We start from the raw sequence: 115,343 nt of genomic DNA on the forward strand, positions 1-115,343 counted from the left end.
TGTAAGTAAGTTTATTTTCTAGAAAATAAGTCCATTTATGTGTTGAAATAAAGTTAATAAATGATATTTCTTTCAAAAAGCTGATAGCCTGATTCTAAGAAAATATGTGTCAGAAAGGTGGGTAGATGTGAGCAAGAAGAATGTTTTAGTCTTACTTTTATTGTTTTTGATGTTACCTAGTGGTTTTGGGCTGGCGGATGAAACAGAGTCGACATCACAAGGAGATCTGGGATTTACTGGTATTTGGGAGGCGCCGTTAGAGACGGACAAGACAAGTGTTCCTCCGAAATCTCAAGATACGAATGCACCTGAATCGGTGGCGTTTCCGAATACGACAGTATCGAAGACGGCTACTTTTTTTCCAAAGACAGGGGAGATAAGGTCTACAGTAGCCATCCCCAGTTTAATTGGTGGGATGATTCTGCTTTTCGTGATTGCTTATGAAAAAATAAGGAGGAACAAGATATATAGAAAAGATTGATAGCAAGCACTGTTATTAGAGTACCATTAAAAAATATTTTTCTAATGACTAGAAGTTTAGGAGGAATCAATCATGAAAAATTCTGCGCTTAAATCTTCAGTACTACTTGCAACACTTCTAATTGCAGGAACAGTTTGGACAGCTACGGTAAGCGCAGCTGTAACTAAGGGTGGAGATTTTACGACGAGTGCTAATTTAGTTTTACAGGCAGGAACAGGACCTGTATCGCCTCTTGACCCGACAGATCCAGATAATCCAGTAACACCCTTAGTGCCAGGTACACCTGGAGCGGGTGGCAATATTACTGTTGATTATGGCTCAACACTCTACTTTGGGACACAAACCATTTCTACTCAAGCTCAAACTTACTATGCACATCCTGATTTGGTAACTGATAAAGACAGCAACGTGAAAGCGGTACCAAACTATGCACAAGTCACGGACCAGTCAGGTGAATTAGCTGGTTGGACCTTGACCTTGACACAAGCATCAGATTTACATTTATCAACAGGTACAGCGTCGGACCCAGGCTATGCGCTCACAGGCGCATCCATTAGTTTTACAGGTGGACAAATTATTGGTGGGAATGGCATGACAGATGGGACACCAACTGATGTTGCGACAACAGGGACATTGACACCAGGTGTTGCGACTAAACTGGTCGTAGCATCATCTGGTAAAGGTGCAGGGACTTGGCTTTACAGCTTCGGTGTCATTGATGCTTATGATACCACATCAGTTGATACGAATAATCCAACAGATCAAACAAAGGTTGCCTCAAAATCAGCTATCAGTTTAGCTATCCCAGCAGGCTTAGTCCAAAAAGCAGCAGCCTATTCAACAAATCTATATTGGAGTTTACAAGCTGTCCCAGGTAATGATTGGACAGGAGAAACGACTGCGACATCTTAACACATATAAGTTATCATCCCACAGTGATGATTAGAAGGAGTGACTCATGAATAATCGACTATTGAAATCTGTTTCAGTTTTGACAGTAGGTTTGGTCCTCGCCCCAGTTTTTGCGATGACTGCTAGTGCTGATGGTGGTGATTATGATTCAAATGGCTATGTGAGCTTTGAGGCTGGTGGGACAGTGATACCAGTTGATCCGCTAAGCCCGACAGATCTTATTACACCCACAAATCCAGATGGTACAACCCCTGCGACAGGGACTGCTGGTCCGCTATCTATTGACTTCGCCTCAAGCCTGAGTTTTGGTAAACAAGCGATTTCATCTCTTGATGCGACTTACTATGCGCATGCCCAATATATCAGTGGGGATAAGGATGGTACGACAGTTGATGAAACGCGTCCCAATTATGTTCAAGTGACAGATAACCGAGGTTCAGGTAGTGGTTGGACTCTGACTGTTGCTGAATCAAACCAATTTGTAACTGGCGATGGTAATGTTCTAACTGGTGCAGAATTGACCTTCTGGAAAGGTAAAACATTAGGTACCACTTCCTTTACACCAAGTTATGTGGCAACCAATAAAGAAGTCATTTCAACAGCAGATACGAAAATTATTGCTGCAGCAGCGGGTGAAGGAATGGGTACATGGGCTTATCGTTTAGGAGATAATTCAGATTATCAAGAAAATGGTGGCGCACATCTCATCCTAGATGCTGTTTCGACAGCTTCACCTATCACGCTCAAAGTCGTCGCAGGTACCAACTTAGCTAAAGTTTATACCACAACATTGAACTGGAAATTGAGTGACACACCAGAAAACTAAATCCTTTATTTAATCTATTTAAGTATGAAAATTGAGTACAAAAGTTTAACGACGTAGTTGTAAACTAGAAGTTCAAAAAGGAGGGTGCTGTGAAAACAAAAAATTTGTTAAACGGGTTGCTCATCCTGATTACATTTGCTGTGGTTGTTCAAGTTAAGGCGGAGGTAAACCAGTCATATGATGCAAAAGGTGTTGTGGGATTTGGTGCAGGAAGTGGTCAGCAATTACCAGTAAATCCGAATTCTCCAGACCCGACTATACCTGTAACACCCAAAAATCCAGATGGTTCAAAGCCTATTTCTGGGGGAGATGGTGCGCTGACAATTGATTTCACCTCAAGTTTTGATTTTGGCACCCACGCCATCTCAAATCAGGACCAAACCTACTTTGCAAAAGCGCAAGTTTATTTTAATTCTACTGAGCGAACACCTAACTATGCACAAGTTACAGACAAACGAGGCACATTTAATGGTTGGCAATTAAATGTTAAAGTTGTGAGCCAGTTCAAACAAATTGTTTCAGGACCTCAGAAATATCCTGAGTTGATAGGCGCGAGCATTAGTTTGAAAAATCCTACTCCGGCATCACTTAATGGAGAGCCTACGCCGACAGCGCAACCTCTCCAAAGTTTGATTCCAGGTGTAGAAACACAAGTTGCTAGTGCAACTTCAGGTGCTGGTGGTGGGACATGGGTTGTACGTTGGGGTGATCAATCTAACCTAACATCAGAGGGTCTCACGCCAGATATCACCTTATTTGTACCTGGTGTGAGCCCTAAAGATGCAACGGCTTATCAGACAACCTTGAAATGGATATTGGCAGAATTACCGACAAATTCGCCGACTTGATGCCGATAACCAAATATGTAACCCTTGGTGGTATCAAGCCCTATCAATTAAGAAAGGAGGGCACCATGTCAAGAGCATCAGTCAAACCATTGTCGTTAGTGGCATTGATAATGTTAGCAGTTGCAATGCTACCTCGAGTTGTTAGTGCGACAACGACGCAAAATAATGAGTCAGATAGTACGATAAGTTTTTTTGTCGGTAGTGACCTGATTGGTCCAGTTGATCCACAAAATCCACTACTCCCAGTCATACCAGTTGGACTGGTGGGCTCAAGTCATGGTGGTGCGACTTTACCAAACACTGGTCTAACTATTGTTTATGCTTCAAGTTTTAACTTTGGTAGTAATGATGTTAGCAACAAAACCGAAATATATCACGCTGCGCCGCAAATGCTAAGCGATGGAACTGCCCGAACGAACTATATTCAAATATCCGATACCCGTGGAACATTCACAGGTTGGAACTTAAAAGTCGTCATGACTGAGTTTAAGACAAGTAATGACGACCTCGTGGCCAATGGTCATGGCACACTAGCGGGTGCAACTGTGACCCTTGATGATGCAGAAATTCAAGGCGATGCAACAGCAAATCCAGCTGATAAATCAGTTGTTACAACTGTCTTAAATCCAAGTGTACAGTCAGCAACTCTAATTGGTGCAACAGCAGGAAAAGGGACAGGTAGTAATTTACTAGTATTTGGAGGTAAGGACGGTGCGACAAAGAATACAGCAGTGACACTCTCGGTACCTGCTGGTGTTGCTGGAGCAGCAGCCTATATAGCTGACTTTACTTGGATTTTAGACGATACACCTGAAAATTAAGCAAACAAAACTATCAGAGCGGTGAGAAACAAGAAAGGGAGATATCATGTCAAGAAAAAACAAATTTAAACTTGTGACTCTTGCAATGTTGTTAGCGTTGCTCCCGTCTATGAACTTAGAGACTGCCTACCACATCTTCCAAGAAGGCTATGTAGCGCAGACATCTCTTAGTAAAGTCTTGTCACCTCAAGCAGTAAACGCAACAACATCAAAGCAGCAGCCACTTCTTAAAACAACTGCTCCGATGAATCGTACCTTTAGTGGTCAAACGGCAACGCAACCTAGCAGACCGGCTCTCCCTCAAAATCCAGTTGTCGATGCGCTGGCACCTAATGCTTTTGTTTGGCAATCAAGTATCAACGGCCTAACCTTACCTACAAGTCAGGTCACGGCTATCCAGAACGGTACGATTTTAGGGAGCTATCCCGCTACGGACGCTGGTGTACAGCAAGCCCTGTATGCCATGTATAGTGCTACAAATGCTGATACCTCAGATTTTGTACTTTATTTTGGGGCCACTATGTCGTTAAGTAATTCAGCGGCCAAAGCACCTGTTGCGACACCAAGTGCTACTAGTATGACCTTTAGTACCCTAGTAGGCCATGCCAAGAGTTTGACCTGGATCTCCAATTCTGCGGATAATCTGGCAAGTTCTAACACGGCACAAGCATCAGGAACTAACTATACCATCACCTTACCAACTAATACTTACTTTGGCGTGCCGACAGTCTTTCGTAATGTCACTGTATCGGCGGCTAGTAAAACAATTTATGCCCAAGGCAACGCCTTTGCGACCACCAACGGGTCATGGATTACGGGTGCGGTCAGCATCTATGGTGGCACTGATAGCACGGCGATTACTGGCGATACCAATGTCTATATCGGGGCAACAGGAAATACAGCGGGTTGGAGTATCTACGGCGGCAACGCTACTGGCGGCATGATTTCAGGGGATACTCATGTCACAATTACTCAAGCATCATCAACGCTTGCAACAGTATCAGGCGGTAGCGCAGCAGGTGCTACGATTTCAGGCAACACTAATCTCGATATAAATGGTGCGATAGCGGCACAAGTTACCAATATCTATGGTGGCGGTGTCGGCACATCGGCTTCCCCAGTTACGGTCAATGGGACAGTAACGACCTATGTGAATTCAACTAGCACTAGCGCACATTATCAACTTTACCTAGGTGGTGCTTGCTATGGCAATATTACAGGCACGATTTACAATACCTTAACAGGTCTTGGTGGCTGGACAGGAAATTCAAGTAATATTAATGGCACTCAGACGACATTTTCAAATTATCTTGGGGGCTCTTTCCGAGGGAATATCGGCACTTCAGGTGGTGGGAATGTCATTTCAAACAGCTATGATACTTCAGCCTTTACGACTGGTCAAGCACTCTTTGTCGGAGCCAATGGTGGGACAAATAGTAACTACAGCAGTGCAACGAGTACGACAGCTTCAGCGCAAGGCCTCATCTATGCTAATATTACCAATTACATCAAATCGGCCTTTACGACAGGAACAGCAGGTGCAGTCTATGGCGTTGTCGGAGGAAATGGGCATGATTCCTTAAAAATTTCAGCAGCCCAGTGGGGCTTGGATAGTAAAACGACAGGTTTAGATGCTAGTGTTGGTGTATCAGATGCGAAAGCCTATGCCCAAATACCAGCGAGTACTGTCATTGCTAATGCCCAAACGATTACCAGTAATGCTATCTATGGCGATATCTACACCTGGGAACAATCGGGTGTGATGTCTACGACTTCAGGTGGTGGCTATAATGACTGGACGGGCTATTCTTATGGTGCTAGCTCAAACGGTTATCTTCAAGGCCAATCTGTACTTGAACTAGGCACCTCTAATGCGGATAACTCTGTTGGAGGCCCAGGGGTCGTCTTTTGCTCAGAATTGGGAGGAACTGCTGAGACGACCCTTGTTGCTAAAGGCAGTATCGCCTATAGTAAGACAAGTAACAGCACAGCCGATAACTCTGGTTGGGATGTTTTTGGCGGAGGTGGCACAGTATGGTCCTATAAACAAGCTTTCTTACAAAATGGCGACTGTTATCTCATCCATAATAACGATGTTGCACGCTGGACCTATGGCGGTCAAGCTAATGGTAGTCAGGTCGGAAATGCCTACAATATTCTCAATGGTGGCATCGTAGATACACTGGAAGGAGGTGGCTATTGTGGCACAACCAGATGGGGCTCAGTAACTGCACAAGTGAACATGGGACAAGTCGACTGGTTCTTATCAGGTGGCTCATGGAGTGACCTCTATGATACAGGAAATGCCACAGTCAATGTTTATAATGGAACGATTAATGCGATAGCCGGTGGCAACTATGGTAGTGCAGGTACAGAAACAATTGCTGGAAATTCAACGGTCAATGTCTATGGTGGCGACTTTTCTGGTAGCCCACGGTCGGGAACCAAGCAGCTCTGTGGTGGCCCATTTTATGACGGCAGTTCTTATGTTCTGGGTAATACGACACTTAACCTTGACTTGACAGGTCCAACAGGTGCAACCTTTAAATTACCTTCAAAGACCAACCTCTCAGGTGGCAGTGGCGTCGGAAATGATAATAATCATATTGGTTCTGGTACTGCTAATAGTATTAATCTAAATATTTATGCCAACTCGTCTTCAGGCGATGCTTTGAACGGTGCCGTTGTTTATGGCGCAGGTCAAGATAAAAGTACTAATATCAATATCGGCACGATTAATATCACGATTAATGCGGATGGCAATACGATCGGTTCAGTCTATGCCACCAACTTTGCAGCTATACCGACGGCAGGTCAATTGTATAATACCAATATTAATATTGGAGATGGTACGACGATTTCAGGTACCGTATCATCAGGTGGCAGTGGGGATGATTTAACAGATACTAAAGCAGCAGCGAATACCAAGCAAGCAATCATGACCTTAGGGGATAACACTTCTCACAATCCGATTACAATCAATGGCTCACTAGTTAATTTCAACAGCGCGGAAATAACTTCGCAATCAACGGTAGTTGTCTCAGGCTCTTTTAAAAATGGCAATAGTGCAACAGCAGCTAATCATGCTGCTACTTACTCTAAGCATGGCACCATTCAGATAGATGAGGGGGCAGTGCTCAGTGTGACAAGTACGTCATCCCTAATTTCAGGTAGCAAGCTTACCGTTGATCAAAATGCAACGATTTCAACTCCTTATATGCAAGCGCCAGGAATCATTAACCTATCAGACTTGGATATGACGTCCAACAATGGTAATCTGTTCTGGCAACCAACCGGAACACCTCCTGTTAGTATCACCAATACCTATAGTGGTGCTTACTGGGGTAACCAAAAAGGTTTCCCGGTGCTGACCTTTAATGGTGGTAATGCTGCAACTAATTCAGGGGCGGTTAACATCACTCCAGCCAACTTTTCTGGAGTTGATGCGACCAATAACTATGCTTTTCTGGGTGACTATACAACGAGTTCGGTTGCTTCACCAACGAGTCCAAGCTGGATTGGCTATGTTGTCCCTGGACAAATTCGTGTCTATAATATGACCGGGGCGATAGATTCCGGCTACTGGCAACATCACTTGTCTGGCGTGACAACTGGATCGCCAGTAGCAGGTATGTCAGCCTGGGCATCTGTTACAGAAGATACTAATGTTAGCAAATTAGAAGTTATGTATGTGATGAATTACACCGATCCGACAACCGATCCTTTTAGCTTTGCAACGACAGCACCAGCCTATGTTAAGTCTAGAACAGCTTCTGGCTTTGATGGGCGTGTGCTAAATAGCTATCCAACAACAAATCCCAACTTTGATACAAGTGCCGGAACAACTGGCGCAACACGGAGCTTTAACACAAGCGACTACTTCGTTGGCAATCAACAGAATGGGACAAATGATCAGGCTTTATTTGGTAGCTATATCATTCAGAATGTCGTGACAGATGATACGACGTCAATCAGTGCAGGAGATTATATCTTAACTTCTACAGATGCTGCAGCACTTACGTTAACGCAGTTGCAAAACATGGCGGATTTGACAGGTGTCGGGGTCATGTCTGACATTACAGTGACAGCTGATATTCTCTCAACCCTCAACACGGCTGGGACAACGGTGCAAAACCCAACGTCAGCAGCGACAAATGTCGCGGGCAAAGCTTATGCTCAGGTTCCAATGACCTGGAGTTTGGGCGCAAATACTGCACAAACAAATCTAGTCGTTGTGCCATCAGCTGCAGTCATTTCAGCGGATCACCAATCTGCGGTCAATGCTTATGACACGGTCTTATCAAGTGATGACGCCAATGAGTTGACAGGTCAAACTGATTTGGATACTAACTGGACCTATGCACTAGGCTTCTTGGCAGATGGGACGGTCGCTGCCCCAACAATTTCAACTCCGACAGGCTTAATCGCCAGTCTACAAGGTATTTCAGCGGCTGATACACTCCCAGTGACTTACACTTATAATGGGGTCTCAAAAGACATTTCGATTAATGTCATTATAGGCTCCATCCGCTTAACGGCGCCAGCCACTTATGATTTTGGAACCTTGACAGTTAAGCCAAGTCCATTGGTCGCTTGGCTACAAGCGCCATCAAGTGATGTGATGGTAACCGATACTCGGACAGGAAGTGATTTGAAACCTTGGTCTGTGACGGTTAGGCAATCTTCAGACCTTCAGGGTGTTTCAAATGGCAATGATTTGAGTGCTTATCTGATTTTTAACGATGGGGTAAGCAGCCAGCCGATTACGGGTGCGGCACTGCAGGTTTATGCGAATACAGCAACTACAACAGGAACGTTTAATTTGAGTCAAAATTGGCATACAGATACTGGACAGGGTGTTCAATTGAACATTCCGGTTCAGCATCAAATTGTCGGCACTTATCAGGGTGCAATCACTTGGACGCTGAACGCCGTTCCTGGCAATTAAACAGGCGAGTAGAAGCGCGTGATTTTGTACCAAATGGTCAACCGTTTGGTACACCGGACTTATTATTTATGATGTGATAAAAAAGAATTAAAATGAAAGTATTGTGTTAGGAGAAGGGAATATGAGAAACTTAAAAAATGTTTACAAGTTATGATGGTGATGGTAACTGTTATGATGATGGGGGGATTAGGTCAGGTTGTTCGAGCTAATGAGTTTAATTTTTCAGTTACCCCAATTTTACCAGAGAACCAAATTGGGAAAAGTGGTTATTTCAATCTGAAAATGGCACCGGGTCAGTCGCAAGAATTGACGTTGACATTGACCAATTCGACAGAAAGAACAGTTGTCGTTGAGGAAATGATAGCTAGTGCAACGACTAATATTAATGGGGTGATTGAGTACTCGCCCAATGATATCAAGCACGACAAAACCTTAAAATACAATATCACAGATTATGCGAAAATCCCCGCAGAAATAACACTGGCGCCCAATTCAAGCCAACAGGTCAAGGTTGAAGTGACCATGCCTAATGAGTCAGTTAGTGGTGTGATAGCAGGCGGAATTACCTTTAAGGAAAAAGATTCCGATACGGCTAGTAGCAAATCTAAAGGTATTAGTATTCAAAACAAATATGCCTATGTCGTGGGCTTGCTCATGCAGCAAGATACAACGCCAGTTGCACCTGATTTAAAATTGACCAGTGTCCTACCAGGTCAAGTCAACTATCGTAATGTGATCAATGCCAATCTCCAAAATCCTAACTCAGGCTACCTAAATCAGATGTATGTAAAAGCCACAGTTAAAGGCTTAAGCAACACAAAATTGTCTTATACAGTTGATAAAGAAATGATGCAGATGGCACCTAATACAAATTTTGATTACCCCATCAGCATTGGAGAGGGAAATCGGATTGCGGCAGGTAAATACCGTCTTACCATGACTGTGTACGGTCAAAAAAGTGATACGGGACAGTACACCTGTCAAGATGCCCAGGGTAAAACGCAAAAATTTGAGTATCAATGGCAGTTCACACAAGATTTCACTATTTCTGGCGAAACAGCCCGAAAACTTAACGCCAAAGATGTGACTATTAAACCAGAACCATGGTACCAAAACTGGACAATCTGGGTAGGTGCCCTTCTCCTTCTCCTAGCACTATTCTTTATCTTCTTCATTTTATGGAAACGCCGTCGGGATGATGGTGAAAATAATGGGGATAAAAATGTAACAAAAACAGTGAATTAAAGCTATTCTAATAGCGTGAAGAAAGCAAGACAATTACCGGTCTTGCTTTTTTTATGGTTAAAAATAGATGGGAACTATCTATAGTAATGTCGTAAGAGCTATCGTTACCAAGTGACAATTTATGAAAAAGGCTAAGATTTCATTAAAACTAACATATTAAGTCATGATTAGGTCGTAAAAATGTATCATTCGTTCTTTTTTTTTGTTATTTATCACTAGTTTATTATTAAATTTTAAAATGATATTAATGGCTTTGGAATGACTATAAATGCTTTTGTTGAGCGGTTTTTGTGGTTTTTTTTATTTATATTTTGTTGCAAAAAACGTTATTATTTGTCATTTAATTTTGAATGTATTCTTTTTTATTTACATTATCTTGTAAAAAAAAGTATTGTGTTATGATTTATGTGTAGATATGATGTCATAAAGGTTTTATGAATAGTTCATGAGTTAAATGTGGCACAAATAGACATATCATGTGTGAAAAAATCCTTATAGAAAGGAGTGGAAAGCTATAATTGTTTGTTAGATGAGAGCAACTTTGATGCGTGATATGTTGGTTTGAGTGCTATAAAAAATATATTAGTTTTTAAGATTAGGCTAAGTTGTTTAAATCATTGAAGTTTACGTCAAGAAAGAGGGGTGAGTAACTTTGAATAAGAAAAATATTTTAGTGTTATGCCTTTTGTTACTATTGATTCCCGTATCATTTGCTCATGCAGATGAGACAGAATATCAATCACAAGGGGATGTCGGATTTACTGGTACTTGGGAGATACCAAAGTCTGAGGAACTACCGAATACTGAGGAACCTCTTCCTATTACTGGAGATGTGCCAGCTAAAAATATTATTCTTCCCCAAACAGGGGATAGTGCTACTGCATCATTGGTAACGAGTTCATTTGGCATACTAATTTTATTCCTGATGACTTTTTATAAAAAATTCAAAGGAGAGGGGGCGATGAAACAAAATTAATAATCAGTATCATTGAAAATTCCATTTGAAAAAAATATTTCTAAATGGAGGGGAATTAGGAGGGAATAACCATGACAAAAGTAACGCTAAAATCATCCGCCTTACTTGCAACACTATTGATTGCTGGTGCTGCACTAGCTCCAGTCGCAAGCGCAACAGTAATTGGTGGCGACTATACAACGAGTGCCAACCTGACATTGAAAGCAGGAACAGGTCCAGTTGATCCATTGGATCCAGAAGATCCAGATAAACCAGTAATACCAATTGATCCGCCAGTAGATCCAGGTAGTCCGGGTAATATAACAGTTGACTATGGTTCAACACTCTACTTTGGGACGCAATCAATTTCTACTACGCAAGAAACATATTTTGCACATCCTGATAAAGTAACAGACAAAGCTAGCGGTGTTAAAAAATTAGTCCCTAATTATACGCAAGTAACTGACCAGTCAGGTGATTTGGCAGGTTGGACTTTGACATTGACACAAAAATCGGATCTTCATTTAACGACAGGACTTGCTTCTGCTCCAGGCTATGCGCTTACTGGTGCTCAAATTAAATTTACTGGTGGCCATGTTGTCGGTGGGAATAGTATCACAGTTGGTACACCAAGTGATGTTGTTGCCGCTGGTACGCTGACACCAGGTGTTGCGACTAAACTTGTATCTGCTGCAGCTAATGAAGGTGCTGGTACTTGGTTATACAACTTTGCTGATTTGACTGTTTATGATACGACATCTGTAGACCTTGCTAATACAGCAGATAATTCAAAAGTTGCGACAAAATCACCGATTACTCTGACAATACCAGCTGGCTTGATTCAAAAAGCAGCGCCTTATACAACAGAGTTGTATTGGAGTCTTCAAGCCACACCAGGTAATGCTTGGGCAGGTAAGTCAACAAACAGTGATGGCCTCTAAAAACATCAGTTTCAAGATGTGATGTCTCACAAAGGAGATTATTATGAATAAAAGAGTATTGAAATCAGCCTCAGTATTAACAGCTTGTCTCATCGTAGGCCCAATGTTTGCAAGTCATGCCAGTGCTTTAAGTACAGGTGGTGATTACAAATCTAATGGCTATGTCAATTTTGAAGAAGGCGATAATACAACGATTACACCAGTCGATCCATTGGCACCAACGATTCCAGTAGGGCCAACCGATCCGGATGGTACACCGCCAGATCCAGGTACAGGTGGGGCGCTGTCTATTGATTTTGCATCAAGTTTGAGTTTTGGTAAACAAAAAATTTCATCACTTGATACAACATATTATGCCCATGAACATTGGATTAGTAAAGATAAAGACGGGAATACGGTCGATATCACACGTCCTAACTATGTCCAAGTATCAGATACACGTGGGACATGGGATGGTTGGACTTTGACAGTCGCAGAAGCCTATCAATTCAAAAATGCGAGTGGTGAAGCTTTAACAGGGGCAGAACTTGCTTTCGATAAAGGCTTTACAGATGGTACGACAACTGCAACACCGGGCTTTGTCAAGACTGGTAAGTATGTCATTGGCACTGCAGAAGTCAAAATCTTAGGTGCAGGCGCTAACCAAGGTATGGGCACTTGGGTTTATGGTCTTGGTGGCAATGCAGATTACCAAGAAAATGGTGGTGTTCACATTGGTAACGATGCTGTTTCCACAGCATCACCGATTACGCTTAAAGTCGTTGCAGGTACCAATAAAGCCACAGCCTATACAACTGAACTGAACTGGAAATTAACGAATACACCAGGTAATTAAGCCCTTTGCTTAATCGATTTAAGTATGAAAAGGAGGGTGCTGTGAAAATAACAACTTTGTTAAGTGTACCACTCATCCTGATTTCATTGGGTCTAGCTGTTAAAGCAGAAGCGACGACAACACAATCCTATGACTCACAAGGAATTGTGGGCTTTAGCACAGGCGGCGGTACACAACCACCAGTAGATCCAAATATACCAGATCCAACACTTCCCGTGACCCCTCAGAATCCAGATGGTTCAAAACCTAATCCTGGAGGAGATGGTCCGTTAACCATTGATTTTGCGTCAAGCTTTGATTTTGGCACCCACGATATTTCAAATCAAGACCAGACTTATGCTTCAAAAGCGCAACGTTACTTTGATTCGGGTGATTTAACGTCTAATTATGTTCAAGTAACAGATAGACGTGGGACATTCTCGGGTTGGGAATTAAAAGTGAAGGAAGTAGCCCAATTTACGCAAATTGCAACAGGCCCTCAGAAATATCGAGAACTAAAAGGAGCCGCAATTGCTTTTAATAATCCAGTATCAGCCTCTCTTAATGACCAATATGCGCCAAAATCTCAAATGATCCAAAGCCTGATTCCAGGTGTGGAGACACAGATTGCGCTAGCGGAAATAGGTGAGGGAGCAGGTACTTGGGTTATTCGTTGGGGAAGCCAAGAGAATCTCACGCAAGAAGGGTTGAGTCCAGATGTTACATTGTTTGTGCCTGGTACAACACCTAAAGATGCGACAGCTTATCGAACAACATTAAATTGGATATTGTCTGATTTGCCTAAAAATACACCTGCATAATTATTAAAGGCAGTGTGGGGATTAAAATTAGCTGTATCCATTAAGAAAGGTGACTATTATGTCAAAATCATCTGTAAAATACCTATCATTGGCAGCACTTGCGTTATTGGCAGCATCTATCGCGCCAACAAGTGCGAGCGCATTAACAACTCAAAATTATAATTCAAAAGGTACAGTAACCTTTACTGCAGGAACTGATACAACAGGACCAGTGGATCCGCAAGATCCAGAAACACCTGTTGTACCAGTAGAGCCACCAGGAGTAACACCTGGTGGACCAACTATGCCAGATAATGGCTTGACAATCGTTTATGCGTCAAGTTTTGATTTTGGTAGCCATACAGTCAGCAATCAGGCAGAAGTTTATAATGCGGCTGCACAAAAACTGGATGATGGCACAACTCGTACCAACTACATTCAGGTAGCAGATAACCGTGGGACATTCTCAGGTTGGAATGTCAAAGTGACCATGACTAACTTTACGACTACGAATGCGGCGCTTATTGCTAATGGTCATGGCACACTGACGGGTGCAAAAGTAACCCTTGGCGATGCAGAAATTCAAGGCGATGGCACAGCTAATCCAGCAGATCGATTTGCAGCAACAACTACCTTGACGCCAGGCGTACAATCAGCAACGATTCTTGGTGCAACATCAGGACATGGTTCAGGGAATAATTTGTTAGACTTTGGTGGTAAAGCTGGCGCAACGAAAGATACAGCAGTAAAACTATCAGTTCCTGCTGGTGTTGCTGGGGCAGCTAAGTATACAGCAGATTTCACCTGGATTCTTGATGACACACCAGCTAACTAATTTTTAAAATTAATTTATTGGTGAGAAACAAGTAAGGGAGATCTCATGCAAAGAAAAAACAAATTTAAACTTGTGACTTTTGCAATGTTGCTAGCATTGTTACCGTCTATGAATTTTGAGGTCATATCTCAAGCCTTTAATAACGGACATGTTGAGCAAGCATCTCTTGGTAAGGTATTTTCCCCTCAAGAAACGGAAGCCAAAACGCCCAGTAATCAGGGGGTGATTAAGAGTAATGTACCAGCAAGAAGTAATCTCAATAGGCACTGCCTTTTTAGGAAGTGGTTTGCTTTTTGTTGGCTTGCTTTATTATCGAGCTGAAAATCACTTTATATTTTTTCCAAATCGAGTGCCGACCCTTAGCCCACTCAATACTCCTAAAGTGAGTTTATTGAGTAAGGTTCAGGCTAGGGATCTTGTGTTTATATCCGATTTTTTCATTGTACTCCTAGTTTTATTGGGTGTATTTATTCTTAATAAACGTAGAAAAGTTAATTCAGAAATGGTCAAGGTATTAGCAGACTATCAGAGTGTTCTTTCAACGTTACGTCCGACACTAGATCAGGTAGAAAAAGATATAGCAGCTCAAAAATCGTACATTCAAAAGCTAAAAGAGAGCGGTGAACAGCTAAAAGATGAAAATAACGAGCTGTTGCAGAAAAGGTCTGACCTTCAAGATAAATGTCGAAATAGTCAACCAGGACTTCAAAAAGAAATAGCTTATTGTAAAACAGAGAATGCCAATCTTACGACGTCATTGAAACGCTTGGAAACACTCAAAGATCAACTTGAAACGGAACAACTACAAAAAGAACAAGCATTGGAAGCAGCTAAAGCACAACAAGTCAATCTTGCAGAAGAGACAATTGTGACAGCCGAAAAAATGCAGCAATTAGAAGAAATCGATCCGGAACAACAAGAGAAAGTCCGAAAAGCTAAAAAAATTGCGTTGCAAATTTATAAAGAAATGCAGTCTCGATTATAGAAATTTTGGCAATAATTAATCAATTAAATGCATAATCGCGAAGTTTTGAAAAGACAAAGAGACTGGAACAAAAATCTCTAAAAAATAGGCAACGAACAATTTTCGATGTTAATTGGAATTGCTCATTGCCTATTTCTATTCTCTTTTTTTATAAATTGTAAAGCAACACGGCTATGTTTTGAGAAACAGCGCGAAATTGGTAAAAAAATACCGTTTGATGTGCGAAAACGGTAATCTTTCTGGGAAACAATACTAAATTGGAAAAAAAAAGCCGTTTGTTGCGCGAAAACGGTAATCTTTCTGAGAAACAATGCGAAATTGGTAAAAAAAAGCCGTTTATTGTGCGAAAACGGTAATCTTTCTCAGAAACAATACGAAATTAGTAAAAAAATGCCGTTTGTTGTGCGAAAACGGTAATCTTTCTGAGAAACAATACGAATTTCGTATAAAAAAGCCGTTTGTTGTGCGAAAACGGTAATCTTTCTCAGAAACAATACGAAATTAGTAAAAAAATGCCGTTTGTTGAGCGAAAACGGTAATCTTTCTGAGAAACAATACGAATTTCGTATAAAAAAGCCGTTTGTTGTGCGAAAACGGTAATCTTTCTCAGAAACAATACGAAATTAGTAAAAAAATGCCGTTTATTGTGTGAAATTGGTAATCTTTCTGAGAAACAATGCGAAATTAGTAAAAAAATGCCGTTTGTTGAGCGAAAACGGTAATCTTTCTGGGAAACAATACGAAATTGGTAAAAAAATGCCGTTTGTTGCGCGAAAACGGTAATCTTTCTCAGAAACAATACGAATTTCGTATAAAAAAGCCGTTTGTTGTGCGAAATCAGTAATCTTTCTGAGAAACAATGCGAAATTGGTAAAAAAAGCCGTTTATTGTGCGAAAACGGTAATCTTTCTGAGAAACAATACGAAAAAGAAAGAGAAAAGCAAACTAGCTCACAATCAATTTGATTGTCCTAGTTTGCTTTTCTCTTTGTGCGACTGAGGATTTTTGTCCCAGCATCTTTATTTTAATTATTAAAAATATCAAATTTGTAGACTCTATTGATTGCTTTCGCAATAAATAAAGCAATATTGAAATCAATCAGCGAGTGAATAAAGCCACCAATTCCAAGAATGAGCAGAAGGGAACCAAGATTTCGACCGTCTAAATGGCTGAAACCAGTTGTCAGAAGAATATAGACGATTGCAACTTCTGCTAAGGTGTGGATGAGAGCAATGACGACATTAAAAATCTGGAATTTAACACCGTGCGTGTAGTCGCGGTGTTTCCAAAGGAAAAGAGAACCAACGAGCGCGAAAATAACATGCGTTGCAGCGCGAAATGTAATCTCAATTGGTAAACCAGAAATCAAGAAACCAATCGTTGAGCCGACTGCGACAATGACCGCAACAGCAGGCGAAATTAACATACCGATCATAATCGGTACATGACTAGCAAGCGTGAAGCTGGCTGGAGGAATCACGATTTTGGGCATGACTTGCGGAATGAGAATGGCAAGTGCTGTCAAAAGTGCAGCAGTCGTAAGCATCGATAAGCGTTTGCGTGTCTGATTCATGAGGTTAGATTACCTTTCTGATAAATGGATCACTAGAGATACCACGTTCAAGAATGAGTGCTGACCACTCCTTAGCAGTCCAAAGTGAATGGTCACGGTGATTACCGCAAGACTCAATCGTTGTGCCAGGAACATCTGACCATTCAATGACATTAACAATGGCCTCTAAAGACGATTTAATGACCTTAGCAATCTCTTCTGACGAATGCTCTCCCCACATAATCATATGGAAACCAGTGCGACAGCCAAATGGTGAGAAGTCAATCATGCCATCAATGCGATCGCGAATAAGACTCGCCATCAGATGTTCAATGGTATGTAAGCCAGCCGTTGGGATCTCTTGCTCATTAGGTTGCACCAAACGAACATCAAAGTTAGTGATAACATCCCCTTTAGGGCCAGTTTCAGCCCCAATTAAGCGGACATAAGGGGCAAGGACCTTTGTATGGTCGAGTTGGAATGATTCGACGTCTGCCATTAAAAATTCTCCTTTTTACGCTGGCGATCTAGCCAAGCGTGGTTGTTTTGATATAGGCTTAATTATACTGTAATGTGAATGTTTTGACAAGAAGAACGGCGTAGAAAATACCATTTCAAATCATTGCAGAAAAATGGTATCTATATTATAACGAAAGCGTGAATTGTTCAGCCTTCATCTGAGTTAATCATCGTATTGCACACGAACTTGAGCTTAGGCTCATATCTATAGGAGGAACGTATGACTTTAACAGATACTTACACACTCAACAACGGCGAAAAAATTCCAGTTGTTGGTTTCGGAACTTGGCAAACACCTGACGGTGATGTCGCTGAAAAATCAGTCATTGAAGCCCTTAAAGCAGGCTACCGTCATATTGACACAGCAGCTGTTTATAAAAATGAAGCCTCAGTAGGTCGTGGCATTGCAAATTCAGGAGTCGCACGTGAAGACATCTATGTGACAACAAAAGTTTGGAATGACAAAACGACTTATGAAGAAACCTTGGCAGCCATTGATGAAAGCCTTGCTAAGCTTGGTTTAGACTATGTTGATTTGTTCCTAATCCATTGGCCAAATCCTGCACCAATCCGAGAAACAATCGGCTATGAAAAAAGAAACGCAGAAGTTTGGCGTGCCTTGGAAGCCGGCGTTGCAGCAGGCAAAATCAAGTCTATCGGTGTCTCAAACTTCCGACCACACCATATTGATGCACTTCTGAAAACAGCAAAAATCGCACCAGTCGTCAACCAACTTTACGTGAACCCAAGTGACCAGCAAGAAGAAGTTGTCGCTTACAACAAAGCGCACAACATCTTGACACAGGCCTACTCACCACTCGGAACAGGCGAAGTATTGACAGTACCAGCCTTGGTCGAAATCGCTGAAAAACATGGTAAATCACCAGCGCAAGTCGCGCTGAAATGGTCACTACAAAAAGGTTACCTACCCTTACCAAAATCAGTGACACCAACCCGTATCATTGAAAATGGTGAATTGTTTGACTTTGAATTATCGGTTGAAGATATCGCAACGATTGATACCCTCCACGGTGCCACACGTATGACGAGTGACCCAGATCAAACAAACTTCTAAAATGAGATTGTTTTAAGACTCTTAATCGTGTAAGTGCGGTTAAGAGTCTTTTATTATCAAACAACAAAAAGTTTAAAACTTGAAAATCTATCAGAATTTGTTATAATAAAATAGAACTCAAGGGAGTAGCAAGCAGTTTTCTGCGCAACTATCGTCATTACGGTCGTGTTTCGGCTCGGTAGTTGCTTAATATGCGAGACTTGTAGCTGTAGCTACAGGTCTCTTTTTTATCTGCTGTGATAGCTTTGCTTACCAGCTAGTCATCTTGAGACCGGAGTTATTGTTAATAATCAGTTAAGCTGAATGATTGATTAAATTTAGTAAGGAGACTACATTGTCAGAAAAAAAATTCTACACGCAATCCCCAGATGAGGTGTTGACAGAGTTGGCGACGACCAAAAAAGGGTTGACATCAACTGAAGCTCAAGAACGTCTTGCCAAATATGGTAAGAATGAATTAGATGCTGGCGAGAAAAAAACATTACTCGCTAAGTTTTTAGAGCAATTTAAAGATTTGATGATTATCATCTTGATTATCGCAGCGATTTTATCTGTGGTGACAAGTGGTGGCGAAGACATCAGTGACGCTATTATTATCATGGCTGTAGTTATCATCAACGCTGTTTTCGGTGTCTACCAAGAAGGTAAAGCGGAAGCTGCAATTGATGCTTTAAAATCAATGTCAACACCATCGGCGCGTGTCCGTCGTGATGGTCACGTTGAGGAAATTTCATCAGACTTGCTTGTACCAGGTGATGTCGTATCACTTGAAGCGGGTGACGTTGTGCCAGCAGATATGCGTTTGCTTGAAGTGAATTCCCTTAAAATTGAAGAAGCAGCCTTAACAGGTGAATCTGTACCAGTCGAAAAAGATTTGGCTGTTGCCGTTGCTGCGGATGCTGGTATCGGTGACCGTGTTAACATGGCCTACCAAAACTCAAACGTGACTTACGGTCGTGGTTTGGGCGTTATCGTCGCAACAGGGATGACAACAGAAGTTGGTAAAATCGCCTCAATGCTGCAAAATGCTGAGGAAACAGATACACCACTCAAACAAAACCTTAACAACTTGTCGAAAATTTTGACTTATGCGATTCTCTTGATTGCAGCAGTGACATTTGTGATTGGTGTCTTTGTTCAAGGACATCCACCACTTGAAGAGTTGATGATATCAGTAGCCCTTGCGGTTGCAGCGATTCCAGAAGGTTTGCCAGCAATTGTGACGATCGTCCTTGCGCTTGGTACACAAGTCTTGTCTAAGAAAAATGCCATCGTCCGCAAACTACCAGCGGTTGAGACGCTTGGTTCGACTGAAATTATCGCCTCTGACAAAACTGGTACATTAACCATGAATCAGATGACAGTCGAAAAAGTTTACACTAACGGTCAATTACAAGATGCGACAGATGAGATTTCTTTCGATGATATGACACTTCGCATCATGAACTTTGCTAACGATACTAAGATTTCCCAAGACGGCAAACTCATCGGTGACCCGACAGAGACAGCACTCGTCCAATATGGGATCGACCATAACTATGATTTGCGCAATGTGCTCAAAGCTGAGCCGCGTGTGGCAGAATTACCGTTTGACTCTGACCGTAAACTCATGAGTACCGTCCACAAAATCACGGATGAAGAGTTTCTCGTTGCTGTCAAAGGAGCACCAGACCAGCTCCTCACACGCATTAGCAAGAAAGTTGTTGATGGGCAAGTCGTTGCCATGACACAGGCTGACCGTGATGAGATTCTGACGCTTAATAAATCACTTGCAAAACAAGCCCTTCGGGTCTTGATGATGGCTTATAAATATGAGTCTGCCGTGCCTGAGCTTGAAAGCGAAACCCTTGAAAATGACTTGATTTTCGCTGGTTTGATCGGCATGATCGACCCAGAGCGTAAAGAAGCTGCCGAAGCTGTGCGCGTTGCCAAAGAAGCGGGCATCCGTCCGATCATGATCACCGGTGACCACCAAGATACAGCCGAAGCTATCGCTAAACGTCTGGGCATCATCGACGAAGGTGATACAGAAGACCACGTCTTCACTGGTGCTGAGTTGAACGAGCTCAGCGATGAAGACTTCCAAAAAGTGGTGACACAGTACAGCGTTTATGCGCGCGTGTCGCCAGAGCATAAGGTTCGTATCGTGAAAGCATGGCAGAACGAAGGTAAAGTCGTTGCCATGACCGGCGACGGTGTTAACGATGCACCCGCTCTTAAAACGGCGGATATCGGAATTGGTATGGGGATTACCGGAACAGAAGTGTCTAAGGGCGCGTCTGATATGGTGCTTGCCGATGACAACTTTGCGACGATTATCGTTGCCGTTGAAGAAGGTCGTAAAGTCTTCTCAAATATCCAAAAAACGATTCAGTACTTGCTTTCTGCCAATACTGCCGAAGTGTTAACTATCTTCCTTGCGACTTTATTCGGTTGGGATGTCTTGCAGCCAGTTCACTTGCTCTGGATCAACCTTGTAACCGATACTTTCCCAGCGATTGCGCTTGGTGTTGAACCGACTGAACCAGGCATTATGACTCACAAACCACGTGGTCGTAAAGCTAGTTTCTTCTCAGGTGGTGTCTTGTTTGCGACAGTTTATCAAGGTCTCTTGCAAGCAGCGCTCGTCCTCGGTGTTTATGGTGCAGCGATTGCATGGCCGGTCCATTCTGGCGATGCTATGCACGCGGATGCCTTGACAATGGCCTTTGCAACACTTGGTCTAATCCAATTGTTCCATGCCTTTAATGCCAAGTCAGTTTACCAATCTATCCTAACTGTTGGTCCTTTCCGCAGCAAGACCTTTAACTGGTCGATTGTTGTGTCATTTATCTTGCTCGGTGTGACGATCGTCGTGCCAGGATTTAATAAAATCTTCCACGTGACACACTTAGATGCCTACCAATGGGCAATGGTTCTCGTCGGCTCATTTGCCATGATTATCATCGTTGAGATTGTTAAAGCTATCCAACGTGCTATGGGCTTGGATAAATAAACTAGATAAACAAAAATCCTTTGTCTCTTTAAAAGTAGACAAGGATTTTTTTGTCAATTTAATCATATTTCTAGTATGATAGAAGAAGAGATAAAAATAAATCATATTTGATGTAACCAAACTAAGTTTAATTCGTTATATAAGTGAAGAAGGACATTGAGCGCTTGGATGCGCGTAAGCGTAGGTCAAATGTCAAGATTTCACGTAGAGAATTGTAGAAAGGAGGTCGCAAGTGAATATTAGTCCCTATGAGTAAATTTTAATGACCTGCGCATCTGAAATTCAGCGCTACTTAATCAAAACCGGAGCGAATCCAGCAGATGCGCAAGACATCGTACAGGACGTCTTCATTAAGCTGATACAGGCTGATATTGTACTTGCCCCCGATAAACTACGCCCTTGGCTCTATCGCGTAGCGCTGAGCCGATTTTATGACCTTTATCGACGCGAAAAGCGTTATCGAGCACTTTTATCCGAACGATTTTATCTGATTTATGGTAATGTCGTTAACTTAGATAACGACAGAAGTTGGCAGCTAGAGCAGGCTTTGCAGACGCTGACAGATTATCAGTTAGGTCTTGTGACCTTGTATTATGAAGATGATAAGTCTGTCAAAGACATCTCAGAGATTTATCAAATTTCTGAGGCCAAGGTCAAGACAGACTTGTATCGCCTGAGACACAAACTCAAACAAGAAATGGAGCAAAATAATGAAGATGAATGAAGACTTTGATAAGATTATCAAAAAAGAAAAAAGAAAAAAATCGTTAAAACATTCGCAATTTCAGTTGTGACAACGCTTGCCTTACTGTTCATAGGCTATACCGTGAGTAATAGAGGCATGGCCTTGCAATACGAAAAAGCAAAGGAAATGGCCAATATCACAGATATGATTGAGTCTCCTAACTTGATTTCGAGGTCCCAATATTTGAGCAAAACTGGCTGGGTGACTTCTCAGCTGAAAAGTGATCGTTTTAAAAACATTGACGGTTACCTAGTTGCAGCGGCACCACTCGAAATCAATTTTAGCCTGTTTGGAGTTGGCTATGCCAGTGATCAAAACTCACCATTAACAGTTCCGATTACAAAAACAAAAGATATCGGTGCCTTTAGCCGAGAAAATGGCGAAAAACTGCCATTGTTTTTCAATCCCAATCACAAGCAAACCGAAACTGAGCAAGAAGTTAAGACGACACACGAGGCAAGAACTTCATCCGGACTGAAAAATCATGTCGCAGAAGTTGCCATTTCATTTAAGGAGCCGATGACTTATGCTGAAATTCAGGCTAAACTTCCTGATAATTTACTGATTAACTGGTACTGGCTAGGCATGGCGAGTGACCAACTATCAGTCACGGATACCATTGGTAAAGTCATTGGGATTAATGCAGATGAAGCTGGTAAATTAGAAGATGAGTCATTGGAGACATCCTCTTCAAGTAGCTGGTCATCTGCCAACTATCCATCTTTTGTGACTGCCGTAAAAACAGCAGCTGAAAAACGCGGCTATAATGTAGCAGGCATTGATATCTATAAAGATGCCCTAAAACAGGTCGAAAAATATCCAACTTTAAAGACGGCTAAGTTTGTAGGTATTATTGTCAGTGGTCGAACTGAAAATCTAGCCACCTTAGATGATGAACCCTACATATTTGCGACCAATGTCGGCCTTCAAGCTGAAATTCTACCCTATATTGAACCAACAAAATGATCACAAAAGGCTAGGACAAAATGTCCTCAGTCAACGAGAGAGAAAAGTAAACTATTGTGCCTCAACAAGTTTGCTTTTCTCTTTTTTCGTTTAGTTTTGCAGAAAGTCTCTAAATTTTATAAAATAGCAGCATTGTTTTACCAAATTCGTATTGTTTTGGCAAAACAATACGAATTTCGCAAGAAAAACGTATTTTTTTTACCAATTCCGTATTGTTTTGGCAGAACAATACGGAATTGGTATTTGGGTATAGCATCAATGTTTTTTACCCGATTTCGTCTTATTTTTGATGCTTAGTTTGCTTATTTACAATTTATCGAGAGGTTTGTTTTGATGCTCAAATTAATCAAAATTTTTTAAACAAAATATTTGACCTTTATTGACCAAATCGTTATAATAGGATTTAGAGATAGAAAATCTCTAGAATTTACTTCTGAAGAAGGAGAACAAAAGACAATGAATATTGAAAAAATGACAACAACTTTACAACAAGCTTTGGCTGAGGCACAAAAAATCGCGCAAGTTCACCAACATCAAAATATAGAAATCGCACATCTTTGGAAATTCATGATTCAGCCTGGGCAGTTTGCGCATGACTTTTATCAAGACTTAGGTTTAGATTTAGCAGGTTTTGAGGCGGAAATTGATCAGGAACTAGATAAAATTTCAGTCGTGACTGGTAGCAATGTCGCTTATGGTCAGAATTTGAGTCAAAATCTATTTAACTTATTTAGTCAGGCTGAAAAGCTGGCTGAATCTCTAAAAGATGAGTTTCTATCCACTGAGACGGTACTGTTATCACTGTTTTCGCAAAGCCATAATCCATTGACCAAGTATTTGAAAGACCATGGTATTACGGAGAAGATGGTTAAGGAAAAAATCGAAAGTATGAGAGGAGGAAGTTCGGTGACAAGTCAAAATCAAGAAGAAAAATATGAAGCGCTGAAGAAATATGGCGAGGATCTGGTTGAGAAGGTTCGCACGGGTAAGATGGACCCTGTGATTGGGCGTGATGAGGAAGTGCGAGATGTTGTGCGGATTTTGTCGCGCAAGACGAAAAATAACCCGGTTTTAATTGGTGAGCCTGGTGTCGGTAAAACGGCGATTGTTGAAGGTTTGGCGCAACGGATCGTGAAGAAGGATGTGCCAACGAATCTGCAAGATAAGACGATTTTTAGCTTGGATATGGGTGCGCTGATTGCGGGTGCTAAGTTCCGAGGTGAGTTTGAAGAACGGCTCAAGACTGTTTTAAATGAGATTAAGAAGTCTGATGGTCGGATTATTCTCTTTATTGATGAGATTCACACGATTGTTGGTGCGGGTAAAACGGAAGGTTCAATGGATGCAGGTAATCTGTTGAAACCGATGTTGGCGCGTGGTGAGTTGCACTTGATTGGTGCGACGACTTTGGATGAATATCGCCAAAACTTCGAGAAAGACAAGGCTTTGGAGCGTCGTTTCCAAAAAGTGTTGGTACAAGAGCCAACGGTTGAGGATACGATTTCTATCCTACGTGGTCTGAAAGATCGTTTTGAAGTGCATCATGGTGTGAAAATTCATGATAATGCCTTGATTGCTGCGGCAATCTTGTCAAATCGCTACATTACAGATCGTTATTTGCCTGATAAAGCAATTGACCTTGTCGATGAAGCGAGTGCAACGATTCGGGTTGAGATGAATTCTTCTCCAACTGAGTTGGATCAAATTGCGCGTAAACTGATGCAGCTTGAAATTGAAGAAGAAGCCTTGAAGAAGGAAACAGACGATGGCTCTAAGAAACGTTTGGCGATTCTACAAGAAGAGCTTGCCAATACGCGTGAAACAGCTAATGCCTTGAAGATGCGTTGGGAAACTGAAAAAGAGGCAGTAGAAGCGATTCATGCTAAACGTGCTGAGTTAGAGCAAGCTCGTTTTGATTTAGAAAATGCTGAAAATGAGTACAATCTAGAGCAGGCTGCTGTTCTGCGTCATGGTACAATTCCAAAACTGGAAAAAGAAGTGGCTGATTTGGAAGATGCCCAAGAGGCAGATGCCGGTACTCATCTGGTTCAAGAATCGGTGACAGATCAAGAAATTGCGGAAGTGATTGGTCGCTTGACTGGGATTCCAGTGACTAAACTGGTTGAAGGCGAAAAAGAAAAACTCTTGCATCTAGCAGATACTTTACACCAACGTGTGGTAGGGCAAGATGAGGCGGTTAACGCAGTTTCTGATGCCATTATCCGTAGTCGTGCCGGTCTGCAAGACCCTAATAAACCGCTTGGTAGCTTTCTATTTCTTGGACCGACTGGTGTCGGTAAAACTGAATTGGCTAAAAGCTTAGCCGAAGACCTCTTCGATTCAGAAAACCACATGGTGCGGATTGACATGAGTGAGTACATGGAAAAACATAGTGTCTCACGTTTGGTTGGTGCACCTCCAGGATATGTTGGTTATGACGAAGGCGGTCAGTTGACTGAGGCTGTACGTCGTAATCCGTACACGATCGTCCTGCTTGATGAGATCGAAAAAGCGCATCCTGATGTCTTTAACATCCTACTCCAAGTGCTTGACGATGGTCGTTTGACAGATTCTAAGGGTGTTGTTGTTGACTTCAAGAACACCGTCTTGATTATGACATCAAACATTGGCTCACGGACGCTGTTGGATGGGATTAAAGATGATGGCACTCTTGACAATACGACGAAAGAAGCAGTCTTGGACGAGCTTAAAGGGCACTTCAAACCTGAGTTCCTTAATCGGATTGATGATACTGTTGTCTTCACGCCGTTGACCTTGCCTGTCGTGAAACAAATTATCGATAAAATCGTGGCGCAGCTTACAGAACGCTTGTCGCATCAAGATATTAATTTAGAGCTAACAACAGATGCCCTTGATTGGATTGCCAAAAATGCGTATGAACCCGAGTACGGGGCACGACCAATTAAACGGTTTATGACGAAACATCTTGAAACACCACTTGCGAAAGCACTTGTATCTGGTAAAGTCTTACCAAACTCAGTGGTTTTAGTTGGTTTGAAAGATGATGCGTTAGTTTTTGATATGAAGTAAATAATTTCGAAATCTCGCTTGATGCGAGATTTTTTGTTGCCTACAATCCACACATAACGTTATAAATTTTTGAAAATATAATTTAAAAACAGTATAATTGAATAGAAAACGCTTACGTCGTTCAAACACCCTGAGGGGAGGGGCTTGACAAATAAAGGGAGGGTTAATGGCAAAAGAAGTTATGACGGATGAAATTTCTGCTATACGGAAAACTTTTAAAGGGTTACGAAAAGCAAGAGGCTACACACAAGCTGATATTAGTGATGAAATTGTATCGAAATCTCTTATCTCTAAATTTGAAAACGGGACAAGTATGTTAGCAGCTGATAAATTATTACATGTTATTGCTAAACTTAACATGACACCAAATGAATTTGTCAATGTTTTGAATGATTATCAGCCAGACCGTATGCAAAAACTATACAATATTTTAAATCAAATCCGCTTTTCTGGTCTACAAGGTGTGAAACGGTCAGAAAAGTTGATTATTGAGGAAACGACTGATAAGTTTGAAATTCTATCTAATATCATGATTAAGAGTGTTTTGCAGGATGTGACAGAAAAGCAATACGTTTCCCTCGTTGAAAGAAATATCGTTGGCGACTATTTGAATGGGTTAGATAATTGGACAGAATTTGAGGTTAAGCTGCTTTATTATGCTTGTCCGATTTTGGATAGGGGAGATTTTAAGTGGTTTGGTGAATTGCTTTTAGAGAGAACTAAGCATTTTTATTCTGGTAGTTTAAAAAACTTGTTTGTAGGAACTTTAATGAACTTGTATGATGGCGTACTTGAATATCAAGAATTAGATGATGCCGTATTTTTTAGAGATAAAATTTCTCAATTTGATTTTGGAGGTGATTTAATTGCGATTGTCAACTTCCAAATGTTAACTGATTTGCATGACTATATAGAAAATCCAACAAAAGAAAACCTTATCAAGGCAGAGAACTACCTAGATAAGGTTGATGCATTAGGGGGAGAACTAAAAGTAATTATCGAGTATTCAAGAACTCGACTTAAAGGTTTAAAATTAGCCAAACATCCAAATACTCAATGTAGTCAAAAGTAAATTTATTATTTTTATGCCTACTCCCTCTTATACGATACTGGATACTTGAATCTTTATGTTGAAGAAAAGTTGAAAATATTCCTTTTATTAGAACTATTTTAAAAAAGTGGAAGATTTTCAACTTTTTAAAGATATCAATTTTCTGTGGTAGAATTTTATTTATAGTTTGTCTAGGATTAAAATGAACTATTTATAGGTATTTCTGAATAAATTTTAGTAGCAGTTGGAAATTTAGACATGAAAACTTGACGCAAAGTATTCAAGTCTGGTTGCTTTTTATATCAGTATTTTATTATTGTGTACACTCTTGATAGGCGTTGACTGTTACAAGACACTTAAATAAAAGTATGTCTGTAATTCGTTCGCAAAAGTCTATTATTTTCATGCCTTTAAAGAATGCAATCAAACATTAAGATTAAGGAGTTCGACTTTGAAAAAAAAGATAATCATAGGTAGTGTTATACTTTTGCCTATTCTATTATTTTTAATATATTTGACATACCAAACGTTTGATTACAGACTTTCAAAATATAATGGTAAAGGAAGTTTGATTCAAACTTATACATCACCAGATAAAAAACATCAGGCAAATATTTATACTTGGTCTGAGGGTGGCGCAACAGTTGGCTATTCAATTCGTGTTGGTATAACATCAAAAGATAAAAAATTTAAAGATGAAACAGTTTTTTGGCAATATAAAAATATAAAAAATGATTTTAACTGGCTTTCTGATACAAAATTTGAATTACAGGGAAAGAAGGTTGATATTTTTGATACTAAAACTTGGTATAATTGGAAACGTGACAATTAAATGAAAAATAGTTCAAGAAGTTGGAGTCTTGGGAGTAAGAAGATAAAAATCGAGTAACGGGTGTAGAACTGAATTGTTGAAAATTTTCGACTAAATAGCTAGGGAGACAAACATGAATAAAACAACTAAAAGTATATTTGCTATCGTATTAATCATATTGGGTATCTTATCAATTATCGCGACCTCACTTAATCTTCAAGTAACTATGGGGGATACAGAGGCATTTTTAGCGGGTCAAGTCGCATTACCAGTGCCACCGATTTTGACATGGGGACTAAACTTAGTGCAGGTAATTGGTTTTCTTTATCTTGTATTTAGTGAAAAATTCAAGAAAACGAATCTATTTTGGATTTTACTACTTCCGGTAGGTTGTATTGTCCTTGGAACGCGTCAACTCTTAAGATTAAACAAAAGTGAATTTGATTGAGGTATAGAAATGAAAAAATTCTACAAGAAACATCCACTGATTGTCATTTTAACAAGTGTGATAGCAGCAATTATCATTGGAACGATTGGTTTGTCTGCCTTGTTACTACCGAAACAAAAAACGAGCAAGCAGGATAGTTATGCGCTTTATACGGTAAAGGTAGAGGCTGACAATATTTTTAAGGGCAATGTGACGGCAAAAACGTCGACTGATTATCGAGAAGATATGTCGCTTGGTGAACTTTCACAAGTCAATGTGACGGATGGGCAGGAAGTGAAGGCTGGCGATGTTTTATTGACATATACTAAGTCATCTGACGACTTATCAAGCCAAGAATTTGCAATCAAAAGTGCTGAGAATGATTTGGCAAATGCCCAGGCAGACGTGGTGGAAGCAGAAAATAAAGATGCTAAGTTGCGCAAGAAATATGATAATGCCAAAGAGATAGAAGAAAAAGAGGGGATCAATACACAAATTGAGAGCAATAACGAGGCTTGGAAAGCAGCGCAGCGCTCGGTGACGGCTGCTACACTTGCGCGCGACCAAGCACAAGCAAGTTTAGCAAGTCAAAAGGATAAGCAAACTGCCACGGTGACCGCTACAACAGATGGTCTTGTGATCATGGGGACGAAGTCTGAGACGTCGCCTTTACTGAGTGTTGTGAGTCGGGAGACACTGGTCAATGGTAAGACGTCGGAATATGATTACGACAAGCTCAAGGTGAACGATGTGGTAAGTGTTGAGACGGTTGACTTGTCGAAAAAAGTGACGGGTAAAATTTCTTATATTTCTCCAGTTCCAGATAAAGCAACGTCTGAAACCTCATCTAGTCAATACAATTTTAAGGTTGTTTTAGATGAGCCGTTACAAAATGGCTATACGGTTCAGATTCACCGTCCAAATGAAACACTTTATATTCCGAAAACATCCGTGAAAAATGGTCAAGTTTACCTGAAAAGTGGTAAAAAATTTAACAGGGTTGCAGTCGAAACTAAGGAGTCGGGTAGTCGATTGCAAGTCATATCTGGTTTAAATTCGGGCGATAAAATTATCGAGGAGGCAGCAGCTTATGTTGATACGCCTTGAAAATATCACAAAAACTTATGAGCTTGCCAAACAAGAAGTTACTGTTTTAAACGATGTCTCTCTCAATATTTTTGAGGGTGATTTTGTTGGTATTATGGGGCGAAGTGGTTCTGGAAAGTCGACTTTGGTTAATCTGATTGGTTTTTTGGATAAGAAATTTAAAGGGACTTACTATTTTGAAGATAAGTTAGTTGAGCAGTATACAGACGATGACTTATCTAAAATCAGAAATGAAAATGTTGGCTTTGTTTTTCAAAATTTTGGCTTGATTGAAAATATGACAGTTGGGCAAAATGTTGAATTGCCTTTATTATACGCTGGTATTTCTAATCAGGAAAAAACACGTCTTGTCGCGGAGAGTTTGGAAAAAGTGGGATTGGCTGACTTTGTAGGCCAGTCTGTTAAACTTTTATCGGGTGGTCAAAGGCAACGGGTGGCTATTGCGCGTGCCATTGTTAATTCTCCTAAATTTATCATTGCAGATGAGCCGACGGGTGCGCTTGATAGCAAAACATCTGTTGATATTATGCAGTTGTTTACAGATTTGAATACGACTAGTGGTGTGACGATTATTTTGGTGACACATGATCCCAATTTGATGGCACATTGTAATCGTGAAATTAGAGTATCTGATGGCGAGGTGGTCCTATGAACTTGCGTGCCGTGATCAAAAATGCTTATCAAGCCCTTCGTCAAAATACCAGACGCAGTATTTTAACGATGCTTGGTATTGTCATTGGTATTGCCAGTGTCATCACGATTTTATCGTTAGGACGTGGGTTTGAAACTTACACTGTAAAAAATCTGACTGCTACAAATGAAAAAAATGTAGCGGTCGATGTTGTTTTTTCGCCGTCGGATTATGAACAGTTTGAATCAAATAAAATGCGCTACTTTTCTGATGAAGACTTGAAATTTATAGGTCAGATTGAGGGCGTAGAGAAGGTTGCCTATGTCAAAGCTGACGACAAGTTTTTACGTATAGATTTACAGGCAGCAGATAAAAAAATCAGTAAGAATTTAGGCTTTGTAGCTGGTGATAAAGACGCTATCGAGGTGGGGCGCACGATTAGTCGTGATGATATTGAAACGCATCAAAAGGTCGCAATTATCAGTCGTGATACGGCAAAAGATGTCAATCCAGATGTGAATAAGGTATTAGGTACAGGGGTTGACATAAAAGGGGAGCTTTATCAAATTGTTGGCATTTATAAAGGAGGGACGGCTAATTTGTTTGATATGACCCCTGATGTCAAAATTCCCAAGACAACCTACCAGTACTATGCGAATAGCGAAGGGAATCCCACACAAATAAAAGTTACAATTGCTAATGATTATAAACCCAGTAAGGTTGCGCAGAAAGTGATTAAAAAACTGGAAAAAGTAGGCATCAGTCGTAATTTTGGTGAGTATTCAACTTTTGATATGAGTTCTCTGACAGACGGTATTGGTAAAGTATTGAAGATGTTGACCTTCTTTATCTCAGGAATAGCTGGCATTTCACTCTTCATTGCAGGTGTTGGCGTTATGAATATGATGTATACATCAGTTTCTGAACGTGTCAAAGAAATTGGCGTTCGCCGAAGTGTTGGCGCTAAAAGACGTGACATTCGAAATCAATTTTTGGTTGAAGGCTTGATGCTAACAATGTCAGCTGGTGTGATTGGTTATATCATCGGTTATTTGGTTGAGCTTGTCATATCAATCTTCTTGCCATTTAAAGTATCTCCAGATTTATTTACAATTTCCCTAACTCTAGTCATAACGATTGCCATTGGTCTGGTCTTTTCAATCACCCCAGCCAACATGGCAGCGCGAAAAGATTTGGTGGAGATTTTAAGGTAGCATTACAAAAAATAGGTCGTTTGACTTATTATTCGAGATTGAGAATATAAAAATAAGACGATGCTTGCAATAAAACTCTTTCAAAATCCTACTAAATAGTGGGATTTTTATAGTCTCTATTGTGTAAATTAGCGACTGAGTTATTCTAATTATTCGAAAATATTTATATAAAGATAAGTTTTTGATAATAATATCTAAAAAAAGTATAATTAAGGAATAAATGCATTTATCACCAAAATCATCTAATCAATTTGTAGAAAGTCTATTTATGAAGATAAATTTTGCTTTTTTACTGTATTACAAGTGGAAAGAAAGGCTAAGCAATAGGCAGCCCTTTTTACAAGCTCTTTCTTTTATTGGGGAATGTTTGAAACAGATTCTGTTAATGCCTTTTCTGTACCTTTTCTTTGCCTATTGGTTATTTAATGATACGTATATTGCTCAACTTAGTTTATACGTTATGAGCTTGAGTTTATGTTTGATGAATTTGACAAAAACGATATTAGATTTAAGGCGAAACCGTATCAATTATACCTATGAAATTTTAGGTCAACGTGTTTCAGTCCTCACTCTAGCAATTGATTTGACCTACAATTTTCCTTATTTTTTAGGTGCGGTGGTTTATTTAGTTATTGGAGAACTTTTGTTTTTTGACGGTTTTCTGAAGTTTGCTTTACTCATCGGTCTCTCTTTTCTATCGCTTTTAGCTCGCTATTTTTATCTCCAGAAGTTTTATCGCAAGCAATATTTACAGTATCGGCTAGGTTTTTTGGAGAAAAACTTTAATTTAACGACTTATTTTTTATTAGCCATGGCGTGGCGTCTGTTAAAGGGTCAGCTGGTTTATTGGCAAATTTTGGTCGTTTTAGTAGCGATTGCGATATTTTGGTTAAGTTTTCATATTTTCGGACGACTTTTCAAACAAATTGAGCGGTTAGATTATTGGCTGATTGAACTTAAAATCTCTTTCCACGAGAGTGGTGGCGTACCGTCAGGCGTTTTTGTAACACTAATTTCAGGTCCTATTCTAGCGCTTGTTGGCTTATGGTTTATAAAGGAGAATATGAGTGCTTTTTCAAATACAGTCAGTGAACAGTTTCAATTAACTAAGTATATGTTGGTCAGTATCAGTTTATTTTTATTGCCGACTGCTCTATTTCAAATTTTTGCTTTTGATATAGAAAAGAAAAAGATGGTGACGTTACAATATCTGGGTAATTTTAGGCAACAAAAATATCAAGTTAAGCTATTGTTGGCAAGTATCTTAGAGGCTGTCATATCTTTAGTTTTTTTCCCTTTAGTATTCCTAGTAGACGCTAGCTTTTGGCAAGAATTTTTAATTATAATGCTAGCTTTGCCAATGGTTTTGATTACACTTATCTTTTGGACGGTTATTTTTAAAGATTTTGAGACCATAAAATGGCCTTATATGCCTAAAAAGATTGTTTGGTTTCTAGTGCCTTTAAGCGAACTATTCTTACTCATCCCTTATACCTTAAAGCAACATCTGCCTAATTTTTGGCTTGTTTTAGTCTGTTTAGTCTTGATTGTTTGGTTGGTAATTATCGTCTTTTATCGTCTAAGCATTTGTCTTATCAAAGAAAGTGAGCGTGTCAAATGATTAAAGGGAAAAATTTAACTTATCGCTATCCCAATGCTGATTTTGCTTTGTCAAATATTGATTTAACTGTTTCTAGTGACAAAATTCTGGGTTTAGTTGGGGAAAATGGTGCAGGAAAAACGACACTTCTCAATCTATTAACAGGATTTTTAAAAGCAGACAGTGGTGAGATTTTATTTCAGGATAAAACATTAAGTCGTACAAACCTGATTCAAGATATCAGCTATTTACCCGTTGATTTTACATTATACGATTACTTGACCTTATTTGAAAATTTAACTTTTGTTGTTCGGATGAGACATCTGTCGATAACATCTCCAGCACTTAAGCAAATACTTTCAGATTATCAATTACTCGATAGACGTGACAGCAAATTAGCCACTTTATCAACAGGAATGAAACAACGATTTTTCTTTTTGGTAGCAACGCTACACCAACCTAAATTATTAATTTTAGATGAACCGTTTACTGGACTAGATCCTAAACAAATCCTGAAATTTCAACAAGCCATTCGAGATTATGCCCAAAAAGGACATGCAGTCGTATTTTCATCCCACGTTTTAGATTTTGTTGCGACACTTTGTGATCAAGTATTGGTTATGAATGATGGAAAAATAATCAAGATTATAGATAAAATAGAGAGTAACATTTGTCGAGAAGATATTGAGGCGTATTTTGTCTAATTTACAATTTCCCTAACTCTAGTTATAACGATTGCCATTGGTCTGGTCTTTTCAATCACCCCAGCCAATATGGCAGCGCGAAAAGATTTGGTGGAGATTTTAAGGTAGCATTACAAAAAAATAGGTCGTTTGACTTATTTTTTTGTGGTCAATAAGTCGAAAATAGGGCAATCTATTGGCTGAATAGGATGAAATAATCAAATGTTAGGTAAATTCTTGACATCCTATATATAGTGTGTTAAGGTCTTAAATCTTTATATAAGACACAATATATTGTGATTCTGTGTTTACAAATTACCCAATGAGTGGTAGAATATATTTAAAATCACTTTAGAAATGAGATGTATGTTATGATGGTTTGGGAAAAAACAGAGGTAGTCGACAATACGATGGAAGTTGTTAAGCGTGATGGTCGCCATTTAAATTTTGAGCCGGAAAAAATTTATGATGCCTTGAGAAAAGCCTCTGATGAAGTTTTTCCTATGTCACCGGTTCAAGAAGTGAAATTAGAACATTTGACGGATAAAATCGTTGCGACAATTTTTGACCGTTTTGATAACAATATCAAAATTTATGAAATTCAAAATATTGTCGAGCACGTTTTGTTGGATGCTAATGAGTACAAATTAGCAGAAGTCTATATTAATTATCGGACAAAACGCGATTTTGAGCGCTCGCAAGCGACAGATATCAACTTCACGATTGACAAATTGATTAATAAAGAACAGTCTGTTGTCAATGAAAATGCCAACAAAGACAGTGACGTTTTCAATACACAACGTGACTTGACGGCAGGTATCGTTGGCAAATCGATTGGTTTGAAAATGTTGCCGGCGCACGTTGCAAATGCCCACCAAAAAGGTGATATCCATTTCCACGATTTGGATTATCAACCCTATGCACCGATGACCAACTGTTGTCTTGTCGATGTCAAAGGGATGCTCCGCGACGGTTTTAAACTTGGTAATGCTGTCATCGACAGTCCTAAGTCAATTCAAACAGCAGCAGCACAAATCTCGCAAATCATTGCCAATGTTGCCTCAAGCCAATATGGTGGCACATCTGTCAACCGGATCGATGAAGTGCTTGCGCCTTATGCTGAGCTCAACTACGCCAAACACATGAAGGATGCCGAAGAGTGGGTAGCAGCTGAAAAACGTGAAGACTACGCGCGTGCAAAAACGGCAAAAGACATCTATGATGCCATGCAAAGTCTGGAGTACGAGATCAACACCTTGTTCACGTCCAATGGTCAAACGCCATTTACAACGTTTGGTTTCGGTCTAGGCGAGGATTGGTATGCGCGCGAAATTCAGAAAGCAATTCTTCAAAACCGCATTAAAGGTCTGGGTAAAGAAGGGCGTACAGCTATTTTCCCTAAACTTGTTTTTACCATTAAACGTGGTTTGAATTTGAATGCTGAAGACCCCAATTATGACATTAAAGAATTAGCAGCCGAATGTGCGACAAAACGCATGTATCCAGATATTGTCAGCTACGATAAAATCGTTGAACTAACAGGCTCATTCAAAGCGCCAATGGGTTGCCGCAGTTTCTTGCAAGGTTGGCAAGATGAAAACGGTCAAGATGTCGTGGATGGTCGGATGAACTTAGGCGTTGTGACGCTTAATTTACCACGTATTGCCCTTGAATCTAAAGGTGATAAAGATAAATTCTGGCAAATTTTCTTTGAGCGGATGGCAGTTATGAAAGATGCGCTTGTTTACCGTGTGGAACGCGTAAAAGAAGCAACGCCTGCCAATGCGCCAATCCTTTATGAAAACGGTGCTTTTGGTAAACGCCTTAGCAGAACAGACTCTGTCAATGAATTGTTCAAAAATCGTCGTGCGACGGTTTCTGCCGGCTATATTGGGTTATATGAAGTCGCAACTGCTTTTTATGGTGGTGAATGGGAATCTAATCCTGAAGCTAAGGCATTTACGCTCGATATTTTGCGTGAAATGAAAAAAGCAGCAGGTGAATGGTCTGACGAATACGACTACCACTTCTCAATTTATTCAACACCTTCTGAAAGTTTGACTGACCGTTTCTGTCGCCTAGATACAGAAAAATTCGGTGAGATTAAAGATATCACAGATAAAGAATACTATACCAATTCATTCCATTATGATGTCCGTAAAAATCCAACACCATTTGAGAAATTAGACTTTGAAAAAGACTATCCAGTCTATGCCAGCGGTGGTTTCATTCACTATTGTGAATATCCAGTCCTCCAACAAAATCCAAAAGCCTTGGAGGCTGTTTGGGATTACGCCTATGACCGTGTTGGCTATCTTGGTACAAATACACCGATTGACCACTGTTACGAATGTAACTTTGAAGGCGACTTCACACCAACTGAACGAGGGTTCCAATGTCCAAATTGTGGCAATAGCGACCCTAAAACAGTAGATGTTGTCAAACGGACGTGTGGTTATCTCGGTAACCCACAAGCGCGCCCAATGGTCAACGGCCGTCATAAAGAAATCGCATCACGTGTGAAACATATGAATGGTTCAGTCGGTCATTTGTCAAATGGTGATGATTTGGAAAGTGTCGAAATTGACTCAGCTAAGTCTCGTTTCTTTCAAAAATAAAATTTAAAACGGCAAAATACCGTTCAAAAAGCGATAAAAGAACTAGTGGAACAAGGCAAAATAGATTTATTGTAAAAGAGGCCCTTGATTCACGATATTTCAAATGCGTCTATTTAAAGTTCAAAATGAAGAAAAGCCGACAAGTTCGGCTTTTTTTGGTATAATGTTGTCATGCAGAAAATTCTGGAAATAAAAAATTTAACTTATCAATACGAAGAATCAAGCGATATTTACGCCGTAAATGACGTTTCTTTTGACGTTGTTCGTGGTGAGTGGGTGTCGATTATTGGACGAAATGGTTCTGGTAAGTCGACAACGGCAAGGTTGATAGACGGTCTGATGGCGGCAGCCTCAGGTGAGATTATCATCGATGGGCAAACCTTAACGGCAGAAAATGTTTGGGAGTTGCGCCAAAAGGTCGGTATGGTCTTTCAAAATCCTGATAATCAATTTGTCGGCTCAACTGTTGAGGATGATGTCGCTTTTGGGATGGAGAATCATGGTGTGCCACGTGAGGAAATGTTGACACGAGTACAAGCTGCACTAGAACGTGTCAATATGGCAGACTTCAAAACGAAGGAACCCGCTCGTCTGTCGGGTGGTCAAAAACAACGAGTTGCCATTGCAGGTATCGTTGCTTTGCGTCCTGACATCATTATCCTTGATGAGGCGACGTCCATGCTAGACCCTAAGGGCAGACTGGAAATTATCCAAGTCGTCAGAGAAATCAAGGAGCAGTATGGTTTGACGGTGATTTCGATTACGCATGATTTAGATGAGGCGAGTCTTTCGGATAAAATTATCGTCATGAAGGATGGGAAGATTGAACAGATTGCGACACCGGGTGTCTTGTTTTTGAATGATAATCTGGTCGATATTGGTTTGGATGTGCCTTTTTCAGCCAATGTTGCAAGAGAGCTGCGCCAAAATGGGTTGCAGATTCCCGAAAAATATTATACAGAAAGCGAGCTGGCTGACTTTTTATGGCAATCTCTTTTGACAAAGTAAACTACACTTATCAGCCCAATACACCTTTCGAGAGTCGGGCGCTGTTTGATATTGACTTGGATGTGGCAGATGGTAGTTTCACGGCACTGGTGGGGCATACTGGTTCGGGTAAATCTACTTTATTGCAGCATTTAAATGCGCTTTTACTACCGACTTCAGGGACTGTTACGGTCGGTGAAACGGTCATCAAACCTGGCAGCAAGGCAAAGGCTATCAAACCTGTTCGTCAAAAAGTCGGCGTTGTTTTTCAGTTTCCTGAGACGCAGTTATTTGACGAAACAGTTTTAAAAGACGTTGCTTTTGGTCCGCAAAACTTTGGCGTATCCAAAGAAGATGCTCAAGCTATTGCGCGCGAGAAGTTGAACCTAGTCGGGATTTCAGATGAACTATTTGAGCGGTCACCGTTTGAGCTTTCTGGTGGTCAGATGCGCCGTGTGGCGATTGCCGGTATCCTAGCGATGAACCCAAGTGTTCTTGTTTTGGATGAGCCGACTGCTGGTCTTGACCCTAAAGCACGAATTGATATGATGCGTTTGTTTGAAACGATTCATGCCTCTGGTGTGACGACAATTTTGGTAACGCATCTCATGGATGATGTCGCAGATTACGCCGATACCATGTACGTTCTGGAAAAAGGTCGCATCGTCAAATCGGGAAAACCGCAAGACTTGTTTCAGGATGTCGATTTCATGACGGCACATCAGCTCGGTGTACCTAAAGCGACTCGCTTTGCGTTACTTTTACGAGAGCGCGGTCAGTATTTTGAGCACTTGCCGATTACACGTGCGGCGCTTGTTGAGATGATTACGGAGGCGGCAAATCATGGATAAACTGATTATTGGTCGCTACATTCCCGGGTCTTCAATCATTCATCGTCTGGACCCACGAAGTAAACTGCTCGCGATGTTTGCCTTTGTCTTCATCATCTTTCTGGCAAATGATGCTATCGGCTATGGTATTCTGACCGTTTTTACCTTTCTTGGTGTCGCTTTGAGTCGGATTAAACTATCCTATTTCCTCAAAGGGTTACGGCCGATGTTGGGCTTGATTTTGTTTACGGTCATTTTCCAAATGCTTTTCACAACAGGTGGAGAAGTCCTTTTTCAAATCTGGTTTTTAAAAATCACGTCTTACTCGCTGCAAAATGCCTTTTTCATCTTCATGCGGTTTGTCTTGATTATCTTCATGTCAACGCTGTTGACGCTGACGACGCCACCTCTGACTTTGGCTGATGGGATTGAAACGGGGCTTGCACCCTTGAAAAAAATAAAGGTGCCTGTTCATGAAATTGGACTCATGTTATCGATTTCTTTACGATTCATTCCGACGTTAATGGATGATACCACGATGATTATGAATGCTCAAAAATCACGGGGAATGGACTTTGGTGAAGGTAACCTGGTTCAAAAAGTTAAATCGGTCATTCCGATTTTGATTCCGCTGTTCGTCTCAAGTTTTAGACGGGCAGATGATTTAGCCATTGCCATGGAAAGTCGTGGCTATCAAGGGGGAGAAGGACGTAGTAAATACCGAGTCCTCAAATGGCAGCGTTCAGATACCTTGCTGTTGCTCAGTTTGGTTATCGTTACTGCTATTCTGGTCGCATGGAACATGTTGAAATAAGAAAAGAAACAATAGATCCTACTACACACACTTACAAGGGAGAAAACAATGACGAACAAAATGACAGCACAAGAAATTATCCAATTTATCGGTAACGCTGAGAAAAAAACAGCGGTGAAAGTGACGTTTGAGGGAGAATTGGCGGGTACTATGCCTGAATCGGTCATCCAACTGGGCAATGTTTTGTTTGGTGACTGGGCGGAAATTGCGCCGCTTTTGGTTAACTTGACTGAAAACAAAGATTATGTCGTTGAGCAAGATGGACGTAACTCAGCTGTGCCTTTGCTTGATAAGCGTGAGATCAATGCGCGGATTGAGCCAGGTGCTGTGATTCGTGACCAAGTTGAAATTGGCGATAATGCTGTGATCATGATGGGTGCTGTGATTAATATCGGCGCTGAAATCGGTGCGGGGACGATGATTGACATGGGGGCGATTTTAGGTGGCCGTGCTATTGTCGGTGAGAATTCGCATATTGGTGCAGGTGCTGTCCTTGCGGGTGTAATTGAGCCTGCTAGTGCTGAGCCAGTTCGTGTGGGGGACAACGTCTTAGTCGGTGCTAACGCCGTGGTCATTGAAGGCGTTCAAGTCGGCAATGGTTCTGTTGTTGCAGCGGGTGCTATCGTCACACAAGATGTGCCTGAAAATGTTGTCGTGGCAGGTGTTCCGGCACGTGTAATTAAAGAAATTGATGAGAAGACCAAGCAAAAAACAGCACTTGAAGATGCACTGAGATCTTTGTAATCAAAGGTGATACGGATATGGATAAGGATAGTAAGCTGAATCTGCAAGTCACTGCTGTCATTTGGGGTATTGGCTTAGTTTTGTTGTTACTCGGTCTGATTTTTAAAAGAAAAATGTTATGGATAGGTGTGCTAGCCTTTGCAGGTTTTGCTTTGACGGTTGCCTTAATCTATGCATTAGTTCAGACTTTGCGACATAAAGGAACCTTTAGGAAGAATTTTCTCAAGGCTTTGTCAACCCTAAGTGCAGAAATTTTATTGAATGGTTGGTGAGAAACGATGTTAGATTTGATTAAAATTCGCAGGGAGTTGCATCAGATTCCTGAAATTGGTTTGGAAGAATTTGAAACACATGCCTATCTCATGGCACAAATCCGTGAGTTGACAGCAGATAAAGCCTTTGTTGACATCAAAACTTGGCAGACAGGTATTGTCGTTAAGCTCAATGGTTTCGCCCCTGACAAGACGATTGCTTGGCGGACAGATATTGACGGCTTACCAATTATTGAAGATACGGGTCTGACTTTTACCTCGCGCCATGAAGGTCGGATGCACGCTTGCGGTCATGACATGCACATGACTTTAGCACTTGGTGTTTTGGAAACTATGCTTGCAACCCAACCCAAAAACAATCTGATTTTCCTTTTCCAACCAGCTGAAGAAAATGAAGCGGGTGGTATGCTCATGTATGAAGCTGGTGTCTTTGATGGCGACTGGTTACCAGATGAATTTTATGGTCTTCATGTTAGACCGGACCTCAAAGTCGGTGATATTGCGACCAATACACATACCTTGTTTGCAGGGACTTGTGAAGTTAAGATTCACTTCAAGGGAACGGGTGGTCACGCGGCTTTTCCGCACCATGCTAATGATGCCTTGGTTGCTGCAAGTTATTTCATCACACAAGTTCAGACCATTGTGAGTCGAAATGTTGACCCGATTGAAGGGGCAGTGGTAACCTTTGGTAGCCTTCATGCTGGCGCAACAAATAATGTGATTGCAGAGACGGCTTTTCTTCATGGGACGATTCGGACCTTAACTCAGGAAATGAATCAGCTGACACAAAAAAGAATCAGAGCGATTGCAGAAGGTGTTGCCCTGAGCTTTGGTCTGGCAGTTGACATTGAGCTGAAACAAGGCGGCTATCTACCAGTCGAAAATAATCCTGACTTGGCGCAGGACTTGATGACCTTCTTTGATGCGCGAGATGGCGTGAATTTGATTGATATTGCGCCAGCCATGACAGGAGAGGATTTTGGTTATATCTTATCCAAAATACCAGGCGTCATGTTCTGGTTAGGAATTGAAACGCCTTATGCGCTACACCACCCTAAAATGTCGCCTGATGAAGGGGCACTTGCCTTTGGGGTAGAACAAATTTCAGCATTTTTGAAATCAAAAGCAGGTTGAGTTATCAACTTGTTTTTTTTTATAACATTTTTAAAGCAAAAAAACTGGCGTGCTCAGAATATCTGACTAGTTATCATGTAGGTTAAAACAACATTAAATAAACAGAATCATTCAAAAACTGACGAATTCAATCTAAAAAGCAAAAAATAATGAACGAAACAGTCTAAAAAGTGTTGCAATCGGTCAAAAAGTGTGCTAAAATGACCTTATCAATTGATGAAAACGATTTCTTAAAAGAAATGGAGAAAAATTTTGAAAAAATTTTTAATCGCCGCTCACGGCAATTTAGCGTTGGGTATCAAGAGTACGTTAGAACTATTTTTAGGAGATGCCTTAGATTTTACCTATCTTACGGCTTATACGGATGATGCGCCGAATTTAGAAGAGGCACTCGAGAACTTCTTTTCAAGCATTGACGAGCAGACGGATCAGACGGTGATTTTCACAGACCTATACGGTGGCAGCGTCAATCAAAAAATCGCTCTAAAAGCGAGCGGAAAAGCAAATGTTTTTGTCATTGCAGGTATGAATCTTCCTTTAATTATGGAAACAGCCTCTCTGGCTTTGTCTGGTGAGGACTATGACAATGACAAAATCGCAAAGCTCATCACAGGTGCTCGTCAAGAACTCAAACAAGTTGAGTTGGTTGCGGGAACCCTCCAGACAGATAATGCTGAGACTGAGCAAGAAATGACGGAAACAGTCACATTAGAAGCAAGCACACCAGCTTTGACTGAACGTCCTGAAACGAACAAGCACATGACCATGCGAGTTGATGAACGCTTGATTCACGGTCAAGTCGCTATGGTCTGGAGTAAAGCTCTGAAACTTGACGATTATGCTAAGGCAGGTAATGCCAAAGCCTACACGCGTTTGCATTTCGGAATTTGGGGGCTTAACTGGGGCATTTACAGTTTGATTCCTTTCTTCGCCATTCTATTTGGTGCTAAAGCGACTGAGTCAGCTTTGAAACTCATTCCGGAAGTCATCATGCACGGTCTCAGTGTTGCCGGTAATCTCTTACCAGCAGTCGGAATGGCCATGCTCCTTAAAATGCTCTGGGATAACAAAATCGCGGCTTACTTTTTCCTTGGCTTTATTGTGATTGCCTACCTTAAAGTACCACTCATTGCTGTTTCAGCACTTGCCATTATTATTGCAGTGATTGTCGCACAAAACGACATGACGCTTAAAACACTCAAAGATAAAATAGGACACGGTGTCAAAAGTCTAGGGCAAAAGTCTACTGACCCTAAACAACAAGAAGTCGATGATTTTTACGCATAACCATTGGCGTAGCAGAAAGGTAAAAGGAAGAAAAAATGGCAAAATCAACTTTAACACAAGATGAAAAGAAATTACTGAAACAAGTCTACTGGCGCTCGTTTACGGAGTTTGCATCCGTAACGCCGACCAAGCTTGGTGGCTCGGGTGTGACCTATGCTATGCTGCCGTTTATCGACAAATACTATAAGACGGACGAAGAAAAGCGCGACGCCATGGTGCGCCACAATACTTACTTTAATACGACGGTTGCGACTTATCCCTTTGTCTTAGGGGTTGCCGGGTCAATGGAGAAGGAAAATGCTGAACAAGCAGATTTCGATGCGGAGTCTATCTCAGCCATTAAAACCAGTTTAATGGGTCCCCTCTCAGGACTTGGCGACTCGATTTTCTGGGGTGTCTTGCGTGTCATCGCAGCTGGGATTGGGGTTTCTCTAGCCAATCAAGGGAATCCCTTTGCCCCAATCGTCTTTCTACTGGTCTTTAATATCCCAACACAATTAACGCGTTGGTACGCAGGTAAAATCGGCTATACACTAGGGTCGACTTATATCTCTGACCTTTACGAGTCAGGCATGATGGCTGTTTTGACTAAAGCTGCCTCTATTGTGGGGATTACCATGGTTGGGGCTATGGCCGCTAGTATGGTTAAATTTGATGTCAAATGGAATATGCTCATCAATGGCAAAGCGGTCATGAAATCTCAGGAGATGTTAGATTCAATCTTCATTGGGATTTTACCGTTAGCATTCACCCTGATTTGTTTCTGGTTGATTGCGAAGAAAAATGTCTCAATTAATAAAATGATTATCGGTGTCATTGTCTTTGGCATCTTAGCATCATTTCTAGGCATCGCCTAATTAAGTAAATCATAAGAGCACCTCTAAAAACTCAAATTTGCCACTTTTGGCTAAATTTACCTATCGCGTCGTTATTGCTCCGCACCTTACAGCAGTAAGCTTTGTCGCAATGCCTAGCGCTAGAAAAATTTATCTCAAAAGTTATCAAAAGCAGTTTTTAGAGGTGCCCATAAAAAATAATGGGGGAGAGAAAGTGAAAAATATGCGTGATAAGTGGTGGCAAGATGCAGTGATTTACCAAGTCTATCCCAAGAGCTTTAACGATACGACTGGCTCTGGATATGGGGATATCACGGGCATCATCGAAAAACTACCATACCTCGAGAAACTAGGGGTTGATGGTCTATGGCTGAGTCCAGTGTATTTATCCCCACAAGTTGATAATGGTTATGATATCACGGATTATCGTGTGATTGATGCCATGTTCGGCAGTAATGAGGATATGTACCGGTTGATTGAGGCGGCGCACGATAAATATATCAAGATTATCATGGATTTTGTCGCTAATCATACGTCAGATCAGTGTGTCTGGTTTCAAGAGAGTCGCAAGGGTGCGGATAATTTCTTTAGCGATTTTTACATCTGGCAGGATGCAAAGCCCGATGGCTCTGAGCCTAATAACTGGGGCTCGAGTTTCGGTGGTAGCGCCTGGACTTGGGATGAAAAGCGCGAGCAGTATTATCTTCATTATTATGCGGCTGAGCAGCCAGACCTTAACTGGGAGAATCCGCATGTGCGCGCCTATATCTATGACATGATGCGTTTTTGGAAACAAAAAGGCGTTGACGGTTGGCGCATGGATGTGATTACGTCGATTTCCAAGGATCAGGCTTTTCCGGATAATGCGCGTGACTTGACGACAACGAATCAACAAAATGGGCCACGAATGCATGAATTCATCCATGAGATGAATCAAGAAATTCTAACGCCGCTTGATATGATGACGGTGGGTGAGAGTCCTGCCGCCAAGAGTTGGGATGCTTGGGAGCTGGTCAGTCCAGAGCGTGAAGAATTGGATATGATTTTCACTTTTGAGCATATGCACATTGACCGTAAAGCAGGTGATGTCAATGGTCGTTGGGCATTGCAAGAGCGTGATTTGGTCAAATTCAAAGATATTTTATCCAACTGGCAGCTTGAATTGCGAGATAAGGGCTGGAATGCTTTGTATTTTGAGAATCATGACCGGGCGCGCGTGATTAGCCGTTGGGGCAATGACACGACTTATCGCTATGAATGTGCGACGGCTTTTGCGACGATTTTACATGGCCTACAAGGGACACCTTTTATTTATCAAGGTGAAGAAATCGGCATGACCAATCCTGAGTTTGAACTAGATGAGTATGTGGATATTGAGCTGAAAGGCAATTATCAGCACTTTGTTGTTGATCAGCAAACAATGACGCAGGCTGATTTCTTAGCAGCCGTCCATAAGATTTCACGTGACAATGCCAGAACACCAATGCAGTGGGATGATTCCGAAAACGCAGGATTTACCAAAGGGACACCCTGGTTTAAGGTTAATCCCAATTATCCAGATATCAATGTCGCAAAAGACTTGAAAGCTGAAAAATCAGTCTTTAAGTACTATCAAGATTTGATTCACTTGCGAAAGACTGAGGATATCTTAAAAACAGGCACCTACCAGCTACTTTTACCAGAAGATGAGGCGATTTTCGCTTATTTACGACAAAATGGCAGTAAAATATGGCTTGTACTCGCAAATTTATCAGAAAACATGATAAAATTAGAGGAGTTAATGCCTCTACCTGATGTAAAAGCGACTGTCATTGCCAACTATCGTGACCGCACGAATTTGAGTGAGACATTGCGAGCTTATGAGGCAGTCATCATAGAAATTTAAGGAAGTGTGTGCATGAAGACAAGCGAACGGCGGAAGTTAATTTTAGATTTACTTGACCAAGCAGAAATGGTCAAAACACAGGATTTAATGAAAACCTTTGATGCCAGTGAATCAACGATTCGCAGGGATTTAACGGTGCTTGCTGAAAACGGAAAAATCGTCCGCGTACATGGTGGTGCCATTGGCGTTGACCTTTATAACTACGGCTTAACTGTTGAGAAACGACAAATCGAGTACATCGAGGAGAAACAAAAAATCGCCAAAACAGCGAGTGCCTTTGTTAAAGACCGAGAGCTTATCTTCTTAGATGCCTCGACCACAGTTGGTGAGATGATTCCATTTTTAGCGGGTAAAAAAATCAAAGCCGTCACCAATTCCCCAATTCATGCCCAGCGCTGCTATGAAAACGGCATCCCAGTTTACGTCATCGGTGGCGAGCTAAGACAAGCGACCGATGCCGTCATTGGTGCCGTCGCCAATCAGCAAGTCAGCGAATTCTTCTTCAACCGCGCCTTCATGGGCACCAACGGCATCAATGCCGAGTTCGGCTATTCCACACCAGACCCAGAAGAGGCATTGATGAAACGCATCGTCATGCGCCATGCCATTAAAAGCTATGTCCTAGCGGACGAATCAAAGTTCAACCGCGTCGCCTTCACCAAGGTGTCTGACCTTGACGAGGCAATGATTATCACGACAACGCTAGCAGACGAAGACCGAGAGAAGTTTAGTCGTCAGACCACATTGACCGAAGTCTGAGTTTGTGGTTGGACTGAAAACCTCAAGTTGAACGCAATGAATACCTATGACAAATTTACAAGTCGACACGCCGTGTCGGCTTTTTTGCGTCTATTAAGAATTAAATGATATTTTTCTTAATACCATTTGTGATTAAGTGGTGGTTGTGTTAAAATAAAGTTAAGTATACTTTAAGTTATATGAGAGTGTGACTATAAAAACAATAGTCTGATAAACGAGATAGAAGACTAAATAAGTCTAAAAAATCTCACAAAAGACTTGGCAGAAGGTGGCGAATAGGATAATACACAGACACACAGGTATCTTTTGGCTTAATTTCGCATACACTTTTTTCAGTTTTGTTTTCTAAGCAAATGATTAAGCGAATCATGAGAAAGTACTAGAGGAGGGGAGTTCAATGAGAAGAAAAGGACGCAAGTTTCGCCCGCCATAATAGGCAGCCGCAACCTATCGCACGTATTTACGACAATAAAAAATGGAGGAAACTACTATGACTAACGCAAACACGCAAAACAAAAGAAAAAGTCGGCTCATCTTAGCTGCACTTTTAGCCACAATCGTAATCATCACAGGTTCAATCTTCGCCTTCTTTAGTGATGTTGTCAACCATGATACAACTATTACGGCAGGTACCCTCGACCTAGTTAAAGGGACGACAGAGATCTACCAAAATGGTGCTAATGTGACAACAGCAGTTGGTAATAATAATGGCATTGTTGAAAACTTCAACCCAGGAGATGTCGTGACCTTTAGCGTTCCAATCAAGAATGAGGGCAGTAAATCAGCTTGGTTGCGTGGCAACTTGGCGATTACAGGTGGAGCTGTCACACTTGGAACTGTTGATGCTGATACGACAGCTTTTGACGATACTTTCGTCGTCTTTTCTGGTACTGTTGCTCAAAGTGCTGCAGCTACTGCAGTTGGTGGAGCAAACGATTTATCACAAAAAACAGGCTGGTCATTTACAGCTGGCTCTAGCACATCAGCGACATTTGTCGACCCTACACCAGGTATTATCAATGGTAATGACAAAGCAGATGATTTTGAGGCTGAAGCAGGTGCAGCTTACACTGATGGAGCTGACGCAAATGAAGGGACTTTGACTTACACCATTTACTTCAAACCAACTGCTAAAAACAAATGGCAAGGTAAAGACATATCTATTGACTTCAAGGCACAAGCTATTCAGTACAGAAACAATGCAACGTCTACAAGCTGGACTGATGTTGTTTCAACTGAATATGGTGCGCAATAAGAGCTTAAAAAAGCAACACATTCGGAGGGCAAGTCCCTCCACTTATGGCAAAGTTTGGTAACCAAGTCATGACTTGGAAGGGTTCAATTCCCGTCAATGCCACTAGAAACAACTGAAATTAACTTAAAGAATAGGCAAGAAAATACAGGAGGGGATAAACATGACACATCGAAATTATAGAAACTGGTTAGCACTGCTCGCTTTATTCCTGATGTTGCCTGCTAGACCAGTACAAGCAGCTAATACTGACTATCGCATCGATATCCACGATAATGAAGCGATGAGTCTACAAGAATTAGACATCACCGAACACGATGTGAGTGAAGGTGATGTCATAAGTCATCATATTTATGTGGATAACCATACAAGTAATGGTCATATCATTAAGCTTAAAAATATCGAAGTGGTTCAGGATAGTATCCTCTTGGATAAACTAAGTTTTGAGTTTATCAATGGTGCAGCGGTTGTTCCCTTTGACAGTGGTAATTTTAGCCAAGCCTATGACAAAAACCTCTTCGTAGTTGGCAGTCAAGGGACTGGCAATTTCACACTCAGGATGACAGTCAATGGTAACTTAGATAACAGCTACCAAGGGAGTGCTTGTACGCTACGTTATACCTTTGAGATTTTGAATCTTGAGGCAGGTGGTATTATGCCTGTTGATGGAGGAGTTACACCACCCCCTTCAAATCAGAACGGTGGTCAAAACACGCAAGGTAATCAAGGGCAGACGAACACGCAAGGTAATCAAGGACAGACGAATACGCAAGGGACACAAGCTCAAACAGACAAGCAAGGCGGCTTACCCACAACCCTTGGCAATGCCGTAAAAGCACTCTTACCCAATACAGGTGAAGGCAAGTTAGCTGTTACCAGTATGCTTGGCTTGATTGTCTCACTGAGCGTCTTCTTAGTGGTTAAAAACCGCAAAAAAGAAACGCCACCTACAAAGGAGTGAGCGCCATGAGTAAAAGACAGGAAAGCAGTTGGCAAAAAATCAAGCGCTATACGCTCAATCTCTTCTTGGTTTTAGCAGTAGGACTTGTGAGTATGACCGCAATCTATGCTCTATATTTTAACAAGGAAGACGCTTTTATTGCAGGTTATAAGCCCTATGTCATTTCATCAGACAGTATGGCACCTATCTACCGCAAGAACAGTATCGTCCTGGTTAAACAAGGCAACTTCAAAACTATCAAGACAGGTGAGATGATTGCCTTTAAGGCACAGGAACTTGAGGGCAAGCCAGCCTTTCACCGTGTAGTTGCTGTAACACCAGAAGGGGTTGTTACCAAAGGTGATGCCAATAAAATCAGAGATGCACATCTCGTGACGGATAAGACCTATCTAGGTCATGAAGTCTGGCATACCAATATAGCCGTCACCCTCTTGCCTTTACTCAAAACCCCTAAAGGCATTATCTATTTGATTGTTTTACCGATTATTTTAATGATCTTACTGAGTCAAACACTCAAAATTATCATGCGAGAGAGAAGAAGTAAGCAACTTGAACTAGCTGATAGTCACGAAGAAAACTCGCTAGAAGGAGAATGATATGAAAAGCAAACAAAAAATCAAAAGAAAGCGTGTCAAAGCAAGACATCAAAAGCCTAGTCATTTTGGTGGTGGTTTAAAACCATTTCCAGCTTGGGGCAAGCTTGTTGCTATTCTGGGTATGACCTTCGCATCAGGTCTCTTCTTGCTTGTTTCAGTTTCAGCCTATTTTGCGGACTATGCCGGTGTCACGCTTGGGTTTAATATTCCGACTTACTATTTCACTGTTGACTATAATTCAAATGGTGGCTCTGCAGTCGCATCTGAAGACGTTAAGGTGGGCGAAAGTATTACAGAACCAACTCCACCGACAAGGACGGGATATGACTTTGCGTCTTGGCATCAGCAAGCTGACCTAGCGGATACAGCATGGCAGTTCGCGACTAATAAGATGCCAAGACAGAACCTGACGCTCCATGCTAAGTGGACAGCTAAAACTTACGATATTACTTACAACTTAGATGGTGGGACTGGTACTGGTGGTAATCCAACAACTTATACCTATGATATCGGTGTGGCAAGTTTTGCGCCTGCGACAGGTAAGACAGGTCATACCTTTGTAGGGTGGGAAGATGAAAATGGTAATCCAGTCACCAGTATCTCAAAAACTGAGATGGGAAACAAAACACTTTATGCGCGTTGGACACCGAATGAATATGATATCACTTATGAGTTAGACGGTGGTGATAATGATAATAGCAATCCAGCTAAATATACCTACGATATCGGCGTGTCAAGCTTTGCGCCTGCGACAGGTAAAGTAGGTCATGTTTTTACAAGGTGGGAGGATGAAAACGGTAAGCCAGTCACCAGTATTTTAAAAACTGAGACAGGAAATAAAACGCTTTATGCGCGTTGGGCGCCGACTTATGAGATTACATACGTCTTAGACAGTGGCACTAACCCTCAAGACAATCCAACTCAATATGCCTATGGCACTGGTGTTGCAAGCTTTAAGCCTGCAACTAAGGCGAACAATAAATTCTTAGGTTGGTATGATCATCCAACGGCTGGCACTAAAATTACAGAGATTCCAGCGACTGCGACCGGCACGCAGACACTTTATGCCCGATGGGTTGCAGGCTATACAGTCACATTCCGAAACTTTGATGGTACTGCCACAGTTCTTGATCCAGTAGTGGTTGAATCAGGAGACTCGCTGACAATCCCAGATGCACCAGTGAAAGCTAATGAGTACTTCCTGGGCTGGGCAGAAGGACCAAATCAAGCTCCAAGACCATCAACATCTGGCGTTGTTACCCCAACTAGTACTTTATATACGCCTTCTCAAACATCAGGCGTTGCAACACTCAATGTCCCAGATCAGAGTTATCTGGGTTATAAAGAAAAATCTGAACATGAGTTGACCAATATCACATCAGATACAACACTTTATGCTGTCTACTACAAAGGACTCAAAGCAACAGGATTAGCTGATTCAGCTAAACCAAAAGCTCAAGACTTCATCTGGAATAATGCGATCTGGCGTGTCGTGAATATGGTAGAAAGAAACACAGCCAACACTCGTTTAGTCGTTAAAGTCTCTGCTTTAACAGCGGAAGAAGTTATTAATCAACTAGGCTTTACACTTGAAGATGGCGCTGATGTGCCATATAAAGAAGCGACACAAGAAAATGACTTACGTGTCCACTTCCAGTCACAAGATGGCGCAACAGATACAGACGAAGAAACCTACTTCTTTAATGGCCCTAGTGATGATGGCTATAGCCGCTCACGTCTTAAAACGATCATAGATGCCTATTATAATCAGCTAGCTGATCAATCAGCCGTGCAAGCCGTAACGCTTAACACACCAACTTTGACGCAATATCTGACTGTTGATGGGACGAATGGTTTCATCGGAACTGGCAGTACCTACAATAACTGGCGCTGGCCACAAGACTCTACGGATAGTAATAGATATAGACACTATCGCGATGCACGCTTTGAAACAACGGTAGGTGGTACGCCACAAGCCTTTGCCTTGAGCTATGGCGATATCCATGGTGTCTTAGCTGTACCAACAGCCCCTGGTAATAATAATGTGCGACTTTTAAACTTCAGTGGGACAAACTGGAATTCCTTATGGCTCCGCTCGGCCGGCTCCATCTATTGGAATGCGGGCTATGTCAACGAGGGCAATCTCTACTACAGCGGTGGTGTGAATCAGCCCCTCTCTGTTCGTCCCGCTTTGTATCTTTCGATTGATTAAATCTAACATCTGGTATCTCACATCCCTCTGCCGAGAAGGCAGAGGGGGCTATTAAATGGTTAACACAAGGCGAGGCTTGATGATAGTATCATCAGTTTCTGTTAAGTGTTGCGCCGTTAGGCGCTGCGACCTAAGATAGATTTTTCGCGGCAAAGTTCGTGACTGATTTCGCTAGGCTGAGTGCTAGCGTAGATCAGGTTTCAAGATATCATGACAAAAAATCGCAGAAAGGAAAAGTAGGCGTGGGATTAAATACACATGAGGCAACAGATAGTACGTTGAAAGTGATCGTCTACGCCAACGACTTGATGAGTTACACGTTGAAAGTCACACAAAACGCTCCAAAACATTATCGCTTTACTTTTATTTCTCGCTTGCAAAATCTCAGTATGGACATCGTCGAACTCATGCTTTTAGCTAATGATGTCTTTGTGACTAAGGCAAATATTCATAAAACTGCTGAACAACGGATTCATTACCAGCAGCAAGCGTTGAGTAAATTACGCGCGATTGGCTATTTTAGTTTAGAGGCACAGAAATATGATGCCATCAAACTCAAACATGCCATTCAAATGAATAAACAAGGCGCCAACTGCATCAAGTTTTTGCAAGCTTGGATGAAAAGTGACCGTGTCAAATATCAAAACATTTATCATCTGCTCCAACAGGAGTAGTATCCACCCTTTTAAAGGATACCTTTAAAGTCACAACGGTCATACATTGACACTAGACAACAGGTTTCGGGAGTTTTGGCTCCGCTCGTCCGGCAACAACTATCAAAATGCGGGCAATGTCAACGCGGGCGGTATCGGCTACACTGGTTATGTGTATAACACCCTCCCCGTCCATCCCGCTTTGTCTCTCTTAATTCAATAATCTAACATCTGGTAGACTACATCCAGTTACCGAGAAAATAAAGCAATAAAACGTGTGTGTCCAAACAGACTAATGCTTGTGGTATTGGCTGGTGTGTTTGTAAAAATAAGAGCGGGTAGATGAGCGAAGATGCGTCTGGCTTTGTCTGCTTTGCTGGAAAAATCCCTGAATGGTTGTGTGGCTGTTCAAGGGTTTTTATTGATAGAGATTTAAAATATCACATAAGGGAAGTGACAAAAAATAGGCTATGAACGATTTCTAATGTTAATAGAAATCGTTCATAGCCTATTTCTGTATCATTTTTCGAAAAATTGTAGAGCAACACTCGTATGCTTTTGTTAACTGAAACAATGATAGGTGCAAAATCATCAGATAATCTTCAACGCATCATCTAATTCTTCATTTAACGCTTTATCGTCGTTAACATCGCCGTCCTTACGACCTCGCAAATCTTTGGTAATCTTAAAGTAGCTAGGCACGAGGATAATGACACTGCCAATCCAAGCAGCAGGACTTGAAAATAGAACACCAATCAGGCCGACGGTGACGAGGCTCAGCACGGAAACCCCAGCCCGCATGACAAGTTCTGCCATGCCTGCTAATGTCGGCACTAAACTGTTGCCATAGCCTTGAATGAAAGCTCTCACAACAAAGAGAATGGCTAAAATCCAATAAAAGAGACCATTGACCAAGTAATACTCGAAAGCGAGGTGGATGATTTTAGTCTCGTTATGGCTGATGAAGAGGCCGGAGAAGAACTTGTTAAAGGTGATGAGGATGGCTGCAAAGACGATGCCCCAGATAACGTCGATAATCACGGCGTGCTTTAGGCCGATGAGCATGCGCTTGTACTGGCGCGCGCCGAAGTTTTGCGCGGTAAAGGTTGTCACGGCAAGCCCAAGGCTTATCATGGGCAACATGGCGAGCAGATCGATTTGCCGACCAATTGCTTGCATGGCAACCACATCAGTACCCATTTTATTGAGAACGATTTGCATGACTGGAACACCAGTGCCGTGACGACAATGTCGAATATGTTTATATATAACCGAAAATTAAGTGTACTCAATACCAATAGCTGGGATACAGGTGCTGTCACTAATATGTCTTACATGTTCTACGATACCCGAGCGTTGTCTGAAATTCAAGGTATTGAAAACTGGGATACAGGTGCCGTGACAGATATGAGTTTCATGTTTAGCAGATATGACGGCTTAACAACCTTGGCAACACTTGATTTAAGAGGTTGGGATGTCTCTAACGTCACGACTATGGCAAGCATGTTCAACGGTGCCAATGGTTTAACCACACTGAATGTTACCGGTTGGCAACCGGGGCTTGCCACGACAGGTGTCAACTTGACCAGTCTATTTGAGGGGACGAGTAAGCTGCAAACTCTCACCGGTATTGACACTTGGGACACGACGCAAGCCACCACCATGGACCGGATGTTCTAAGGCATTGGGACAACTGCACCAGGTGTGACGAGTCTTGATTTAAGTGGTTGGAATGTTTCTAATGTGACAACTATGGCAAGTATGTTTAATGGTGCGAATAAACTCCAAACGCTTGATACAACTGGCTGGAATCCTGAGAAAGTGACGACGATGAATTCGATGTTCTATAATGCGACTGCTTTAAACACGATAACAGGTACGGCAAACTGGCAGACAGATGCTGTCACGAATTTGGGTTATACTTTTGTGGGTACAGCTTTGACTAACCTTGATTTGAGCGGTTGGAATACGGCTGCAGTTACTAATATGGGGTATACCTTTAATAACTCACCCCTTGTAACGATTGACTTGAAGGGCTGGACTACAGCAAGCATCACAGCTAATTATGCGATGGAATGTATGTTCCAAAATACATCAGCTTTGACCAACCTAGATATGCGAACAGCGGACTTTGATAAAGCGACGACTGTTTACCCGAACATGTTTAGGGGTAGTAACATTGGTGGTACGACCATGATTGTCAAAGATGATGCCGTCATCAATGATTTAACGGTGAGACTCAATCTCAGTCCGAGACCGTTTAATATCATCACACCTTAACATATAGATTGGTGATGAAAAAGTATCAAGAAAAAATGCTTTGGCATAACAACTCAAAACCCACCCAAATCATCTGACTTGGGTGGGTTTTTATATTTTGCAAACAATACGAAATTGGCATTCTTTTGGCAAAACAATACCAAATCGGTAAAAATAAGTTGTTTTCCTGAAAAACGCTTATTCTTTCAATGAATAATATGAAAAAGAGAAAAGTAAACGGGCAAGTTTACTTTTTATAAACTTCACACTTTAAAACGTACGCTATATGTGCTATAATTAAGTACATACAAAAGAGGAGGTTTATCATGAGTATAACAGCGACAACTCCAACCAACATAAGAAAAAATATCTTTTCAATCTTGGCAGATGTGACAGAGAATGATACAGAACTTCATATTGTCAACTCAAAAGGTAAAAATGCCGTGCTGATTTCAGAGAGTAGTTTAAATTCTCTAAATGAAACACTTCACTTATTAAGCTCAAAGAACAATCGTAACCGATTAGATAGTGCCATGGCACAATTCAATCAAGGTAAAGGTACTATTCATGAATTAATTGAGGTAGAAGATGATTAAATCATGGTCTGATGAAGCATGGGATGATTATCTTTACTGGCAACGAGAGGATAAGAAAACACTAAAACGCATTAATCTATTAGTCAAAGATATTGATAGAACGCCTTATACGGGGATTGGGAAACCAGAGCCACTGAAATATAATCTGACGAACTGTTGGTCTAGGAGAATTACAGGCGAGCATCGTTTGGTCTATCAAATTTCAGATAATGGCATGGAAATTTTACAATGTCGGTATCACTATTAAAAGTAACTGCTATAAAGTAGAGGCTGGGACAAAAGGCTAAATTCGCTAGATTTTAGACACTGTTAAAATACAAAAACCGCATGAAATCAACGTTTAAAAGAACGAATTTCATGCGGTTTTCGTATTTCTGAGACTTTTGTCCCAGACTCTTTTTCTCTTTTGTTAACTGAAACAATGACAGGTGCAAAATCATCAAATAATCTTCAACGCGTCATCTAATTCTTCATTTAACGCTTTATCGTCGTTAACATCGCCATCCTTACGACCTCGTAAATCTTTCGTAATCTTAAAGTAGCTAGGCACGAGGATAATGACACTGCCAATCCAAGCAGCAGGACTTGAAAATAGCACACCAATCAGGCCGACGGTGACGAGGCTCAGCACGGAAACCCCAGCCCGCATGACAAGTTCTGCCATGCCTGCTAATGTCGGCACTAAACTGTTGCCATAGCCTTGAATGAAAGCTCTCACAACGAAGAGAATGGCTAAAATCCAATAAAAGAGACCATTGACCAAGTAGTACTCGAAAGCGAGGTGGATGATTTTAGTCTCGTTATGGCTGATGAAGAGGCCGGAGAAGAACTTGTTAAAGGTGATGAGGATGGCTGCAAAGACGATGCCCCAGATGACGTCGATAATCACGGCGTGCTTGAGTCCGATGAGCATGCGCTTGTACTGGCGCGCGCCGAAGTTTTGCGCGGTAAAGGTTGTCACGGCAAGCCCAAGGCTTATCATGGGCAACATGGCGAGCTGATCGATTTGCCGACCAATTGCTTGCATGGCAACCACATCAGTACCCATTTTATTGAGAACGATTTGCAGGGTCAGGCTGCCGATGGCGATGATGCTAGATTGAAAGCCCATGGGATAGCCAAGTGCGGCGTGTTTGCTGATTTCTTTTTTGTCGAACTTGAAGTGTTGTTTGTGCAGGTGTAGCACGGGTACTTTGAGTTTGATATAGATGACGAGATAGAGGACGGAGAAGGCTTGTGCGATAATCGTCGCAATCCCTGCACCAAAGACATCTGCATGGAGGCCGAGGATAAAGACGAACTCTAAAATGATATTGAGAATCGTCGAGATGATGAGGGCGATTAAGGGGGTCCGTGAGTCGCCAATAGCACGCAGGACGTTGGAGAGGTAGTTAAATAAGACAGTAAAGACCATGCCGCCAAAGATGGCTTTCAGGAAGTCATGAGCGTCTTTGATTAACTCTGGCGGTGTCTGCATGATGTCAAGTAGGGGTCGTGCCATGGTAAAGGCGATGACTGTTAGAATGAGTGCTGTGATAAGGGTGAGGAAAAGCCCGATGGCAAAGGAGTGTTTAACACCTTCTTCATCATTCGCGCCGAAACGCTGAGAAATGATAATGGAGAAACCGCTGGTAATCCCAATCGCAAAACCCATAATCAAAAAATTCAGCGCACTTGTCGCACCCACAGCGGCAAAGGCATCCTTACCAAGGGTATGTCCGACGATAATAGCATCGATAAAGTTATAAAAAAGCTGGAATAGATTTCCCAAAAGTAGCGGAAGAGTAAAGAGCAAAATGACTTTTATAGGTTTTCCTTTAGTTAAATCAATCATGATAAGTTGTGCAACGCATGCGTCTTGTGATAATAGGGGGCTTTGAAAATGTCAAGCTATTTGATAGACGCGGTGTCGTGTTATCCTCTCTATAAAGGTGTCTCGTTTGATTATTTATGCTTTTCAAGTATAAAATCTTGTATTTTGATGTGTTGCTTGAAAGCGTATAGTGGTTTAGAGACATTGGTTTGAAAACGTTTTCTATGTAATAGTTATATTCTAACACAAAAAGACGATTTCGCAAGAAATCGTCTCATGTTATAAGCAACTAAAAATTATTTAGTTACGTTTACAGCTTGCAAACCGCGAGCGCCATCTTCAACGTCGTAGTTTACTGCTTGACCTTCTTCAAGTGTTTTGAAACCGTCAGTTTGGATCGCTGAGAAATGTACGAAAACGTCTTTTCCGTCTTGACCAGTGATGAAACCGAAACCTTTTTCAGCGTTAAACCATTTAACTGTACCTTGTGCCATTTTGAATCTCCTTCGCCCCTTGGGGGCATTTTAATTTTGTGTAATTCTGAAACTGCTTAGAAAGGATGAAACAAAATGAACCAAACTTTTTAAATCGTATACAAACTACCTCTTTATGGTATCATAAAAGATATGAAAAAGAAAGCGGAAATTCGTAAAAAAATGAAATTGGCCTTAAAAACGTTTGATTCTTCTGACAAAAACCAGCAAACTCAGGCAATCATGGCACAATTTTTAGCATCAGATATTTATCAGCAGGCGCAAACGATTGCAGTTTTCATGCCCATGACCTTCGAATTTGACATGACGCGACTGCTGTCAGATACGAGTAAGCGGATTGTCATTCCAAAAACTTTACCCCAAAGAAAGATGATTTTCACGGATTATGATAAGGACGCACTCTTTCTAACCCCCTTTGGCGTTAGAGAATCTAAGTCTGATATGCCCGTTATGCCTGACTTAATCATCGTGCCAGGTCTGGCATGGACAGAAGACGGTTATCGTGTCGGTTATGGTGGTGGCTATTATGACCGCTATCTAGCTGATTTTACAGGCGAGACCGCTAGTTTCGTTTATGACTTTCAGATTATTTCTACTATAGAAAGAAACAAATTCGATATCCCAGTCAGATACATTTTTAAGGTATAATAAAACGTATGAATAACTTTAAAAAAGAATTTCGCCGCTACCCGGCAACTTATAGTTTAGCCGCCATCACCCTCGGTGTCTGGCTATCTCAGTTTGTAGCCAATGGCGTACAAGCCACTGAACCGATGAACCTCTTTCATTTTGGTGCCTTGTTTGGGCCAGACCTCATTGAGCACCCAACCCATCTTTGGCGACTCGTCACACCCATCTTTGTGCATATTGGCTGGGAACATTTCCTGCTCAACTTTTTTTCGCTAATTTTTATCGGCAGACAAATTGAAGATGTTTTCGGCAGTCGACGATTTTTAGGCATTTATCTCCTATCAGGCATCTTTGGCAATATCTTAGCCTTCTTCGTTCAGCCGAATATCTTGTTGGCAGGGGCCTCAACATCCCTCTTTGGTATCTTTGGCGCCATGGCTATGCTAGGCTACCTCACTAAAAATCCATCGTTTCAGGCAGTTGGCAAACAATTTGCCGTGCTTATCCTTGCCAATCTCGTGATTAATTTATTTCAACCAGCAGTCGGCATCTTCGGGCACATTGGTGGTGCACTTGGTGGTGTTCTGTTGGCTGCGCCTTTTGCACCGAAAATCTTGCAGTCTAAGATTTCGGAGACTCAGAAGGCTACATTTTTCATCATCTACCTTGTTTCAGCGGTGTTGATGGTAGTACTCACAATCATGGGATAACTTAGACATTATTCAACCAGAAAAAGACAGAAAACGACGCAAGTTTGGAGTTGTGTTGTTTTTTTTTGATCGATAATTCAGACTACCTTTTAAATTTACTTTGTGAATAATATAATTAATGTTTTAGATAGTAAAACGCTTGCAAAAATGAAAATTAAATGATATTATATTGGTATAGACCATTGAAAACGGTTACGCTTATTGGTCGAGATACAATTTTATTTTAGTCGTTAAGCACCAGCAGACAGTTAAGAGATTTAATTGATTAGTCTGCTGTTAAATATCAGCTAAAACTATATGAGATTGTGTCAAAAATTTTATTGGATGTCGGTTTTGATAGATGTCAGTATGCATTTAAGCCTTATATATAGGTAGTCTAGGGCGGTTTTTCGTGAGCTCCATAACTATATATTTTTAATCGGGTAAACGCTTGCATTTTATTATATTACATGGTAATATAATGGAGTAGGTGATTTGTATGCGATTTCAGAAATCATGACAAGTTATCCACGTATTTATTTTATTGTAAAAACTCTAACCGAAGAAAGGAGAAAAATGGACGACGCACAAATGGCAGTCATTATGCCGTTGATTATGTATGGTGGTGAAGCGAAATCTTCAGCAGTCGAAGCGATTCGTGCAGCTAAAGAAGGTAACTTTGAAAAAGCTGACGAACGTATCGAAGCAGCTAGCAAAGCAATCGTAGAAGCACATCATGGCCAAACGGAATTATTGACTAAGGCTGCAAATGGTGAAGATGTACCGGTATCAATCTACATGGTACATGCTCAAGACCATTTGATGACAGGTATCGCATTCGTTGACCTTGCAAAAGAAATCATCGAATTGTACAAAGTTATTAAAGGTTAAAAACAGTAGTGCCAATATGTCACGATTGTTTTGATTTAGGAATTTGATTAAGTTTAAGCCTGAATAGGACTGAACCTTAATCGGAAAAAGGAAGGAAACTTTTATGAATGCATTACAACAGTGGATGGAGAAACACCTCGTCCCAGTAGCAGCTAAAATTGGCTCGCAAAAACATTTAGTTGCACTTCGTGATTCGTTCGTTGGTATGTTGCCAGCGACGATGGTAGGGGCTATGGCAACATTGGTATCAGTTATGATTGGTACCGTACCAAGTGCCGTACAACAACTTGTTCAACGTAGCGCATCTGATGGCTCTTGGACACTTTCTGACAAACCAGTTTTTGAACAACTTGCTGGCATTTCAAGCCTTGTAAGCCAAGGTACATTGACAATTATCGGTCTTATTTTCGCCTTTTCATGGGGTTACAACCTCTCAAAAGCTTACAAAGTCAATGAACTCGCAGGTGGTATCGTAGGGGTTGCAGCGCTTGTTTCAGGTCTGCCAAACATCATCGGTATTGCAACTGCTGGTCTTTCAGAAAAAGCAATGGAAACTGTTAACAACAACATTGCTGCACAAGGTATTGCAACTTGGAAAATGGGTCTCTCTGTAGGTCAATTGGACGCGGGTGCTTACTTCACTGTTATCATCATGGGTGCGCTTGCCGTTATCCTTTATGCTAAATTAATGCTTGCTGATATCACAATCAAAATGCCTGATTCAGTGCCACCAGCAGTATCTAAAGCCTTCTTGGCAATCATCCCAACTATCGTTGCGGTTTATGTTGTGTCAATCATTTACTACTTCATTAAAGTATGGACTGGTAACGACTTGATCTTCTTGATCAGTAAATACATTGCTGAGCCGTTCCAAGCTTTGTCACAATCTATCGTTTCAGTGTTGATCGTTACTTTCTTCGTTTCACTCTTCTGGTTCTTCGGTATCCACGGTACAAACGTTTTGGGCGCTGTTCTCGATGGTATCTGGGGTCCACTCCAACTTGCAAACATGGATGTTTACAACAAAGTTGGTTTGCAAGGTGTTAAAGATCTCGTTGCCAAAGGTGCAACTGATAAAACTCACGCAATCGATGGTAACTTCGTAACACTTTGGGTACGTGGTTCATGGGATGCCTTTGCATGGTTCGGTGGTACTGCAGGTACAATCACTTTGATCATTGCTATCCTTTGGTTCTCTAAACGTGAAGACTACAAAACAGTTGCGAAACTTTCAGTTGCGCCTGGTATCTTCAACATCAATGAACCAGTTATGTTCGGTATGCCGTTGGTATTGAACTCACTCTTCTTCATCCCGCTTTTACTTGCACCAATGGTGTCAGTAACAATTGCTTACATTGCAACTGCATTGCACTTGGTTTCACCAGTTGTCTTGCAAGTACCATGGGTAACACCGCCATTTATCAATGCGTTCATGGCAACAGGTTTCGACTGGCGTGCAATCGTTGTAACAGCAGTTACATTTGCCGCATCATTCGCAATCTGGTTCCCATTTGTTATCGCAGCGAACTCAATGAAAGAAGAAGCTTAATTATAAGTCTCACTTTGTTGAGCTTATGCTCAAAAAAGACGGCGAAAGTCGTCTTTTTCTATTAAAAGATGATAAAATAAGAGTAGACCAAGATAAAGAAAGAGGTAGAATATGCTTGTAGTAAATATGGCAATGAAACAAGACGACGTGATTGCAGTTTTGGAAGAAAATGGCTTTAAATTTGTAGAGAAAAAAGGCATCCGTCTCTTTTTTGAAGCTGATGGCGATTTAAACGAAAAAGCAGCAGAAGCTAAAGCCCTTATTAAAGCTCAACCATGGGGAGCAGCTTTGTTCTTCAACGTTGAGGTGGCAAAATCATGATGCAAAAATGGGGATGGGCTTTTGTCAGCTTAGCATTACTGATTTTTATTACAACAGTGCAAGGCAAGGGAGCATTCGTGATTGTTAGCATCCTATTGTTCGCACTTGGCCTTGGTATGGTCATTGTGGGTAGTAAAAAAGATAAATCAGATCAAAACGGAGAATCTAAGTAATGGAAATTATCAGAACCTTGAAGGTGCCGCGCCAGTTTATTTTTGATAAATTACTCGAATCTGGTCTATATGATATCGAAAAAAATACTGGAAAGCATCCTAAAGTCTCTAGCTTGACTGGCTTTGAATACAAGAAGAAATTCGGATCTAAGCAAAATCAAGCAGGTAAAATTAAGATTGACGAAGTGACAGAGCCTTCAGTTTATGCGTTCACAACGAAAACGATTAGAAATACGTTTTCGACACGTTGGGAATTGCATAAGATTGATGATACGACGACGGAAGTCGTCATTTCAGAAACTCTGGAATCACACGGTTTCTTCCAAAATCTGAATGACATGATGATGCAAATCGGTCTGGGCTGGATTAAAAAACGCCAGATGAAAGCCATCTTAAATAACATTTCTCAAGCTTACAACGGGAAGTGATAATATATATAGTTTTGAATATATTTATTTGCTAAAAACAAGAAAAAGTCAGCTAATATTTGACTTTTTTGTTAAATATCTATATACTTATATATATAAAGAGTAAAGAGGTTGAACATGGAACATAAAAAATTAGCAGCTTTTCCAAGTGATTTTCTTTGGGGGAGCGCATCAGCTGCCTATCAAATTGAAGGCGCTTACGATGAAGATGGCAAAGGTTTGTCGGTCTGGGATAACTTTGTTCGTATCCCTGGTAAAACCTTCAAAGGGACTAATGGTGATGTCGCAGTTGACCATTACCACCGTTACCAAGAAGACGTGAAACTCATGGCTGAGATGGGTATGAAAGCCTATCGTTTCTCAATCGCTTGGACACGCATTTTTCCAAATGGCACAGGTGAAGTCAATGAAGCTGGTTTGAAATTCTACAGCGATTTAATTGACGATCTGTTGGCAAATGGGATTGAACCCTTGGTAACCATTTATCACTGGGATTTGCCACAAGCCCTTCAAGACGCCTATGGTGGCTGGGAATCACGTCAAATCATTCCAGATTTTGTGAACTATGCAGAGACTTTGTTCAAAGCCTATGGCGATCGTGTCAAATATTGGGTTTCTCTAAATGAACAAAATATCTTCACGCACATGGGATGGCAAATTGCTACCCACCCACCTGGAAAAAAAGATCCAAAATTATTCTATCAAGTTAACCACCACGCTAACTTGGCTAATGCAGCAGTCATTAACAAGTTCCATGAAATGGGTATTGATGGCAAAATCGGACCTTCATTTGCCTACACACCACAGTATGCGATTGATTCTAATCCACTTAACGTCTTAGCAGCAGAAAATGCGGAAGAGTTAGGCGCACACTTCTGGATGGACGTCTATGTTTATGGTGAATATCCAATTGTTGCCTTGAACTACTTGAAAGAAAGAGGTCTCGCCCCAACTTTTGAACCTGGTGATGCTGAGTTGCTTAAATCTGCCAAACCAGATTTCATGGGCTTAAACTTCTATCAAACAGCGACAAATGCTTGGAACCCAATTGACGGCGGTGTTGAAAACAAAGACAGCTATCAAATGAACACGACAGGTAAAAAAGGCACCTCTCAAGATTCAGGTATCCCTGGCTTACAAAAAACAGTAAAAAATCCATTCGTTGAAACAACGAACTGGGACTGGACGATTGACCCAGTTGGCTTGCGCATCGCCTTGCGTCGTATCGCCTCACGTTACCGCTTGCCAGTCCTCATCACAGAAAACGGATTGGGTGAGTACGACAAACTTGAAGACGGCAAAGTCCACGATGATTACCGCATCGACTTCTTGAAAAAACACGTCCTAGCTATCAAAGAAGCAATTTCTGATGGCGTCGACGTCATCGGCTACACAACTTGGAGCTATACCGACCTTTTGAGCTGGCTCAACGGCTACCAAAAACGCTACGGTTTCGTCTACGTTGACCAAGATGAAACAATGACAGGCTCATTGAAACGCATCCCGAAAGATTCTTACTACTGGTATAAAGACGTCATCGCAAGCAATGGTGATGATGCAACATTGCTGACATAAAATAAAAAAAGGCTGAGACAAAAGTCCTCAGTCACCAAAAGAGAAAAGCAGACTAGAACAATCAATTTGATTGTTCTAGTCTGCTTTTTTTCTATTCTTTCTGAACAGCATCGCCACGTTGTCTTACAATTTATCAAAAATTGATATCGCTCATTGCCTATTTTTTAGAGATTCTTGTCCTAGTCTCTTATTTGTGATCTAGACTCCAATAGGTTTAGTGTATGAACTATTTATAGTACTTTCACGGATAAAAATTCTTGATGCTATCATCAGACGTTTTTCAATTTCAAGGACTTGCTGATAGTCATCATCAGAAAAATCGTCTTCGTTGTCATAAAAATAGGTCATAAAATCACCCCAACGCTCTGATAAGTCAGTGATTTTGTTGCTGATTGTCTCATCAGAAGGATTTTTTTGAAAATCTTCTACTAATTTTTCATAGTCATCGGCAAGTTTTTGAAAGGCAGTTAAAAATGCCTCATTTGTCATATCTTCAAATTGATTATTGGGTAAATCATCTATCTTGGATTTATAACTTGAGGGAGGATTTAGCTCTGGTTCAATGGTATTAATGAAGTATAAGGTACCTAGAGTGATGAAGAGGCTGATTAAAATAGTTAGACTCCCGAGAACAATACCAATGAGTGGGAAATCTTTACTGATATGGTCACGATTAGCATTTACAAGACAAATAATACCGAAAATAATTGCCAAAATACCAATCACAATCGATATAAGATTGATAAAGGGAATCCAACTACCGAGGATAGCAACAATGCCTAAAACCAAGGCAGCAATAGAAAGGCTAGTAGCATGTGGCTTTGTGACGGGTATCATCGCCTTGTCCAGATTATTTTTCTGATGTAAAAATTTTTCAGACATTTATTTTTCCTTTTTAAGAGATTGTGTTGCGAGTTTGGGATGTAAAAAATGAGTAGGTTTTAAGGAGTTAACAGCCTCTTTAAGGGTAAATCAAGTGTTAACAGAGACCTAAAAACTTGACCTGTTATTTAGACTATTATAACATATTTTGTGTCTTTTTTAAAAAAAATATGCAAGCGCTTTCTTTTTCTTTTGGAATATGTTATAAATAAGTGGGGAAGTTTTGAAAGAGGTGTAGATAATGCCGTGTAATAACTGTCGTAACAAACAGTCTCTAAAGAGTAGAGGCGTACACAATTTTATGCAATCGGTTGCATTAGCTTTGGAAAGATTTTAAAATTCTAAAAAATGATAGCGATAACATGATGTGGAATTGTTTATTATTCATAATTCATTTACTTTTGGAAATACAAAGGAGAAAGATGGCTATTCAATACAAAAAAATTAACCGACACATTAAAATTGCTGTCGTCTCGTTACTCTCGCTTGGTTTATTAGGAACATTCTCAAGCATTCAAACACAAGTTCAAATTTCCACACCACTTGATAGAGCGTTTAACCCACTACATGCCAAGGCTGCAACATCAAGTAGTACTTACGCAAGTACAGCCAATGCAGACTTGAAAATCGCAACAGCTAGTAATAAGTTTGATTCATTTGATGCAAAATGGGCATATACTGCGACTGATTTAGGTGCAACTTATGCACCGACTGCAACAACTCTTAGAGTTTGGGCACCGACTGCAACGAGTGTAAAAGTGATTAGCTATGGGAAATCAGGAAACAATGCAACAGCACCGCAAGTCACAACCTACACAATGGCTCGTGGAACAGTTGCTAATACGTCGGATTTAACTAAGAATACAATTGGCGTTTGGTCTGTTACAATTCCAGGAGATCAAAATGGTTTGGTCTATACGTATCAATTAACTTTTGGAAATGGTACGGTGAGTGATTATTCTGGTAATTATGGCACGGTAAGCAGTACCTCTACAACAATGACGACGCAAGATCCTTATAGCATTGCGACTGTTTCAGGTGGACTTCGCTCAGTTGTTGTTTCACCTTCAAGTGTGACACCAAGTGGCTTTGCCGTGAAACAAGGAGAAGAGGCTACTTGGAGACAAGCAAGTTCAACGCAAGCAGTTATTGATGAAATTCACGTTAAAAATTTTACGAATTCGAGTACTTCTGGGGTCAATCCGAATTACAAAGGGAAGTTTTTAGGTGTTGGAGAAACGGGTACAATAAATCCTAATACGGGAATGCTCACTGGGTTGAGCTATGAGAAGGAACTTGGGGTTAATTACTTACAGATTTTGCCGATGTATGATTTTGCGAGTATTTCTGATACAGGTCTTGCAACTGCAGCTTTTCCAAGTGTTTATAATTGGGGCTATGATCCATTGAATTATAATGTGCCAGAAGGTGCTTATGCGACATCCGTTACGAATCCTAATACGCGTCTTAATGAAATGAAAACGATGATTCAAGCGATTCATAATCAAGGAATGGGCGTGATTATGGATGTGGTTTACAATCATGTGTATGACCAGTCAACTTCGAGTTTTGAGAGAACGCAACCTGGCTATTATTTCCGAAAATCTTCAACAACGGGTTGTGGGAATGATACGGCGACCAATCATCTCATGTTCCGTCAATTCATTTTGAACTCTATTAAGTATTATACCTTGAACTACGGAGTTGATGGTTTCCGTTTTGATATCATGGCAAGCTTTGACAAGGATACGATTAATGCTGTTCGCTCAATGCTAAATACAATTGACCCGCATATCTTAACTTATGGTGAGGGATGGTATATGGGAACAGATTTACCTTATGACCAGCAAGTCGATGTGTCGAAAGCCATTCATACACCAGGTGTTGGGTATTTTAACAACGGTGAACGTGATACAATTCAAAACTTTGTTGCTGGGGATAAGAATAGCTTAGGACTCATTTTGAGCGCTATTCGGGGGTCCGGTGATGGGTTGATGCAGTATGGCACACCTGCCCAAGCAGTTAATTATGTAGAGTGTCATGACGGTCAGACCATATCCGATTTGGAGTGGCTATATAATCCATATGATTTACAAGAAACTCATGTTGCCCGCTCTGAGCTTGCATCAGCCATTAATATCTTGGCTGAAGGAACGACGGTGATGCAAAATGGTCAGGAATTTAACATGAGCCGTTACGTTAATGTGTCAGGCAATCCAGCATTGTCAACGATTCAACAAGCTAAAATTGAGTCTAATAATTATACCGGTCTAAAGAGTATGGCAGATGCGCAAATTGAACTAGCGCGTAATCCTTATAATGGTGTGGTGACTTTGAACAACACCAAATATTTTGTTGGTGATGAGTCGTCTAATACGAACTGGGATTTGGCGAGTACTTATGCCGAGCAAGTCGATTTCTTGAAACAATTGATTCAGTTTAAAAATGATAACCCAAGTTTCTGGCCAGATGATTATAGCCAGATTTACAATGGTACTTTAATCCAGCCTCTGCGCTATGATTCTGGTGTTGTTGCATACATCATGGATAATGGTGTGAACAAGTATTTAGTCATTATCAATGCCTCTGGAGGCAGTCTAAACTTTACGGCAAATGATACCTACTATGGCAACAATCTTGCGGGTAAAAGCATCATGCTTTCAAGTGATCATAGTCTTGCGTCAGGTACCAGTTTAAGTAATGCTTGGAACTTGGCTAATTACAGTCTTGCTTTAATCCAACTTCAGTAAGTTTAGCGACTTACTGACATGACTGAAATAAATCATGCAGTATGACAGACACAGATAGATGTGTTAGGGGACTAATATAGTTTAATAGTTAAACTGTATTAGCTTGTAATTTATAATAAAGGGTGGTTTTTATGTCTTTATCTCATATGAAAAAAAGCAGTAGAGCAAAACAAGAATCAAAAGTATCGCATTTTAGAGCTTGGAAGTCAGGTAAAATATGGCTGTACGGTGCAAGTATTTTAGCCAGTTTGTTTGTATTTGGTCTTGCACCGACTTTTGTTACAAACCCTAGTTTTGGCTCAATTGTTGTGCAAGCAGACGCGGCTAAATCTGGTACAACGATTTTGGTCAATTCAGGTCAAATGAATGGCGCCAAGTATATTTATATTTGGAATCAAAATACTGGCTCAATTGATGGGCAGATGAGCTATGTTGGCAACGGCTACTTTGCTTATACCTATTCAGGAGCAGCACCAAGTGCGATTACACTTGCTTTAAGTGACACTGACGGACAAACTGGGTCAAATTGGCCTGGGGATAGGGGAAAGTTACCAGGTGAAGATGGCGCTGGAAATGTTACTGGTATTCTTCCGACTTATCACTTTATTACGGTCAACGGCTCAACTGTTCAACAAGAATCTGCGCCAACGCTCACAGCTCCTGCAGCATTGGCAGAAGGTACATCAGGAACAAGCTATGATTTGTCAGCTCAGGCACAGCCTGTTTATGCAACAACTTATCAGACAACAGCCTTGACACCGTCAAATCTGACTTACAGTGTGACAGATCCTAATGGTGTAGCTGTCAGCATGTCAGGGGCAACTTTTGTGCCCACATCTGCTGGCGACTACACTGTCACTTATGAACAAAACTATACCGACGCAGCAGGACAAACTTATGGCGTGCGAGCGACAAAAACATTAACGGTCAAGAATCAAATTACCACACCAACACTTGCCAATACCGACGTGTCTTACACCGATGGCACAGAACTTTCACCAAAGTTAGCACTTGATCTGAGTACCTATTATATTGGTGATGAGATTCAAGTTCCAGACGCCCCTCAAATTCAAGGAAAATCATTTGTGGGTGTGACGTATAAAGGCATAGCTGTTCAGGTTGGGGATAAAATCACCTTAACTGCTAAGGGAGCATTCGTCTACACGTATGTCTCATATTTCACGAGTTTAACGCCAGCAGCAACATCAACCGGGCAAGTTGGGGCAACAATTGACGCAGCAACTCTTGAAACATTGGTCGATCCAAGTAATTCTGCTGTCTCAATTAGAAATGCGACTATTACTGTAAAAGATAGCTCTGGCAATAACATCCCGCTAGATGGTAGCTATCAGGGTCATTATTGGGTATTAGGCACGACATTTACGCCAACTTATGCGGATACCTACACGATAACTTATAGCTACACCGATCAGTCAGGGACAGTTCAGACCGCGACTCAGACAGTCAAAGTTTTGCCCGCACCAACCATTGATGCGAGTGGGATACCGATGTCATCAGATGGCTCGAATACGCTAGTAGTTAATGCAGATGCATCAGGGCACTATCAATTTGACCCAAGCATATCAATAACAGGAATTAATCAAGGATACGATGCTAACGGCAATCCAGTTGCTAATGTCATTTATAATCCCGTCACCTATACAGATCCAGCCACAGGTGTCACCGATTCGAGCCAATTTCCAGTAGGCAGTATGACCGTATTAGATGCTAATGGCAATGAAGTTGATCCGAGAACACTGACTGTCGGAACTTATACGATAGAATGGCAATATGATGGAGCAGATGGCACAGCTATTTTGGTCATTCAAATTTTACCAGCTGGAAAAATTGCCCTTACGATTTCTGCCAATCAATACGACGTAATACCTAGCGGACAAACGGTTGATTTGAGTTTATCCGCCTCAGATGGCTCTGCCTATGTTAGCCTGACAGACAGCAATGGTAAAGCTGTTGACCTATTAAGTGCGCTAGCAGATGGCAGTTTGACAATTGAAGTAACAGACCCTTTTGGCACAATCATTACCTTGACTGGCACAAGTTTCACAACAAGTCTCAATGGCTACTATTCAATCAATTATGATTACACAGACCCAACAACAGGAATGCATGTTTCAGCACAAGGCTCAATTTTCGTTCAACCTCAAGTGATTGCCCCAAATGACAGTGTATTACAAGAAGGCAAAGGTACCTTTACATTTGACACACCAACAGTCGTAGATGCAGAAAACGGCGGTCAGACAGATGGAACAGGATATGTTAAAAATCCGAACTACTTCCCTTATGACACCAATATTTCAGATGGTAATATGTCAGATGCCGGCAACTTTACTTCAAAAACGCTAACAGATGCATCAGGCAAAGTGATTTCACCAGCCGATTTTGGAAAGCTTAAAGCAGGAACCTACAAAGCAACCTACGTTTATAGTTATAGTGACCGTTGGAATTCAAATAACACAAACTCATCGACCTATGGTGCGGATTTCCAAATTTCAGTGACACAGACTGTCTATGTTTCCAATTTGACAGTCGATAATGGTGCTGGCACAGTTGGGACTGAGCTGAATCTAGCGACACTCATCACAGACAAAACCGATAGCACAGGAACACAGACAGCGCAAGCAATCTCTTACGCACTCGTTAACGCCGACCAGACCCTCACAGGACTCTCGGAAAAATGGACGCCCACACAGTCAGGGACTTATCGCATTCAATATAGTTATATTGATGCAAACTCAGGACTTCAAGTTACAGCTATCGTAACAATCATAGTTAAAAATGGAACGTTGGTAGCGCCTAAAGATGTGACACAAACAGCGACAAGTTTTGTTCCACCTCTGACATTAACAAATCAAAGTGGCAATGCAGTGACTGTAACAGCTAAGGTTTCTGGCAACGCAGACCTGTCAGCATTAACACCTGGAACTTATACAATTACCTATACAGCCTCTGGATACGATACTGTTACCCAAAAACTCATCATAACAGCACCGGCTACACCAGCAACCACCACAGTTGACCACACTGCTAATAATGGCGACGGCTTAACGCCTAGTCGCACCATTTCACTTGCTGGTAATGTCGGTGACAGTGTGACAATTCCTACAGCCGCACAAGTGGCAGGAAACAATAAAACTGGGTACACACTGACAAAAATCACCTTCAATGGTGCAGTCGTTCAAGCAGGGGACACGGTCACCCTAGCAGAGAAAAACGCGCTAGTGTATCATTACACCAAAAACCCAGTCAATACAGACATTAGTGTGACAAAAAATGTAGACGAAAAAGGCAACGTCTTATCTGATACGACAGGCTATGAACTAGTGTCAAGTACTGTCAACCCACCTGTCGTGGTAGTCATCAACCCAGACGGTGACACGGAAACGACCACCACAACAGTCAAAGTTTGGAAGGTTAAGACACCACCTATCACACCGCCGACACCAGCAACAACAACAGTTGGTCATACTGCTAATAATGGCGACGGCTTAACGCCTAGTCGCACCATTTCACTTGCTGGTAATGTCGGTGACAGTGTGACAATTCCTACAGCCGCACAAGTGGCAGGAAACAATAAAACTGGGTACACACTGACAAAAATCACCTTCAATGGTGCAGTCGTTCAAGCAGGGGACACGGTCACCCTAGCAGAGAAAAATGCGCTAGTGTATCATTACACCAAAAACCCAGTCAATACAGACATTAGTGTGACAAAAAATGTAGACGAAAAAGGCAACGTCTTATCTGATACGACAGGCTATGAACTAGTGTCAAGTACTGTCAACCCACCTGTCGTGGTAGTCATCAACCCAGACGGTGACACGGAAACGACCACCACAACAGTCAAAGTTTGGAAGGTTAAGACACCACCTATCACACCGCCGACACCAGCAACAACAACAGTTGGTCATACTGTTAATAATGGCGACGGCTTAACGCCTAGTCGCACCATTTCACTTGCTGGTAATGTCGGTGACAGTGTGACAATTCCTACAGCCGCACAAGTGGCAGGAAACAATAAAACTGGCTACACACTGACAAAAATCACCTTCAATGGTGCAGTCGTCCAAGCAGGTGATACGGTCACTCTAGCAGAGAAAAATGCGCTAGTGTATCATTACACCAAAAACCCAGTCAATACAGACATTAGTGTGACAAAAAATGTAGACGAAAAAGGCAACGTCTTATCTGATACGACAGGCTATGAGCTAGTGTCAAGTACTGTCAACCCACCTGTCGTGGTAGTCATCAACCCAGACGGTGACACAGAAACGACGATTACAACAGTCAAAGTTTGGAAACGAAAAGTCAATCCTATTGTGCCGGATAAAACAACACCACCTAAAAGACCAGCATTGCATTTTGGAGGTATTCCAGGTGTAAAATCGTTACCGGATTCTGATAATCAACAACCTAAACCAGTATCAAAAGAGGAGCAAGCGCTCCCTAATACAGGAGAAAATTCTGATAATCAACAATCTAAACCTGCGACAAAAACACAAAAAACGCTCCCTAATACAGGAGAAACATCAGATTCAAAACTGTTAAGTTCAGGTGTATCGCTAATGACGCTTTTGATAGCTACTTTGGGAATAGAAATTCTTAAAAAACGCAAAAAAGAACTTTGAGTTTTTCTGTTTTAGTAAAAAATTATATTAGAAAACCTTATAGAAATAGATAATCTATAAGGTTTTTTATTGTCTAGTTGTTTTTTAAATAAATAAAGGGATGAAGTCTATTTTTGTTTAGAATGTTGTCACATATTTCATATTTAAATGTTAAATAATAGTAAAAACGCTTTCTTTTTTATGGTGAACATGATATAATAAGAGTGTAAAAATAGGATGTAAAAGCTATGCTCAGGATAGACAGCTGCCGCAATGTAAAATTGGTAAAGGCAAAATGTTCTTCTGATTCTGAGGCGTAAGTCGGCTAGGCTGACTGGCTTTAATACCTACACCATTAAGGAAGTTTTGAAAGAGGTGATGCCAATGACAGATGAAGATTGTTGCGCGAAAACCAAGGTTGTGACTCAGAATGATGAACGGTAGCAAAGTAGCAAAAAATGACGATTATGACAGCTTTAGTTAGCATGATGAATTGTAAGGCATTACACTAGATTTAAAAAATTCAATAGGAGGTTTAGTCGTTAAAGAGAGGCTGTTACGAGTATAGGTTTGATGAATCTGAAATAACAACATCATTAATGAGTAGGCTTGGTTTTTAATTCTAAACACCGGAAAAAGCGACGCCGTTCGCTTTTTTTGGAGGAAAAATTTTGTCGGCTAAAAATTAGTATGGTGTGTCACCAAGATAGCTATGCTAACTGAAACAAAAATTAAAAATGCCCAAACGAAAAAATGTCGCCCACTTTATCGGGGGTGAATAACTTATCAATAAATCATTATCTGATAGATGATGTCTACCAGTTCTTGACATTTATGTTGAGAACACATGAAAGGAAATCGTAACATGCGAAAAAAGTATCCAATTTTCGTCATCATCTTATCAACTATCGTTACTTATCTCCCCTATTTTAAGAATACATTTGGGATAGATACAAGTACGATGATTATGGATCAACGACAAATGCTGGAAGGCTACTTATCGCAGGGGTTATCTATGGTTTGGTTTATAAGCTTTCTGCTTTGATGATTCACTATTCAACATACGGTAATGAAACCTATATGATGTGGACGCAATTAGGAACAGTTGGCGGTTTACAAAAAGTTGGTGCAGTCGTCATTGCTATGCTCGCAATCGCCTATGCTGCGTTAGTCATATTGACAATACTGAGATATCGTGCAGGCGCTAAAATTGATGGTTTGTTGCTCGTGCTTTTACTGGGTTCAATATTAACTTTTAATATGGCCTTTGGCAATATAAAAGCAGCTCCGCGTGTTTATTTCGGTACATTTTCAGTTGTTTTTGCAGGGATTGTTTATAGCTTTGCTAAAAAAGGAAAAGAATTTAAATACCTTTCAGTAGCATTGACAATAGTATCAATGATTTTGACTTTTAGTCTATCTCAAAAAGCAAATGCGTCTTATGCAAATGATGTTGTGTTGATGCATGATGTTGTGGCGTTTGCGACTCAAAACAAAATTTTGACTCCTGCTGAAAAAGAAACAAACCTTGTATTTATTGGTCAGTCTCAAGTTGGGAATCAAGGTATTATTCATAAGCTGCAAGATATTTTTATCACCGGAGCAACACGAACCACGTTTTTCCAATTTGACCCACCACTAACGAGTGTGAGGCCTTATGATTTCTTGAAGATTCATGGTCATGATTTTAAAATACCTGACCAAGAACTGAGAGCAAAGGCTGCAGTAATGTATAGCGAATTACCCGATTATCCCAATCATCAGTCTATGACATTCGAGACAGAGACAAAAACAATTATTGTCAAACTTTCAAATTAAATAGCTAATATGGCTCTCTGTTTTTTAAGCTTATATCAGCAATTTTAGAGAACCTGTAAGTTTCTAGAATAGAAATCGTTCACAGGTTCTTTTTTTTGATATAATGAGACTATGACCACTCAAGAAAATGTGCTAAAAATCTTACATTTGAATGATTTGCACTCTCATTTTGAAAATTATCCGAAAATCAAACGCTTTTTTGCTGACAAATCAGTGGGGTATTCGGATGTTTTACGGTTTGACATTGGGGATAATGTTGACCGCTCACATGCCCTTAGTGAGGCAACGCTAGGTCAGGCTAACGTTGAGCTGATGAACGCGTTAGATTTGACTGCAGCAACGATTGGTAACAATGAGGGCTTAGGCTTGCCCAAAGAAAAGTTGGATAAACTTTATGCGAATGCCAACTTTGATGTTGTCTTGGCTAATCTGAAAGATAAAGGTAAACAGCCAAGTTGGGCAGTCGAGAAAAAACGTGTCACGACATCATTTGGCATGACGATTGATATTTTTGGACTGACGGCACCCTATCCTCTAGCCTATCCTCAAATGGGCTGGGATATCTTGGAGCCAGAGTCTGTATTAGCTCAGCAATTGCTTGAATCAGATGCTGACTTTACGATTCTACTGAGCCATTTAGGCTGGCGCTTTGATGAGCAAGCCGCGATGACCTTCGACAATCTCAACTTAATCTTAGGCGCGCACACGCATCATTTATATGAATATGGTAAATATATGAATAATACAATGCTTGCGGCCGCTGGCCGCTATGGCGAATACGTAGGTGAGGTGACGCTGAGATTCGATGACGACTTTCAATGTATCCAGTCTGAGATTATGGCTGAGGATGTGCGTCATTTGGTAGCATTGCCAGGAGATAAAGAGTGGATTCAGCACCAAGCCAACCAAGGGCATGAGATACTTCAAGACTGTCAAGTAGCGGAGTTATCTCAATCGTTTACAAATCGTTTGCCAGAATATGAGGCAACACAATTTGTTGCAGGGCTTATGGGTGAGTATTATCAAGTACCAGCGGTGGTACTTAATAGTGGTATGATTGTTGAAGAGATTCCGCAGCATCTTACTCTGGATGATTTGCATGACATCTTGCCGCATAGTATCCGTATGGTCAAATTTACCGTAACGGGGCTTGAACTTTTAAGCATCATGCGAGAATTATATGATGTCGGTAATTATCTGAAAACCCAACGCATCGTCGGTATGGGCTTTCGTGGCAAACAGTTTGGTGATATCGTGACACAAGGTTTAGATAATCAAAATGATGAACTTATCTATCAAGGTAGTCCAGTTATCGCGACTCAAACCTATGTTGTCTTGATGCCAGACCAGTATTTATTTGCCTCGTATTTTCCGATTTTGAAAAGTTCGGGCAGCGCTGAGATTCAATTTCCAAGATTTATGCGAGAAATTGTTGCAGATGATTTAGCAAATCGTGATAACTCTTGAGTTAACTGAGTACAATCCAAAAGGAACAGAAACCCAAAAGAAAGAAATAGTATGGCAAAAGTAATTCCAGAAGAAGAAAAAAATTATAATAAATTCCCAGGTGAGCATGTCATTGTTCTTGATGATGTGGTCACGATTGGTGATAAGGTGTTTCACTTGATTTACAATCATCGCGAAGGCTTTAATCAAGAGAAACTTGAGCAACGCTATTCGGATATTTTCGCGAAATACGATTACCTTGTAGGTGATTGGGGACATGAGCAATTGCGTTTGAAAGGTTTTTTTTCAAGTTCTCGTAAGAAGATGCCAGATGAGTTGAAGATTTCTCATTTGGAAGATTATATCAAAGAATATATGAATTTCGGGGCTGCTTTTTTCGTGTTGAAACGGATGAGGAGCAAAGATATGAAGCGTGACGAGGCTTTTGTAGATGAAAAAGTCTATGAAGTGACAACACCTGTCGCAGTATCTAGGGTTTCGAAGAAAGATACTAAAAAAGAAGTTAAAAAAGAAGTTAGAAGAGAAGTTAGAAAAGAAGTTAGAAGAGAAGTTAGAAAAGACGTTAAAAAAGACGGCAATAGAGACTTCTCTTTAGATGCTAAAACTCCTAATAAAAAAGGAGATAATAGCGGGTCATCTAAGTTTTCTAGAAAACGTCAGCCAAGCAAGACGGCATTTGTCAAAAAAGAAAAATCAGTCAAGCAGCAAGCGCCGATTATCAAGCCAGAGCCCTCTCAAAAGCCACATCAATCAGAAAGTAGTAAACGTCCGGCCTTCGTTGTGAGAACTCGGAAAAAATAAGCGCAGAGTTACCAGCCTAGTTGTTTTGCTCATTACTTAAAAGCTAACAAATAGAGTTAATTCTTTGACAGTCTGAAACTATTGTTATAAAATGAAGATGTCGACAGATATTATAATTTTTTACATTATTTAATCGAGTTACGGCTCCTTGGTGTTAGGAAAATAGATAAAAGGACGCACGAACGTTGTTCGTTTACGTCTTTTCCTAATTCACTCCTGCGATTACTCGTCGCGGAAAAGAATTCTACACACCAAAGCAGTCGCCTCAACATCTTAACTAAGGAGGAGTTAGCTATGGGTTGGATTTGGTCTCTTATTGTTGGTGCAATTATCGGTATTATTGCTGGTGGTATCACTAAAAAAGGTGAATCGATGGGATGGATTGCGAATATTATCGCTGGTCTAGTTGGTTCTAGTATTGGTCAAGCGATTTTTGGTCATTGGGGTCCTAGCTTAGCTGGGATGGCTTTGATTCCATCAGTGCTTGGTGCAGTCATTTTAGTCGCAGTTGTCTCATTCTTCATTAGTAATAAATAAAGTTTACAAGTTTGATTTATTCGTGAGACGCGAAAGCGTTACAGCAGTATTTATACACATCAAACAGTATGTCCGCTAGGAAGTTACTTCTCTAACGGCCATACTGTTTTGTTTTTTCTGTTGACGATTGAGCCTTGCTAGTCCTAGAATATTTTGCCATAAAGTTTTCAAAACATGTTATACTAGTAGCATGACTAAAACTATCCAAAATGACATAACAAAACCATCTATCTACAATTTAACGCGTGACCAGCTAATCAGTTGGGCGGTAGAGAATGGTGCTAAAAAATTTCGCGCGACACAAATTTGGGACTGGCTTTATAAGAAAAGAGTCCAATCTTTTGATGAGATGACTAATATTGCCAAGGATTTTATCGAAATTCTTAAAGACAATTTTGTCCTCAATCCTTTGAAACAACGCTTGGTTCAAGAGGCTAAAGACGGTACAGTTAAATATTTGTTTGAACTACCTGATGGTATGCTAGTTGAAACGGTGCTCATGCGTCAGCGCTATGGCTTATCTGTCTGCGTGACGACTCAGGTTGGTTGTAATATCGGCTGTACGTTTTGTGCATCAGGTCTAATTAAGAAACAACGCGACTTAACCGCAGGCGAAATCACAGCGCAAATCATGCTCGTTCAAAAATACTTTGATGAACGTGGCTTAGAAGAACGTGTCAGTCACGTGGTGGTCATGGGAATTGGCGAGCCTTTTGATAACTATGACAATGTTATCAACTTTATTAAAACGATTAACGATGATAATGGTCTAGCTATTGGCGCCCGTCATATCACGGTTTCAACTTCTGGATTGGCGCCTAAAATCCGTGAATTTGCTGAGACAGGTCTCCAAATTAACTTGGCAATTTCACTTCATGCGCCAAACAATGATGTCAGAACTAGCATCATGCGGATTAACCGTCAATTTCCAATCGAAAAATTATTTGAAGCCATTGACTACTACATTGAAGTCACTAATCGTCGCGTCACATTTGAATATATCATGCTTAGTGGGGTCAATGACCGTCCAGAGCATGCGCGTGAGTTGGTTGCACTTTTGAAGGACAAGAAGAAATTAGTCTATGTCAACTTGATTCCTTATAATCCAGTGAGCGAACATGACCAATACAGCCGTTCTTCAAAAGATGATGTGCTCAAGTTTTATGATATTCTTAAAAAAGGTGGCATTAATTGTGTCATCCGTCAAGAACACGGCACGGACATTGATGCTGCTTGTGGTCAACTTCGTAGTAAGACTATGAAATCGGATAAAAAGAAGACACAGCCAGACACGAAAGCATTCGATGCTGTAACTGTTGGTTTTGAGACAAAAATTAAGTAAAGAGAAGGAGATAGAAAATTGAAAAATTATTTTAAAAAATTCTATCAGAGCTTTTCTATGCTAGCGATGATTTGGGTGATTGTGACAGCTGTTACGGGTAGAAATATCACACGCTTATCAGCTCTTGCGGTTATTATTGCCGCTTTAATTATAGCTGTTATACCAGAAGAATGGTTTGACAAAATCATCAACGCCATTCATAAATAACAAAGAAACGTCAGAGAGAACTCTGGCGTTTTATGATACAATAACAGTATGAAATTGTTTGATGAACAAGCCAACCTACAAGAACCGTTTCAAAAAATTGTAAAAGGGCTTACAGTATGCTACACTATTGCTATCTGTCTGATGTGTTTTCTACCTCAGAGTATTTATCCAACCTTAAAAAGCGTGGAAACACCAGGCGTCCAACACTTCGGTCGCATCACAGCGATTCTGACACCGTTTAATACATTGGTACATTTCGGGAAAATCCCCAATCTGGTTGATCTTATCTTTATCATCCTTCAAAATGTTGCCAATATCTTTCTGATATTTCCACTGGTATTTGCATTATGTTTACTGAAACCAAGTATCAGATACTTTAAAAAAGTGCTGCTTATTAGTTTTTTGATGAGCTTGTCCATTGAGACAACACAAGTCATCTTGGATTTATTGTTCAATTTTAATCGCGTTTTTGAAGTAGATGATTTAATCACTAACACCTTAGGTGGTGTGCTAGCTTATCTACTCTATCAACTTGTAAGGAGAGTTACAACCTAATGGAATTTTCAAAGCTAAATCAAAGTCGCCATAAAGTCACACAGTTTGACGGTCGTAAAGTCACTGTTGATGAAGTCAAAGCGATTCTATCCGAAGCCGTTCTAGCACCTTCAGCTCACAACATCCAGCCTTGGCATTTTGTGATTGTCGATTCACAAGAGATGCGCTTGGCCCTATCCACAGCCATGCACGGCAAAAATGCCGTCCAAAACGAGGCAGCGGGTGCAACATTAGTCGTTTTTTCAGATACAGATTTGCCAGAGCGTGTGCGTGATATGGTTGAAATCGGCGCTGATTTCTTGCCAGTTGACCACAAAGCTGATTTGTTAATGAAATTACCAGGCATGTTCGAGAAATTTACAGCTAAACAGCTAGCAGAGTACTTGGCCCTCAACATCGGTCTCGTCTCTCAAAATATCGTGCTTGCGGCCAATAATAAGGGTCTTAAAACCAACATGATTCTTGGGTTCGACAAGGCTAAAGCCAAAGAAGTTTTAGCGATTGAGGACCGATTCCAGCCAGAACTTATCATCACCATGGGCTATTCAGATGAGCAGGGCACAGCGTCTTATCGCTTGCCTGTTGACGATATCACAGACGTTTTATAAAAGTGCGTTTTCTTGGTGCAATGGTGGTGAACATCATGCATCAGTTGACAATTGAAGGGAGTTAAGATGACCTATACATTTGAAAACAGTTCACCGGAAGTCATTTTTGATTATTTGCGAAAGGCGAAAACGGTAGCCGTCGTTGGCCTATCAAATCGAGAAGAGACCTCAAGTTTTATGGTAACGCAAGCCCTGCAAGCTGACGGCTATCGCATTTTTCCAGTCAATCCACGACTTGCCGGTCAGGAAATACTGGGCGAAAAAGTTTATAGTAGACTTCAAGATATTCCTGAACACATTGATATTGTAGATGTCTTTCGCCGCTCAGAATTTTTACCTGACGTTGCGCGTGACTTTATCGAAACAGATGCCGATGTTTTCTGGGCCCAACAAGGTCTACAAAACGAAGAAACTGAACAAATTTTACGTGACAATGGTCGCAACCAAATCGTCATGGACCGTTGCATTAAAGTCGAGTATGCTTACAGTGGCTTAAGTCAAGAAAAATAGTAAATAAAAAAGCCCGCGGGCTTTTTTTATTTATCTTAAAAACTTCCGAGGTAAAAGGCAACCGTATCCCCTTTTTTCAAATGAATATCTGCAGCACCTTTTTCGGCCATCTTACCGTTAACATCGAACATCCAGTACTTGTTAGCCGCTTGATCTTGAGCTTTACCATCAATCGACGTGATAAAGCCACTTTTTTCCTCAATCTTAAAATTCTCTTTAAGGGCATCAAGTAAAGTTTGGTCTTTAATAATCCTGATTTTTTTGGTTTCATCGACTTTTTTATCGTTTTCAAAATCTAGCGTAATGGTTGCAGTATCTTGAGAAACGGTGCTTTTCTTTGGTGATTCGGCTTGTTTACCACAGGCTGCTAAAGAAACAGCAAAACCGGTCGCCACTAAAACCGTCACGGTTTTCTTAAAAGTTAAAGTTGTCATAGTAGTCAGATCTCCTTATTTAATATTGTACTATGTTTTGGGAATGATAGCAAAAAAATATATTTAGAGGCCTGCTAGAACAATAGTTGTTTCGAATTAAGTCGAAACAACTTAGTAATTTATTTTTTATTCGAATTAATTTGAATAAAGTGAATAAAATTTATTTACTTTCGAGTTAATTTGATTTATGATAGAGATGTAAGATGAAAATCGAATTAATTTGAAAGAGGTTGTCATGATAAGAAGAGAGACATATCTATCTGATTTAGAACGTTTAAAAGACAAACGATTTATCAAAGTTTTGACAGGCGTGCGACGGAGCGGGAAATCAACGCTTTTAGCCTTATTTCAAGAACAGCTAATCACCGATCAGGTTAGTCAAACTCAAATTCAATCCTATAATTTTGAAGATTTGGCACTAGCTGATTATCTGGACTATCGAAAGCTGTATGAAAAAATTACGGATAACTTGCTAGCAGATCAGATGAACTATATTTTCTTGGATGAGATCCAGATGGTACCTGAGTTTGAGCGCGTATTAGATAGCTTATTTATCAAAGAAAATGTTGATTTATACGTGACAGGTTCTAATGCTTACATGTTATCAGGTGAACTTGCGACTCTGATTTCTGGACGTTATGTCGAGTTGAAAGTTTATCCCTTATCTTTTGTAGAATTTTTCAGCGCTCTGGGCGGTGATAAAGCGACCGTGTTTCAGCGCTATCTCGAATTTGGTGGCTTTCCTTATGTAACAGAAATTCCAGATGAGTTGACCTATCGAGATTACATTTCAGGTATCGTCAATACTGTCTTGATCAAGGATGTTTTGCAGAGAAAACAGCGCAGTGATGCAACATTGGTTGAACAATTAGCCAAATATTTGACGGATAGTTCAGGTAGTCTAGTGACGATAAAGAAAATAGCAGATACCCTGACATCAATGGGACAAAAGACGACAAGTGACACCGTTTCAACATATTTATCTGGCTTTCAAGAAGCCTATCTCTTTTTTAGAGCAGACCGCTATGATATCGCGGGTAAAAAATACCTGTCGATCAATTCAAAATATTATCCTGTCGACCAGTCTCTAAGAAAAGTTCTTTTGGGTAATAAACGCCCGAATTTTGGACATCGCTTAGAAGGTGTTGTTTATCTTGAGTTGTTGCGAAGAGGCTATCAAGTCTTTATTGGCAATATAGGAGAATTTGAGATTGATTTTGTGGCACAAAAAAATGGTGTCACCGAATATTATCAAGTGTTACTCACTGTTGAAGATGACAGGACTTATCAAAGAGAAGTTCGCCCATTTCAAAGTATTCAAGATAACTACCGAAAAATTTTACTAACCATGGACAATGGGCGTTACAATCAAGAAGGGATAGAACAACTCAATATCATAGATTGGTTATTAGCCAGATAAAATTAAAATAAAGGTAATCAAAAGTTTAAGATACATCAGAAAGAAGTCGTGATATAACGCGGAAATGTTATAAATTGATTATTCCAAAATGAGCAGAGATGCTCTTTTTTGATATTTTTAAGATTGTAGAAAGTTAAAAGGTAAAAAATTGACCATGTTTATCATAGCATAAGAGGTGAGGTCATGCTAACATCACCTAAAATTGGTAGATTAGGAAATTCAGCAGGTATGAGACTTGATCCGATGCTATTAGAATTTCTTGATGTAACAGTTGGTGGGAAAATCGATGTGATGCAGGATGAAAAATCGCGTGCTCTCGTCATCAAAAAACATATGATAACACCAGAAAATTTAGCTGATTTATTAGATGGATGGGATGGTGACTTTGAAGAGCATTCTGTTACTTGAAGATAGACGGCTCACTAGCTATTATGTCTAAATCGTATGCTAAATATGACTTAACAAAAGTGGCGGTGAAGAAAAACTAAAGCAATATTTCATTTTCTGTTATAATAGGACTATACGATTTCAAGAAATGATGTGTCTGATAGACTCCAAAAATTATCGGTCATCCTCAGACTTGAAAATGACAATTAAAAGATTCAAGAAAGAAGTGCAATGAACGATTTATTTGAAAGACTCATGGATCAGCTCGACATGCCTGCGGAAATTCGTCAGAATCCAGCATTTCGTGGCAATATTGACAAGGTTGAAGTTCATGCCATCAGTAAAGTCTGGCATTTTTATTTGAAGTTTCCAGCGATTTTACCGATTGACTTATATCGAGAATTAGCCTATCGTCTTGAGCGGGCTTTTTCGAATATCGCGAAAACGCAAATGACAATTCTAACAGAGGACGGACATTTTGATGAAGACTTGCTTAATAGCTATCTTCCCCTCATTTTTGATTTGCCGGGCTGCGATACGCCAAGTTTTACAGCGATTTTCAAGAAATATAAATTCATAGCGGCTGATGAATCTGCGACAGCTAAACTTTTAGTGGGCGAATTGTCAAATCTGGAATATTTTGTCAAACATTATTTTCCAGTTATGGCGCAACATTATCAAAATTTTGGGTTTACGGATTTACAGATTTTACCAGAGATTGACCACCAGCTAACGGATAAATTGGTCGCTGAGTATGAGAAAAAATCTGAGGAGGCGTTAGCGGATATTCTGGCTAACCAACCCGAAGCACCCTTCCCAACAGATAATCAAGCCCCTACTTCAAAAGAAGCGGTTGCATCCCCTAATCACCTTGCACTGGGCAGGGAAATTAAGGCGTCTGATACCGTGTTCCAAATGAAGGATGTCGTGACTGAGGAGGCGAATGTCGTCTTTGAAGGCTACGTTTTTGCGGCGGAGCATAAGGTCTTTAAGAACCGTACGACCGGTAAGGAAAGCCATATGTTGGAAGTCAAGATGACAGACTATAGCAGCTCTTTTATCGTCCAAAAATGGGGACGTAAGCCTGAGGAGCAGGCCATGTTTGATATGGTCAAAAAAGGCATGTGGATTAAAGTCAAGGGCAGTGTTCAAATGGACCAGTACAAGCATGAGTTGGTCATGAGTGTGCGTGATATGGTCGAAATCAAGGCGAAAAACATTCGGAAGGACCTCATGCCCGAAGGGCAAAAGCGAGTCGAATTCCATGCGCATACTAATATGTCGACCATGGATGCCATTCCAGATGTGTCTGATTTGGTCGCGCAAGCTGCGCGTTGGGGACACAAAGCCATCGCTATCACCGATCATGCAGGCGCGCAAAGTTTCCCACATGCCCACTCTGCCGGTAAGAAAAATGGTATCAAAATTATTTATGGGATTGAAGCTAACCTAGTCGAGGACAGGGTACCGATCACTTATAATGAAGATGACAGTAGCCTTTCAGATTCGACCTACGTCGTTTTTGACGTGGAAACGACCGGACTTTCTGCCGTTTATAACAAACTGATTCAAGTTGCGGCATCTAAAATGCACAAGGGAAATGTCATCGAACAATTCGATGAGTTTATTGATCCGGGGCATCCCTTGAGTGAGTTTACGACACAACTGACAGGGATTACTGATGACATGGTCAGAGGCTCTAAACCACTAGAACAAGTCTTAAAAGAATTCCAAGAATTTTGTCAGGGCAGCATTCTCGTCGCGCATAATGCGACCTTTGACGTTGGGTTCATGAATATGAACTATCAGCGCCATCATTTACCTGAGATTACACAACCGGTTATTGATACTTTAGAGTTTGCGCGTAATCTCTATCCTGAATTCAAGCGTCATGGCTTGGGGCCTTTGACGAAACGTTTCCAAGTTTCTCTCGAAAGTCATCACTTGGCCAATTTCGATGCGGAAGCAACGGGTCGTTTGCTCTTTATTTTCTTAAATGATGCTAAGGAGAAATTTGGCATCGAGTTGTTGAGCGATTTGAATACAAAAGTTGTGGATGCAGATTCTTATAAACGTGCGCGGGTGAAACATGCTACGATTTATGCCAAAACCCAAGACGGTTTGAAGAATCTCTTTAAGCTCATCTCTTATTCAAATGTCAACTATTTTGCAGGTGTGCCTAGAATTCCAAAATCAGTCCTTGAAGCACATCGCGAGGGATTGATTGTTGGGTCAGCTTGTTCAGAAGGCGAAGTTTTTGAGGCGGTTACCAATAAATCCTTTGAAGATGCTTTGAAAGTCGCTGATTATTATGATTTCATCGAAATCATGCCACCGGCTATCTATCGCCCTTTGATTGCCAAAGAAACCATCAAAGACGAAGTGGAACTCCAACGAATTTTACAAGATTTGATGCGGATTGCCGATAAACTAGGCAAACCAGTCCTAGCGACAGGAAATGTCCACTATCTCAATCCAGAAGATGCCATCTACCGTGAAATTATCGTCCGTTCTTTGGGTGCCGGCGCTATCATCAACCGCCCTGTTGGTCGCGGTGAACACGCCATGCCTGCACCATTGCCAGAAGTCCATTTCCGGACGACTAATGAAATGCTGGACGATTTTGCCTTCCTCGGAGAAGAAACGGCGCGTCAGATTGTCATTGAAAACACGCAGAAAATGGCGGAGTCTTTTGATGTCCTAACGCCAGTCCGTGACGACCTCTATACACCTTACATTCCGGAATCTGAGGAAAAAATGGCCAAGCTGACCTATGAAAAAGCGCACGCCATTTACGGTAATCCTTTACCTGACATCGTCGATTTACGGATTGAAAAAGAGCTCAATTCGATTATCGGTAATGGTTTTTCCGTCATCTACCTCATTTCTCAGATTCTTGTTGAGCGCTCCAACAAACGGGGCTATCTCGTTGGCTCACGGGGGTCTGTCGGCTCCTCGTTTGTTGCGACAATGACCGGTATTACCGAGGTTAACCCACTGCCACCCCATTATGTCTGCCCTGAGTGCCAGTACTCTGAGTTCTTTACCGAGGGCCAATATGGCTCAGGCTTTGATATGCCGGAGAAAAGCTGTCCAGAATGTGGACATAGGCTCACAAAAGACGGCCACGATATTCCATTTGAAACCTTCCTTGGTTTCAAGGGGGATAAAGTACCCGATATCGACTTGAACTTTTCTGGTGCTGACCAACCGAGCGCCCATTTGGACGTCCGCGATATATTTGGCGAAGACTATGCCTTTCGTGCCGGAACCATTGGTACGGTGGCTGAGAAAACTGCCTTTGGTTTTGTCAAAGGTTATGAACGTGATTATGGTAAATTCTACCGTGGTGCTGAAATTGAGCGTCTTGCGGCAGGCAGTACAGGAGTCAAGCGGACGACAGGTCAGCATCCGGGCGGTATTATCGTTATTCCAGGTTATATGGATGTTTATGATTTCAGTCCCGTGGCCTATCCAGCTGAGGATATCAATGCCGAGTGGAAAACGACCCACTTTGATTTCCATGCCATCCATGACAATATCTTGAAACTCGATATTCTGGGCCATGATGATCCGACCATGATTCGTAAATTACAGGATTTATCCGGCATGGATGCCTCAACCATTCCGATGGATGATCCAGATGTCATGAAAATTTTTGCGGGAACAGAAGTTCTAGGTGTGACACCTGAGCAGATTTTTTCTAAGACGGGTACTTTAGGTGTACCCGAAATGGGAACAACATTTGTTCGTGGGATGTTAGAGGAAACAAAGCCTAGCACTTTTGCAGAATTACTCCAAATTTCCGGTCTCTCCCATGGGACGGACGTTTGGTTGGGTAATGCGCAGGAGTTGATTAAGCAAGGCATCGCCAATCTGGCAAATGTTATTGGCTGTCGGGATGATATCATGGTTTACCTGATACATGCTGGGCTCAATGAGTCAATGGCCTTTACGATTATGGAACGTGTACGTAAGGGGATGTGGAATAAGATTGACGACGAGGAGCGTGAGACTTATATCGCTGCCATGCGTGAAAACAATGTGCCAGAGTGGTACATTGATTCATGTAGTAAAATCAAGTATATGTTCCCCAAAGCCCATGCGGCTGCCTATATTATGATGGCCTTGCGTGTCGCTTATTTCAAGGTGCATATGCCAATTTACTATTATTGTGCTTGGTTTTCGATTCGTGCTAATGCCTTTGACCTTAAAGTTATGGGTGATGGTTTAGACGCCGTGAAGGCTAAAATGCAAGAAATAAAGGCTAAGGGATTTGAAGCTAGTAATGTCGAAAATGCCCTATTTGGAACGCTAGAATTATGTAATGAAATGTTAGAGCGTGGTTTTAAATTTGGCAAACTTGATCTTTATCGGAGTGAGGCCAATGATTTTATTATCGATGGCGACACCTTGATTCCACCATTTTCTGCTATGGATGGTCTTGGTGGCAACGTCGCTAAGCAAATCGTAGAGGCACGTAAGGCGGGAGAGTTTTTGAGTAAAACTGAACTCCGAAAACGTGCAGGTGTCTCTCAAACCCTAGTTGATAAAATGGATGAAATGGGTATTCTTGGCAATATGCCTGAGGATAATCAGTTGAGTTTGTTTGATGACTTATTTTAAGCAATAAAGTAAAAAAAATTCGTGAGCAATCACGGATTTTTTTCGTATATAAAAGTAGGAGGCAATATGATGATAAAGGAAATGGCGCAGAGAATATTGGAAAATGCGGCGGATTTTGAAGTAAATGATATTTACTTACTGCCAGTCGAAAAAGGCTTTTCAGTTGTTTTTAGAAAGTCAACGCATCGTGATAATTATCTGCTGCTTTCAAATGCTGATGGTCAAAGTCTCATCTCTCACTTTAAGTTTACGGCTGGGATGAATGTTGGTGAAAAGCGTCGACCACAACTTGGGGCTTGTCTATATGTGTTTTCAGGTAAAAAGTTTCGACTGCGTTTATCTTCAGCAGGTGATTTTGAGAACCGTGAAAGCTTGGTGATTCGGCTTTTACATCATGCGGATAGACCGCTCGACTTTTGGTTTGAGACAGACGTTCAACGGATTGAAAATTTGGTGGCTAAGCGAGGTCTTTATCTATTTTCAGGACCAGTTGGCTCTGGCAAAACGACACTAATGCATTATATTGCAAAGCAGAAATTCTCAGGTCAACAGGTGATTACGATAGAAGACCCAGTGGAAATTGTCGCTCCGGAATTACTGCAATTTCAGCTGAATGAAATGATTGGTAATACCTATGATAGTTTGATTAAACTGTCCTTACGTCATATGCCTGATCTTATGATTGTCGGTGAAATCAGGGACAAGGAAACTGCACGGGCCGTTATGAGAGCAAGTTTGACTGGTTATACTGTTTTTTCAACGATTCATGCCAAGTCAATTTCTGGTGTTTATGCGAGACTTATGGAGCTTGGTGTAACGAGAGAAGAAATCAAAAATTCGCTATCAGGTGTTGTCTATCAACGGTTGATTGCAGGAAAGGGGGTGCTAGATTGTGCAGATAAAGCATTCGAAAGGCACGACAACGACAAGTGGCATGACAAAATTGAAAAATTGGTTACAGCTGGACATCTCACACCTAGTCAGGCGGAAACGGAAAAAATTAGCGATTAAACAACAAGTCAAGCTAATGCAACTCATGACGAATCTTTTTTCGAGTGGGTTTCATTTAGCAGAAATTGTTGATTTTTTATAACGTTCTAAGTTGGTAGAGGCAAAATTTGTGACGACTATACGAGAAGGTTTGTCAAATGGTCAAAGTCTTTCAGAAATCCTAAATGATTTACGTTTCTCAAACTCAGTCATCACACAAGTTGCTTTGGCAGACTATCACGGCAATACACTGCAAACGCTACAGTTAATAACAGAAAATCTAACACAAGTGCAAAAGGTCAGACAAAAATTAGTAACCGTAGCGACCTACCCTATTATTTTACTCGTTTTTCTAATAGTTATTGTGCTTGGTTTAAAAACTTACTTACTACCGCAAGTGACGACTAATAACTTCGCAGGAACAGTGATTAATCTACTGCCGTGGCTATTTCTCGGATTTGGCATCATGTTAACTGGTCTTATATTAGGGCTGGTGCGTTATTTCAAGACAACATCACCATTGCGTAATATCCAAAAGGTAGGGCGTTTTCCCTTGATTCAAACTTATTTGAAACTCTATTTGACGGCTTTTTATGCGAGGGAATGGGGGAATTTAATTAAGCAAGGGTTAGAAATGCGGCAAATCCTTGTAATGATGACTAAGCAAAATAATCAACTCTTCCGGGAAATGGGGCAAGACTTAATAGATGCCATGCAGTTAGGTCAAGAATTTCATGAAAAAATTCATCGTTATCGTTTTTTCGCACCGGAATTGGCATTGATTATTGAATATGGAGATATGAAAGCTAAGCTAGGTGATGAATTGCTTATCTATGCGGATGAATCGTGGGCGAAATTTTTTGAAAAGGTTGAAAAAGCCATGACTATTATTCAGCCACTCGTTTTTTTATTTGTAGCTCTGATGATTGTCTTGATTTATGCGGCAATACTCTTACCGATTTATGATCAGATGGCGTCAGGGATATAATTTGTAACGTCAGGTATAAGTTCGTGACTGTCTAACTTACTAGGCGGAACGCTAGTGCAGAAAGACTTTGAGCAGACGAAGTTCGCGAATGACCCCGCTTGGCAGGAGCGCGAGCGGATGTCAAGTTTCAAGGTTTCATGAAATGAAATCGCAGAAAGGAAAAATATGAAAAAGAATTCAATTCTCAGTAAGATAAAGCAAAAACAGGTCGATGGATTCACGTTGGTGGAAATGTTAATAGTCCTTCTTATTATTAGTGTGTTGATTTTGCTGTTCGTGCCTAACCTCTCCAAACAAAAAGAGGCAGTTAAGAATACTGGTAATGGCGCGGTTGTGAAGGTGGTCCATTCACAAGCAGAACTTTATAAATTGGACCATACAGATGAAGTGACACTAAGCAAGTTGGTCAATAATGGCAATATCACGCAAAAGCAGGCGGATGCTTATAATGAATACTACAAGAAAAATACAGCTGAAACACGCGATATTGTCAATTAGAGCTTTCACTTTATTGGAAAGTTTATTGACACTAACACTTACTTGTTTTGTGGTGTTGATGTTCTCGGCAACTTTACAGAATACTGTTCATATGATTCGAGGTGAGTTGTTTGTTTTACAATTTGAAATGATTTTAAAAAATCAGCAGGCACAGGCTGTTACAAATGCTGAGCCTAGAAGTCTATCATCGTTCAAAGGGGTAGTCAAAGTCAATGGTGTCAGGCAACCTGTTCCGAAAGAAACGAAGTTCTCGGATTTTGAGGTTACTTTTAAGGAAAACGGAAATATTCAGTCAATCAAGGATGCAAAAATCGTGATTTTATTGCCTTATGAAGGGGGAAAGCAAATCACTTATCAGTTACAGCTAGGAAGTGGACAATATAAAAAAACAACAAGTTAGGGCTTATATTTTATTGGAAAGCATCATAGCTATGGCGTTGTTAGCGGTATTATCAAGCATTGTAGTGACGGAGGTTTCAGTTAATCGCGCGCAAGTGGCTAGGCAGAATCGTGTCATTGAGGCCTTAAATGTTGGGGTGATGGCATTTGATAGCAAGCAAAGCACTCTGCATGAAAATGGTGTTAGCGTGACGATGATACGGACGGAAAAAATGGTGGTGCTAGAAAATTCTGGACAGGAGGTATTGCGTCTTGAAATTTTACAAGAGATGCCTTAGAGCTTTTACTTTACTAGAATGTCTGGTGGCGCTTTTGTCAATCAGTTTATCGATGCTTGTGATTCAGGGGATGACGATATTAGTGACACAAGAATTTAAAGCCATTCGTCAATCAGATGACAAAAATTGGCAAAATTTTTCAAATCTACTAAGACGAGAACTTGAAAATGCTGAGTTGGACAAGGTGACAAGACGTTATCTTTATGTGACTACGCCTAATGGTCCAAGACGCTTTGGAATGAAAACAGGGTCGGATGATTTTCGAAAAACCAATGAGCAAGGACAAGGTTATCAGCCGATGATTTATGGCGTGTCATCTGCTGAGATTTCAAATGTTGGTGATGTTGTCACCATCCATATGAAGTTTAGCAAAGGAGGTGAGCGAAAATTTATTTACGCATTTTCAAACGTCAAGTAAAGGCAGGGATTATGCTTTATGCTTTAGTGATGACAGTCATTTTTGGGATGATTTTAAGTTTCTATCTGAGTGCTGTAGTTGACAATCAAAAGAATTTGTTAAGCCAAAAAGCTTTTTTGAGTGCACAACTTATGGCAAGGATGACACGGGCACGAGTTGTGAGACAAAAATCAGGTCAAATTCGATTTAATACAGGGATTTCTGACTATCAACAAGTGGGCAGTGTGCTTAAAGTAACTGTTCGCTTAGAAAATTCAAGAACTTATCATTTTGATTTACCACATGTGGTAAAATAAAAGTATGCTAGACAATAAAAGAACCTTGGAAACGACGCAAAACGCTATTTTTCAAAATGGGAATAAATTGAAAGAAATATGTCAGGAATGCTATAGCGAACATAAACGGATAACACCGTTATTAAATCCGTTAGATTGTTTACACAACCATGTCCAATATATTTGTGGTACTTGTGGGCGCTGTATTTGTATCAATCCTGATGAGAAACGAGGGATTCAAAGGTGGCATTTTCCTTTTAAGTCTTTGGATATTGCCAAACTTTATTTGAGAACTGCGGATTATACGGTTAAAAAAAGTTGTGGCATCTATGAGATTAAAAGTGTGACGGGCAGGGTATCCTATAAAATTTTCGTAGATATTGAGGCATTATTACTTTATTTGAAGCAGAATACAAATAAACGATGTCTAACAATGGTTCCTTTATTTATAAAGGATGACTATAGAGAATACCCGGATACAGAAGTTAAAAAATTGACCTCTAAGGAAATTGAGGTATATCTGTCCGAACGATAATAGGAGAGATTATCTCTGAGATACGTTATGGATTATTGTATTTGGGATGAGTAGCGAATGTTCGTCAAACAAAATAATAAAGCTTACTTTCAGTGGTTTTATGAGGTAATTTGGACTGCTGAACATGGCATGGTATAATAGAAACATGGAAATTACAGAAAAAGCACCAGCTAAGATTAATCTTGGCTTGGACGTTCTAGGCAAGCGCGCTGATGGTTATCATGAGCTAGATATGATTATGACTAGTGTTGATTTGTCGGACCGCATTACAGTACGAGAACTTGAGAATGAACAGGTGATTCGATTACAGTCTAACTCTAGTTTTGTCCCTCTTAACAAAAAAAATCACGCCTATAAAGCAGCCATGGTTATGAAAAAGACTTTCGGTATTAAAAAAGGTGTCGAGATTTATATTGATAAAAAAACGCCAGTTGCTGCAGGACTAGCGGGTGGGTCATCGGATGCGGCGGCGACTTTGCGTGCCCTCAACCAACTTTGGCAGCTTAATTTAACGACGCAAGAGTTGGCAAAATTAGGGGAGCAGATAGGCTCAGATGTTCCGTATTGTGTGTATGGTCAAACGGCGCGCGTGACTGGACGAGGTGAACATGTCCGACCAATTGATAATCCGAAAAAATTCTGGGTGATTCTTGTGAAACCGTCATTTGGCGTTTCAACACCTGAAATTTTTCGTCATGTCAAGATGGATAAAATTCAGCATCCAGATATTGACGCTTTAGAAGATGCAGTCGTCAATTCTGATTTTGATGCCCTACTTCAAAATCTTGGTAATGCATTAGAGGCTGTCACATTAGCTAAACATCCCTTGATTTCTAAAATTAAGGAGCGGTTATTGGCGAGTGGCGCAGATGGTGTTTTAATGAGTGGAAGTGGGCCAACTGTTTTTGCGCTTTGTCAACAAGAGAAAAAAGCGCAACGTATTTGTAACAGTATTAAGGGGTTTTGTGACGAAGTTTACCTAGTGAGGATGCTTTAGAATAAGGTATCGTCAGGATTCTAGACAGGTCATTAGGTGTTTTATCTGCAAAAGTTGCATCAAACTGATGACGATACCAAAGGAGCGCGTTAAAAATGGAAGATTTAGCTTACTACAATGGAAAAATCACGCGCTTATCAGAAATGATGGTGCCGTTTAATGATCGCTCGCATTTTTTCGGTGATGGTGTTTATGATGCCAGTGTTGCGAGAAATGGGATTATCTTTAAACTAGAGGACCATATAGAGCGCTTTTTCAATAGCATGGCACTAATTGACATTCAACCTGATTTTACAAAAGACGAATTAAGAGAACTGTTACAAGATTTGTGCCAAAAGTTAAAAACAGGCGATCTGTTTGTCTATTTTCAGGTCAGTCGTGGTACAGCCGTCAGAAATCATAGCTATACTCAAACAATTAAACCCAACTTAGCCATTTATATGATACCTTGGACAGGCGATTTTTCTGGAGGTCATCGTCTCAAGCTGATGACCGTGCCAGATCACCGATTTGAGTTTTGTCACATTAAGACACTTAATCTGTTGCCTAATGTCCTAGCCAGTCAATCCGCGACAGCTCAAGGATTAGATGAAGTAGTTTATCATCGAGAGCAGCGCGTGACAGAGTGTGCTCATAGTAACATCAGCATCTTGACAAATGGTGTTTTCCAAACGGCGCCGCTTGATCATTGGATTTTACCAGGAATTGCGAGAAAGTATTTATTATTAGCCAGTCAATCGCTTGGTTTCGGTATTTCGGAAAAACCATTTACCATTGAAGAAATGCTAGCAGCGGACGAAATTATCGTGTCAAGTTCGGGTGCGCTTTGTGCACCAGTCTCAGAAATTGATGGACGTGCCGTAGGCGGTAGAGATTCTGAAAGATTGCAGCAACTGCAAACTAAAATTTATCAAGATTTTTTCAAGGAAACAGATATCGACTGAATCTGTTTTTTTGATTGACATTTTTATCTAGGATGATATACTTAACTGGTAAAGGAAATGACAAGATATGAAAAAGAAGACACAACAGGTCAGTCAACAAATCGATATGTTATTCACAAAAATCATGCAACTTGCTGAAAATAAACAAGAAGTACTTTTGGGTAAGTGTGAGTCTGATGCTGGATTGACGAACACGCAAGAGCATATTTTGATGTTGCTCTTACATGAAAAGTTAACCAATGCCAAACTCGCTGAAAAACTAAATATATCACCAGCAGCAGTGACCAAGGCATTAAAAAAATTACAGCAATTAAATTTAACGCATTCGGAAAAATCATCTTCTGATGAACGGATTGTTCTCTGGAGCCTTTCCGAAACGGGTCAGCCGATTGCACAAGAACATGGTCATCATCATCAAGCTACGCTTGCAACCTACGCTCAGATTGCTGACGCATTTTCAGAAGATGAGCAACAGACTATTGTTAAATTTCTGGAAAAATTGGAAAAGGAGTTTTAATGGACTACATCAAAGTAAACAATTTAAGCTTTGTCTACGATGCTGAACCAGTTCTGGAAAATGTTGCCTTTCGAATTAGTGCTGGTGAATTTGTTACTTTGACAGGTGAAAATGGTGCAGCTAAATCCACACTTGTCAAAGCAACCCTAGGTATTATCAAGCCGAAAACAGGTGAGATTACGATAGCCAAGCAGAATATTAAGGGTAAAAAGCTAAGAATTTCTTATCTGCCTCAACAAATCGCCAGTTTTAATGCCGGCTTTCCAAGCACGGTCAAAGAATTTGTGACAAGTGGTCGTTTTCCACGCAATGGGTGGTTTAAACGCATCACGCAACATGATTTAGAACATGTTGAGAAATCACTGCGTTCTGTTGGCATGTGGGAACAACGTGATAAACGGATGGGCGCCTTGTCTGGTGGTCAAAAGCAACGTGTGGCCATTGCCAGAATGTTTGCGAGTGACCCGGATTTATTTATTTTGGATGAGCCAACGACAGGAATGGATGATGTCAGTCGATCAGAATTTTATCGTTTGATGAGTCATGCTGCACACCGACACGGAAAAGCTGTTCTGATGATTACACATGATGCAGAAGATGTTAAAGCATTTTCTGATCGTAATATTCATCTGGCACGTAAGCAAAACTCGCATTGGCGCTGTTTTAGTGTTCACGAAAACACAGCTGAACAAAATAATAAAGCATTAGAAAGTAAGGAGGCAAGCGGTGTTTAGTTTATTTCAGTACGAATTCATGCAACGTGCTTTCTTCGCTATTGTTGCCATGTCCTTATTTGCACCACTTCTAGGTGTTTTCCTCGTCTTGCGTCGCCAAAGTTTAATGAGTGATACGCTCAGCCACGTTTCTTTAGCAGGTGTTGCCTTTGGTTTATTCATCGGAATATCGCCTAACCTCTCAACTATTGTTGTTGTGATTTTAGCAGCCGTCCTCCTCGAATATCTGCGAACACTTTATCGCAACTTTTTGGAAGTAGCCACAGCTATTCTGATGAGCCTTGGTTTATCACTCGCCTTGATTTTTGCTAACACCGGCCGTGGGAAAGGTATTAACCTAGATCAATACCTCTTTGGCTCGATTGTGACAGTTTCCCAGACCCAAGTCATCTTGCTAGCGATTCTAGCAGCTGTCGTCTTAGTCGTCTTTGTCCTCTTTATGCGTCCGATGTATGTCATGACCTTTGATGAAGACACAGCTTTCGTCGACGGTCTCCCAGTTAGACTTATGTCAACTTTATTCAACGTTGTGACAGGAGTTGCCATTGCCCTGATGATTCCAGTTGCAGGTGCCCTCTTAGTTTCAGCCATTATGGTCATGCCAGCATCTATCGCCATGCGAGTCGGGCTAACCTTTAAACGAGTTCTAGCGCTCTCAGTCATCATCGGTTTCATCGGCATGCTAGCGGGGTTAGTCATTTCTTATGAGAGTGGCGCGCCAGCCAGCGCCACAATTACCCTTGTTTTTGTCTTCGCCTTTATCCTGACGCTAGGCGCAAGTAAACTTAAGACAATGCTCAAATAAAAAATCGTTACAGCTCAGTCTGTAGCGATTTTTCTCATGACGCGCTCAAACGACTCAGAAACTGCCGTAACGCGGATTTTTTCTTTGGTAAATGGTTGACTGAGCTCAAGATGTTTCGCGTGTAACATTAAACGTGAGGCTTTGTGGCCTCTGTAAACAGTATCGCCTAAAATTGCATGTCCTAGACTGCTGAGATGTACGCGAATTTGGTGCGTCCGTCCTGTTTCAAGCTGACACTGAACCAAAGTATCACCTGCAAAACGTTTCAAAACATGAATATGCGTCACCGCACGCTGCCCACCTCGTGCTACCACCACTCGCCGTTTTTTATCATGGCGATCAGTTCCGATAGCTTGATTAATCGTCAACTTATCTTGCGTGAACTGTCCTGCACACAAGGCTTGATAGGTGCGATGAATCTGTCTATCATGCAACATTTGATCTAAAATAGGTAGCACAAAAGGATTTTTGGCAAACAAAACGGCGCCAGAAGTTTCAAAGTCTAAACGGTGAACGACATAAACGATTTGTCCGCAAGCCGCTGCAATATGATTTTGTAAGGCGATTTCAGAGGTGCCATTACCATGAGTTTTCATATATTCTGGTTTATTAACAATGACGAGATGGTCATCTTCGTATAAAATCAAGGATTCACCTAGTTGTTTGTCACCAAAAACCAACTTTTTATCGGGGAAGTCTGTCGTATCAAACAGAACAGTGATTTGATCACCTCCACTGACTAGATCAGAAAATTTGGCGACATCATCATTAATTAGGACATGCTGCTTAGTTCTCAAAAGATGTCGTTGTTTTTTGGGCACAAGCCATTCGGTCGTTAAAAGTTCTGCCACAGTCATCTTCTTTAAGGTGGTGGGGAGTTTTATCGTGAATTTCATGTAGCTATTATACCAAAAATATGCTATTCTATTTTAAAATAACTCATTAAATTTGGTATCGGACTTAAATTGTTTTGCTTGATTAAATACAAAAAGGAGTGAATTCTGTGCATCTCTTAAAAATTAGTAACCTCGGTTTATCTTTTCTCTTAGAGCTCTACGCTCTTTTTGTTTCAGGATATTGGGGATTGACACTCAAAGTTGATAAGCCTTTAAAGTTTATGTTTGGCCTATCAATGCCGATTGTACTAATGATTTTATGGGGGATTCTTTGTGCGCCTTCGTCGGTTTATCGACTATCGGGTTTTAAATTGATTGCATTAAAGGTGCTGATATTTGGTGGTATCACTTTATTATTAGTCAGTATGGATTACCCGAAGCAGGCTGTCATTTTTGCTGTACTTGTTGTGATAAATCTGTTAGTTAGTTCCTATTTCAAAACGCTATAATCAAACCAGTAATGATAGCTATATCACCACTAACACTAACTTTAAGGTGCTTTGACTAAAATATGGTAGAATAAGATTATGACAGAAAACGAAGTAAAAAAATCAAGTTTAAGTCGATCGCGAAAAAATGTTGATCCTGAATTAGACAGGAAAGTAAAAACAAAAAAACGACAAATTATTCCTGCGCCGATTAAGCGTTTTTGGAAACGGTATAATCTGACCAAAATCACAATTGCTTTGGTCCTTTTCTTGGTGCTATCTATTGCTAGTTACCTTCTTTTTCTAGCCAAAACAGCCGATGTCGAAACGCTCAAGCAATCGATGGAAGCACGGACGGAAATTATTGATAAAAACGGGCAATCTGCAGGTGCCATGTACGGTCAAAAAGGGACAACGGTCAAATTTGATGAGATTTCAGATAATCTCAAAAATGCCGTCATTGCAACAGAGGATCGATCTTTTTATGATAATAATGGGATTAACTTTAAGCGAACGCTTTTAGCAGTTGTAACACTAGGAAAATTTGGTGGTGGTTCAACGATTACCCAACAGTTAGCTAAAAATGCTTACCTAACTCAGAAACAAACCGTCGATCGTAAGGCTAAGGAATTATTCCTAGCCCTTGAAATTAATAAAAAGTACGATAAAAAAGATATTTTAACCATGTACCTGAATAATTCTTATTTTGGTAATGGGATATGGGGAATTCAGGACGCGAGTCTTAAATACTATGGTAAGTCAGCTAAAGATTTGTCAGTAGAAGAGGCGGCGACGCTTGCTGGGATTCTCAAGTGGCCGGAAGTCTATAATCCTCTGTATAAGGAAGGTAAGTTTGCTAAAGATCGTAGGGATACGGTCTTGCAAAATATGGTTAATGCAGGATATATTAAGCAAGCAGATGCTGAGGCAAGCATGCAAATCGGGATTACGAGTAATCTGGCAGATGCTTATGTCGGTAAAGATGATGACTATAATTATCCGAGTTATTTCGATGCGGTGATTCAGGAAGCGATCAATGTTTATGGACTTACTGAACATGATATTTTAAATAATGGCTACAAAATATATACTGGTTTGGATCAGAATATGCAGACAGGAATGCAGACGACTTATGCAAATACCTACCAGTTTCCAGTCGCTGCAGATGGTGTCAGTGCCCAGTCTGCATCGGTTGCAATTAACCCGAGCACAGGAGAAGTGGAAGCGCTGATTGGACGGGTGCCAACAACGGATAATAATAGTTTCCGTGGTTTTAACTTTGCGACGCAATCTGGTCGAAGTCCTGGTTCAACGATTAAACCTTTAGTTGTCTATACGCCAGCGATTGAGGCAGGATGGTCAATTAATAAGATGGTTCGTGATGAGCCGATGAATTATGATGGTTGGCAACCGCTCAATGCGGATAGACAATGGCATGGCGATATGCCGATGTATCAAGCGCTTGCTAATTCTTATAACATTCCAGCGATTAATACTTTCAAAGCTATTGGCATTAAAACTGGTATTGCTAAAGGTAAACAATTTGGTCTTAATTTGACGGATAAAAATGATACGTTAACAACAGCGCTTGGTGCGGGTGTCGAGACAAATCCATGGCAGATGGCACAAGCCTATGCGACGTTTGCAAATGATGGCATTATGAATGAGGCACATCTAATTAAGAAAATCGTCAGCGCATCTGGTACGACTATCGCAACTGCAAAAGTGAAATCAACGCGAGTGATTGATAGCCAAACGGCACAAAAGATGACTTCGATGATGTTAGGTACCTATACAAATGGTACAGGGATTTATGCAGCACCATACGGCTATACCTTGGCAGGAAAAACCGGAACGAATGAAGATATTGACCAATGGGTTATCGGTTATACGCCTGATGTTGTGATGACGCTTTGGCTAGGCTATGAAAATCCTGAGAGTGAGTTACATCGCTTGGATGATACGTCTGCAGGAACGGCCTCAGAAATATTCAGAACGATGGCGAGTACTATTTTACCTTATACGAATAATACGCAGTTCAAGGAAGAAAATGCTTATAGTTTAGCAGGGTTAAACCCTGTTTCAACAGTAGCAGAAGATCCAGCTACCAGTGACGTTGTTGAGGATGCCAAGAATAAAGCCAAGGATATCACAGACAAAGCCAAATCTTTTACAGATAAAGCTGGCGAAAAAGCCAAAGAAGTTGGTGATAGCATCTGGGACCGTGTCAAGTCTTGGTTTGACTAATGTATGATATTTTGGTAGAATTATAAACTGGAGATAAATATATGATTAAAAAAGCAAGCTTAGCTTGTACGGTCTGTGGATCGCGCAACTATTCGATAACTGTCAGCTCAAATGGACGCGATAAACGTCTTGAAGTTAATAAATTCTGCAAAACGTGTGGAAAATATACCCTGCATAAGGAGACTAGATAATGTTTAAATTTATCAATTCAATTGTTGCTGAAATGCGCCTTGTTACATGGCCAACACGCTCAGAAGCAGTAAAAGATTTTGGTATGGTCATTCAATACTCAATATTCTTCATGGTTTTCATCGTGATTTTTGACTGGCTTGTTAAAAGTGGCGTGACACAAGCTGTTAAATTATTGGTACCAATGATCAAATAATGTGGTATAATATTGGAAAAGGGCGAAAAGCCTTTTTCTTGTACCAAAAGGTACTCTAAATTGTCAGAAAAGGTCGCCCCATCGGTCAGGTTATAAGTGCCTAGGCACTTGTCTATTTATAAGGAGAACTATCATGTCAGACACATTCGAAGAAAACATTGAACAAGAAGCGCCAAAAGAACAAGTCGTAAACTTTGACCAAGGGTGGTTTGTGATTCAAACCTATTCTGGTTATGAAAACAAAGTGAAGGAAAACTTGCTTGAACGCGCGCAAACTTACAATATGACGGATAACATCTTGCGCATCGAGATTCCGACGGAAACTGTTGATAAAGAAGTCAATGGTAAACGTAAAGAAGTCGAAGAAAACCTTTTCCCAGGTTATGTTTTGGTTGAAATGAACATGACGGATGAAGCATGGTTTGTTGTGCGTAATACGCCTAATGTTACAGGATTCGTTGGTTCTCATGGTAACCGTTCAAAACCAACACCTTTATTTGAAGAAGAAATTCAAGAAATTCTTCAAGGTATGGGTAAAGTCGTTCGTGAAATTACTTTTGATATCCATGTTGGTAAACGTGTTAAAATTATTGACGGTGCCTTTTCTGGATTCGAAGGTCCGATTACAGAAGTTAACGGCGATAAAGTGAAAGTAACGGTTGATATGTTTGGTCGTGAAACACCTGTTGAACTTGATTTACAACAAATTGATGAGATTGGCTATTAATTCAGAGATGGATACTAGTGTAAAAAAAACTTCCATTTTTTGGAAGTTTTTTTGAAATATTCTGATAATTATGCTACAATATGACTAACCAAAATGCCAATCATGAGGAGCCAAAAATGACTTTAATTTACCAATCAACGCGTGACAAAACTAATCAAGTAACTGCTAGTCAAGCAATTCTTCAAGGTCTTGCAACGGATGGAGGACTCTACGTACCGACTGAAACACCAAATGTTAAGTTGGATTTTGAGGCGTTAAAAAATGCTAGCTATCAAGAAGTAGCGTCGCTTGTTTTATCAGCTTTTCTAGATGATTTTACGTCTGAAGAAATAGCTTACTGTGTTGAAAATGCCTACGATAGTAAATTTGATGATGCGGCAATTGCGCCACTTGTTAAATTGGATGGTCAGTATAACCTTGAATTATTCCACGGTAATACAATTGCGTTCAAAGATATGGCGCTTTCTATTTTGCCTTATCTTATGACAACAGCTGCTAAAAAACACGGTGTTGATCGTGAAATTGTCATTTTGACGGCAACTTCTGGGGATACTGGTAAAGCTGCAATGGCTGGCTTTGCAGATGTTCCTGGAACAAAAATTGTTGTTTTCTATCCAAAAGATGGAGTTTCTAAAATTCAAGAGCATCAAATGACGACTCAAGTTGGCGAAAATGTCAAAGTTATCGCTATTGATGGTAACTTTGATAATGCTCAAACCAATGTTAAGGCGATGTTTAATAATGAAGCTTTGCGTGATAAGATGTTTGCTAATGGCAAACAATTTTCGAGTGCAAATTCGATGAATATTGGTCGTCTTGTACCGCAAATCGCCTACTACGTTTATGCTTATGCGCAACTTGTTAAATCGGGTGCGATTAAAAATGGTGCTGAAATCAACTTTACTGTGCCAACAGGTAATTTCGGAAATATTTTAGCGGGATACTATGCTAAACAAATTGGTTTGCCAGTAGGTAAGCTTATCTGTGCCTCAAATGAAAATAATGTCCTGACTGACTTTTTCCGTACAGGTACCTATGATAAAAATCGTGATTTCTTTGTGACAAGCTCTCCTTCAATGGACATCCTGGTCTCATCTAATTTGGAGCGGTTGATTTTCCATTTGACTGGTGACAGCGATGTGTCAACGTCAGAATTGATGACGAGTTTGAATACAACTGGGGTCTACAAAATCAGTGATGACATGTTAGCGGAGTTGAATGGATTTTATGCTGACTTTGCAGATGAAGTTGAAATTTCTGAACAAATTGCTACAACTTTTAAGGTTGATCACTACGTTGAAGATCCACACACGGCGGTTGCGAGTGCGGTATATAAAAAATACCTTGCTGAAACGCAAGATCCGACACCAACTGTCATTGTATCAACGGCTAGTCCTTATAAATTTCCAAAAGTTGTTGTTGAAAGCCTGACGACATTGACAGGGGAAGAAGATGATTTTGATTTGGTTAAAAAGCTTGAAGAGATTTCAGGTACACCTTTGCCAAAAGCGGTGTCGGAACTCTTTGATGCGCCAGTTTTACACGATGCGGTGATTCCTGCTGCTGAAATGCAATCAGCTGTTGAGCGCTATTTAGCGTTAGATTAATAGGTTGCATTGAGAATAGAAGAAAGACCTCAGATTAATTTCTGAGGTCTTTCTTCTATATAATAGGTGATTATTTTTGTTTTAATAGATCACGGATTTCTTTCAATGTTTCTACTTCTTCATTGGTAGCAGCAACTTCTTCATCTTCTTCTGTTTTGTTAGCAGCGAATAATTTATTAACTGTTTTGATGATGATAAAAACAATAAAAGCTGTAATCAAAAAGATCAAGACGTCGTTCAAAAATTTACCATAAGCGAATGTTGCATTGCCTAACTTGAAACTAAGTTGGGCTAAAGCGCCATCTTGAACGAAAATGCCAATGAGTGGATTAATAAGGTTATACACTAATGATTTGACGATGGCAGTAAACGCACCCCCAATAATGACCCCAACAGCTAAGTCAAGAACGTTACCACGCAAAATAAATGCTTTAAATTCTTTTAACACTATGTTTCCTCCTATTATTATGTAGTCTAATTATATCATAAAGGGTATTGTAAAGCGATGTGGAAAGCAATTAGAAAAAAATGGTTGAAAAGCTTGCAAATGGTCAAGCTTTCTGTTATCATAGATAAGTACTGCGTAAAGCGTTGTATGTAGCTGTGAAGCGAGAGGTTGTGATACACCCGGAGGCGTTGCCGCGCATCCTGTATTAGTTTTCTCGTGGAGCTAGCCTATTCTAAGAAATAGACGAGAGGAGAAAAAATGGCAAACAAAAAAATCCGCATTCGTTTGAAAGCGTACGAACATGGTATTCTTGATCAAGCGGCTGAGAAAATCGTAGAAACTGCGAAACGTACTGACGCATCTGTAGCAGGTCCAATCCCGCTTCCAACAGATCGTTCAGTTTACACAATCATCCGTGCGACTCACAAATACAAAGACTCACGTGAACAATTCGAAATGCGTACACACAAACGTTTGATCGACATCATTAACCCAACACAAAAAACTGTTGATGGCTTGATGAAACTCGACTTACCAAGTGGCGTAAACATCGAAATTAAATTATAAGGAAAGGAACTCTAATGACAAAAGGAATCTTAGGGAAAAAAGTGGGAATGACCCAAATTTTCACCGAAACTGGCGAATTAATCCCAGTAACTGTCATTGAAGCTGCAGCTAACGTTGTACTTCAAGTCAAAACAGTCGCAACTGATGGCTACGAAGCTGTTCAAGTTGGTTTTGATGATAAACGTGAAGTTTTGAGTAACAAACCTGCCAAAGGCCATGTTGCAAAAGCAAACACTGCTCCTAAGCGCTTCATTCGTGAATTCAAGAACATTGAAGGCTTGGAAGTGGGCGCTGAATTGACAGTAGAACAATTTGAAGCTGGAGATGTTGTTGACGTCACTGGTACGACTAAAGGTAAAGGTTTCCAAGGGGTTATTAAACGCCACGGACAATCACGCGGGCCAATGGCTCACGGTTCACGTTACCACCGTCGTCCAGGGTCAATGGGTCCTGTTGCACCTAACCGTGTATTCAAAAATAAACACCTTGCAGGTCGCATGGGTGGCAACCGCGTAACAGTTCAAAACCTTGTTATCGTACAAGTTGTCCCTGAAAAAAATGTTATCCTTGTTAAAGGTAATGTACCAGGTGCTAAGAAATCACTTATCACAGTTAAATCAGCTATTAAAGCTAAATAATAAGGAAAGGAGATAAGTTAAAAATGACTAACGTATCATTATTTAAACAAGACGGATCGCAAGCTGGCGATATCACATTGAACGATGCAGTCTTTGGTATTGAACCAAACGAATCTGTAGTCTTCGACGTAATCCTAAGCCAACGTGCTAGCCTTCGTCAAGGTACTCACGCAGTTAAAAACCGTTCAGCAGTACGCGGTGGTGGTAAAAAACCATGGCGTCAAAAAGGAACTGGTCGTGCACGTCAAGGTTCTATCCGCTCACCACAATGGCGTGGCGGTGGCGTAGTCTTTGGACCAACACCACGTTCTTACGGTTACAAATTGCCACAAAAAGTTCGTCAACTTGCACTTAAATCAGTTTACTCTGAAAAAGTTGCAGAAAACAAACTTGTGGCAGTTGATGCGCTGAACTTCGACGCACCAAAAACTGCAGAATTTGTAAAAGTTCTTGAAGCACTTGCCATTGAACGTAAAGTTCTTGTCATCTTCGAAAACGAAGGAAATAAATTCGCTGAATTGTCTGCACGTAACATTCCAAATGTTCAAGTCACAACTGCTAACTCAGCATCTGTTCTTGATATCGTAAACAACGATAAAATTTTGGTGACACAAGCAGCTCTATCTCAAATTGAGGAGGTTCTTGCATAATGTCATTGTACGACGTAATCAAAAAACCAATCATCACTGAAAGCTCTATGCTTGCAATCGATGAAAAGAAATATACCTTTGAAGTTGACGGGCGTGCCCACAAACTTCTTATCAAACAAGCTGTTGAAGCTGCGTTTGAAGGGGTTAAAGTTGCTTCTGTTAACACTGTCAATGTGAAGCCTAAAGCTAAACGCGTAGGTAAATACACAGGTTACACAAACAAAGTGAAGAAAGCTATCGTGACCCTGACGGCTGATTCTAAAAACATTGAAATTTTCGGGGAATAAGAAAGGAGTAATCAGTGGGTATTAAAGTATACAAACCGACGACCAACGGTCGCCGTAACATGACAAGCCTTGACTTTGCTGAAATTACGACTAACAAACCTGAGAAATCATTGTTGGTATCACTTAAAAGTAAAGCAGGCCGTAACAACAACGGACGCATCACAGTACGTCATCAAGGTGGCGGACACAAACGTCATTACCGTGTGATCGACTTTAAACGTAATCACGATGACGTCGTTGCTAAAGTTGCGACTATCGAATATGATCCAAACCGTTCAGCAAACATCGCTTTGGTTGTTTATGCTGATGGTATTAAAACATACATCCTTGCACCTAAAGGTCTTGTTGTTGGTCAAACAATCGTTTCTGGCCCAACAGCCGACATCAAAACTGGTAACGCTTTGCCACTTGCAAACATTCCAGTAGGTACATTGATTCACAACATCGAATTGAAACCTGGTAAAGGTGGACAATTGGTACGTTCAGCTGGTGCATCTGCACAAGTACTTGGTCAAGAAGGTAAATACACACTTGTGCGTTTACAATCTGGTGAAGTTCGCATGATTCTTTCAACTGCACGTGCAACAATCGGTGTTGTCGGTAATGGTGAGCACAGTCTTGTCAATATAGGTAAAGCTGGTCGTAACCGTTGGAAGGGTATCCGTCCAACAGTCCGCGGTTCAGTAATGAACCCGAACGATCACCCACACGGTGGTGGTGAAGGTAAACAACCAGTTGGTCGTAAATCTCCATCTACACCATGGGGCAAACCAGCGCTTGGTCTTAAAACACGTAATAAGAAAGCTAGATCTAGCAAACTTATCGTTCGTCGTAAAAACCAAAAATAATCTATCCGCCAGCTCCGGCTTAGCACCGGCAGTGGTTCTAATACAAGTCGTTCAAATATTTAGTTTGAATCACTAAAAATTAAAGGAGAAACCATAACACATGGGACGCAGTCTTAAAAAAGGCCCTTTCGTCGATGATCATTTGATGAAAAAGGTTGTTGCTCAAGAAGGCAACGAAAAGAAAACAGTTATTAAAACTTGGTCACGTCGTTCTACGATCTTCCCTAACTTCATCGGTTACACGATTGCAGTTTATGATGGTCGCAAACACGTGCCAGTATATATCCAAGAAGACATGGTAGGACACAAATTGGGCGAATTCGCACCAACACGTACTTACCGTGGCCACGCAGCAGACGATAAAAAGACACGTCGTTAATTTATAGAGGAGGAAAAAAATGGCAGAAATTACTTCAGCTAAAGCAACTGCTCGTACAGTCCGCGTTTCACCTCGTAAATCACGTCTTGTAATCGACTTGATTCGTGGAAAAAACGTTGCAGATGCTATCGCAACACTTAAATTCACACCGACTAAAGCAGCAAATGAGATTGAGAATGTTTTGAACTCTGCAATCGCAAACGCTGAAAACAACTTTGGTCTTGAAAAAGCAAACCTTTTCGTTTCTGAAGCCTACATTAATGAAGGCCCAACAATGAAACGTTTCCGTCCACGGGCTAAAGGTTCTGCTTCACCAATTAACAAACGCACAAGCCACATCACTGTGGTTGTGACAGAAAAATAAGGAGGTAAAATCGTGGGTCAAAAAGTACATCCTATTGGTATGCGTGTCGGAATCATTCGTGACTGGGACGCAAAATGGTATGCTGAAAAAGAATACGCAAGTTACCTCCATGAGGACCTTGCAATCCGTAAACTTGTTCAAACTAAACTTGCGGATGCTTCAGTTTCAACTATCGAAACTGAACGTGCTGTTAACAAGGTCATCGTGACTTTGCACACAGCTAAACCAGGTATGGTGATCGGTAAATCAGGCGCTAACGTTGATGCACTTCGTGCAGAATTAAACGCTTTGACTGGTAAACAAGTTCACATCAACATCGTTGAAATCAAAAAACCTGACCTTGATGCTCACCTTGTAGGTGAAGGTATCGCGCGTCAACTTGAACAACGTGTTGCTTTCCGTCGTGCTCAAAAACAAGCTATCCAACGTACTATGCGTGCTGGTGCCAAAGGTATCAAAACTCAAGTATCTGGTCGTTTGAATGGTGCAGATATTGCCCGTGCTGAAGGATATTCAGAAGGAACTGTGCCATTGCACACACTCCGTGCTGATATTGACTACGCATGGGAAGAAGCAGATACAACTTATGGTAAACTTGGCGTTAAAGTTTGGATTTACCGTGGTGAAATCTTGCCAACTAAAAAATCAGTGAAAGGAGACAAATAATGTTAGTACCTAAACGTGTGAAACACCGCCGCGAATTCCGTGGTAAAATGCGTGGGGAAGCTAAAGGCGGCAAAGAAGTCGCATTTGGTGAATTTGGTCTCCAAGCAACAACTTCTCACTGGATCACAAACCGTCAAATCGAGGCAGCTCGTATTGCCATGACACGTTACATGAAACGTGGTGGTAAAGTTTGGATCAAAATCTTCCCTCATAAATCTTATACTGCAAAAGCTATCGGGGTCCGTATGGGTTCTGGTAAAGGGGCACCTGAAGGTTGGGTTTCTCCAGTTAAACGCGGTAAAGTAATGTTCGAAATTGCAGGCGTTTCTGAAGAAGTCGCTCGCGAAGCATTACGTCTTGCATCACACAAACTTCCTGTTAAAACTAAGTTTGTAAAACGTGCTGAGGAGGAAACAAATGAAGCTTAATGAAGTAAAATCACTTTTGACAGAACTTCGTGGTCTTTCAGCTGAAGAACTCGCAACACGCGAACAAGATTTGAAAAAAGAATTGTTCGACTTGCGTTTCCAAGCAGCTGCTGGTCAGCTTGAAAACACTGTCCGCCTCAACGAAGTTAAGAAAACAATTGCTCGCGTGAAAACTGTTCAACGCGAAGCGAAATAATAGATAGGGAGAAACCTTTAAAATGGAACGTAATCAACGTAAAGTTTATCAAGGCCGCGTGGTTTCTGACAAAATGGATAAAACCATCACTGTTGTCATCGAAACAAAACGTAACCACCCTGTCTATGGTAAACGTATTAACTACTCTAAAAAATTGAAAGCTCACGACGAAAACAACTCAGCTAAAACTGGTGATATCGTTCGCGTGATGGAAACTCGTCCTTTGTCAAAAGACAAACGTTTCCGTCTTGTTGAAATCGTTGAAGAAGCAGTCATCATCTAACATTCTAAAAGGAGGAATTTGCTGTGATTCAATCAGAATCTCGTTTGAAAGTTGCTGATAACAGCGGTGCCAAAGAAATTCTTGCTATCAAAGTCCTAGGTGGCTCTGGTCGTAAATTCGCTGGTATCGGTGATGTTATTGTTGCATCTGTAAAATCTGCAGCTCCTGGCGGAGTTGTTAAAAAAGGTGAAGTTGTCAAAGCGGTTATCGTGCGTACTAAATCAGGCGCACGTCGTACAGACGGTTCATACATTAAGTTCGACGAAAACGCTGCTGTTATCATTAAAGATGACAAAACGCCTCGTGGAACACGTATCTTTGGCCCAGTTGCTCGCGAATTGCGTGAAGGTAACTTCATGAAAATCGTATCATTGGCACCAGAAGTACTTTAAGCTTTAAATTCATTTTTAAAACTTAATCCAACAAAACACAAACACAGTCCCCTTGTATTTATAAGGGTGTCGCAATTCGCGACGTAAGAAAATTAGGAGAAAATTCAAATGTTTGTAAAAACAGGTGATACTGTCAAAGTCATCGCGGGTAAAAGCCGTGGTTTGACTGGTAAAGTAATTAAAGCTTTGCCAAAAGCTAACAAAGTCGTTGTTGAAGGTGCTAACTTGATCAAAAAACACCAAAAACCAAACAACGAAAATCCAAACGGTGCGATTCTTGAACTTGAAGCGCCTATCCATGTGTCAAACGTACAAGTACTTGACAAAAATGGTGTAGCTGGCCGTGTTGGTTATAAAGTTGAAGGCGACAAAAAAGTGCGTTACAACAAAAAATCTGGCGAAATCCTAGATTAATAGACACGGAAAGGAGAATATAATGACTAATCGTTTGAAAGAAAAATACACTAACGAAGTAATCCCAGCGTTGACTGAACAATTCAACTACACATCTGTTATGGCTGTGCCAAAAGTTGATAAAATCGTCCTCAACATGGGTGTTGGTGATGCAGTAAACAACTCAAAAAACCTTGATAAAGCAGTTGCTGAATTAGCTTTAATCTCTGGTCAAAAACCATTGATCACAAAAGCTAAGAAATCAATCGCTGGTTTCCGTTTGCGTGAAGGCGTAGCGATCGGAGCGAAAGTAACACTCCGTGGCGAACGTATGTACGAATTTCTTGATAAATTGGTAACTGTCTCTCTTCCACGTGTCCGTGACTTCCATGGTGTGTCAAACAAAGCGTTTGACGGCCGCGGTAACTACACGCTAGGTGTGAAAGAACAGCTCATCTTCCCAGAAATTACGTATGATAACGTAGATAAAGTCCGTGGTTTGGACGTTGTTATTGTAACAACAGCTAACACTGACGAAGAATCACGTGAATTGCTTGCTAAACTCGGCATGCCTTTCGCTAAATAATATAGGAGGTAAATATCTTGGCTAAAAAATCAATGATTGCAAAGAACAAGCGTCCAGCTAAGTTCACAACGCAAGCGTACACACGTTGCGAAAAATGTGGTCGTCCACATTCAGTATACCGTAAATTCCAACTTTGCCGTATTTGCTTCCGTGAATTGGCATATAAAGGGCAAATCCCAGGCGTTAAAAAAGCATCTTGGTAATTTTTGACGCTGTCTGCTTCGTTGGTGTTCAGTTAACAACCGCAAGGTTGCTTCGCTTCCACCGCCTTGCAGACAACGCCAAAAACTTTTTTTAGCACCTTCTACTGCGTTAGCGTTCGCCTAACAACCGCAAGGTTGCTTCGGCTCCGCTGCCTTATAGAAGGCACTAAAAAACTTTTACTTAGCAACTGCTTCGTAAAAACTTTACTTTGCTTTTGCTTTGTAAAGACCTTGCTTTTTGAATAATGGGCTTAGGTTTCCTAAGTTGCTGAATTCTGGTATTTATAAATCTGCTAGCTTTGTTGCTAGTAGAGTCGTTAATGAACAAGTGATGTTCGCATCAAACTATTCATAATAGGAGAAAAATTAAAATGGTAATGACAGATCCAATCGCAGATTTCCTCACTCGTATTCGTAACGCTAACATGCGTAAATTCGAAGTTGTTGAAGCACCTGCATCAAAAATCAAACGCGATATCGCAAACATCCTCAAAGCTGAAGGTTACGTTAAAGACGTAGAATTCATCGAAGATGATAAACAAGGTATCATCCGTGTTTTCCTTAAATACGGTAAAGATGGCGAAAAAGTTATCACTAACTTGAAACGTATCTCTAAACCTGGTTTGCGTGTTTACGTGAAATCTGGTGAAGTACCTAAAGTCCTTAATGGTCTTGGTACAGCTGTGATTTCAACTTCTGAAGGTGTTGTGACTGATAAAACAGCTCGCGCTAAAAACATCGGCGGAGAAGTTCTCGCATACGTTTGGTAAGAATTGGTTTTCAATTCTATCTGCAACTGGAAACTCGTTAGATTTTCTAGCGAAACCCGTGAAAACTGTTAAGCAATGGTGTAAGCCATTGCTTAACTGACAATTTAACAGGAGACAAACATGTCACGTATTGGTAATAAAATCATTACTATCCCTGCTGGCGTTGAGGTTAAACTTGACGGCCATACAGCGACAGTAAAAGGTCCTAAAGGTGAGTTAACTCGCACTTTTTCTAAGGACATCGAAATTAAAATCGAAGGTACTGAAATTACTTTACATCGTCCAAACGATTCTAAAGAAATGAAAACAATCCATGGCACAACTCGTGCTAACCTTAATAACATGGTGATTGGTGTATCTGAAGGGTTCAGAAAAGAACTTGAAATGCGCGGGGTTGGTTACCGTGCTCAACTTGCTGGCAATAAATTAACTTTGTCAGTAGGTAAATCTCACCCAGATGAAGTCGTTGCACCTGACGGTATCACTTTTGAAGTGCCATCAAACACGCAAATTAACGTGTCTGGTTCAAACAAAGAAGTGGTCGGCGAAGTAGCAGCTTACATCCGTGGTTTACGTCCACCAGAGCCATATAAAGGCAAAGGTATTCGTTACGTTGGTGAATTTGTACGACGTAAAGAAGGTAAAACAGGTAAATAAGTTAGTTTTCTGTTTTCTAGGCTTTGTAACACAATTAAAAGCATCCTATGCGTTACAAACTTGTGTCACTTGATAGACTCAGATAAATTGCTTACTGTTTAAAGTAAAACAACCAACAATAACCTTTTGGAGAGAATTTGGCTGCGCAAAGCGGCTTGATAGCTACTAAGAGGGACTAGAAAAAAATAAGAGGTAAATATTGTGATTTCTAAACCAGATAAAAATAAAACGCGTCAAAAACGCCACCGTCGCGTACGCGGTAAAATCTCTGGTACTGCAGAGCGCCCACGTTTGAATGTTTTTCGTTCTAACACAAACATCTATGCACAAGTAATTGATGACATAGCAGGTGTAACGCTCGCAAGTGCCTCATCGTTGAAAGAAAACGGTACTAAAACTGAACAAGCTATAGCAGTTGGTACTGCAGTAGCTAAAGCAGCAGTAGCTGCTGGTGTTTCTGAAGTAATCTTCGACCGTGGTGGATACCTTTACCATGGACGTGTGCAAGCACTCGCTGAGGCTGCACGTGAAAATGGACTTAAATTCTAAGGAAAGGGGTAGACACAAAAATGGCTAGAAACGAAGAAGTAAAAGAATTCGAAGAACGCGTTGTTGGTATCAACCGTGTTACTAAAGTTGTTAAAGGCGGACGTCGTCTGCGTTTTGCAGCGCTTGTTGTAGTTGGTGACCGTAACGGTCGCGTAGGATTTGGGACTGGTAAAGCACAAGAAGTACCAGAAGCTATCCGTAAAGCTATCGAATCAGCTAAGAAAAACATGATTACAGTACCAATGGTTGGTACAACTGTACCGCATCAAGTACTTGGTGAGTTTGGCGGCGGTAAGATCTTGATCAAACCTGCAGTCGAAGGGGCTGGAGTCGCAGCCGGTGGTGCTGTACGTGCCGTCCTCGAACTTGCTGGTGTTGCAGATGTAACATCAAAATCACTTGGTTCAAACACACCAATCAACGTTGTTCGCGCAACTGTTGATGGTTTGAAACAACTTAAACGTGCTGAAGATGTTGCCGCATTACGTGGCGTATCTGTAGCAGACTTAGCGTAAGGAGGATATCATGGCTCAAATTAAAATTACTTTGACTAAGTCTCCAATTGGCCGCTTGCCTGCACAACGCGCAACAGTTAAAGCGCTTGGCCTTGGCAAATTGTCAAGCTCAGTCATCAAAGAAGAATCACCTGCAATCAATGGTATGGTCACTAAGATCGCTCATTTGGTAACAGTTGAAAAAGTTTAATAGACTAACTATTAATCAAAAATAAAAGCGAGCCTGACACTTCCGCGATTTCCCGCGAAAGTATCTTGGCGTTTAGTAAAGGCTATCTCTATTGAGATGCCATAATAGGAGAAATTTATAATGAAATTAAATGAACTAAAAGCTGCTGAAGGTAGCCGTAAAGTCCGTAATCGTGTTGGTCGTGGTACTTCGTCTGGTAATGGTAAAACATCTGGTCGTGGTCAAAAAGGTCAAAAATCTCGTTCAGGCGGCGGTGTTCGTCTCGGTTTTGAGGGTGGTCAAACACCTTTGTTCCGTCGTATGCCTAAACGTGGTTTCTTGAATGTTAACCGTAAAGATTACGCAATCGTTAACCTTGACACATTGAACCGTCTTGAAGCTGGCGCAACAGTTTCTGCTGAAACATTAGTTGCTGCTAAAATCATCAAAGATGTTAAATCTGGTGTTAAAGTTCTTGGTAACGGTGAACTCATAGTTAAAAACCTTAAAGTTGAGGTAGCTAAAGTTTCTGCTTCTGCAAAATCTGCTATTGAAGCTAACGGTGGTTCAGTTGTAACTCCTGAAGCCTAAAAACACTCATTAGTCTGTCGGGAATTTCCCTTCAGACTTTTGATGATTTTAGTCAGTCATTTGAAATTCAGCTTTAATTATAGTATGGTTAAAGAAATGATATTTTTTTAAAAATACTATTAGATAAAGCTGATTTAAAATCAGAATAAAGGGGTTCTATGTTTTTTAAACTCTTGTTTCAAGCATTCAAAGTAAAAGAGATTCGAGCTAGAATCTTATTCACGCTTGGCATTCTATTCGTTTTTCGTCTAGGCGCACATATTACAGTGCCAGGTATTAACGTGAATAATTTAAATGCCTTGAGTGACCTGCCATTTTTGTCAATGATGAATATGGTTTCAGGGAATGCAATGCAAAGTTTTTCGGTTTTTGCAATGGGCGTGTCGCCGTATATCACAGCTTCAATCATTGTACAACTTTTGCAGATGGATATTCTGCCTAAGTTCGTCGAATGGGGCAAACAAGGTGAGATTGGTCGCCGAAAACTTAATCAAGCGACACGTTACATTTCGTTGGTTCTTGCTATGCTACAATCCGTAGGGATAACAGCAGGTTTTCAGGCTATGAGTGCCCAAAATATTGTGACGAATCCGACTTGGCAGACTTATCTGTTTATTGGTGCCATCTTAACTACAGGATCTATGATAGTTGTTTGGTTGGGTGAGCAAATCACTGATCGTGGATTTGGTCAAGGTGTGTCGGTCATTATCTTTGCAGGGATTATCTCATCAATTCCGGGTGCTATTAGTCAAGTTTATCAAGATAAATTTGTTAATGTGCGTCCAGGTGAACTACTCAACTCTAGTATATTTGTTGTGATTTTACTTGTTGCTATGGCAGCTATTGTCTTTATCACGACATTTATTCAACAGGCTGAACGTAAGATTCCAATTCAATATACGAAACTCATACAAGGTGCACCGACAAGTTCATACTTACCATTGCGGGTTAATCCTGCAGGGGTCATTCCGGTTATCTTTGCCAGTTCAATTTCTACGGCACCACAAACGATTCTTCAACTCTTGCAACGTTCTAATAATAATGTGGCTTGGATTGAAAATATCAAAAATGCTCTAGATTATAACACTTGGACTGGCATGCTGTTTTACGCATTGTTGATTGGTCTCTTTACATTCTTCTATGCCTTTGTTCAGGTCAATCCTGAAAAAATGGCTGAAAATTTACAAAAGCAAGGTTCATATATTCCTTCTGTTCGTCCTGGTAAAGGCACAGAAAAATATATCTCACGTTTGTTGATTCGTTTGTCAACGGTTGGCGCATTGTTCCTCGGTTTGATTTCAATTGTTCCGATTGTTGTGACTAACTTGTTTGGTCTACCAAAAATGGTAGCCCTAGGCGGTACGAGCCTTTTAATCTTGATTTCTACTGCGATTCAAGGTGCGAAACAATTAGAAGGTTATATGTTCAAACGTCAGTATAAAGGATTTATGGACGATCCAATTAAATAATGAAAGACTGGTCGAAAGATCAGTTTTTTTTGTATTAAAAAAAGAAAGTTACCTTGATGTTGTCAAAATGATGCGAAAACGCTAAAATAGAAGGGTAGACAAAATTAGACAAATGGAGAACAAATGAATTTATTAATCATGGGCCTACCAGGTGCTGGTAAAGGAACGCAAGCTGAAACTATCGTTGAAACTTATGGCGTACAACATATTTCAACAGGAGATATGTTCCGTGCAGCGATGAAAAATGAAACTGAAATGGGTAAATTAGCCAAGTCATTTATTGATAAAGGTGAATTGGTACCAGATGATGTGACAAACGGGATCGTTAAAGAACGTTTAGCTCAAGAAGATATTCAAGCATCAGGTTTCTTACTTGACGGCTTTCCACGTACAATTGAACAAGCTGAGGCATTAGACGCAATGCTTGCTGATTTAGGTATTAAACTTGATGCTGTTGTGAATATTGATGTAGACCCTTCTATCTTAGTTGAGCGTTTGTCAGGTCGTTTTATTTGCCGCACATGTGGTGCAACTTATCATAAAGTTTTTAATCCTACAAAAGTTGCAGGCACTTGTGACAAATGTGGTGGTCATGATTTCTATCAACGCGAAGATGACAAACCTGAAACCGTTAAAAATCGTTTGGATATCAACATCAAACAAGGCGCGCCAATACTTGAACACTATGGCAAACTTGGTCTAGTTAAAGATGTTGACGGGCAACAAGACATCGATAAAGTATCAGAAGGAATTAAAGCAATTTTAGGCTAAACAAACGTTTTAACAGCTGTTAAAATAAATTCGTGTAATTAACTTGTAAAAGTCGGACTAGTATGGTATAATATCCTAGTCCGACTTTTAGATATTTTATCAAAAATGGACAAATTTAAAGAGGAGGTAAGTTGACGTGGCAAAAGATGACGTAATCGAAATTGAAGGCAAAGTGATTGACACAATGCCTAACGCGATGTTCACAGTTGAGCTTGAAAATGGACACAAAATTTTGGCGACTATTTCAGGCAAAATGCGAAAGAATTATATCCGCATCTTAACTGGTGACCGTGTTACTGTTGAGATGTCGCCGTATGATTTGACCCGTGGACGTATTACATACCGCTTTAAGTAGTCCAAACATTTTTATAGGAGGTATATACAATGAAAGTAAGACCATCGGTTAAACCAATGTGCGAATACTGTAAAGTAATTCGTCGTAACGGTCGTGTTATGGTAATTTGCCCTGTCAATCCAAAACACAAACAACGTCAGGGATAGAAAGGAAACATAAAGAATGGCTCGTATTGCTGGAGTTGATATTCCAAACGATAAACAAGTAGTAATTTCACTTACTTACGTTTACGGAATCGGTCTCAAAACGTCACAAAAAGTTCTTGCAGCCGCTGGCGTTGCAGAAGATATTCGCGTGAAAGATCTTACAACTGACCAAGAAGATGCTATCCGTCGTGAAGTTGATGGGCTTAAAGTTGAAGGCGACCTACGTCGTGAAGTAAACCTTAACATCAAACGTCTCATGGAAATCGGTAGCTATCGTGGCATGCGTCATCGTCGCGGATTGCCTACTCGTGGTCAAAACACGAAGAACAACGCACGTACACGCAAAGGCCCTGCTAAATCTATCGCAGGCAAGAAAAAATAAGAAAGGAGATTAACATTGGCTAAACCTACTCGTAAACGTCGTGTGAAGAAAAATATCGAATCTGGTGTTGTCCACATTCATGCAACTTTCAATAACACAATCGTGATGATTACAGACGTTCATGGTAACGCGCTTGCTTGGTCATCTGCTGGTGCCCTTGGCTTCAAAGGATCTAAAAAATCGACTCCTTTCGCTGCTCAAATGGCATCTGAAGCTGCTGCTAAGTCTGCTCAAGAACATGGTTTGAAAACTGTAGCCGTTACTGTTAAAGGTCCTGGACCAGGTCGCGAATCTGCGATCCGCGCTCTTGCAGCTGCAGGTCTTAACGTAACAGCAATCAGCGATGTGACGCCTGTACCCCACAATGGTGCACGTCCTCCAAAACGTCGTCGTGTATAATTTCTAGAGTGCTTGTTGCTACTCTAACATTTTGCACTGAAAGGATATACACATGATTGAGTTTGAAAAACCAAAAATTACAAAATTTGATGAAGCTAATACCTATGGCAAATTTGTCGTAGAACCGTTAGAACGTGGTTATGGGACAACCCTAGGCAACTCATTGCGTCGTATTCTTCTATCGTCACTTCCTGGTGCTGCTGTTACAAGCATCCAAATTGATGGTGTACTCCATGAGTTCACAACAATTCCAGGTGTGCATGAAGATGTGATTCAAGTGATTCTTGCGATTAAAGGGCTTGCAATCAAATCATATGTCGAAACGGAAAAAATCATTGAACTTGACGTCACAGGTCCTGCTGTTGTAACAGCTGGAGATATCTTGACTGATAGTGATATTGAGATTGTCAACAAAGATCATTACCTTTTCACACTTGCGGAAGGTCACTCTGTGAACGCTCGTATGACTGTGAAATCTGGCCGTGGTTATGTCCTTGCAGAAGATA

124 protein-coding genes and 1 pseudogene (1 of these 125 only partly in view) are annotated in these 115,343 nt (G+C 40.7%); 116 read left to right on the top strand and 9 right to left on the bottom strand.

The annotated features are described in order from the left end of the window. The first annotated feature begins 127 nt into the window (after positions 1–127). The 13 genes from HZR21_RS01990 (at position 128) to HZR21_RS02050 (ending at position 15,411) form a co-directional block, all read left to right on the top strand. Positions 128–481 carry a hypothetical protein gene (locus HZR21_RS01990; protein WP_180745974.1) on the top strand — a complete coding sequence of 118 codons (354 nt, stop codon included), beginning with the start codon at positions 128–130 and terminating at the stop codon, positions 479–481. Positions 482–553: 72 nt separating this feature from the next. Then, the gene (locus HZR21_RS01995) at positions 554–1,393 is read left to right on the top strand and encodes a WxL domain-containing protein (protein WP_180745976.1); all 840 of its coding nucleotides are present in this window, start codon (positions 554–556) and stop codon (positions 1,391–1,393) included. A 46-nt stretch (positions 1,394–1,439) separates the two neighbouring features. Continuing rightward, entirely contained in the window at positions 1,440–2,219 is a 780-nt protein-coding gene (locus tag HZR21_RS02000; protein ID WP_180745978.1) for a WxL domain-containing protein, read from the top strand. 89 nt (positions 2,220–2,308) lie between these two features. Then, a complete protein-coding gene (locus HZR21_RS02005; protein WP_310592552.1) occupies positions 2,309–3,067 on the top strand; it encodes a WxL domain-containing protein in 759 nt (252 codons plus the stop codon). Between the two features lie 65 nt (positions 3,068–3,132). Further along, positions 3,133–3,888, top strand: a complete 756-nt coding sequence (locus HZR21_RS02010) for a WxL domain-containing protein (RefSeq protein ID WP_180745979.1) — start codon at positions 3,133–3,135, stop codon at positions 3,886–3,888. A gap of 46 nt (positions 3,889–3,934) precedes the next feature. Then, positions 3,935–8,836: a beta strand repeat-containing protein gene (locus tag HZR21_RS02015; RefSeq protein ID WP_180745981.1), complete on the top strand. Its 4,902-nt coding sequence runs from the start codon at positions 3,935–3,937 to the stop codon at positions 8,834–8,836. Positions 8,837–8,995: 159 nt separating this feature from the next. Beyond that, on the top strand, positions 8,996–10,081 hold the full coding sequence (locus HZR21_RS02020; RefSeq protein WP_246307775.1) for a WxLIP family cell surface protein: 1,086 nt from the start codon (positions 8,996–8,998) through the stop codon (positions 10,079–10,081). A 652-nt stretch (positions 10,082–10,733) separates the two neighbouring features. Then, entirely contained in the window at positions 10,734–11,057 is a 324-nt protein-coding gene (locus HZR21_RS02025; RefSeq protein WP_180745983.1) for an LPXTG cell wall anchor domain-containing protein, read from the top strand. Between the two features lie 71 nt (positions 11,058–11,128). Further along, positions 11,129–11,977, top strand: coding sequence for a WxL domain-containing protein (locus HZR21_RS02030; protein ID WP_180745985.1), 849 nt, complete (start codon positions 11,129–11,131; stop codon positions 11,975–11,977). Between the two features lie 43 nt (positions 11,978–12,020). After that, positions 12,021–12,812, top strand: coding sequence for a WxL domain-containing protein (locus HZR21_RS02035; RefSeq protein ID WP_180745987.1), 792 nt, complete (start codon positions 12,021–12,023; stop codon positions 12,810–12,812). A gap of 41 nt (positions 12,813–12,853) precedes the next feature. Then, a complete protein-coding gene (locus HZR21_RS02040; protein ID WP_310592551.1) occupies positions 12,854–13,612 on the top strand; it encodes a WxL domain-containing protein in 759 nt (252 codons plus the stop codon). Between the two features lie 58 nt (positions 13,613–13,670). After that, positions 13,671–14,426: a WxL domain-containing protein gene (locus HZR21_RS02045; protein ID WP_180745989.1), complete on the top strand. Its 756-nt coding sequence runs from the start codon at positions 13,671–13,673 to the stop codon at positions 14,424–14,426. Positions 14,427–14,661: 235 nt separating this feature from the next. After that, positions 14,662–15,411, top strand: a complete 750-nt coding sequence (locus tag HZR21_RS02050; protein ID WP_180745991.1) for a hypothetical protein — start codon at positions 14,662–14,664, stop codon at positions 15,409–15,411. A gap of 1,024 nt (positions 15,412–16,435) precedes the next feature. Here the strand turns inward: HZR21_RS02050 and HZR21_RS02055 are convergent. Both HZR21_RS02055 and HZR21_RS02060 read right to left on the bottom strand, forming a co-directional pair. Beyond that, on the bottom strand, positions 16,436–16,984 hold the full coding sequence (locus HZR21_RS02055; RefSeq protein WP_003138483.1) for a hypothetical protein: 549 nt from the start codon (positions 16,982–16,984) through the stop codon (positions 16,436–16,438). A 4-nt stretch (positions 16,985–16,988) separates the two neighbouring features. Then, the gene (locus HZR21_RS02060; protein WP_180745992.1) at positions 16,989–17,462 is read right to left on the bottom strand and encodes an S-ribosylhomocysteine lyase; all 474 of its coding nucleotides are present in this window, start codon (positions 17,460–17,462) and stop codon (positions 16,989–16,991) included. 240 nt (positions 17,463–17,702) lie between these two features. Between HZR21_RS02060 and HZR21_RS02065 the strand changes: the two genes are divergently transcribed. From HZR21_RS02065 to HZR21_RS02205, 30 genes and pseudogenes are all read left to right on the top strand, one after another. Continuing rightward, positions 17,703–18,557 carry an aldo/keto reductase gene (locus HZR21_RS02065; protein WP_180745994.1) on the top strand — a complete coding sequence of 285 codons (855 nt, stop codon included), beginning with the start codon at positions 17,703–17,705 and terminating at the stop codon, positions 18,555–18,557. A gap of 334 nt (positions 18,558–18,891) precedes the next feature. After that, positions 18,892–21,552 (top strand): cation-translocating P-type ATPase, encoded by a 2,661-nt coding sequence (locus tag HZR21_RS02070; RefSeq protein WP_003139941.1) that lies wholly within the window; start codon positions 18,892–18,894, stop codon positions 21,550–21,552. A 262-nt stretch (positions 21,553–21,814) separates the two neighbouring features. Then, positions 21,815–22,276 carry an RNA polymerase sigma factor gene (locus HZR21_RS02075; protein ID WP_219605548.1) on the top strand — a complete coding sequence of 154 codons (462 nt, stop codon included), beginning with the start codon at positions 21,815–21,817 and terminating at the stop codon, positions 22,274–22,276. Positions 22,277–22,306: 30 nt separating this feature from the next. Continuing rightward, positions 22,307–22,534: pseudogene (locus HZR21_RS11880) on the top strand (sigma factor regulator N-terminal domain-containing protein); the annotation flags it as partial. Positions 22,535–22,582: 48 nt separating this feature from the next. Continuing rightward, positions 22,583–23,263, top strand: coding sequence for an anti sigma factor C-terminal domain-containing protein (locus tag HZR21_RS11700; RefSeq protein WP_343037645.1), 681 nt, complete (start codon positions 22,583–22,585; stop codon positions 23,261–23,263). A gap of 456 nt (positions 23,264–23,719) precedes the next feature. Then, positions 23,720–26,314 carry an ATP-dependent chaperone ClpB gene (gene clpB, locus HZR21_RS02085; RefSeq protein ID WP_180745998.1) on the top strand — a complete coding sequence of 865 codons (2,595 nt, stop codon included), beginning with the start codon at positions 23,720–23,722 and terminating at the stop codon, positions 26,312–26,314. Positions 26,315–26,480: 166 nt separating this feature from the next. Beyond that, positions 26,481–27,386, top strand: a complete 906-nt coding sequence (locus HZR21_RS02090; RefSeq protein WP_180746000.1) for a helix-turn-helix domain-containing protein — start codon at positions 26,481–26,483, stop codon at positions 27,384–27,386. A gap of 430 nt (positions 27,387–27,816) precedes the next feature. After that, the gene (locus HZR21_RS02095) at positions 27,817–28,197 is read left to right on the top strand and encodes a DUF5412 family protein (RefSeq protein ID WP_180746002.1); all 381 of its coding nucleotides are present in this window, start codon (positions 27,817–27,819) and stop codon (positions 28,195–28,197) included. Positions 28,198–28,309: 112 nt separating this feature from the next. After that, complete coding sequence (locus tag HZR21_RS02100; RefSeq protein WP_180746004.1) at positions 28,310–28,624, top strand: hypothetical protein; 315 nt, start codon at positions 28,310–28,312, stop codon at positions 28,622–28,624. Positions 28,625–28,633: 9 nt separating this feature from the next. Continuing rightward, positions 28,634–29,710 (top strand): efflux RND transporter periplasmic adaptor subunit, encoded by a 1,077-nt coding sequence (locus tag HZR21_RS02105; RefSeq protein WP_180746006.1) that lies wholly within the window; start codon positions 28,634–28,636, stop codon positions 29,708–29,710. Next, positions 29,694–30,362 carry an ABC transporter ATP-binding protein gene (locus HZR21_RS02110; protein WP_281366868.1) on the top strand — a complete coding sequence of 223 codons (669 nt, stop codon included), beginning with the start codon at positions 29,694–29,696 and terminating at the stop codon, positions 30,360–30,362. The genes HZR21_RS02105 and HZR21_RS02110 overlap by 17 nt, the downstream gene beginning before the upstream one ends. After that, on the top strand, positions 30,359–31,555 hold the full coding sequence (locus tag HZR21_RS02115) for an ABC transporter permease (RefSeq protein ID WP_180746008.1): 1,197 nt from the start codon (positions 30,359–30,361) through the stop codon (positions 31,553–31,555). The genes HZR21_RS02110 and HZR21_RS02115 overlap by 4 nt, the downstream gene beginning before the upstream one ends. A 268-nt stretch (positions 31,556–31,823) precedes the next feature. Then, positions 31,824–33,176, top strand: coding sequence for a hypothetical protein (locus HZR21_RS02120; protein WP_180746010.1), 1,353 nt, complete (start codon positions 31,824–31,826; stop codon positions 33,174–33,176). After that, the gene (locus HZR21_RS02125; RefSeq protein ID WP_180746012.1) at positions 33,173–33,859 is read left to right on the top strand and encodes an ABC transporter ATP-binding protein; all 687 of its coding nucleotides are present in this window, start codon (positions 33,173–33,175) and stop codon (positions 33,857–33,859) included. The genes HZR21_RS02120 and HZR21_RS02125 overlap by 4 nt, the downstream gene beginning before the upstream one ends. A gap of 350 nt (positions 33,860–34,209) precedes the next feature. After that, positions 34,210–36,456, top strand: coding sequence for an anaerobic ribonucleoside-triphosphate reductase (gene nrdD / locus HZR21_RS02130; protein ID WP_003138797.1), 2,247 nt, complete (start codon positions 34,210–34,212; stop codon positions 36,454–36,456). A gap of 171 nt (positions 36,457–36,627) precedes the next feature. Beyond that, positions 36,628–37,464 carry an energy-coupling factor ABC transporter ATP-binding protein gene (locus HZR21_RS02135; RefSeq protein WP_180746014.1) on the top strand — a complete coding sequence of 279 codons (837 nt, stop codon included), beginning with the start codon at positions 36,628–36,630 and terminating at the stop codon, positions 37,462–37,464. Then, complete coding sequence (locus tag HZR21_RS02140; RefSeq protein WP_180746016.1) at positions 37,440–38,294, top strand: energy-coupling factor ABC transporter ATP-binding protein; 855 nt, start codon at positions 37,440–37,442, stop codon at positions 38,292–38,294. The genes HZR21_RS02135 and HZR21_RS02140 overlap by 25 nt, the downstream gene beginning before the upstream one ends. Further along, positions 38,287–39,087 carry an energy-coupling factor transporter transmembrane component T family protein gene (locus HZR21_RS02145; protein ID WP_180746018.1) on the top strand — a complete coding sequence of 267 codons (801 nt, stop codon included), beginning with the start codon at positions 38,287–38,289 and terminating at the stop codon, positions 39,085–39,087. Before HZR21_RS02140 ends, HZR21_RS02145 begins: the two co-directional genes overlap by 8 nt. A gap of 48 nt (positions 39,088–39,135) precedes the next feature. Beyond that, positions 39,136–39,831 (top strand): 2,3,4,5-tetrahydropyridine-2,6-dicarboxylate N-acetyltransferase, encoded by a 696-nt coding sequence (gene dapD, locus HZR21_RS02150; protein WP_180746020.1) that lies wholly within the window; start codon positions 39,136–39,138, stop codon positions 39,829–39,831. 17 nt (positions 39,832–39,848) lie between these two features. After that, a complete protein-coding gene (locus HZR21_RS02155; RefSeq protein WP_180746022.1) occupies positions 39,849–40,103 on the top strand; it encodes a hypothetical protein in 255 nt (84 codons plus the stop codon). A 6-nt stretch (positions 40,104–40,109) separates the two neighbouring features. Next, entirely contained in the window at positions 40,110–41,240 is a 1,131-nt protein-coding gene (locus tag HZR21_RS02160) for an N-acetyldiaminopimelate deacetylase (RefSeq protein ID WP_180746024.1), read from the top strand. 252 nt (positions 41,241–41,492) lie between these two features. Beyond that, on the top strand, positions 41,493–42,527 hold the full coding sequence (locus tag HZR21_RS02165) for a PTS sugar transporter subunit IIC (RefSeq protein WP_180746026.1): 1,035 nt from the start codon (positions 41,493–41,495) through the stop codon (positions 42,525–42,527). A 35-nt stretch (positions 42,528–42,562) separates the two neighbouring features. Beyond that, positions 42,563–43,384, top strand: coding sequence for a PTS system mannose/fructose/sorbose family transporter subunit IID (locus tag HZR21_RS02170; protein ID WP_180746028.1), 822 nt, complete (start codon positions 42,563–42,565; stop codon positions 43,382–43,384). 202 nt (positions 43,385–43,586) lie between these two features. Next, positions 43,587–45,248 carry a glycoside hydrolase family 13 protein gene (locus HZR21_RS02175; RefSeq protein WP_180746151.1) on the top strand — a complete coding sequence of 554 codons (1,662 nt, stop codon included), beginning with the start codon at positions 43,587–43,589 and terminating at the stop codon, positions 45,246–45,248. 12 nt (positions 45,249–45,260) lie between these two features. Continuing rightward, complete coding sequence (locus HZR21_RS02180) at positions 45,261–46,007, top strand: DeoR/GlpR family DNA-binding transcription regulator (RefSeq protein WP_180746030.1); 747 nt, start codon at positions 45,261–45,263, stop codon at positions 46,005–46,007. 490 nt (positions 46,008–46,497) lie between these two features. After that, the gene (locus tag HZR21_RS02185; protein WP_180746032.1) at positions 46,498–47,262 is read left to right on the top strand and encodes a TasA family protein; all 765 of its coding nucleotides are present in this window, start codon (positions 46,498–46,500) and stop codon (positions 47,260–47,262) included. A 160-nt stretch (positions 47,263–47,422) separates the two neighbouring features. After that, on the top strand, positions 47,423–48,220 hold the full coding sequence (locus HZR21_RS02190) for an LPXTG cell wall anchor domain-containing protein (RefSeq protein WP_180746034.1): 798 nt from the start codon (positions 47,423–47,425) through the stop codon (positions 48,218–48,220). A 5-nt stretch (positions 48,221–48,225) separates the two neighbouring features. Beyond that, on the top strand, positions 48,226–48,816 hold the full coding sequence (locus HZR21_RS02195) for a signal peptidase I (RefSeq protein ID WP_180746036.1): 591 nt from the start codon (positions 48,226–48,228) through the stop codon (positions 48,814–48,816). A gap of 1 nt (position 48,817) precedes the next feature. Continuing rightward, positions 48,818–51,028, top strand: a complete 2,211-nt coding sequence (locus HZR21_RS02200) for an InlB B-repeat-containing protein (protein WP_180746038.1) — start codon at positions 48,818–48,820, stop codon at positions 51,026–51,028. A 242-nt stretch (positions 51,029–51,270) separates the two neighbouring features. Then, the gene (locus tag HZR21_RS02205; protein WP_180746040.1) at positions 51,271–51,702 is read left to right on the top strand and encodes a four helix bundle protein; all 432 of its coding nucleotides are present in this window, start codon (positions 51,271–51,273) and stop codon (positions 51,700–51,702) included. A gap of 570 nt (positions 51,703–52,272) precedes the next feature. Here HZR21_RS02205 and HZR21_RS02210 read toward each other — a convergent pair. Continuing rightward, a complete protein-coding gene (locus HZR21_RS02210) occupies positions 52,273–52,902 on the bottom strand; it encodes an MATE family efflux transporter (RefSeq protein WP_343037644.1) in 630 nt (209 codons plus the stop codon). Here HZR21_RS02210 and HZR21_RS02215 point away from each other — a divergent pair. From HZR21_RS02215 to HZR21_RS02230, 4 genes are all read left to right on the top strand, one after another. Further along, entirely contained in the window at positions 52,897–53,361 is a 465-nt protein-coding gene (locus HZR21_RS02215) for a BspA family leucine-rich repeat surface protein (protein WP_180746044.1), read from the top strand. The genes HZR21_RS02210 and HZR21_RS02215 overlap by 6 nt on opposite strands. A gap of 24 nt (positions 53,362–53,385) precedes the next feature. Continuing rightward, a complete protein-coding gene (locus HZR21_RS02220) occupies positions 53,386–53,961 on the top strand; it encodes a BspA family leucine-rich repeat surface protein (protein WP_180746046.1) in 576 nt (191 codons plus the stop codon). A 305-nt stretch (positions 53,962–54,266) separates the two neighbouring features. After that, a complete protein-coding gene (locus HZR21_RS02225) occupies positions 54,267–54,536 on the top strand; it encodes a type II toxin-antitoxin system Phd/YefM family antitoxin (RefSeq protein WP_180746048.1) in 270 nt (89 codons plus the stop codon). Continuing rightward, positions 54,532–54,783: a Txe/YoeB family addiction module toxin gene (locus HZR21_RS02230; RefSeq protein ID WP_425485310.1), complete on the top strand. Its 252-nt coding sequence runs from the start codon at positions 54,532–54,534 to the stop codon at positions 54,781–54,783. The genes HZR21_RS02225 and HZR21_RS02230 overlap by 5 nt, the downstream gene beginning before the upstream one ends. 192 nt (positions 54,784–54,975) lie before the next feature. Here HZR21_RS02230 and HZR21_RS02235 read toward each other — a convergent pair whose 3' ends face one another. Beyond that, positions 54,976–56,370 carry an MATE family efflux transporter gene (locus HZR21_RS02235; protein WP_180746052.1) on the bottom strand — a complete coding sequence of 465 codons (1,395 nt, stop codon included), beginning with the start codon at positions 56,368–56,370 and terminating at the stop codon, positions 54,976–54,978. Between the two features lie 275 nt (positions 56,371–56,645). Next, the gene (locus HZR21_RS02240; protein ID WP_003138831.1) at positions 56,646–56,843 is read right to left on the bottom strand and encodes a cold-shock protein; all 198 of its coding nucleotides are present in this window, start codon (positions 56,841–56,843) and stop codon (positions 56,646–56,648) included. A gap of 132 nt (positions 56,844–56,975) precedes the next feature. On the opposite strand from HZR21_RS02240, the gene HZR21_RS02245 reads away from it, so the two are divergent. From HZR21_RS02245 to HZR21_RS02280, 8 genes are all read left to right on the top strand, one after another. Further along, on the top strand, positions 56,976–57,491 hold the full coding sequence (locus tag HZR21_RS02245) for a 5-formyltetrahydrofolate cyclo-ligase (RefSeq protein ID WP_180746054.1): 516 nt from the start codon (positions 56,976–56,978) through the stop codon (positions 57,489–57,491). 8 nt (positions 57,492–57,499) lie between these two features. After that, positions 57,500–58,183, top strand: a complete 684-nt coding sequence (locus HZR21_RS02250; RefSeq protein ID WP_180746056.1) for a rhomboid family intramembrane serine protease — start codon at positions 57,500–57,502, stop codon at positions 58,181–58,183. 555 nt (positions 58,184–58,738) lie between these two features. Then, complete coding sequence (locus tag HZR21_RS02255; protein WP_040525988.1) at positions 58,739–59,053, top strand: PTS sugar transporter subunit IIA; 315 nt, start codon at positions 58,739–58,741, stop codon at positions 59,051–59,053. Positions 59,054–59,156: 103 nt separating this feature from the next. Next, positions 59,157–60,602 carry a PTS sugar transporter subunit IIC gene (locus HZR21_RS02260; protein WP_180746058.1) on the top strand — a complete coding sequence of 482 codons (1,446 nt, stop codon included), beginning with the start codon at positions 59,157–59,159 and terminating at the stop codon, positions 60,600–60,602. A gap of 111 nt (positions 60,603–60,713) precedes the next feature. After that, positions 60,714–60,923: a hypothetical protein gene (locus tag HZR21_RS02265; RefSeq protein WP_003138838.1), complete on the top strand. Its 210-nt coding sequence runs from the start codon at positions 60,714–60,716 to the stop codon at positions 60,921–60,923. Further along, positions 60,923–61,096 (top strand): hypothetical protein, encoded by a 174-nt coding sequence (locus tag HZR21_RS02270; protein WP_180746060.1) that lies wholly within the window; start codon positions 60,923–60,925, stop codon positions 61,094–61,096. The genes HZR21_RS02265 and HZR21_RS02270 overlap by 1 nt, the downstream gene beginning before the upstream one ends. Further along, positions 61,096–61,524: a DUF3284 domain-containing protein gene (locus HZR21_RS02275; RefSeq protein ID WP_180746062.1), complete on the top strand. Its 429-nt coding sequence runs from the start codon at positions 61,096–61,098 to the stop codon at positions 61,522–61,524. Before HZR21_RS02270 ends, HZR21_RS02275 begins: the two co-directional genes overlap by 1 nt. Positions 61,525–61,641: 117 nt before the next feature. Then, a complete protein-coding gene (locus tag HZR21_RS02280; protein ID WP_180746064.1) occupies positions 61,642–63,099 on the top strand; it encodes a glycoside hydrolase family 1 protein in 1,458 nt (485 codons plus the stop codon). 198 nt (positions 63,100–63,297) lie between these two features. On the opposite strand, the gene HZR21_RS02285 is transcribed toward HZR21_RS02280, so the two are convergent. Beyond that, the gene (locus HZR21_RS02285) at positions 63,298–63,981 is read right to left on the bottom strand and encodes a DUF4190 domain-containing protein (protein WP_180746066.1); all 684 of its coding nucleotides are present in this window, start codon (positions 63,979–63,981) and stop codon (positions 63,298–63,300) included. Positions 63,982–64,403: 422 nt separating this feature from the next. On the opposite strand from HZR21_RS02285, the gene HZR21_RS02290 reads away from it, so the two are divergent. From HZR21_RS02290 to HZR21_RS02340, 11 genes are all read left to right on the top strand, one after another. Then, complete coding sequence (locus HZR21_RS02290) at positions 64,404–66,731, top strand: alpha-amylase family glycosyl hydrolase (protein ID WP_180746068.1); 2,328 nt, start codon at positions 64,404–64,406, stop codon at positions 66,729–66,731. Between the two features lie 131 nt (positions 66,732–66,862). Continuing rightward, positions 66,863–71,377, top strand: a complete 4,515-nt coding sequence (locus HZR21_RS02295; RefSeq protein WP_180746070.1) for a phage tail tube protein — start codon at positions 66,863–66,865, stop codon at positions 71,375–71,377. Between the two features lie 999 nt (positions 71,378–72,376). Beyond that, positions 72,377–73,174 (top strand): hypothetical protein, encoded by a 798-nt coding sequence (locus HZR21_RS02300; protein ID WP_246307776.1) that lies wholly within the window; start codon positions 72,377–72,379, stop codon positions 73,172–73,174. A 111-nt stretch (positions 73,175–73,285) separates the two neighbouring features. Beyond that, positions 73,286–74,641, top strand: coding sequence for a bifunctional metallophosphatase/5'-nucleotidase (locus HZR21_RS02305; protein WP_180746072.1), 1,356 nt, complete (start codon positions 73,286–73,288; stop codon positions 74,639–74,641). Between the two features lie 51 nt (positions 74,642–74,692). Beyond that, positions 74,693–75,442: a YutD family protein gene (locus tag HZR21_RS02310; protein ID WP_180746074.1), complete on the top strand. Its 750-nt coding sequence runs from the start codon at positions 74,693–74,695 to the stop codon at positions 75,440–75,442. Between the two features lie 294 nt (positions 75,443–75,736). Then, entirely contained in the window at positions 75,737–75,979 is a 243-nt protein-coding gene (locus HZR21_RS02315; RefSeq protein ID WP_003138147.1) for a GlsB/YeaQ/YmgE family stress response membrane protein, read from the top strand. A 190-nt stretch (positions 75,980–76,169) separates the two neighbouring features. Further along, positions 76,170–77,321 carry a dual-specificity RNA methyltransferase RlmN gene (gene rlmN, locus HZR21_RS02320; RefSeq protein ID WP_180746076.1) on the top strand — a complete coding sequence of 384 codons (1,152 nt, stop codon included), beginning with the start codon at positions 76,170–76,172 and terminating at the stop codon, positions 77,319–77,321. An 18-nt stretch (positions 77,322–77,339) separates the two neighbouring features. Beyond that, the gene (locus tag HZR21_RS02325) at positions 77,340–77,528 is read left to right on the top strand and encodes a hypothetical protein (RefSeq protein ID WP_180746078.1); all 189 of its coding nucleotides are present in this window, start codon (positions 77,340–77,342) and stop codon (positions 77,526–77,528) included. 48 nt (positions 77,529–77,576) lie between these two features. Continuing rightward, entirely contained in the window at positions 77,577–78,083 is a 507-nt protein-coding gene (locus HZR21_RS02330) for a VanZ family protein (protein WP_040525737.1), read from the top strand. Beyond that, a complete protein-coding gene (locus tag HZR21_RS02335; RefSeq protein ID WP_180746080.1) occupies positions 78,083–78,691 on the top strand; it encodes a nitroreductase family protein in 609 nt (202 codons plus the stop codon). The genes HZR21_RS02330 and HZR21_RS02335 overlap by 1 nt, the downstream gene beginning before the upstream one ends. Positions 78,692–78,757: 66 nt before the next feature. Beyond that, a complete protein-coding gene (locus HZR21_RS02340) occupies positions 78,758–79,201 on the top strand; it encodes a CoA-binding protein (RefSeq protein ID WP_180746082.1) in 444 nt (147 codons plus the stop codon). Between the two features lie 35 nt (positions 79,202–79,236). Here HZR21_RS02340 and HZR21_RS02345 read toward each other — a convergent pair whose 3' ends face one another. Next, positions 79,237–79,635 carry a DUF4430 domain-containing protein gene (locus HZR21_RS02345; RefSeq protein ID WP_180746084.1) on the bottom strand — a complete coding sequence of 133 codons (399 nt, stop codon included), beginning with the start codon at positions 79,633–79,635 and terminating at the stop codon, positions 79,237–79,239. Between the two features lie 235 nt (positions 79,636–79,870). Here HZR21_RS02345 and HZR21_RS02350 point away from each other — a divergent pair, with 235 nt between their 5' ends. The 16 genes from HZR21_RS02350 to HZR21_RS02425 all read left to right on the top strand — a co-directional run bounded on the left by HZR21_RS02350 (position 79,871) and on the right by HZR21_RS02425 (position 94,446). Then, complete coding sequence (locus HZR21_RS02350; protein WP_180746086.1) at positions 79,871–81,055, top strand: ATP-binding protein; 1,185 nt, start codon at positions 79,871–79,873, stop codon at positions 81,053–81,055. Between the two features lie 183 nt (positions 81,056–81,238). Then, positions 81,239–81,463: an AbrB/MazE/SpoVT family DNA-binding domain-containing protein gene (locus HZR21_RS02355; RefSeq protein WP_180746088.1), complete on the top strand. Its 225-nt coding sequence runs from the start codon at positions 81,239–81,241 to the stop codon at positions 81,461–81,463. Between the two features lie 210 nt (positions 81,464–81,673). After that, on the top strand, positions 81,674–86,068 hold the full coding sequence (locus HZR21_RS02360) for a PolC-type DNA polymerase III (RefSeq protein WP_180746090.1): 4,395 nt from the start codon (positions 81,674–81,676) through the stop codon (positions 86,066–86,068). 69 nt (positions 86,069–86,137) lie between these two features. Beyond that, positions 86,138–87,079, top strand: a complete 942-nt coding sequence (gene comGA / locus HZR21_RS02365; RefSeq protein ID WP_180746153.1) for a competence type IV pilus ATPase ComGA — start codon at positions 86,138–86,140, stop codon at positions 87,077–87,079. A 91-nt stretch (positions 87,080–87,170) separates the two neighbouring features. Beyond that, positions 87,171–88,046, top strand: a complete 876-nt coding sequence (gene comGB / locus HZR21_RS02370) for a competence type IV pilus assembly protein ComGB (protein WP_246307777.1) — start codon at positions 87,171–87,173, stop codon at positions 88,044–88,046. 165 nt (positions 88,047–88,211) lie between these two features. Further along, a complete protein-coding gene (gene comGC, locus HZR21_RS02375; RefSeq protein WP_180746092.1) occupies positions 88,212–88,544 on the top strand; it encodes a competence type IV pilus major pilin ComGC in 333 nt (110 codons plus the stop codon). Then, the gene (gene comGD, locus HZR21_RS02380) at positions 88,495–88,944 is read left to right on the top strand and encodes a competence type IV pilus minor pilin ComGD (protein WP_220441095.1); all 450 of its coding nucleotides are present in this window, start codon (positions 88,495–88,497) and stop codon (positions 88,942–88,944) included. The genes comGC and comGD overlap by 50 nt, the downstream gene beginning before the upstream one ends. Continuing rightward, positions 88,916–89,221 carry a competence type IV pilus minor pilin ComGE gene (gene comGE, locus HZR21_RS02385; RefSeq protein WP_310592568.1) on the top strand — a complete coding sequence of 102 codons (306 nt, stop codon included), beginning with the start codon at positions 88,916–88,918 and terminating at the stop codon, positions 89,219–89,221. Before comGD ends, comGE begins: the two co-directional genes overlap by 29 nt. Beyond that, a complete protein-coding gene (gene comGF / locus HZR21_RS02390; protein WP_259276404.1) occupies positions 89,196–89,639 on the top strand; it encodes a competence type IV pilus minor pilin ComGF in 444 nt (147 codons plus the stop codon). The genes comGE and comGF overlap by 26 nt, the downstream gene beginning before the upstream one ends. A 29-nt stretch (positions 89,640–89,668) precedes the next feature. Then, positions 89,669–89,935, top strand: a complete 267-nt coding sequence (gene comGG, locus HZR21_RS02395; RefSeq protein ID WP_180746096.1) for a competence type IV pilus minor pilin ComGG — start codon at positions 89,669–89,671, stop codon at positions 89,933–89,935. Positions 89,936–90,011: 76 nt separating this feature from the next. After that, on the top strand, positions 90,012–90,449 hold the full coding sequence (locus HZR21_RS02400) for a hypothetical protein (RefSeq protein ID WP_180746158.1): 438 nt from the start codon (positions 90,012–90,014) through the stop codon (positions 90,447–90,449). 145 nt (positions 90,450–90,594) lie between these two features. Then, on the top strand, positions 90,595–91,446 hold the full coding sequence (gene ispE / locus HZR21_RS02405) for a 4-(cytidine 5'-diphospho)-2-C-methyl-D-erythritol kinase (RefSeq protein WP_040525722.1): 852 nt from the start codon (positions 90,595–90,597) through the stop codon (positions 91,444–91,446). A gap of 95 nt (positions 91,447–91,541) precedes the next feature. Then, the gene (locus HZR21_RS02410) at positions 91,542–92,390 is read left to right on the top strand and encodes an aminotransferase class IV (protein ID WP_180746098.1); all 849 of its coding nucleotides are present in this window, start codon (positions 91,542–91,544) and stop codon (positions 92,388–92,390) included. 67 nt (positions 92,391–92,457) lie between these two features. Then, entirely contained in the window at positions 92,458–92,907 is a 450-nt protein-coding gene (locus tag HZR21_RS02415; protein WP_180746101.1) for a zinc-dependent MarR family transcriptional regulator, read from the top strand. Continuing rightward, entirely contained in the window at positions 92,907–93,641 is a 735-nt protein-coding gene (locus tag HZR21_RS02420; RefSeq protein ID WP_180746103.1) for a metal ABC transporter ATP-binding protein, read from the top strand. The genes HZR21_RS02415 and HZR21_RS02420 overlap by 1 nt, the downstream gene beginning before the upstream one ends. After that, positions 93,634–94,446 (top strand): metal ABC transporter permease, encoded by an 813-nt coding sequence (locus tag HZR21_RS02425; protein WP_180746105.1) that lies wholly within the window; start codon positions 93,634–93,636, stop codon positions 94,444–94,446. The genes HZR21_RS02420 and HZR21_RS02425 overlap by 8 nt, the downstream gene beginning before the upstream one ends. Before the next feature lie 14 nt (positions 94,447–94,460). Here HZR21_RS02425 and HZR21_RS02430 read toward each other — a convergent pair whose 3' ends face one another. Next, complete coding sequence (locus HZR21_RS02430; RefSeq protein ID WP_180746107.1) at positions 94,461–95,342, bottom strand: RluA family pseudouridine synthase; 882 nt, start codon at positions 95,340–95,342, stop codon at positions 94,461–94,463. A 107-nt stretch (positions 95,343–95,449) separates the two neighbouring features. Here HZR21_RS02430 and HZR21_RS12130 point away from each other — a divergent pair, with 107 nt between their 5' ends. The 6 genes from HZR21_RS12130 (at position 95,450) to thrC (ending at position 100,736) form a co-directional block, all read left to right on the top strand. Then, entirely contained in the window at positions 95,450–95,791 is a 342-nt protein-coding gene (locus HZR21_RS12130) for a YrdB family protein (protein WP_180746109.1), read from the top strand. A 78-nt stretch (positions 95,792–95,869) separates the two neighbouring features. Then, positions 95,870–98,017, top strand: coding sequence for a transglycosylase domain-containing protein (locus tag HZR21_RS02440; protein ID WP_180746111.1), 2,148 nt, complete (start codon positions 95,870–95,872; stop codon positions 98,015–98,017). 41 nt (positions 98,018–98,058) lie between these two features. After that, entirely contained in the window at positions 98,059–98,208 is a 150-nt protein-coding gene (gene rpmG, locus HZR21_RS02445; protein ID WP_072353644.1) for a 50S ribosomal protein L33, read from the top strand. Then, positions 98,208–98,402: a preprotein translocase subunit SecE gene (secE, locus tag HZR21_RS02450; RefSeq protein ID WP_003138111.1), complete on the top strand. Its 195-nt coding sequence runs from the start codon at positions 98,208–98,210 to the stop codon at positions 98,400–98,402. The genes rpmG and secE overlap by 1 nt, the downstream gene beginning before the upstream one ends. A 133-nt stretch (positions 98,403–98,535) precedes the next feature. Next, positions 98,536–99,129: a transcription termination/antitermination protein NusG gene (gene nusG, locus HZR21_RS02455; RefSeq protein ID WP_003138108.1), complete on the top strand. Its 594-nt coding sequence runs from the start codon at positions 98,536–98,538 to the stop codon at positions 99,127–99,129. A 116-nt stretch (positions 99,130–99,245) separates the two neighbouring features. Then, on the top strand, positions 99,246–100,736 hold the full coding sequence (gene thrC, locus HZR21_RS02460) for a threonine synthase (RefSeq protein WP_180746113.1): 1,491 nt from the start codon (positions 99,246–99,248) through the stop codon (positions 100,734–100,736). Between the two features lie 70 nt (positions 100,737–100,806). On the opposite strand, the gene mscL is transcribed toward thrC, so the two are convergent. Then, positions 100,807–101,184, bottom strand: a complete 378-nt coding sequence (gene mscL, locus HZR21_RS02465) for a large-conductance mechanosensitive channel protein MscL (RefSeq protein ID WP_180746115.1) — start codon at positions 101,182–101,184, stop codon at positions 100,807–100,809. Between the two features lie 258 nt (positions 101,185–101,442). On the opposite strand from mscL, the gene rpsJ reads away from it, so the two are divergent. The 28 genes from rpsJ to HZR21_RS02605 all read left to right on the top strand — a co-directional run. After that, entirely contained in the window at positions 101,443–101,751 is a 309-nt protein-coding gene (rpsJ, locus tag HZR21_RS02470; RefSeq protein ID WP_003138102.1) for a 30S ribosomal protein S10, read from the top strand. 14 nt (positions 101,752–101,765) lie between these two features. Next, a complete protein-coding gene (gene rplC / locus HZR21_RS02475; protein WP_003138100.1) occupies positions 101,766–102,389 on the top strand; it encodes a 50S ribosomal protein L3 in 624 nt (207 codons plus the stop codon). A gap of 23 nt (positions 102,390–102,412) precedes the next feature. Beyond that, positions 102,413–103,039, top strand: coding sequence for a 50S ribosomal protein L4 (gene rplD / locus HZR21_RS02480; RefSeq protein WP_031366994.1), 627 nt, complete (start codon positions 102,413–102,415; stop codon positions 103,037–103,039). Beyond that, entirely contained in the window at positions 103,039–103,326 is a 288-nt protein-coding gene (locus tag HZR21_RS02485; RefSeq protein WP_180746117.1) for a 50S ribosomal protein L23, read from the top strand. Before rplD ends, HZR21_RS02485 begins: the two co-directional genes overlap by 1 nt. A gap of 14 nt (positions 103,327–103,340) precedes the next feature. Continuing rightward, on the top strand, positions 103,341–104,174 hold the full coding sequence (gene rplB, locus HZR21_RS02490; RefSeq protein WP_003138096.1) for a 50S ribosomal protein L2: 834 nt from the start codon (positions 103,341–103,343) through the stop codon (positions 104,172–104,174). Between the two features lie 100 nt (positions 104,175–104,274). Beyond that, complete coding sequence (gene rpsS, locus HZR21_RS02495) at positions 104,275–104,553, top strand: 30S ribosomal protein S19 (RefSeq protein WP_003138095.1); 279 nt, start codon at positions 104,275–104,277, stop codon at positions 104,551–104,553. Positions 104,554–104,572: 19 nt separating this feature from the next. Beyond that, positions 104,573–104,917, top strand: coding sequence for a 50S ribosomal protein L22 (gene rplV / locus HZR21_RS02500; protein WP_003138094.1), 345 nt, complete (start codon positions 104,573–104,575; stop codon positions 104,915–104,917). A gap of 12 nt (positions 104,918–104,929) precedes the next feature. Continuing rightward, positions 104,930–105,583 (top strand): 30S ribosomal protein S3, encoded by a 654-nt coding sequence (rpsC, locus tag HZR21_RS02505; protein ID WP_180746119.1) that lies wholly within the window; start codon positions 104,930–104,932, stop codon positions 105,581–105,583. After that, positions 105,583–106,011, top strand: a complete 429-nt coding sequence (gene rplP / locus HZR21_RS02510; RefSeq protein WP_003138092.1) for a 50S ribosomal protein L16 — start codon at positions 105,583–105,585, stop codon at positions 106,009–106,011. Before rpsC ends, rplP begins: the two co-directional genes overlap by 1 nt. Further along, on the top strand, positions 106,001–106,207 hold the full coding sequence (gene rpmC / locus HZR21_RS02515; protein WP_003138091.1) for a 50S ribosomal protein L29: 207 nt from the start codon (positions 106,001–106,003) through the stop codon (positions 106,205–106,207). The genes rplP and rpmC overlap by 11 nt, the downstream gene beginning before the upstream one ends. Positions 106,208–106,229: 22 nt before the next feature. Then, on the top strand, positions 106,230–106,490 hold the full coding sequence (rpsQ, locus tag HZR21_RS02520; protein ID WP_003138090.1) for a 30S ribosomal protein S17: 261 nt from the start codon (positions 106,230–106,232) through the stop codon (positions 106,488–106,490). 23 nt (positions 106,491–106,513) lie between these two features. Continuing rightward, on the top strand, positions 106,514–106,882 hold the full coding sequence (gene rplN, locus HZR21_RS02525) for a 50S ribosomal protein L14 (protein WP_003138089.1): 369 nt from the start codon (positions 106,514–106,516) through the stop codon (positions 106,880–106,882). A 108-nt stretch (positions 106,883–106,990) separates the two neighbouring features. Continuing rightward, a complete protein-coding gene (gene rplX / locus HZR21_RS02530; RefSeq protein ID WP_094785147.1) occupies positions 106,991–107,296 on the top strand; it encodes a 50S ribosomal protein L24 in 306 nt (101 codons plus the stop codon). Positions 107,297–107,318: 22 nt separating this feature from the next. Continuing rightward, positions 107,319–107,861 (top strand): 50S ribosomal protein L5, encoded by a 543-nt coding sequence (rplE, locus tag HZR21_RS02535; protein ID WP_003138087.1) that lies wholly within the window; start codon positions 107,319–107,321, stop codon positions 107,859–107,861. Between the two features lie 17 nt (positions 107,862–107,878). Further along, a complete protein-coding gene (locus HZR21_RS02540; protein WP_031366996.1) occupies positions 107,879–108,064 on the top strand; it encodes a type Z 30S ribosomal protein S14 in 186 nt (61 codons plus the stop codon). 371 nt (positions 108,065–108,435) lie between these two features. Then, entirely contained in the window at positions 108,436–108,834 is a 399-nt protein-coding gene (rpsH, locus tag HZR21_RS02545; protein ID WP_003138086.1) for a 30S ribosomal protein S8, read from the top strand. Positions 108,835–108,954: 120 nt separating this feature from the next. Further along, positions 108,955–109,491, top strand: coding sequence for a 50S ribosomal protein L6 (gene rplF / locus HZR21_RS02550; protein ID WP_003138084.1), 537 nt, complete (start codon positions 108,955–108,957; stop codon positions 109,489–109,491). 201 nt (positions 109,492–109,692) lie between these two features. After that, the gene (gene rplR, locus HZR21_RS02555) at positions 109,693–110,040 is read left to right on the top strand and encodes a 50S ribosomal protein L18 (RefSeq protein WP_180746121.1); all 348 of its coding nucleotides are present in this window, start codon (positions 109,693–109,695) and stop codon (positions 110,038–110,040) included. 20 nt (positions 110,041–110,060) lie between these two features. Beyond that, positions 110,061–110,555: a 30S ribosomal protein S5 gene (gene rpsE, locus HZR21_RS02560; RefSeq protein WP_003138081.1), complete on the top strand. Its 495-nt coding sequence runs from the start codon at positions 110,061–110,063 to the stop codon at positions 110,553–110,555. Between the two features lie 10 nt (positions 110,556–110,565). Continuing rightward, on the top strand, positions 110,566–110,745 hold the full coding sequence (gene rpmD / locus HZR21_RS02565) for a 50S ribosomal protein L30 (protein WP_003138079.1): 180 nt from the start codon (positions 110,566–110,568) through the stop codon (positions 110,743–110,745). A gap of 120 nt (positions 110,746–110,865) precedes the next feature. Then, positions 110,866–111,315: a 50S ribosomal protein L15 gene (gene rplO, locus HZR21_RS02570; protein WP_180746123.1), complete on the top strand. Its 450-nt coding sequence runs from the start codon at positions 110,866–110,868 to the stop codon at positions 111,313–111,315. A gap of 158 nt (positions 111,316–111,473) precedes the next feature. Beyond that, positions 111,474–112,784, top strand: coding sequence for a preprotein translocase subunit SecY (gene secY, locus HZR21_RS02575; RefSeq protein ID WP_180746125.1), 1,311 nt, complete (start codon positions 111,474–111,476; stop codon positions 112,782–112,784). A 123-nt stretch (positions 112,785–112,907) separates the two neighbouring features. Further along, the gene (locus HZR21_RS02580; protein WP_180746127.1) at positions 112,908–113,555 is read left to right on the top strand and encodes an adenylate kinase; all 648 of its coding nucleotides are present in this window, start codon (positions 112,908–112,910) and stop codon (positions 113,553–113,555) included. Positions 113,556–113,691: 136 nt separating this feature from the next. Beyond that, positions 113,692–113,910 (top strand): translation initiation factor IF-1, encoded by a 219-nt coding sequence (gene infA / locus HZR21_RS02585; protein WP_003138071.1) that lies wholly within the window; start codon positions 113,692–113,694, stop codon positions 113,908–113,910. A 29-nt stretch (positions 113,911–113,939) separates the two neighbouring features. Beyond that, a complete protein-coding gene (rpmJ, locus tag HZR21_RS02590; RefSeq protein ID WP_072353646.1) occupies positions 113,940–114,056 on the top strand; it encodes a 50S ribosomal protein L36 in 117 nt (38 codons plus the stop codon). A 16-nt stretch (positions 114,057–114,072) separates the two neighbouring features. After that, on the top strand, positions 114,073–114,438 hold the full coding sequence (rpsM, locus tag HZR21_RS02595; protein ID WP_031367004.1) for a 30S ribosomal protein S13: 366 nt from the start codon (positions 114,073–114,075) through the stop codon (positions 114,436–114,438). 15 nt (positions 114,439–114,453) lie between these two features. Beyond that, the gene (gene rpsK, locus HZR21_RS02600) at positions 114,454–114,837 is read left to right on the top strand and encodes a 30S ribosomal protein S11 (RefSeq protein WP_003138068.1); all 384 of its coding nucleotides are present in this window, start codon (positions 114,454–114,456) and stop codon (positions 114,835–114,837) included. A gap of 52 nt (positions 114,838–114,889) precedes the next feature. Next, on the top strand, positions 114,890–115,343 hold the 5' end (the start) of the coding sequence (locus tag HZR21_RS02605) for a DNA-directed RNA polymerase subunit alpha (RefSeq protein WP_061774339.1). 482 nt of this gene lie beyond the right edge of the window; only the first 454 of its 936 coding nucleotides appear in the window; the start codon lies at positions 114,890–114,892; its stop codon lies beyond the right edge, outside the window.

This window comes from Pseudolactococcus laudensis (assembly GCF_013449735.1).
Classification (GTDB): Bacteria; Bacillota; Bacilli; order Lactobacillales; family Streptococcaceae; genus Pseudolactococcus; species Pseudolactococcus laudensis.

Excerpts from the sequence above, each read along its gene's own strand:
- HZR21_RS01995 (WP_180745976.1), top strand. The coding sequence starts at position 554 with ATGAAAAATTCTGCGCTTAAATCTTCAGTACTACTTGCAACACTTCTA.
- HZR21_RS02000 (WP_180745978.1), top strand. The coding sequence starts at position 1,440 with ATGAATAATCGACTATTGAAATCTGTTTCAGTTTTGACAGTAGGTTTG.
- HZR21_RS02010 (WP_180745979.1), top strand. The coding sequence starts at position 3,133 with ATGTCAAGAGCATCAGTCAAACCATTGTCGTTAGTGGCATTGATAATG.
- HZR21_RS02015 (WP_180745981.1), top strand. The coding sequence starts at position 3,935 with ATGTCAAGAAAAAACAAATTTAAACTTGTGACTCTTGCAATGTTGTTA.
- HZR21_RS02020 (WP_246307775.1), top strand. The coding sequence starts at position 8,996 with ATGGTAACTGTTATGATGATGGGGGGATTAGGTCAGGTTGTTCGAGCT.
- HZR21_RS02030 (WP_180745985.1), top strand. The coding sequence starts at position 11,129 with ATGACAAAAGTAACGCTAAAATCATCCGCCTTACTTGCAACACTATTG.
- HZR21_RS02035 (WP_180745987.1), top strand. The coding sequence starts at position 12,021 with ATGAATAAAAGAGTATTGAAATCAGCCTCAGTATTAACAGCTTGTCTC.
- HZR21_RS02045 (WP_180745989.1), top strand. The coding sequence starts at position 13,671 with ATGTCAAAATCATCTGTAAAATACCTATCATTGGCAGCACTTGCGTTA.
- HZR21_RS02050 (WP_180745991.1), top strand. The coding sequence starts at position 14,662 with ATGTACCAGCAAGAAGTAATCTCAATAGGCACTGCCTTTTTAGGAAGT.
- HZR21_RS02055 (WP_003138483.1), bottom strand. The coding sequence starts at position 16,984 with ATGAATCAGACACGCAAACGCTTATCGATGCTTACGACTGCTGCACTT.
- HZR21_RS02060 (WP_180745992.1), bottom strand. The coding sequence starts at position 17,462 with ATGGCAGACGTCGAATCATTCCAACTCGACCATACAAAGGTCCTTGCC.
- HZR21_RS02065 (WP_180745994.1), top strand. The coding sequence starts at position 17,703 with ATGACTTTAACAGATACTTACACACTCAACAACGGCGAAAAAATTCCA.
- HZR21_RS02075 (WP_219605548.1), top strand. The coding sequence starts at position 21,815 with ATGACCTGCGCATCTGAAATTCAGCGCTACTTAATCAAAACCGGAGCG.
- clpB (WP_180745998.1), top strand. The coding sequence starts at position 23,720 with ATGAATATTGAAAAAATGACAACAACTTTACAACAAGCTTTGGCTGAG.
- HZR21_RS02090 (WP_180746000.1), top strand. The coding sequence starts at position 26,481 with ATGGCAAAAGAAGTTATGACGGATGAAATTTCTGCTATACGGAAAACT.
- HZR21_RS02100 (WP_180746004.1), top strand. The coding sequence starts at position 28,310 with ATGAATAAAACAACTAAAAGTATATTTGCTATCGTATTAATCATATTG.
- HZR21_RS02105 (WP_180746006.1), top strand. The coding sequence starts at position 28,634 with ATGAAAAAATTCTACAAGAAACATCCACTGATTGTCATTTTAACAAGT.
- HZR21_RS02110 (WP_281366868.1), top strand. The coding sequence starts at position 29,694 with ATGTTGATACGCCTTGAAAATATCACAAAAACTTATGAGCTTGCCAAA.
- HZR21_RS02115 (WP_180746008.1), top strand. The coding sequence starts at position 30,359 with ATGAACTTGCGTGCCGTGATCAAAAATGCTTATCAAGCCCTTCGTCAA.
- HZR21_RS02120 (WP_180746010.1), top strand. The coding sequence starts at position 31,824 with ATGAAGATAAATTTTGCTTTTTTACTGTATTACAAGTGGAAAGAAAGG.
- HZR21_RS02125 (WP_180746012.1), top strand. The coding sequence starts at position 33,173 with ATGATTAAAGGGAAAAATTTAACTTATCGCTATCCCAATGCTGATTTT.
- nrdD (WP_003138797.1), top strand. The coding sequence starts at position 34,210 with ATGATGGTTTGGGAAAAAACAGAGGTAGTCGACAATACGATGGAAGTT.
- HZR21_RS02135 (WP_180746014.1), top strand. The coding sequence starts at position 36,628 with ATGCAGAAAATTCTGGAAATAAAAAATTTAACTTATCAATACGAAGAA.
- HZR21_RS02140 (WP_180746016.1), top strand. The coding sequence starts at position 37,440 with ATGGCAATCTCTTTTGACAAAGTAAACTACACTTATCAGCCCAATACA.
- HZR21_RS02145 (WP_180746018.1), top strand. The coding sequence starts at position 38,287 with ATGGATAAACTGATTATTGGTCGCTACATTCCCGGGTCTTCAATCATT.
- dapD (WP_180746020.1), top strand. The coding sequence starts at position 39,136 with ATGACGAACAAAATGACAGCACAAGAAATTATCCAATTTATCGGTAAC.
- HZR21_RS02155 (WP_180746022.1), top strand. The coding sequence starts at position 39,849 with ATGGATAAGGATAGTAAGCTGAATCTGCAAGTCACTGCTGTCATTTGG.
- HZR21_RS02160 (WP_180746024.1), top strand. The coding sequence starts at position 40,110 with ATGTTAGATTTGATTAAAATTCGCAGGGAGTTGCATCAGATTCCTGAA.
- HZR21_RS02170 (WP_180746028.1), top strand. The coding sequence starts at position 42,563 with ATGGCAAAATCAACTTTAACACAAGATGAAAAGAAATTACTGAAACAA.
- HZR21_RS02175 (WP_180746151.1), top strand. The coding sequence starts at position 43,587 with ATGCGTGATAAGTGGTGGCAAGATGCAGTGATTTACCAAGTCTATCCC.
- HZR21_RS02180 (WP_180746030.1), top strand. The coding sequence starts at position 45,261 with ATGAAGACAAGCGAACGGCGGAAGTTAATTTTAGATTTACTTGACCAA.
- HZR21_RS02185 (WP_180746032.1), top strand. The coding sequence starts at position 46,498 with ATGACTAACGCAAACACGCAAAACAAAAGAAAAAGTCGGCTCATCTTA.
- HZR21_RS02190 (WP_180746034.1), top strand. The coding sequence starts at position 47,423 with ATGACACATCGAAATTATAGAAACTGGTTAGCACTGCTCGCTTTATTC.
- HZR21_RS02195 (WP_180746036.1), top strand. The coding sequence starts at position 48,226 with ATGAGTAAAAGACAGGAAAGCAGTTGGCAAAAAATCAAGCGCTATACG.
- HZR21_RS02200 (WP_180746038.1), top strand. The coding sequence starts at position 48,818 with ATGAAAAGCAAACAAAAAATCAAAAGAAAGCGTGTCAAAGCAAGACAT.
- HZR21_RS02210 (WP_343037644.1), bottom strand. The coding sequence starts at position 52,902 with ATGCAAATCGTTCTCAATAAAATGGGTACTGATGTGGTTGCCATGCAA.
- HZR21_RS02225 (WP_180746048.1), top strand. The coding sequence starts at position 54,267 with ATGAGTATAACAGCGACAACTCCAACCAACATAAGAAAAAATATCTTT.
- HZR21_RS02235 (WP_180746052.1), bottom strand. The coding sequence starts at position 56,370 with ATGATTGATTTAACTAAAGGAAAACCTATAAAAGTCATTTTGCTCTTT.
- HZR21_RS02240 (WP_003138831.1), bottom strand. The coding sequence starts at position 56,843 with ATGGCACAAGGTACAGTTAAATGGTTTAACGCTGAAAAAGGTTTCGGT.
- HZR21_RS02245 (WP_180746054.1), top strand. The coding sequence starts at position 56,976 with ATGAAAAAGAAAGCGGAAATTCGTAAAAAAATGAAATTGGCCTTAAAA.
- HZR21_RS02250 (WP_180746056.1), top strand. The coding sequence starts at position 57,500 with ATGAATAACTTTAAAAAAGAATTTCGCCGCTACCCGGCAACTTATAGT.
- HZR21_RS02255 (WP_040525988.1), top strand. The coding sequence starts at position 58,739 with ATGGACGACGCACAAATGGCAGTCATTATGCCGTTGATTATGTATGGT.
- HZR21_RS02260 (WP_180746058.1), top strand. The coding sequence starts at position 59,157 with ATGAATGCATTACAACAGTGGATGGAGAAACACCTCGTCCCAGTAGCA.
- HZR21_RS02265 (WP_003138838.1), top strand. The coding sequence starts at position 60,714 with ATGCTTGTAGTAAATATGGCAATGAAACAAGACGACGTGATTGCAGTT.
- HZR21_RS02270 (WP_180746060.1), top strand. The coding sequence starts at position 60,923 with ATGCAAAAATGGGGATGGGCTTTTGTCAGCTTAGCATTACTGATTTTT.
- HZR21_RS02275 (WP_180746062.1), top strand. The coding sequence starts at position 61,096 with ATGGAAATTATCAGAACCTTGAAGGTGCCGCGCCAGTTTATTTTTGAT.
- HZR21_RS02280 (WP_180746064.1), top strand. The coding sequence starts at position 61,642 with ATGGAACATAAAAAATTAGCAGCTTTTCCAAGTGATTTTCTTTGGGGG.
- HZR21_RS02285 (WP_180746066.1), bottom strand. The coding sequence starts at position 63,981 with ATGTCTGAAAAATTTTTACATCAGAAAAATAATCTGGACAAGGCGATG.
- HZR21_RS02290 (WP_180746068.1), top strand. The coding sequence starts at position 64,404 with ATGGCTATTCAATACAAAAAAATTAACCGACACATTAAAATTGCTGTC.
- HZR21_RS02295 (WP_180746070.1), top strand. The coding sequence starts at position 66,863 with ATGTCTTTATCTCATATGAAAAAAAGCAGTAGAGCAAAACAAGAATCA.
- HZR21_RS02305 (WP_180746072.1), top strand. The coding sequence starts at position 73,286 with ATGACCACTCAAGAAAATGTGCTAAAAATCTTACATTTGAATGATTTG.
- HZR21_RS02310 (WP_180746074.1), top strand. The coding sequence starts at position 74,693 with ATGGCAAAAGTAATTCCAGAAGAAGAAAAAAATTATAATAAATTCCCA.
- HZR21_RS02315 (WP_003138147.1), top strand. The coding sequence starts at position 75,737 with ATGGGTTGGATTTGGTCTCTTATTGTTGGTGCAATTATCGGTATTATT.
- rlmN (WP_180746076.1), top strand. The coding sequence starts at position 76,170 with ATGACTAAAACTATCCAAAATGACATAACAAAACCATCTATCTACAAT.
- HZR21_RS02330 (WP_040525737.1), top strand. The coding sequence starts at position 77,577 with ATGAAATTGTTTGATGAACAAGCCAACCTACAAGAACCGTTTCAAAAA.
- HZR21_RS02335 (WP_180746080.1), top strand. The coding sequence starts at position 78,083 with ATGGAATTTTCAAAGCTAAATCAAAGTCGCCATAAAGTCACACAGTTT.
- HZR21_RS02340 (WP_180746082.1), top strand. The coding sequence starts at position 78,758 with ATGACCTATACATTTGAAAACAGTTCACCGGAAGTCATTTTTGATTAT.
- HZR21_RS02345 (WP_180746084.1), bottom strand. The coding sequence starts at position 79,635 with ATGACAACTTTAACTTTTAAGAAAACCGTGACGGTTTTAGTGGCGACC.
- HZR21_RS02350 (WP_180746086.1), top strand. The coding sequence starts at position 79,871 with ATGATAAGAAGAGAGACATATCTATCTGATTTAGAACGTTTAAAAGAC.
- HZR21_RS02355 (WP_180746088.1), top strand. The coding sequence starts at position 81,239 with ATGCTAACATCACCTAAAATTGGTAGATTAGGAAATTCAGCAGGTATG.
- HZR21_RS02360 (WP_180746090.1), top strand. The coding sequence starts at position 81,674 with ATGAACGATTTATTTGAAAGACTCATGGATCAGCTCGACATGCCTGCG.
- comGA (WP_180746153.1), top strand. The coding sequence starts at position 86,138 with ATGATAAAGGAAATGGCGCAGAGAATATTGGAAAATGCGGCGGATTTT.
- comGC (WP_180746092.1), top strand. The coding sequence starts at position 88,212 with ATGAAAAAGAATTCAATTCTCAGTAAGATAAAGCAAAAACAGGTCGAT.
- comGD (WP_220441095.1), top strand. The coding sequence starts at position 88,495 with ATGAATACTACAAGAAAAATACAGCTGAAACACGCGATATTGTCAATT.
- comGG (WP_180746096.1), top strand. The coding sequence starts at position 89,669 with ATGACAGTCATTTTTGGGATGATTTTAAGTTTCTATCTGAGTGCTGTA.
- ispE (WP_040525722.1), top strand. The coding sequence starts at position 90,595 with ATGGAAATTACAGAAAAAGCACCAGCTAAGATTAATCTTGGCTTGGAC.
- HZR21_RS02410 (WP_180746098.1), top strand. The coding sequence starts at position 91,542 with ATGGAAGATTTAGCTTACTACAATGGAAAAATCACGCGCTTATCAGAA.
- HZR21_RS02415 (WP_180746101.1), top strand. The coding sequence starts at position 92,458 with ATGAAAAAGAAGACACAACAGGTCAGTCAACAAATCGATATGTTATTC.
- HZR21_RS02420 (WP_180746103.1), top strand. The coding sequence starts at position 92,907 with ATGGACTACATCAAAGTAAACAATTTAAGCTTTGTCTACGATGCTGAA.
- HZR21_RS02430 (WP_180746107.1), bottom strand. The coding sequence starts at position 95,342 with ATGAAATTCACGATAAAACTCCCCACCACCTTAAAGAAGATGACTGTG.
- HZR21_RS02440 (WP_180746111.1), top strand. The coding sequence starts at position 95,870 with ATGACAGAAAACGAAGTAAAAAAATCAAGTTTAAGTCGATCGCGAAAA.
- rpmG (WP_072353644.1), top strand. The coding sequence starts at position 98,059 with ATGATTAAAAAAGCAAGCTTAGCTTGTACGGTCTGTGGATCGCGCAAC.
- secE (WP_003138111.1), top strand. The coding sequence starts at position 98,208 with ATGTTTAAATTTATCAATTCAATTGTTGCTGAAATGCGCCTTGTTACA.
- nusG (WP_003138108.1), top strand. The coding sequence starts at position 98,536 with ATGTCAGACACATTCGAAGAAAACATTGAACAAGAAGCGCCAAAAGAA.
- thrC (WP_180746113.1), top strand. The coding sequence starts at position 99,246 with ATGACTTTAATTTACCAATCAACGCGTGACAAAACTAATCAAGTAACT.
- rpsJ (WP_003138102.1), top strand. The coding sequence starts at position 101,443 with ATGGCAAACAAAAAAATCCGCATTCGTTTGAAAGCGTACGAACATGGT.
- rplC (WP_003138100.1), top strand. The coding sequence starts at position 101,766 with ATGACAAAAGGAATCTTAGGGAAAAAAGTGGGAATGACCCAAATTTTC.
- rplD (WP_031366994.1), top strand. The coding sequence starts at position 102,413 with ATGACTAACGTATCATTATTTAAACAAGACGGATCGCAAGCTGGCGAT.
- HZR21_RS02485 (WP_180746117.1), top strand. The coding sequence starts at position 103,039 with ATGTCATTGTACGACGTAATCAAAAAACCAATCATCACTGAAAGCTCT.
- rpsS (WP_003138095.1), top strand. The coding sequence starts at position 104,275 with ATGGGACGCAGTCTTAAAAAAGGCCCTTTCGTCGATGATCATTTGATG.
- rplV (WP_003138094.1), top strand. The coding sequence starts at position 104,573 with ATGGCAGAAATTACTTCAGCTAAAGCAACTGCTCGTACAGTCCGCGTT.
- rplP (WP_003138092.1), top strand. The coding sequence starts at position 105,583 with ATGTTAGTACCTAAACGTGTGAAACACCGCCGCGAATTCCGTGGTAAA.
- rpmC (WP_003138091.1), top strand. The coding sequence starts at position 106,001 with ATGAAGCTTAATGAAGTAAAATCACTTTTGACAGAACTTCGTGGTCTT.
- rpsQ (WP_003138090.1), top strand. The coding sequence starts at position 106,230 with ATGGAACGTAATCAACGTAAAGTTTATCAAGGCCGCGTGGTTTCTGAC.
- rplX (WP_094785147.1), top strand. The coding sequence starts at position 106,991 with ATGTTTGTAAAAACAGGTGATACTGTCAAAGTCATCGCGGGTAAAAGC.
- rplE (WP_003138087.1), top strand. The coding sequence starts at position 107,319 with ATGACTAATCGTTTGAAAGAAAAATACACTAACGAAGTAATCCCAGCG.
- rpsH (WP_003138086.1), top strand. The coding sequence starts at position 108,436 with ATGGTAATGACAGATCCAATCGCAGATTTCCTCACTCGTATTCGTAAC.
- rplF (WP_003138084.1), top strand. The coding sequence starts at position 108,955 with ATGTCACGTATTGGTAATAAAATCATTACTATCCCTGCTGGCGTTGAG.
- rpsE (WP_003138081.1), top strand. The coding sequence starts at position 110,061 with ATGGCTAGAAACGAAGAAGTAAAAGAATTCGAAGAACGCGTTGTTGGT.
- rpmD (WP_003138079.1), top strand. The coding sequence starts at position 110,566 with ATGGCTCAAATTAAAATTACTTTGACTAAGTCTCCAATTGGCCGCTTG.
- rplO (WP_180746123.1), top strand. The coding sequence starts at position 110,866 with ATGAAATTAAATGAACTAAAAGCTGCTGAAGGTAGCCGTAAAGTCCGT.
- secY (WP_180746125.1), top strand. The coding sequence starts at position 111,474 with ATGTTTTTTAAACTCTTGTTTCAAGCATTCAAAGTAAAAGAGATTCGA.
- HZR21_RS02580 (WP_180746127.1), top strand. The coding sequence starts at position 112,908 with ATGAATTTATTAATCATGGGCCTACCAGGTGCTGGTAAAGGAACGCAA.
- rpmJ (WP_072353646.1), top strand. The coding sequence starts at position 113,940 with ATGAAAGTAAGACCATCGGTTAAACCAATGTGCGAATACTGTAAAGTA.
- rpsM (WP_031367004.1), top strand. The coding sequence starts at position 114,073 with ATGGCTCGTATTGCTGGAGTTGATATTCCAAACGATAAACAAGTAGTA.